The sequence below is a fragment of the Nonomuraea sp. NPDC023979 genome, assembly GCF_040639085.1.
Lineage (GTDB): Bacteria > Actinomycetota > Actinomycetes > Streptosporangiales > Streptosporangiaceae > Nonomuraea > Nonomuraea ceibae.
This window is the reverse complement of record NZ_JBEZZG010000036.1, coordinates 1-96,022: the sequence shown is the minus strand read 5'-3', so window position 1 is coordinate 96,022 and position 96,022 is coordinate 1. Positions and strand designations below refer to the sequence as shown.

Sequence of the window (96,022 nt, the reverse complement as noted above, 5' to 3'; positions counted from 1 at the left end):
CCAGCTCACCCTTGGACTTGAGCGTCTCGACGGCCTTGTCGACGCACGACTTGATCGCGCTGCCCTTCTCCATGACCAGGCCGAACTCCTCGGGCCCCCGGGGTGGGTGGAGGCCCCGGGGTGGGTGAAGGCCCGGGGGCGGGTGGAGGCCCCGGGTGGGTGCCCCCGTCCGGTCGGGTGGGCGGGGGCCTGGGGGGAGGGTTAGTGGGACACCGGGAGGAACTGGCCCGGTTGGCGGCCGGCGCCGGCGGGGCCGCGGTAGCACTGGGCGATGTCGAGCCAGCGGTCCGCCTCGGCGCCCGTGGCCGTGACGGCGACGTCGTCGCGGTGGCGGCGGCGGGTGACGAGGAGGCAGAAGTCCGTGGCCGGCCCCGCGATGCGGTTCTCGGCGTCCTCGGGCCCGTAGGCCCACAGTTCGCCCGACGGCCCGGTGATCTCGAAGCGGAACTGGACGCCGGGCGGGGTGAGGCCGCGGGAGAGGTAGCCGAAGTCCTGGGTGAGGACGGCGAAGACGACGAGGTGCCGGAGCCGGTCGGTGCGTTCGAGGGTGACGCCGAGGGCGTCGGCGATGTCCTGCCCGTGCGCGAACTGCTCCATGATGCCGGCGCAGGCCAGGACGATGGGCGGGAGCGGGTTGACGAGCCAGGGCACGGTGTTGCCTGGCGGTACGGCGGCCAGGCCCTTGACGACGGCGGCGCGTTCGGCCCGCCAGCGGGCGAGGAGGGTGTCGGGGGTGTCGTCGTCGTAGTCCTTGAGCGCGGCGTTGACGGCGCCGTCGAAGTTCTGCTGCGCCCCGGCGGTCATGGCCTCGAACCGGGCGGCGTCGGTGGCGGCGGCGGTGGCCAGGCGGAAGATGAAGGTCAGGTGGGCGACCTGGTTGTGGATGGTCCAGCCGGGCGCGGGGGTGGGCAGGTTCCACTGGTCCGGGTCGAGGCCGGACACCAGGCGGTCGAGTTGTTCGCCGTCCGCGGTCAGGTCGTCGAGCACGACCTCGAGCTCGGTCATGGGAGTGTCCTCTCGTCGGTTGCGGTGTTGATCGGGTCTCGCTGGAGGGGCTGCCAGGCGGCGACGCGGCGGGCGGCGGTGAGCGCGGCCCAGGCGGTGGTCTCGACGAGCGCCTGCGGGTCGGGGTCGCCGGCGCGGTAGGCGGCGACGACGCCGGCGTCCACCTGGTAGGAGGCGAGGGCGGTGAGGAGGGCGAGGCGGGCGGCGGGCCGCTGCGCCGGGGGGAGGGTGGCGGCGGCCTCGTCGGCCCAGCTCCGGCCGAGGCCGGGCGGGTGGCCTTCCCAGGTGGTGACGTGGGTGGTGACGAGGTCGCGTACGGGTTCGGGGAGCCGCCGGGCGCCGGCCGTCTCGACGGCGGCGGCGGCTCGGGCGAAGGCGCCTTCGATGTGCCGGGTGCCTCTGGTCCAGGCGAGGTCGGCGGGCACGGGGGCGGCGGGGAGCAGGGTGAGGGAGTCGCCCTTGCGGCGGGAGCGGCGGGCGGCGGGCCGCATGACGGCGCCGAACAGGCGCAGCGCGGCTCCTCGGGCGCCTCGGGGCAGCTCGGGGGGCAGGGGTGAGTCGCCGAGGAAGACGTTGACCATGCGGTTGAGGTAGTGGAAGGTGACGGCGACGGCGAGGAGTTCGCGGCTGTGGCCGACGAGGAGCGGCGGTTCGTGCCGTTCCGCGGTCTGTTTGAGGCCGCAGGCGCGGGCCCAGGAGGCGGTGCGCCGGGTGCCGGGGTCCTCGTGGCGTGAGATGGCGCGCAGGGTGGCGCGGTGCACGTCCACGCAGTACGGGCAGGTGTTGGCGGCCGACACCTCGGTGGCGACCACCTCCTTGAGCACGCGGCTGACCGTGCCGGAGGCGAGCAGCGATTCGCGCAGGAGCAGCCAGCAGGCCGCCATCGTCTCCGGCGCGGGCGAGTGCAGGATCACGGGCGGGGCGAGCATGCCGAAGTCGCGTTCGACCTGGGCGTACACCCCTGCGACGAGGCCGCGGGCGGCGCCGGGCCGTACCGGGGTGACGTGGCGGACCTGGGCGAGGGTGCCGGGCGCGGTCATCCTGCTGAGGAGTGCGCCCACGGCTATCTCCGCATCAGGTCGGGGACCAGGTGGGCGGCGCCGCGCCGGCCGCTGGTGGAGCCGTCGGGGGCGGGGGCGCCGTAGGTGACGTCGACGCCGCGTTCGCGGGCGGCGGCGACGATGCCGGGGATCGCCCGTTCGGCGAGGGCGGAGATGGTCATGGCGGGGTTGACGGTGAGGGCGCCGGGCACGGCGGAGCCGTCGGTGACGAAGATGCCGGGGTGGCCGCGTACCTCGTGGCGGTCGTCGAGCGCGGAGGTGTGCGGGTCGTCGCCGATGCGGCAGGAGGCGAGGGGGTGCACGGTGTAGGCGCCGACGAGGTCGTTGGTCCACGGGGTGACGGTGGCGAGGCCGTCGCGTTCGAGGATCTCCTTGCATTCGGCGTCGGCCATGGCCCAGGCGGCGACCGTGTTGGCGGTCGGCTTGTAGGTGAGGCGGCCGACGCCGAGCATCTGCTGGGAGAGCCGGTCGGAGTTGCCGCGCTGGGGCGGCGGCCCGAAGACGCCTTCGTTGTCGTCCTCGATCATCTGGAAGATGATCAGCCAGGACTGCCAGCGTTCGAGCATCTCCTTCTTGCGCGGGCCGAACCAGGAGCCGTCCTCGGCCAGGGCGAGGATGGTGCCGAGGCCGGGCGGGAAGTAGAGCTGCTCCAGCGAGTACCGGGAGTATTCGGGCAGCGAGGCGTCGAGCCGGTCCCAGTTGGCGACGGTGGGGCCCTTGCCGATCTGGTTGGCGGCGTAGCCGAGGCCGTCGCCGCGCTCCAGGCCGAGGACGTCGCGGACGCGGTCCTCGTTGAGCACGGCGGTGTTCAGGCGTTCGCCGTTGCCGGAGAAGTAGCGGCCGACGCCGTGCGGCATGGGGCCGAGCGCGGGTTCGCTGCGCTGGAGGATGACGGGGGTGGCGGCGGCTCCGGCGGCGAGGATGACGATCTTGGCGTCGATGGTCCCGGCGCCTTCGGTCAGGCGGTAGTCCTCGTCGTGGACGTGCGCGTAGTGGACGCGGTAGCCGCCGTCGTCGGTCCTGGAGATGCTCTGCACCTCGTGCAGCGGCCGGATCTCGGCGCCGTGGGCGAGGGCGGCAGGCAGGTAGTTGAGCAGCAGCGACTGTTTGGCGTCGAAGCGGCAGCCGGCCATCATCCAGTTGCAGTTGACGCAGGTGGAGGTGTCGACGGCGGCGGGCACCGGGTTGGCGGTACGGCCGGAGTGGCGGCAGGCGGCGGCCCACAGCCCGCCCGCGTACGAGACGTCGTCCCAGCCCTGCTGGGTGATCGGGATGGACTCCTCGACGCGGTCGTACCAGGGGTCGAGGCTGTCGCGGTCGATGGCGCGCGGCCACATGCGGCGGCGGATGCTGCCGCGGCGTTCGAAGACGAAGCGGGGGGCGCGGGGCATGGCGGCGAAGTAGACGACGCTGCCGCCGCCGACGCAGTTGCCGCCGAGCACGCTCATGCCGTCGCCGACGACGAAGTCGAAGATGCGCGTGTAGGAGGAGCCGAGCTTGTAGTCGTGCTCGAAGTCACCGCTGGTCAGCCAGGGGCCGCGTTCGAGCATGACGACCTTGGCGCCGCCCGCGGCGAGGTGGTAGGCGGCGATGGCGCCACCGAACCCGGTTCCGACGACGAGCACGTCGGTGCGTTCGACGCTGTTCATGCGGGGCTCCCGGAGGGCGTGGTTGCGGGGTGGACGTCGGCCAGCGGCCTGCCGTAGGACCAGGCGCGGAACCTCCACAGGCCGTCGGGGTCGGGCCGGGTGATGCCCATGGCGGTGAGCCCGGGGTGCCCGGCGGCCAGGGCTTCGGCGGTGCTCAGGTGCGCGGCCGAGTCGTAGGCCATGTTGCAGAAGAGGGCGAGGCTGACCCACAGGGCCTTCTCGGGGTGGCCGGGCGCGGTGAGCCATCGCACGACGGCGGCGCGGTCGTCGTACGTGAGCGACACGAACGGCGGGACGCCGTCCTCGGCGGCCAGGCCGTGCTCGGCGGCGTAGGCGGCGGCGTGGCGGTTGAGCGCGGCGGCGAAGTCGTCGAGCCCGCCGGTCAGGCCGGTGGCGTCCCATTCGAGCAGTTCGATGGCGCCGGCCTGGACGGCGCCGCCTCCCCGGCTGACGCCCGCGACGGCCAGGTCGCCGGCGTACCGCTTCTCGCCCGGGATGATCGTGTCGGCGAACGCCTCCAGCGTCGTCGTCCTGTCCTGGTGGTCGTCCGGTTTCCGTGAGGCCATGGGCGTTCCCTGTCTAGAGGCGGTTCGGGTCTTGATCAGAGGCGCCGTCGAGCGCCACTCGCAGGGCGTTCAGCGCGCGGGTGGTCTGGCTGCGCACGGTGGAGGACTCGTTGCCCAGGACGCGCGCGGTGTCCTCGACGCTGCGGTCCTCCCAGAAGCGCAGCAGGAGGGTGGCCCGCTGGCGCGGGCCGAGCCCGGCGAGGGCGTCCATCAGTGCCAGGCGCTCGCTCACCAGGAGGTACGGGTCGGAGGTGGTGGGGGTGTCGGGCACCGCGCCGATGAGGACCTCGCGTGTCCAGCGCATGGTCCTGCGGTCGCTGAGGAACAGCCGTCGCATGACGCGCCGCGCGTAGGCGCCGATCCTGTCGTGGCCGTCGAGCGTGTCCCAGTGCTTGTGCAGCGCGATCAGCGTGCGCTGGACCAGGTCGTCGGCCTCGTACCAGTCCTTGGAGAGCTGGTAGGCGGTGCGCCGGAGAGCCGGTCGGCTCCGCCGGACGAATCGCGCGAAATCCCCGTCCTCTCGCGCTGCGGCCATTGTTCACACTCATCCCACATCGGCGTTGTCGCATTCGAACTCTTTGCCCCGAATTTGTCCTGCCCATAGGAACGTCACAACCCCTACCGGCGGCCGGTATGCCCTTATCCGCAGGCCATCCCTATTTGCCGTGCGGCAACCCCTGATTTAGATTTGAGTCACACTGCCGGCCGGAAGCAGCCGGCGATAAATGGGCGGCACCCCTATTCGCGGCGCCGGCACCCCTATTTCCCCTGCGCACGGCCCCTACGCCGACCGGCCCGAACGTATGCTCGCGCAATGAGCAGACCGCTGACCACCGCCCCGGCGCCGCCGACACTCAGTGCGACCGGCCGGTCACCCAAAATTTCTTTCGAATGAATCGCCGTCCGATGCAGCTTTCCCCGCGCGTCGCCGCGTGTAGCAGTAGGCAGCCGAAATCCATTCGGTCTCTAATGCCGAGAATGCGCACCGACCAGGGTGATCGAGGAATCGCCGCAATCCGGGAGAAGAATTCGGCCGCCATTCGGGGGCGATTTCATCCGGGATTGCCCGAACCCCTCCTCAACCCGGGAGGACAAATGGACGACGTGATCGAACGAGCGGTCATGCGGGTGATCGAGAGCATGCAGGAGAACCTCGGGGAGCAGCTCACGATCGACGACATGGCCCGCACGGCGATGTTCAGCAAGTTCCACTTCTCCCGCGTCTTCCAGCGGGTCACGGGGCTCTCGCCCGGCAGGTTCCTGTCGGCGGTGCGGTTACGCGAGGCCAAGCGGCTTCTCGCGACGACCTCGCTGAGCATCACCAACATCAGCCACCAGGTGGGCTATTCGAGCGTGGGCACCTTCAGCTCGCGCTTCACGCACAGCGTGGGCCTGCCGCCCAGCAAGTACCGCCAGCACCTGGGCATCACCGCCCGGACGCTGGCCGGCGGCGGGGAGAGCCCGCCGCCCGGCGCGACGACGACGCTGACCGGCGTCGTCACCTCGCCGCTGGCCGGCCAGCCGGTCTTCGCCGGCCTGTTCCCCGACCAGATCCTCGAAGGCCGCCCGGTCAGCTTCACCGTGACCGACGGCCCCGGCCCCTACGTGCTGGAGAACGTGCCCGAGGGCCGCTGGCACCTGATCGCGCAGTCCGTGGCCGCGGGCCGCGAGGACGCCATCCACCTGCCGCCCGCCGGCGACGGCACGCTGTGCATCGCGCGCTCCGGGCCGATCACGGTGGCCGCCGGCAGCGGGCCGAGGCGCGCCGACGTCCGGCTCCAGCCGATGCGCCCGCTCGACCCGCCGGTCCTGCTCGCCCTGCGCGACCTGGTGACCTCGGCCGGCGGCGCCACCGGCTGATCTGCGTACGGACGGCCGACACAGACGATCCGCGAGCGGTGAGGAGCTCACCGGCCCGCGGATCGTTCCGGTCGGTCAGGCGAGGCTCACCGTCATCGGCAGCCCGCCGCGCACCCGCAGCGACAGCATCGCCTCCGGCACCGCGCGGAACCCCGGCACCCCGGTCAGCCTGAGCTCGCGGGCCACCATGGCCAGCACGAACGTGGCCTCCATCATGCCCAGGTGGTTGCCGACGCAGAACCTCGGCCCGGCGCCGAACGGGATGTAGGCGTAGCGGGGCCGCGACGACGGCGCCGCCGGGTCGAACCTGCCAGGGTCGAAGCGCGCGGGCTCGTCCCAGTAGGCCGGATGCCGGTGCAGCGTGTACGGGCTGATCAGCACGTCCGCCCCGGCGGGCACCCGGTAGCCGCCCACCACGTCGTCGCGCTGGGCGACCCGGGTCAGCGCCCACACCGGCGGGTACAGGCGCATGACCTCCTCCAGCACCATCGCGGTGTAGCGCAGCCGGTGCAGGTCCTCGTACGTCGGCGGCCGGTCGCCGAGCACGGAGACCGCCTCCTCGCGCAGCCGCTCGCGCACCTCGGGGTGCCGGTCGATCAGGTGGAAGGCCCACGACAGCGTGCTCGCGGTCGTCTCGTGCCCGGCCAGCAGCACGGTGACGATCTCCTCGCGCAGCCGGCGGCGGACCGCGCGCGGATCGCCCTCCTCCCGGGCGGAGGCGATCAGCCGCGACAGCAGGTCGCCGCCGTCGGTCGGCCGGTTGATCCGCTCGGCCACCAGCAGGTCGACGGCCCGGTACAGGTCGCGGCGGGAACGCCGGAAGCGCAGGTGCAACGGCAGCGGCAGCCACAGCGGCACCATCGACAGCGTCACCATCTCGAACATGGCCTGGTCCTGGACGCCCTCGAAGGAGTGGCCGATCGAGGCGTGCGCGCCGAGGTCGGCGTCGAGCAGCGTGCGGCCGAGCACGCCGAGCGCGAGCCCGGTCATCTCCCTGGCCACGTCGACCGGCCCGCCGCCCGCCCGGGCCCGCAGCCGGGCGACCAGCCGCCCGGCCTCCTCGCCGATGACCGCGTCCTGCTGGGCCAGGCGCTTGTTCTGGAACATCGGCTGGATGGTGCGGCGCTGCCGCTTCCACCGCTCGCCCTCGCTGGTCAGCAGCCCGTCGCCGATGACGCGGCGGGCCTCCGACAGGCCGATGCCCTTGTGGTAGTTGCCGCTGTTGTCGGCCAGCACGTGCTTGGCGTGGTCGGGGTGGTTGAACAGGTAGATGGACTTGGGCCCGATCGTCATCCGGACGGCGTCGCCGTACCGCTCCGCGGCCGTGGACAGCAGCCCGAGCCGGTCGGTGACGAGCCGCTTGAACAGGGCCGGGGCGGCCAGGCGGGGCGGTCCCGGCGGCGTCGCCGGGACCGCCTGGACCGCCGTGGCCGACCCGCGGGTGCGTACGGCGGTCACGCCGTCACCTCGCGCAGCTCGGAGGTGATCTCCCTGAACTGGCCCCGGTAGACCAGCAGGCCCTCGCTGCCGGAGTCCTGGCACATGGCCAGGACCTTGCCCACGAAGATGGTGTGGTCGCCGGCGTCGTGCCGGCTCCACAGCTCGCACTCGAAGCGGGCGATGGCGCCCTCGACGAGCGGCACCCCGGTGAACATGCCCTTGACGACCTCGACCTCCTCGAACTGGGCGGCGCCGAGGGCCCGGTAGCGGTTGGAGAAGTGCCGCGCCGCGTCCTCCTGGTGCGCGGCCAGCACCGACACGCCGAACGTCCCGGTCATGGTGAGGCACTGGTGCATCACCGCGTTCTTGTCGATGCAGACCAGGACGAGCGGCGGGTCGAGCGATACCGAGGTGAAGGAGTTGGCCGTCATGGCGTGCGGCACGTCTCCCCCGGTCGTCACCACGGTGACGCCTGTGGCGAAGGTGCCGAACGCGCGTCGCAGCGCCTTGGTGTCCGTCAGCGGTGTGGTTGATGGGTGGAGTTGCACGCCAGACCTCCTGGAATCCGTCCTAGGACGCGTACGGTTCGAGGGCTCTCACCAGTGCCTCGGGGACCCTGGCGGGTGCCGTCCTGGTGTTGGGCCCGCGCATGCAGGCCACCCGCTGCCTGCCGCGGGCGATGAGCGTCTCGCTCCCGTCCTGGTTCAGCCGCATGTAGTCGAAGCCGAACTCCACCTGGGTCTGGGTGAGCTCGGTGAGCCGCATGCGGATGGACAGCTCGTCGAAGGCGGTGATCTCCGCGAAGAACTCGCAGTCGACCTTGAGCGTGAAGAGCTTGAGATCGTCCTGGAGGTCGGCGAGCACGTCGGGCGCCCGCTCCTTCAGGAACATCTCCCGGCACCGGCCCTGCCAGCGCAGGTAGTTGACGTAGTAGACGTTGCCCACGAGGTTGGTCTCCTCGAAGCCGACCGTGTGGACGTACTCGAAGTACTTGCTCATGGCTGGGTCCGCCCTTCGGTGAGTACCGCGACGACGACGGGGTCGGGCAGGTCCCGCACGGCCGTCACGAGTGTGGCGACGCGCAGCTCCGCCGTGGCGAAGACCACCCATGCGTCACGTTCCGCCGGGGTGATGGTGAGTTCGGCGCCGCCGAGCCCGGCGGCCCGCAGGCAGCGTTCGGCGGCCGCGACCCGGGCCGCCGCCGTGTCCGGCCGCTCCCCGGTCTCCGCCGCCACGCGCTCGGCCAGCGCCGCCCCGCCGACCTGCCCACCGGCCTGCCCACTGGTCTGCCCGCCGGTCTGCCCGCCGGTCTGCTGTACGGGCGCGATCGCGCAGGCGACGGTCCCGGGGCCCGCCACGGACAGCGTGAGGCCGTCCATGTGGGCCGTGACGGGGTCGCCGGCGCCGCGGCCGGCGATGCGGGACCCGGCCAGCGCGCCGCGCTCGCCCGCGTCCTGCCCGCCCGGTTCGACGCAGGCGGCCAGCCGGACGCCGGTCAGGTCCTCCAGGGTCCGCTCCAGGTAGGGCCCGAGCAGCGGCGCCACCCACGGCCCCCGGCCGTCCTTCTTGCGCACGGCCTGCAGCCGCAGGCCCTCCCACCGCTCCACGACCTGCCCGTCCGGCGCGCGTACGGCGATGTCGTAGACGTAGGCGTCGCCGTCCCTGCCGCGCTCGGTCGCGCAGTAGCGCAGCCGGTCGTGCGCGGCCAGCGCCGGGCCGCCCGGGTGGATCCGGTCGACGCCGGTCGGCAGCAGGGTGGCGTCGGGGACGCACACCTGGTTGCCGTGCATGAGGGCGTCGCGCATGCCGGGGTCGCCCAGCAGCAGCTCGCCCGGCAGGTAGGCGGCGAACCAGTCGCCGTCGTCGACCACCGCCACGTCGGCCTCGACGGCGCGCGCCTCGGCCCGGTGGTAGCGGGCCAGCCGCTGGAACCGCTTGCCCTGGAACAGCACGTCGCCGTACATCTCGGCGGCGGGGTCCAGCGCGACCGCCGCGAGGCCGTCGCCGGCCTGCTCGGGCGGCCCGGCGGGGGCGGCGTCACCGGTCAGCGTGAGCACCGCCCGGAAGTGGTCGACCTCGTAGCCGGTGTCGCCGCTGCGGATGCTCACGGCCAGCGTGTCGTCGTCGCCGGTGACGGCGGCGGCGACGCGCAGCGTGGTGCTGCCGCCGGGCGGCACCACGATCGGGCGCAGGAACTCCGCCCGCTCGATGACCGGCGTGACCTCCCGCCCGGTGGTGGCCAGCGCGGCCTGGGCCATGGCCTCCATCCCGAACACCGCCGGGAACAGCAGGTTGCCGTCCAGGTGGTGGTCGGCCAGGTAGAGGTCAGTGCCGTCGGTGAGCTCCAGCTCGGTGACGAGCTCCACGCCGTGGTAGCGGATCAGCGGCTTGCCGACGAACCGCAGCAGGGGCAGCTCCGGCCGGTCGTAGCGGACGGTGTGGATGCCCTCGGTGCGCCCGCTGACGACCACGACGCGGGGGGCGTCCGGGTCGGCGACGAGCCGCCGCATGATCTCCACGCCGTCGGCGGCCGGGATCGGGGTGACGCCCTGCCGGGTCAGCCGGTCGACGACCGACAGCCGCTCGCCCATGCCGACGTCGGACCAGACCGACCACTCCATGCACAGGGTCCGGCAGCCCGGGTGCCGCTCGGCGAACTCGCGCGTCAGCTCGGCCAGCCACTCGTTGGCCGTCGCGTAGTGCGCCTCGCCGGGCAGCCCGGCCCGGCCGATGATGCTGCCGAAGGCGACCAGCAGCCGCAGCCGGTCGCCGTCGACCGCGTCGAGCACGTGGCGCAGGCCGTCGACCTTCGGGGCGAAGGTGCGGCGCACGGCGTCCATGCCGAGCGTGGCCAGCGACTCGGGCTCGTTGCGGCCGGCGCCGTGCAGCACCGCCGTCACCGGGCCGAGCGCCCGCTCGACCTCGGCGACCGCGTCGCGCACCTGGGCGGCGTCGGTGACGTCGGCCCTGGCGTAGTGGACGTTCAGCCCGGCGTCGGCCATCCGCCGCAGGTTGGCGGCCAGCTCCTCGTCGGCCGCCGGGTCGGAGCGGCCCAGCACGGCCAGCGCGGCCCCGGCGTCTCCTGCCACCGCCAGCGCGCACTCCGCCGTGATGCCCTTGCCGCCGCCGGTGACCAGCAGGACGTCGGAGGCGTCCAGCGGGTGCTCGGTGCGGGCGGGGCGTACGGGCAGCGCGCGCATGGTCGGCACCCGACGCGCGCCGTCGTCGTCGTAGTACGCCTCGGCGTAGACGTCGGTGGCGGCCACCTCGGCGGCTACCCAGGCTGCCGCTTCGGGGATCGCCGGTACGTGCACGATGGTGGTGCGGAGCCCGGTGGACTCCAGGTGGAGCGTCTTGGCCAGGCCCGCCGCGCCCCGTCCGTGCTGGACGAGCACGAACCGGGTGCCGGGTCCGCCCGCGAGGGCCGCCTGCGCGCCGAGCAACGCCTGTTCGACGTCGTCGGGCGAGCACTGCGGAGGTAGGCACACCAGTACACCGGATCCGACCTTCCCGCGTTCGAGCGCCTCGCGCAGCGGCTGGGCGACGGGCGAGGCGGCCGGGCCCGTGCCTCCGTACACCTGCCAGGAGCCGCCGGCCTCGGCGGCGGCCCTGGCGGGCAGCGGCAGCTCGTCGAGGTCGACGGCGAACGACCGGACCCACGGGGCGGCGCCCGTCACCCCGGTCACCGTCCGCCTGCCCGGCTCGGCCGCCAGCTTGTCCAGCTCCTCGCCCAGCTCGCGCAGGCTGGCGGTGGCGAGGTTGGCCGGGGTCTGCCCGGCGGGCAGGCCGAGCTGCTGGGTGGCCTGGTCGATGATGTGCATGACGGTGACGGAGCTGAGGTGCAGCTCGTCGAGCGGTTTGCTGTCCTCGGTGACCATCTCCAGGGGCAGCTCCGCGCGGGCGGCGGCCAGGCGGCGCAGCAGGTCCGTGGTGGACTCGCCGGGCTCGCCCTGGCCGGCGGACGCGGCCGACGCAGTGGACGCGGTGGACACGGCGGCCGCTTCGGCCGGCTGCCCGCTCGCCTGCGCGACGGTGATCTTCGGCGCCTGCTCGGTCGGGCTCATGAGGAACGACAGCTCGCGGCCGACCTCCATCGGCCGGGTGAGCCGCCCGTGGAACAGCTCCTCGTGCGCGACGGGCACGCCCGTCACGTACGCGGCGCCGAGCACCCGCAGCAGCCCGGTCAGCGACTCGTCGTCGGTGTCGAGCGCGATGGCCGGCACGTCGGTGACGGCGGCGGCCAGCCCGCTGAGCACGCGGCCGGGGCCGACCTCGATCAGCAGGTCGAGGCCGTCGGCGGCCTGTTCGAGCGCCTGGGTGAAGCGCACCGGGGCGGTGATCTGCTCCCGCAGCAGCGCGGGGATGTCGCCGTCCGGCGCGAGCGCGGTCCCGGTGACGGTGGAGACGACCCGGCGGCCGATCCTGCCGAACCGCTCCCGCTCCAGGTAGGGCGTCAGGGCCTCGGCGGCGGGCGCGACCAGCGGCGAGTGGAAGGCGTGCGAGACCTTCAGCCTGGTCCAGCTCACCCCGGCGGTCACGGCGGCCCGGCCGACCTCCTCGATCGCCTCGACGGGGCCCGCGACGACGGTCTGGTTCGGGCCGTTGTAGCCCGCGATGACCACCGGCAGGTCGCCGATCAGGGCGGTCACGGTCGCCGGGTCGGCGCGCACGCCGGCCATGGTGCCCGACTCGCTGTTCTCGGTCATGGCCCGGCCCCGGCCGGTGGCCAGCCGCAGCAGCGCCTGCTCGTCCATCGCGCCGGCCCAGTGCAGGGCCGACAGCTCGCCCAGGCTGTGGCCGACGGCGACCTCCGCCTCGACGCCGAGCAGGGACAGCGCCCGAAGCCCGGCCATCGAGCCGGTGACGATGCGCGGCTGGGCCACGGCCGTGGCGACCACGTCGCCGCCGGCCGGCAGCCCGGCCTCGGTGTACAGCTCGTCCACGTCGGCGAACCGCCTGCGCAGCGCGCCGCCGCCGGTGCCGCGCCCCGACCCCTGGCCGGGGAAGAGGTAGCCGACCCTGGCGGTCCCGGCGGCGTGGCCGTAGAAGGCCTTGCCGTCGGGGGTGAGCAGCCTGCGCTCGCCGGAGTCGATCGCCTCCAGCACCCGCGCGAGCTGCCGTTCGGCCTCGTCGGGGGTGGCGGCGACCACGGCGGCCCGGTAGGGCAGGCCGCGCAGCTCGCCTTCGAGCGTCGCGGCCAGGTCGGTGAGCTCGGCGTAGGACACGGCGGGCACGTAGTCGTGCATCCGCGCCACCCGCTCGCGCAGCTGCTCGGGCGTGCCGCCGTCGAACAGCAGCAGCTCGGCGTCCTGCAGCGAGGAGGCCAGCAGCTTGGTGCGGCGGCCCAGCCTCCGCCTGGGGGCCGGGTTCTCGATCACCACGTGCGAGTTGATGCCGCCGAAGCCCATGGCGCTGACGCCGGCCCGCAGCGGGGCGTCGGCGGGCCACGGCTCGGCCACGCGCAGCGCCCGCAGTTGCGCCTCCTCGCCGGTCAGCACCTCGTGCGGGTCGACGCAGCCGAGCGTGGGCGGCAGCACCTGCTCGTGCACCGCCATGACGGCCTTGATCAGCCCGGCCACCCCGGCCGCCGCCTTGGCGTGGCCGATCATGCCCTTGATCGAGCCGACGGCGGCGGGCCCGCCGCTCGCCCCGGCCTCGGCCCTGGCCCGCGACAGCGCGGTCAGCTCCGTCGCGTCGCCGACCGCCGTGCCGGTCCCGTGGCCCTCGAACAGCGGCACCGTGTCGATGCCGAACCCGGCCTTCTCGTACGCCCGCCGCAGCGCGAGCTGGTAGCCGCTCACCTCGGGCCGGGTCATGCTGCCCCGGCCGTCGGAGGAGATGCCCCAGCCGGCGATCGTGGCGTAGACGCGGTGCCCGGCGGCGACCGCGTCCTCCTCGCGCATCAGCACGACGATGCCGCAGCCCTCGCCCGGCCAGAAGCCGTTGGAGTGCCGGTCGTACAGCCGGAAGTCGCTCTTGGCCAGCGCCCCCGTCTTGGCGAAGCCGATCACCTCGAACGGGTCGATGGACAGGTCCACGCCGCCGGCGATCGCCACGTCGAGGTCGCGGTCGGCCAGCGCCTTGCTCGCGGTCACCACCGACAGCAGCGACGAGGAGCAGGCGCCGTCGACGATGTAGCCGCCGCCGTTGAGGTCGAAGTGGTTGCAGATCCGCCCCGCGATGGTGTTGGCCAGGGCGCCCGCGAGCGTGTCCTCGTCCACCGGCGGGAACGGGCTCTTGAAGGCCGCCTCGTAGGCGCCGAGGAAGCCGGCCAGCTTGTCGTCGTCCCAGCCCTGCTCGCGCAGCGCCGCCGCGAGCGTGCGCCGCACGTACGGCCAGCGCAGCCGCAGCGCGTTGGCGCGGCTGAACTCGCCGGTGAGCGTGTTGCCCACGACGACGCCGGTGCGCTCCTTCGGCAGGCCCTCGGCGCCGGGGAACCCGGCGTCGGCCAGGGCCCGGCCCGCCATGTCGAGGGCGAGCCAGTGGGTGAGGTCGGCCGAGCGGTAGGTGCTGCCGGCGATCCGGTGGGCGACCCGGTCGAAGGCGTAGCCCTCGATGACGGCGGCGGTCTTGGCGTAGAAGCGGTCGGGCGTGGCGGGATCGGGATCCCAGTAGTCGTCGTGCCGCATCCGCTCGTCAGGCAGCCGCCTGAAGGCTCTGCGGCCGGCGATGGCGTTCTCCCACAGGGCGCGGGGGGAGTCCGCGTCGGGGTATCGGCAGGCGAGACCGACGATCGCGATCCTGCTCATGCCCGCGCGACCTCTTTCTCGGCGGTGGCGATGGCCGCGGCCGCCGCCGCGGTGACCCGGGCGGCGTCGCGCTCGCGGGCCAGCTCGACCGCGCGCAGCGACCACAGGAAGCCGCCGCGGACGACGCACACGATCGCGGTGGCGAAGAAGATCCCGTACGGGATGTTCATGCCGGTGAGCAGGCCGTAGGTGAGGGCCACGCCGGCGCCGAAGGCGACCTGGGAGAGCGGCTTGGACGGGCTCGTCCCCGGGTCGGTGATCATGTAGTTGGTGAACAGCACGAACGCGACGCCGGTCATCATCGACAGGCCGCCGAGGATGGAGACGTCGTCCACGATGAGCCCGCGCACGATCGCCTGGAGGGCGAACACGCTCACCCAGGCGCCGATCAGCCACATGCGGTTGGTGAGCTTGGCGTTCAGCATCGTGCCCGCGGTGATGATGATCAGGGGCACGATCCAGTCGATCGGGTTGGTCACGTGCTCGGTGAAGTGGTACGGCGGCGCGATGCTCGCCCAGGGCAGGAGCACCAGGATCACGGCGATGCCGAAGTTGGACGGGTTCATGAAGTGGCGCAGCCGTCCGCGCACCGGCGCCCTGAGCACCCACTTGGCGCCGACCGCGACCGCGATGCCGAACATCATGACCAGCACCTGGTCGTTGACGTAGATCAGCATGTTGAGCGCGATGCTGGTGATGTGGGCCGGGTAGAGGAACTCCACCAGGCCGCGGAAGCCGTTGCCGCGGAAGCGGGCCGGGCGGCCCTCGGCGCGGGCGCCGATCCACTCCAGGGCGATCTCGATGGTGTAGCCGGTCGCCATGGCGATCAGCGGCCACGTCCACGGCTGCTCGAAGCCCAGGACGGTGTAGCCGAGGATGTTGAAGATCGTGATCGAGAGGGCGAACCTGCGCAGCGCGGTGATGACCTTCGGGTCGTGGCGCGGCGGGCCGCCGGCCTTCTTCTCGGGCTGCGCCGCCGGCGCGGTCTTGTCAGCGGCCATGACGTCACTTCTCCTTCGCTTGCGAGCCGAGCTGGATGGCGTGCCTGCCCGGGCTGAGCTGAAGATCCTGCTCGCGCACCTGTCCCGTGCGGTCGCGCCAGCGCAGGTGGACCTTCACCGGCCCGGTCACGTGCTCGCCGAGCCCCAGGTGCACCTCGTGGCTGCGCCGGCCGGAGTGGCCGCTGCCGCCGTCGACGCGCCCGATCACGGTGCGGTCGCCGACCGTCGCCGTGGCCTCGGCGCCGATGGCCGGGGAGCCCTGCGCGCCGGTGGCGTTCTCGTGGGTGAGCTGGAGCGTGATGGCCGATCCGGCCGGCGCGCTCTGGTTGTGGTAGAAGATCGGCGCGTCCCACTGGCGGGCGACCGCGAGGTCGAGCAGCCCGTCGCCGTCGGCGTCGCCGGTCGCGATGCCGCGCGTCGGCACCGGCACCGCCAGGCCGAGCTGGCGGGAGATGTCGGCGTACGTGCCGTCGCCCTTCTTGGCGAAGAAGGCGAGCGTCTGGCTGCCGGCGATGTCGGCGCCCTCCCTGACCACGGGCCAGGAGTGCGGGTTGCGCACGACGGCGTCGTTCGCGGTGGCCAGCTCCTGGAGCTGCGCCCACCGGTTCACCCAGCCCTTGACGAAGCCGGTCGCCTGGACGATGGCGGGGTCGCCGCCGTTGTTGAAGTCGTCGATCTTGACGTCCCAGCCCCAGCCGGTCCACGCGGTCCGGTCCTGGGCGCTGCGGTCCTCGAAGGGCGCCACGCCGTCGGCGAGCTGGGCGCGTACGCCGGCCCGGTCCTTCGCCGTGTTGTAGAAGGCGAAGTTGCTCTCCTGGATGCCGAACGAGGTGGTGATGTTGCTGACGAAGGTGTCGTAGAGGCCGTCGCCGTCGAGGTCGCCGAAGTCGGAGCCCATGCCCTTGAACGAGTCGTGGCCGAGCGACTTGGACTTGGGCACCCACGGCGTGCGGGAGCCCTCGGCCAGCGAGAAGGAGATCTTGCCGGGCGTGGACCGGTTGTACAGCAGCCGGTCAGGGCCGAAGTCGTTGTTGAGGAACAGCTCGGGAAGCAGGTCGCCGTCCAGGTCGGCGGTGCTGGCGCCGAGCTCCCAGCCCTTGGAGACGTCCTTGTCCAGCACGTTGTCGAGCCGGTCGAAGGACGGGGCGCCCGCGGTGACGCCGGTCCAGCGGAAGAAGTAGTTCTCGCCGCCGTTGACCGCGCCGGACATCGAGTCGTTCATCTCGACGCCGCCGTTGACCTTGTCGTCGAGGACGGGGCCGTGGGGGAAGTAGTTGCCGATGAAGATGTCGAGGTGGCCGTCGCCGTCGAAGTCGGCGGTGGTGGCGGTGTTGCTGTTCCACTGCGGCCCGGTGTAGGTGGCGCCGCCGGCGCCGGGCACCAGCTCGGCGGCCGTGAACGCGTCCGCGGACAGCGTCGTGGCCCCGGTCCTGGCCAGGTGGACGATCGGGGTGCGGCCCCAGTAGTACGTCAGGACGTCGGTGCGGCCGTCCTCGTTGAAGTCACCGGCGATGCAGCCCATGGGGGCGATCGCGTCGTTCATCGGCAGCGTGCCGGTGGACAGCGCGAACGGCTTGTAGCGGTCCGAGCGCGCGCCCGGCGTGGGGGTCACCACGACCCGGTCGATGCGGGGGTCGGTGACGCACAGGTCGTTCGACAGGCCGTCCATGTCGAGGTCGTTCATGGCGATCCCGGCCCCGACGGAGGAGATCCAGGCGTCGATGTGCGTGTAGCGCTGGTTCACCGCGCGGATGGTCTGCTGCGGCAGGTCCGACGGCAGGGCGATGCTCAGCGGCTTGAACGCGTACGCGCCGGCCAGCTCCGCCTTCTCCTCGTCGGAGGCGAAGGACGGGCTGCCGATGACGAACAGGGCGGCCATCACCACGAGGGCGACGACTCCGGCCTGTTGCCGGCGCAGCCAGGTGGCTACCGTGGTCACGGGGTGACACCTCCAAGGGAGACGAATTCGCCGGCTATCCGCTGCCGCCAGATCTCGAAGGCGGGCAGCTCCCCCGGCAGGGACGGTGCGGGCATGGACTGGATGCAGATCTCGGCGGCCTGCTCCGCCGTGGTGCCGCAGAGGATGGCGGTGGCCTGGCGGGTGTGCGGGCCGAGGAGCCCGGCCCGGATCCTGGCCTCGGCGGCGAAGGCGCTGCCCTGGGCGAGCTGGCCTCGGTAGGGGCCGGCCCGGTCGCGCAGCTCCCACAGCTCGTCGCCGGTGGCGCCGCCCGCGTAGGTGGCGGCCAGGCCGGTGCCCGCGTACAGGTCGGGGCGGCGCTCCTCGGGGAAGCTCTCGATGAGCGACGTCACCTGTTCGACGTCGGTGCCGCCGACGAACCACAGGGCGCGGCCGATGCCCTGGTCGACGGCGCGGGCCGCGTACGCCTCGTGCCCGGCGGGCCAGGGGAAGCGCGTCTCGCGCACCTGCCGGCGCACGTACTTGTCGGTGTGGAAGTACGCCTGGTGGAAGCCGTAGCCGTCGTGCACGAGCCACAGCAGCAGCGGGTCGAGCTGGGCGGGGTCCGGCCACAGGAAGCGGGGCAGCCGGGCCATGGCCCAGCCGATCCCGACGTAGATCATGTAGTTGTGGCGGTCGCCGCGCCCGGCGAGCGTGCCCTTCACCCTCCGCAGGTTGGCGAGGGAGGCGCAGTCCAGCACGGCGAGTCCCATCCCGGCGCCCTCGTAGGCGAAGCCGCGGAACCGGTCGGGGATCTGCTCCAGCCGGTCCTCCGCCTCAGCGGGAGTGCGCGACTCGGCGGCGTACGCGAAACCGGTGAGGAATATCTCGCCAACTTTCTCCAATAATTCGCGGGCCGCCTCGTTTTTTACATGGAAACCGCGGACGGCGAGTTTGGTCTCCGTGACACTGGGGGTAAGTATTCGCTTTCTCAGCGATCGAAGCAGGCCGGCCATAACAACCCTTCACCGCTCAACCAGCAGGTACTGTCTTCTCATTGACACATGACGTGGAATCTTCGGGCAACTCCGGTCGTGCTTACCGCGTTAATGCGGGATCATCGTGCGGCGTTTTCAACCGCGAAATGCGCGCGTACGTTGCGGCGCCACTGCTCGTAATCCGGGACGCCGCCGGGACGGCCGGGCCCGACCGCGGTGTCGTCGGCGAGCGCGACCGCGTCGTCGACGGACAGGCCGGTGAGCACGTTCCCGGCGGCCTCGCTGTGCGCGGGGACGTGGCCGGAGTAGTGGCGGGCCTTGAGCGCGAACACCGAGCCCTGGGCGAGCTCGTCGCGGTGCTCGCCGGCCTCCTCGCGCAGCGCGGCCAGCGCGCCGGCCGCACTGCCGCCCGCGAACGTGGCGGCCAGGCCGACGCCGCTCCACAGGTCGGCCTGCCGGGCGGTGGCGAAGCGCCGCACGGCGGTGGCGACGTCGGGCGCCCGCCCGCCGTGGATGAACCACAGGGCGCGGCCCACGCCCTGGTCGACCGCCCGGGGGAAGTAGCCGGGCTCGCCGCGCCACGGGTACGGGGCGGGCACCCGCTGCTCGTCGACGTATCGCCGGGTGTGGAAGTAGGCCAGGTCGAAGCCGTAGCCGTCGACCGCGAGCCAGCTCATCACCGGGTGGTAGGGCGAGCCGGAAAGGTCGGGCAGCACCTTCTTCCACAGCGGCCTGGGCAGCCGGGCCATGGCGAAGCCGATGCCGATGTAGGCGAGGAAGATGTGCGGCTGCCCCGGGCCGAGCAGCAGGTCCCGGGTGCGCTGCCGCCGCCCGCCGCCCATGGCGTCGAGCACGGTGAAGGCCATGGTCGCGCCCTCGTAGGCGAAGCCGCGGTGGTCGGCGGCGACCAGGTCGAGCCTGCGCTGCACCTCCCACTGGTCACGCGCGTCGATGCCCCATTCGAAGCCGCAGACGACGGCCTGCGGGATCGCCTCCAGCCGCTCGGTGTCGGCGGTGGGCGGGCCGGGGAAGCCGCGTCCGGCGAACGTCACCTCGGCCAGGGACGGGGCGAGCACGAGCCTGCGGAGCGAACCGAAAAATGTCGACATCGTGGAACCTCTCCTCGCCTACCGACTCGACCGGCCGTAGGGCCGGGCACCTCAACAGGATGCGTTCGGCGGCGGGAGGGGGCTTTTCGCAGATTGCGGTGGTAGCCCAAATCGCCACGAATAGCACGAATGCGGATGGGAGAGGTCAGCCGGCCCAGCCGCTGAGCCGCCAGCTCCCCGCGACCGGCCGGCGCACCAGCGCGGCCGGGTCCGACCAGGCCCGCTCCTCCTCGGACCTGGCCCTGGCCCGCGCCACCAGCCGGGTGACGGCCAGGACGACGGCCTCCAGCTCCTCCGGGGTCACGTTCCCCCGGACGGTGATCAGTTCGGCGATCGGCTCCATCACGCACCTCCGCCTCCGACCGTGTGGCCGGGCGGCGGGCACGCGCAACTCCGTCAGTGCTCCACCTGGCTGTCGAACTCGACGACCAGCGGAAGGTCCACCCTCCTCCTGATGTTCAGCTTGCGGTAGGTGCGGGTGAGGTGCTGCTCGACCGTGCTGAGCGTGATGTAGAGGCGCGCCGCGATCTCCCGGTTGGCGTAGCCGGCCGCGGCCAGCGCGGCCACCCGCCGCTCGGCGTCGCTCAGCACGCCGATCAGCTCGCTCGGCAGCGGCGCCGGCACCACGCTCGGGTCGTCGGCGCGGCTCAGCGCGTCGATCATCGGCTCGGCCCGGCACTCGCGCGCCGCCGCCTGCGCCCGGCCCGCGATCGTCCGGGCGCGCCGGTACTCGCCCAGCGAGTCGTACGCCTCCACCAGGTCGAACAGCGCCCGGGTCAGCTCGTAGCGGTCGCCGGCCATCTGCAGGTACTCGGTCGCCTGCCGCAGCAGGGCCGGACGGCGGGCCGGCTCGGAGACGGCCGCCTGCAACCGCAGCGCGATCCCCCGGCCCCGGCGCAGCTCGGCGCCGCACATGCTCAGCTGGGTCTCGATGAGCTCCCTGGCCTCCTCGACGTGCCCCATCCGCAGGCACGCCTCCCCCGCGTCGGCACGCCACGGGATCAGGCCCGGCGTGTCCAGGTTCCAGGTGACCATGAGCTCGCCGCAGCGCTGGAAGTCGCGCAGCGCCAGCGCGAAGTACTCGTTGGCCAGGCTGTAGCGCCCGCGCGCGTACAGGTAGTGCAGGCCGTAGCGGGTCTGGAACATCGTCTCGGGCACCGGCCGGTCCAGGTACTCGCGGACCGCGTCGTACCTGCCCATCGCCGTCAGCGCGATGATCAGGCTGCTCAGCGGCCCGCCGATGGCGACGCCCCAGCTGCTCATCGGGATGGTGTCGAGCGCGATGCGGGCGTGGTGCGCGGCGGCGGGCATGTCGCCCTGCCGGATCGCGATCTCGGCGCGGATCGCTGCGAGCCTGGCCTGGCGGCTGGGCGCCTGCCTGGACATCGCCTCGGCGCTGAACCGCTCGCACCACGGCACCGCGCGGTCGCAGCGGCCCGCGTAGGTGAGGGCGAGCAGCGCGTTCTCCACGGTGTCCATCGACATCTCGTCGAGGTGGGAGTCCTCCAGGATGCGCTCCACCGCGTTCATGCTCTCCTCGCGCGGGCCCCGCGTGAGCACCTCGGCGAGCGCCAGCGTGGCCTCCACCCGCCGGTTGACGGCCACCGACACCAGGCCCGCCAGCGCGCGGCGGCCCGCCGGGCGCGGCAGGCCGGTCAGCAGCGGCGGGTGGGTGACGCGCAGCCAGAGCTGGGCGACGACCATCTCGGCCATCGTCTCGTGGTCGGCGGCGTCGCCCTCCTCGCCGAGCTGCTCCAGCACGTCGCGGGCGTCGTCGAAGCGGCCGTGCCACAGCAGCGCGCGGGCCAGCACGACCACGTCGCCGCCGCGCAGGCTGCCCCGGTTGACCGCCTCGGCCAGCTCGGCCAGGTGACCGGCGGGCGCGGCCGGGTTGATCCGCCACTCGGCCCGCACCAGCATCGTCATGATCTTCAACCGGCGCTGCTCGTCGTCGCACTCGCGCCAGGCCAGCCGCAGGTAGGCGACGGCCGACTCGACCTGGCCGGCGCGCAGCGCGTTCCTGGCGGCCTCCTCCAGCGTGGGCAGCACCCAGGGCGCCTCCACCCGGGCCGCCTGCAGCAGGTGGTCGGCGACCACGCAGGGCGTCATGCCCGCGTCGTGCGCCACCTCGGCGGCCCGGCGGTGCAGGTCCATGCGCTCCTGCTGGTCGATGCCCGCCAGGACGGCGCGGCAGACCGACTGGTGGCGGAAGTCGCGGCCGGAGACCAGCCCGGCCGCGCCGAGCGAGAGCAGCTCCCTGCTGATGTCGATCGGCGCGATGCCGAGCAGCCGGTCGAGCCCGTCGGTCTCGCCCAGCACGGCGAGCCCGCGCGCCACCCGCATCGTCTGCGGGTGCCCGCGCTGCAGGCACGACAGCACCGCCTGGCCGAACTGATCGCCCACGACCGGCTCCGGAGGCGGCTCGCCCACCGAGCGCAGGTACTCGCGGTAGTCCTCGGCCAGCGCGCCGGCCAGCAGCGGGTTGCCGCCGCTGAGCGTGTACCACTCCTTGGCGAAGCGCTCGGTCGCCTCCGTGCCGAGCTCGGCCGCCATCAGCTCCTCGACGCCCTCGCGCGACAGCGGCGAGAGCTGGAGCCTGCGGCAGTGCGGCTGGCGCAGCAGGTCGGTCTCGAAGTACGCGTCGGCGCAGCGCATCCGGTCCGAGTGCGCGAACACGGCCACGATCCTGGCGCTCCTGGCCCGCCTGGCGAGGTAGGCCAGGCAGAGCAGCGAGGTGCGGTCGGCGTGGTGCACGTCGTCGACGGCGATCACCAGCGGGCACCGCTCCGACAGGTCCAGCAGGACCGTGCAGAGCGCGTGCACCACCTGGGCGTCGACGAGCTGGTCGGCCTCGGGCCCGGCCACGGTCGCGGCCCGGCTGCCCTCCTCGATGAGGGCCATCGCGCGGGCGTGGTCGGCCTCGGGGAGGGGCGCGTCCTGGATGAGCTGGCGCAGCACGCCGAGCGGCAGGTCGCGCTCCATGAGCGAGCCGGTCGCCGAGACGGCCAGCGCGCCGAGCTCGATGGCCTGCTCGGCCAGGGAGCGCAGCAGTGTGCTCTTGCCCGTCGCGACGGGGCCGCTGACCAGGGCGATCCGGCCCCGGCTCAGCACCGCGTTGGCGAGGAGCGACTCCAGAGCAGCCAGCTCCTCGTGTCGTTCGATCAGTCCCATGGCCGTCTCCCCTCGAATCGCCGCGGTCAGATCGGCAGGACCCGTCCTGACGGTGTCCGCAGGTCGAGCCAGTAGCGGTGGCCGTCGTCACGGGTGCGCGGCCTGCGCTTCCGCACCTGGGTGCGCCTCATGATCCTCACCTCGGATTCGCTGCCTGGTCCGAACGCTATGCCGGGGGCCCATCGCATCCTTATCGTCCGGCTATCAACCGCCGTGCCCGGGCCGGAACGGGCCGCTGACGTCGGCATTCGGGGTCCGCCGGGGGGCGCGGAGCGGGCGGCGCGGGCACGGCCGGCGCGGGCACGGCGGGCCAGGACCGCGCCACGGCCGACCCGACGGCGGCGAGCACGGCCGCCTCGACGTCGCCGCGGATGCCGGCGCCCCACACCGCCCGGTCGCCGTCGCCGAACCGCGCGTAGACGGCCACCTCCTCGCGCTCGCCCGCCGGGCCGCCCATGTGGTGGACGGCGCGCACGTCGAAGCCCTTGTCGGCCAGGGCCGCGCGCAGCGTGCGGAGCGTCCCGGCCCAGGCCGCCCCGCCGTACGCGGGGCCGTCGAGGTAGAGCTCGACCGTGGCGCCCTCCACCGCCGGAGGCGCCTGCGCGACCGCGTACGTGGCCTCGAAGACCTCCCGGACGCGCTCGGGCGGGATCTCGCCGCCCTCGGCCTCCGCCAGCGCCTGCACGACCTGCGCGAAGTCGATCTGCAGCGGCCTGGGCAGCGTGAGCCCGTGCCTGGCGCTCATCACGTAGGCCAGCCCGCCCTTGCCCGACTGGCTGTTGATGCGCACGACGGCCTCGTACGTCCGGCCCACGTCCCTGGGGTCGACCGGCAGGTACGGCATGCTCCACGGCAGCTCCGACGGCGCGAGCCCGGTCCGCGCCGACTCCCGTTCCAGCGCGTCGAACCCCTTCTTGATCGCGTCCTGGTGGGCGCCGGAGAACGCCGTGTAGACCAGGTCACCGCCGTACGGGTGCCGCGCGGGCACCGGGATGCCGGTGCAGCTCTCCACGACCCGGCGGACCCGGTCCAGGTCGGAGAAGTCGATGCCGGGGTCGATGCCCTGGGTGTAGAGGTTCATGCCGAGCGTCACCAGGCACACGTTGCCGGCCCGCTCGCCGTTGCCGAACAGGCAGCCCTCGATCCGCTCGGCCCCCGCCATCAGGGCCAGCTCGGCCGCCGCCACGCCGGTGCCGCGGTCGTTGTGGGTGTGCACCGACAGGCAGATGTGCTCGCGCCTGGACAGGTTGCGGTGCATCCACTCGATCTGGTCGGCGAAGACGTTCGGGGTCGAGCGCTCGACGGTCGTGGGGAAGTTGAGGATGATCGGCCGGTCCGGGCCGGGCTCCCACACGTCCATGACCGCCTCGCAGACCTCCAGGGAGAAGTCCGGCTCGGTGTCGTTGAAGTGCTCGGGCGAGTACTGGAAGGCCAGGTCGCAGCCGGGGATGAGCTTGTCGGCGTAGGCCATGACCAGGCGGGTGCCGTGCACGGCCAGCTCGCGGCACTGCTCGCGGTCCATGCCGAACACCAGGTTCCGGATGGCCGGCGAGGTGGCGTTGTAGAGGTGCAGGGTCGCCCTGGCGGCCCCGCGCAGGCTCTCCACGGTCCGCTCCACCAGGTCCTCGCGGGCGGGCACGAACGCGGTGATGCGCACGTCGTCGGGGATGCGGTCCTCCTCGACGAGGAGGCGGACGAAGTCGTGGTCGTCCTGGCTTGCCGACGGGAAGCCGACCTCGATCTCCCGGTAGCCCATGCTCACCAGGAGCTCGAACATGGCCAGCTTGCGCTCGGGGCCCATCGGCCTGGCGAGCGCCTGGTTGCCGTCGCGCAGGTCTGTCGACAGCCAGCGCGGCGCGGCGGTGATCGCGGCCGTGGGCCACGTCCGGTCGTGGAGCGGGATCAGCGGAAATGCGTCATACCGATTGGTGTTCATCGCGCGCCCTACTCAGTTGAACGAGCCGAAATAGGCGGAATAAGAGTGCGGCGAGAGCAGAACGTTAATTTGATAGGTGCACGCCTCGTCCGTCATGCGGAACACGACGACGATCTCCGGATAAGCGGCGGTGAGCCCGAGGCTCACGAAGTAGCGATCACTTCCGAAGACGATTCTGTACAGGCCGCGGTCGAGCCGGTGCTCCCGCCACTCCTTGACGCGCCCTTCGTGATCGGTCACCGACTGGGCGTCGATCACCCAGTGACCGTTGTCGGCACGGTCCAGACGCACGTCCACGCTGGCGGCCGGCCGCCCGTAGACGCTGTCCAGCGCCTGCACGTCAATCCCCATCAAACGCCACCTGTTCAGGAGTTCCGTCTGCCGCGGTTCGTCCGCGCCCAGGTGGTCGCCCCCCGGGCCTGTTGGCCACCCGAGTGACCCGCCGCGTGCTCGCGCCACCCGGGCTCGCGACAAGGGTTGCGGCGGCCGCTATCGCCGCGCCTTCGTCGCGCTATCGCCGGATCCCCGCCGCGCTATCGGGCACTTATCGGGGCCCGCGGCGGGCCGGCGAACGCCTTATCGCCGATTGCGGGGTTTTCCGCGGAAGCGCTCCGGGGAATGGCCGTCGACCTGCTCGAATGGCGCGCCGGAAGCGCGCCGATATGGGGTCGATGGTGGCCGGTGCGAGCGTTTGGGCCGAGCGGCGGGGAGAGCGCCGCGACATCCAGACGGAGGTACGCACCATGGGCCGGACCATCGCCACAAGCGCCGCCAGGATCCGCATGTCGATCATCGTTCTCGCGGCGGCCGCAGCCGCTTTCCTGGCCCTGGGTTCGACCGTGCCGGCATACGCGGCGGCCGCGTCCGCCACCGAGCAGGGCCCCGGCGACCCGTGGGGCATCGTGTCCAACGGTCCCGGCGACCCCTGGGGCATCGCGGCCGACGGCCCCGGCGACCCCTGGGGCTGAGCATCCCGGAGCGAGCGGCCGACGACCTCAGGGTCTCGGCCGTTTCGCGGTTTAATGGGGATTACCCTGTGGCCACAAGTGGCCCAGCACTGTAGTGTAACGCACAAATCGGCCGAACTTCACAGACGCGACCATCGCGATAAATGCCTGCCGATCTTGTAATATAGCCAGCACCCCACCAGGCAACCTTGGGGCCATAATCTCAAATATGGTGTCAGCCAAATTCCGCCCTGCACCTTGTCCGGCCGGGGGGCCTGGACGGTTGCCGAAGAGGGCGGCGGCTTCATCAAGGAGATGTGCGTGGAGTTTCGACTACTGGGGGCACTCGAAGCCACCGCCGACGGGAGAAATCTCGAACTGGGCGGCACGCGCCAGCAAATCATCCTGGCCGCGCTGCTTCTGAACGCAGATCGGCCCGTCGCCATGACCCGGCTGATGGAAGCCATCTACGACGACGAGCCGCCCGCGACCTCCCGCGCCCAGGTGCAGATCTGCATCTCGGCCCTGCGCCGCGTGTTCGCCGCGCACGGCCGGCCCGACATGATCGTGACCAAGCCGCAGGGATACGCGCTCCTGGCCGAGCCCGGCGAGATCGACGCCCGCGTCTTCGAGACCCTGGTGGCCAGGGCGCGCAAGCTCCGCGACGATCGCAACCCCGAAGAGGCCATCCGCCACTACCGCGAGGCGCTCGGGCTGTGGCGCGGCCCCGCGCTCGACGGCATCGAGAGCCGGCTGCTGCAAGCCATCGCCGGTCAGCTCACCGAGCAGCGCATCACCGCCAACGAGGACTGCATCCAGCTGGAGCTGGAGCTCGGCCGCCACCACGAGCTGGTCGGCGAGCTCACCGGCCTGGTCAGCGTCCACCCGTTGCGCGAGCGCTTCATCGCCCAGCTCATGACCGCCCTCTATCGGTCGGGACGGCAGGCCGAGTCGCTCCAGGTCTACCGCGACGCCCGCCGCATGATGATCGAGGAGCTGGGGATCGAGCCCAACGAGCGATTACAACAGCTCGAATCGGCCATCCTCACAGCCGACGAAAGCCTCGAAGCGCCCGCGCCGCCCACGCTCGTCACCGTCGAGCCGCGTCCCGGCCCCTCCTCCGTGCCGGGCATGCTGCCCGCCGGCATCGCGGACTTCATCGGGCGCCAGAGCCAGCTCGACGAGATCAAGAAGAGGCTGACGGAGCCGCCCGACGGCGCGGCCCGCTTTGCCGTGCCCATCGTCGCCATCGCCGGCCGGGCCGGGATCGGCAAGACCACGGTCGCCGTGCACACCGCGCACAGCGTGGCCGAGCACTTCCCCGACGGCCAGCTCTACGCCGACCTGCACGGCGGCGTCTCCCGCCCGGCCAGCCCCATGCAGGTGCTCGAACGCTTCCTGCGCGCGCTCGGCGTGTCGGGCACCGCGCTGCCGGAGACGCTGGAGGAGCGGGCCGAGATGTACCGCATGCTCCTGGCCGACCGGCGCATGCTCATCGTGCTCGACGACGCCGCCTCCGAGAGCCAGGTGCTGCCGCTGCTGCCGGGCAACCCCGCCTCGGCCGTCATCGTCACCAGCCGCAGCCGGCTCGGCGCGCTGGCCGGGGCGACCCAGGTGGACGTCAGCCTGTTCGACGCCGCCCAGTCGGTCGACATGCTGTCCAGGATCGCCGGGGCCGACCGGGTGTGGGCCGAGCCCGAGGCCGCCGCCGCGCTGGCCGAGCTGTGCGGCTACCTGCCGCTCGCGCTGCGCATCGCCGGCGCCCGCATGGCCGCGCGCCCGTACTGGGGTGTCGAGCAGCTGGTGGAACGGCTGCGGGACGAGGCCCGCAGGCTGGACGAGCTCATGCACGGCGACATGGGCATCCGGGCCAGCCTGTCGCTGACCTACGAGGGCATCAGCGAGCAGGCGCGCCGCCTGTTCCGGCGGCTGGCGATCCTCGACGCGCACGTCTTCTCCGCCTGGACCGGGGCCGCGCTGCTCGACCAGCCGCTCGCCGACGTGCAGGACCTGCTCGACGACCTGGCCGACGCCCAGCTCGTCGAGGTGCTGGGCACCGGGCGGCACGTCGGCGTGCAGTACCGCTTCCACGACCTCATCCGCGTCTACGCGCGCGAGCGGCTGGCCGCCGAGGAGACGCCGGACATGCGCTCGGAGGCGCTGGCCCGGGTGCTCAGCGCGCTGCTCCACCTGACGCAGGCGGCCCGCCGCCGCGAGTACGGCCCCTCGCCCGGCCCGCACCCGGCGCACGAGATCCCCTCGCCGCTGCCGGAGGAGCTGATCGAACGGCTGGTCGCCAAGCCGATCGCCTGGTTCGAGCGCGAACGTCACGTGCTGCTCGCCGGCATCAGGCAGGCGGCCCAGGCCGGGCTGGTGGAGCTGTGCTGGCGGCTGGCGATGAACGCCGAGACCTTCTTCGAGCTGCGCGTCTACCTGGACGACTGGCGCGAGACGCACGAGATCGCCCTGGAGGCGGCCCGTGCGGGAGGCGACCGGCGCGGCCAGGCCGAGATGCTGTACGCCAGGGGCTCGCTGTCGCTGACCGAGCAGCGCTTCGACGACGCCGCGCGCGACTTCGAGGCGGCGCTGACGCTGTTCGAGGAGGTCGGGGCGGAACTGCAGATCGCCAAGACGACCCGCAACATCGCCGTGCTGGAGCGGATGAACGGCCGCATGGAGGCGGCGATGGGCCACCTCCAGCACGCCCTGCGGATGTTCTCGGCCATCGGCGACCAGATCGGCGCCGCGCACACGCTGCACAACCTGGCGCAGATCAAGGCCGACTGCGACGACATCGACGGGGCCAAGATGCTGCTGGCCGAGGCCCTGGTCCGCAGCAAGGGCGGCGGCAACCGCCGGGTGACCGCCCAGGTGCTGCACCGGATGGGCCACGTGCACCTGCGGGCGCGCGAGGTGGCCATCGCGGCGGGGGCGTTCGAGGAGTCGCTGGCGGTCGTGCAGGAGATCGGCGACACCATCGGGGAGGCGTTCGCCCTGCACGGGCTGGGCGTGGCCCGGCTGCGGCAGGGCAAGCTGCAAGAGGCCGAGCCGCTGCTGCGCAAGGCGCTCACGGTGGCCAGCAGCTCCCGCCACCGCCTCGCGGAGGCGCACGCGCTGGGCGGCCTCGGCGAGCTGGCGCTGGCGGCGGGCGACCAGGCCGACGCGGCCGGCTGCCTGCAACGGGCGGCGGCGCTGTTCCGCCAGATGCGCACGCCGCTGCTGGAGGCGCGCACGCTGCTCATGCTGAGCAAGGTCGTCGACGCGGACGCGGCGGCGACCGCGCAGGCGCGGGTGCGCGAGCTGATGGATCAGGTCGGCGACCGGGCGGGCGAGTCGCTGCGCGACCCGCTGGCGTCGGCGGCCTTCGAACCCCGCTCGCCCTACACCGACCCGATGAGCGAGCCGCTGCCCTGACCGGCCCATTCCCGCCGGGCCTGTCCGGCGGGAATTTTCCGACCCGTCATATACCTTAGGGGGGTACGGTATCGAGATCGAGGAGGACGCATGCGACGCCTGACCCCCCTGGAGCCCGCCGAGGCCCCCGGCAAGTCCCGGGAACTGCTCGAGGACATCGTCAGCAGGAGAGGCGGCGTGGGCGACATGGTCGCCACCATGGCCCACTCCCCCGCCGCGCTCCAGGGCTACCTGGACTTCTCGCGGGCCATGAAGCGCGTGAAGCTGCCCCGCGCGCTCAGCGAGAAGGTCTCACTGGCCGTCCAGGAGTGGATCGGCTGCGCGTACTGCCTCCAGGCGCACGCGGAGGCGGCGCGGGCGGCCGGACTGAGCGAGAGCGACATCGCGCTGGCCCGTCAGGGCGCCTCCACCGACGCCCGCGAGACGGCGCTGATCGAGCTCGCGGTCCGCCTGCTGGCCGAGCCCTCGTCGATCACCGACGCCGACGTGGCCGGGCTGCGGGCGCACGGCTGGAGCGACCGGATCATCGCCGAGCTGCCGGCCCTGGTCGCACTCAACCAGCTCACGGGCACGTTCAACCTGCTCACGGGGCTGGAGCCGGCCACATAGGGGAGGCGCATTGCATGGTCATGCAGAAGTATGTATATACTTCACCTCGTGTCCAAGGTACTCACCTCCCTGCCTGTCGGTGAACGTGTCGGGATCGCCTTCTCCGGCGGCCTCGACACGTCCGTAGCGGTCGCGTGGATGCGCGAGAAGGGCGCCGTCCCCTGCACCTACACCGCCGACATCGGCCAGTACGACGAGCCCGACATCGCCTCGGTGCCCGGCCGCGCGACGGCCTACGGCGCGGAGGTCACCCGGCTCGTCGACGGCCGCGCCGCCCTCGTGGAAGAGGGGCTCGCCGCGCTGACCTGCGGCGCGTTCCACATCCGCTCCGGCGGGCGCGCCTACTTCAACACCACCCCGCTCGGGCGGGCCGTCACCGGCACCCTGCTGGTGCGCGCCATGCTGGAGGACGGCGTGCAGATCTGGGGAGACGGCTCCACCTTCAAGGGCAACGACATCGAGCGGTTCTACCGCTACGGCCTGCTCGCCAACCCGGCCCTGCGCATCTACAAGCCGTGGCTCGACGCCGACTTCGTCAGCGAGCTCGGCGGCCGCAAGGAGATGTCGGAGTGGCTGCTCGCGCACGGCCTGCCCTACCGTGACAGCTCCGAGAAGGCCTACTCCACCGACGCCAACATCTGGGGCGCCACCCACGAGGCCAAGGCGCTGGAGCACCTCGACGCCGGCATCGAGCTGGTCGACCCGATCATGGGCGTGCGCTTCTGGGACCCGGACGTCGAGATCGCCACCGAGGACGTCACGATCGGCTTCGACCGCGGCCGCCCGGTGACGATCAACGGCAAGGAGTTCCCCACCGCCGTCGACCTGGTGCTGGAGGCCAACGCCATCGGCGGCCGCCACGGCATCGGCATGTCCGACCAGATCGAGAACCGGATCATCGAGGCCAAGAGCCGCGGCGTCTACGAGGCGCCGGGCATGGCGCTGCTGCACATCTGCTACGAGCGCCTGGTCAACGCCATCCACAACGAGGACACCCTCGCCAGCTACCACAACGAGGGCCGCCGCCTGGGCAGGCTCCTGTACGAGGGCCGCTGGCTCGACCCGCAGGCGCTGATGCTGCGCGAGTCGCTGCAGCGGTGGGTCGGCACGGCCGTCACCGGCGAGGTGACGCTGCGGCTGCGGCGCGGCGAGGACTACTCGATCCTCGACACGTCCGGCCCGGCGTTCAGCTACCATCCCGACAAGCTGTCGATGGAGCGCACCGAGGACTCCGCGTTCGGCCCGTCCGACCGCATCGGCCAGCTCACCATGCGCAACCTCGACATCGCCGACTCCCGCGCCAAGCTGGAGCAGTACGCCGGGCTCGGCATGGTCGGCAGCCCGCAGCAGGCGCTGATCGGCGCCGCGCAGCCGGCCCCGACCGAGCTGATCGGCGAGATGCCCGAGGGCGGCGCCGAAGTGATCGCCTCCCGGGGCGAGGTGCCCGACGACGAGCTGCTCGACAACGCCGCGATGGAGTTCGGCACCGACTGACAACCCCGTCTGACCGGGTGTCGGGTCCGATTGATCGAAAGCCCGCGCATCTGTCCCGCTCGCCCCTAATATCGTGCCTGTCCGCAGGAGCCAGAGATCGGCTGGAGGCACGGATGGCAGGGGCGAGCGCGAGCGCAGGAGTCCGGGGCCGGCCGCGTCGGCCGTGGTGACGCCGCTCGCCGGCCGCTATCGGCTGCTTGCCCCGATCGGGCAGGGCGGCATGGGCACCGTCTGGCGAGCTGAGGACGAGCTCCTCCAGCAGGAGGTCGCCGTCAAGGAGATCCGGCTGCCGCCCGGCCTCGGCGAGGGCGAGCGGGCCGAGCTGACCGAGCGCACGCTGCGCGAGGCGCGGGCCGCCGCCCGGCTGCGCTCCCACCCGTCGATCGTCACCGTCCACGACGTCGTCCTCGACGGCGGGCTGCCGTGGATCGTCATGGAGTTCGTCCGGGGACGCTCCCTGGAACAGGTGGTCCGCGAGCGCGGGCCGCTGCCGCCCGGCCGCGTCGCCGCGATCGGCCTGAGGATGCTCGACGCGCTCGGCGCCGCGCACGCCTCGGGCGTGCTGCACCGCGACGTCAAGCCCGCCAACGTGCTGCTCACCGACGACGGCCGGGTGCTGCTGACCGACTTCGGCATCGCCACCGTCGCCGGGAACGAGGCGATCACCCAGGGCGGCATGCTGTCCGGCTCGCCCGGCTACATCGCGCCCGAGCGGCTGCGCGGCGAGCCCGACGGCCCGCACTCCGACCTGTGGTCGCTGGGCGCGACGCTGTTCACCGCCGTGGAGGGCGTCGCCCCGTTCGCCCGCGCCAGCCCGGCGGCCGCGATCGCGGCGGCGCTGACGCAGGAGCCCGCCCCGGTCCGCCGGGCCGGCCCGATGGCGCCCGTGCTCGCCGCCCTCCTGGACAAGGACCCGGCCCGCCGCTGCTCCCCCGCCCAGGCGGCGGCCGCGATGGAAGGGGTCGCCCGCGAGGCCGGCGTCCTGGACGACGACCGCACCGCGCCCGGCCGGCTGCGCCGCCGCCGCGCGCCGATCGTGCTGGGCGCGCTGCTGGCCGTCGGGCTGACGGCCGCGGCGGTGGCCGTCGTGCTGCCGAAGGTGTTCCCGTACACCGCTCCCGTGATCCGGCCGTTCTCGCCCGTGACGGCGCTGCCGTCCGCCTCCGGCACGGCGAAGCTGTTCACGAACGCCTTCGAGGCGTGCGACCTGCTGACCGCCGCCCAGGCACGCAAGGTGTTCGGCGGACCGGCCAAGGAGCAGTTCTTCAGCGAGTATCACTGCCGCTGGACCGGCCCGGACAACGCCACCATGGTCGTGATGGCGTACCTGACGCCGAGCGTCTGGGGCGCGGAGAACTTCCACGACCTGCAGGTCAAGAACATGAAGCAGGAGCCGAGGCGCACCCCCGGCACCAAGGTCCGCGCCGGCCCGGACATCGGCGACGAGGCGTTCAGCTTCACCCAGCGCAGCCCGTTCTCCTTCATGCGCAAGCAGTACACCTCGGAGGTCTCCTTCCGCATGACGAACGTCGCCGTCGGCATCAAGCTCACCGGCGCCCGCCCCGGGTTCGCCGACCTCGACCGGGCCGCCGCCTACGTCGTGGCGGCCGTCGAGAAGCGGCGCTGAACCGCCACCGCCATCCCGACGGACGCGGCGGTCGAGCTGCTCACCCAGGTGGCCCGAAACGCCTCCGTCTACACGCCGATCGTCTTCGACCAGTTCCTGCGGCGGCGCGGCAACCAGGTCCCGTTCGGCTTCTTCCTCGGGCTGTCGCTGTACGCGTTCCTGCTGCCGGCCGCGGCCCGGCCGGACAACCCGCTGGCGTTCGGGGCGGTGTTCCTGCCGGTGTTCACCATGGTCGCGCTCGTCATGCTGGTGACGCTGATCTACGGCACCATCGACCAGATGCGGCCCACCAGCGTGCTGCCCTACATCCGCGACGCCGCCCCGCACGCCCGCTACCAGCGCCGCGCCCTCGTCGCCAGGACCCGGTCCGCGCCGACGCTGCCCGCCGAGCCCGCCACCGAGGTGCGCGCCGACGCGTTCGGCTTCGTCGCCGACATCAGGATGGCCGAGCTGGAGCCGGTGCTGCGCGAGCTCGGCGGCGAGGTGGAGATCGTCCTCCAGGGCCCGGTCGGCACCTACGTGTCGGCGGGCGACGTGCTCGGCCCCGGGAGGCGGTGCGGCGCGGGCTAGCGGGAACCGCTACTGCGGAGTGAACTCGGCCTGCCACACGCCCTCGGCGTCGACGTCCAGGTAGTACTCCCCGGCGAAGCCGTAGATGTTCGTGTCGATCCGGCCCTTGCTCTTGATGACGTTGGCGATCGAGCCGTCCACCGGCTGCGCGCCGCCGACGGCCTCGACGGACATGATGAAGTTCGTCGGGCCGTACTGCGAGGAGTTGCCGGAGTAGGTGACCTTGACCTCGTAGTCGCCGTACAGCTCGAACTTCTTGGTGTTCTTGTTGCCCTTGCCCTTCACCGTGACGGGGCTGCCGGCGCGGGCCGGGGTCGCCGTGGCGATGGGCTCCTCGTCGGGCATCTCGTCGATCACGACCGGCGTGGCGCTGACCGCGGGGGGAGTGTTCTCGGGGGCGGCGGCCGGGGCCGGTCCGGCGGCGCCGCAGGCGCCGGCCCCGGAGATCAGCACGAGGCTGACCAGGGCAGGGACGATCTTGTGCAAGGTGTTCCTCAAGTGATGGGACGACCGCTATGCGGCATATGTCCATTGGTGCGACACATTGAACCATGTGCGATGTGTATCCCGCGACCGTGGATTCGGGCTCCGGCCAGGTGCGACGCGGGGCGTGAGAGAATAGGAGGACGACGCCCTCTCGGCCTCGGGTCCAGGACCCAGGTGGGAGGGTTTTTTCATGCCCGGAACCGGAGGAACCCCGCGATGAGACTCGGTCTGACCTGCCCTCGTTTCACCTGGCCCGGCGGTGACGCCGCGATCGCCGGCCGGTTCGCCGACGTGGCGCGCGGCGCGGACGAGGCGGGGCTGCACAGCCTGTGGGTGATGGACCACCTGTTCCAGATCCCCAACTTCGGCGGCGTCGGCGAGCCGATGCTGGAGGCGTACGGCGCGCTCTCCTACGCCGCCGCGCTGACCCGCCGCGTCACGCTGGGCGCGCTCGTCACCGGGGCCCCGTACCGGGCACCGGGATTCCTGGTGAAGCAGGTCAGCACGCTGGACGCGCTGTCCGGCGGGCGGGCGGTGCTCGGCATCGGGGCGGGCTGGTTCGAGGAGGAGGCGCGCGGGCTCGGGCTGCCGTTCCCGCCGGTGGCCGAGCGGTTCGAGCGGCTGGAGGAGACGCTGCGGATCGCGCGCCGGATGTTCGCCGGTGACCAGGAGCCGTTCGAGGGGCGCCACTACCGGCTGGAGCGGCCGGTCAACGCACCGGCGGCGCGGCCGCGCATCCTCATCGGGGGCAGCGGCGAGCGCAAGACGCTGCGGCTCGTCGCCGAGTACGCCGACGCCTGCAACTTCCTGTACGGCGCGGACGTGCCGCACAAGCTGGCCGTGCTGCGCGCCCACTGCGAACGCGCGGGCAGGCCGTACGAGGAGATCGAGAAGACCCTCCACCTGCGCGTGCCCGGCGACGCGAGCGTGGACCAGACCGTGCAGCGGTGCGGCGAACTGGCCGAGCAGGGCATCGAGCACGTCATCGCCGCCCTGCCGGACGCCGCCGACGAGGCCGGGCTGGCGCTGCTGGGCGAGGTGGCGCGGCAGGTCGCCGGCATCGGGCCGGCGACCGTCACCACGCCGGGCCGCCCCGCGAACGCCCCCGGGCAGGTCTAGGGCCGGTCCTCCGGCCTGGCCGGCCGCTGCGGCTCGGCCGTCCCGCCCCCGCCGTAGCGGCGCTGGACCTCGTCCACGCCCCTGCCGATCTGCTCGTCGTACTTGTGCCCGGTGCGCTTCTTGGCCATCTCCTCGGCCTTGTCGACCGCCTTGTCGACGTGCTTGGAGTGCTTCCTGGCCAGGTTCTCGGCCTTCCTGACCCAGTCTCCGATGCCGCTCATGAAAGCCTCCCCCTTCGTCTCGCCCGCTCCCCTACCCGGCGTGGGCGGCGGCGAACGCGACCCCGCTCCCCTACCCGGGGGGGCGGCGGCGAACGCGACGTCAAGATCGATTGGCTACCGTACGGAGTACAGCGGCAGGCGACCTGATCGGGGGGCGACGTGCTCGACGGAATGCTGACCAGGAGGCCCGACGGCGACCCCGGCTTCGAGGCCGTGGGCAGCGAGGTCGAGCTGGGCGCGCTGCGGGTGGAGAAGAAGGCGTTCACGCCCCTGCGGCTGACGCGGGTCGCCGACTCCTCCGCCCACGGCGCCTACCAGCTCCTGCTCCCGTTACGCGGCACGATGCACGCCGCCTGGGACGACCGGCGGCTCACCACCGGCGCCGGCGACCTGCTCGTGCACGACGTCACCCGCATCACCACGGCCCGCTTCGAGGCCGCTCCCGGGACCGGCACCTTCCAGACCGCCGCCGTCACCATCCCCAAAGCGCTCATCCCGCTGCCGGACGAGCACGTCGACCGCGTGCTCGGCCGCCGCATCCCCGCCCGCGACGGGCTCGGCGCCCTCCTGGCCGGCTTCGTCACGGACGTCGCCGACACCGCCGCCTCCTGCACGCCCGCCGACCGGCCGCGCATCGGGATGGCGCTGCTCGACCTCGTGTCGGCGCTGCTCGCCTCCACGCTCGAAGGCGACGGCGGGCCCGCCCCGCACGCACACCGCCAGGCGCTCACCCTGCGCATCCAGGCGTCCGTCCTGCGGCGCCTCGGCGAGCCCGACCTCTCCCCCGGCGCCCTGGCCGCCGCCCACCACATCTCCGTCAGCTACCTGCACCGCCTCTTCCAGGAGCAGGGCACCACGGTCGCCGCCTGGATCAGGTCCCAGCGCCTCGAACGCGCCCGCCGCGACCTGGCCGACCCGGCGCTGCGCCACGTCCCCATCCACGGCATCGCCGCCCGGTGGGGGTTCTCGCACGCCGCCGACTTCAGCCGGGCCTTCCGCCGCGCGTACGGCGCCTCCCCCCGCGACTTCCGCCACGGGGCGCCGCTCACGACCTGAGCCTCCACCCCGTCCTCGTACGGCTTCCGGTCCCCGGCGAGGCGTTCAACACCCCCACCACCTGGCGGCACTGACCCCTCCAGAGGAACCACCCCACCCCGACAGGCCCGCCCCTCAACGGCCCGCCGCTCTCAGAGCTGATGCCCTCAGGGGCTGGCCCCTTCAGTGGCCGCCAACGACCTCCCACCACGGGACCCCCGCAACGGGAGGCCCCTCCCTGTGGCCGGCCCCAGGCAGGGCTGTCCCATTGGGGGGCTGCCCCCCGCAGGGCTACCCCCTCCGGAGGGAGTTGTCCCCACCGGAGACGCCAGGGCCCAGAGGGCTGCCCCCTCCGGAGGGGGCACCGACTTCCCCGGCGGACGGTCCCTCGCCCAGGGTGACCCCTTCCGGAGGGGTCACCGCCTTCCCCGGCGGGGACGGTCCGTTGCCCGGAGGTGGCCCCTCCCGTACGAGCCGGCCGTCCGGGAGGGGTCAGCTCCCCGAGAGGGCGGGCTTCGGCGGGCTGGTGAAAGTTACAGGGTGTTCGGGGGCGGCGGTGCAGGTCGGGGGTGGGACCGGGGTGGGGTGGGTTCCGGACGGACGGGGGGTTTCTTACGATCTGCGCAGGCGACGGACGGGAGCGGTCGGATGGCGGGGACCCGGGCTTGGCTGGCGAGCATGGCGGCGATGCTGGTGCTGACCGCGGAGGCGGTGTTCGCGATGGCCACGCCGGCGAGCGCGGCGCCCGTGCGGGTCATGCCGCTGGGCGACTCGATCACGGGGTCGCCGGGCTGCTGGCGGGCGCTGCTGTGGAACAGGTTGCAGGAGGCCGGGCACACGAACGTGGACTTCGTCGGCACGCTGCCCGCCCAGGGGTGCGGGGTCCCGTACGACGGTGACAACGAGGGGCACGGCGGCGCGCTGGTGACCACGGTGGCGAACCAGAACCAGCTCGTGGGCTGGCTGGCCGCGAGCTCCCCGGACGTGGTGCTCATGCACTTCGGCACCAACGACGTGTGGAGCAACGTGCCCACGGCGACGATCCTGGCCGCCTACACCAAGCTGGTGGGGCAGATGCGGGCGAGCAATCCGGCCATGCGGATCCTCGTCGCGCAGATCATCCCGATGGCGCCGGCGACCTGCGCGGAGTGCGGCGCGCGGGCGGTGGCGCTCAACGACGCGATCCCGGCATGGGCGGCGGCGACCAGTACGGCGCAGTCGCCGGTGGTGGTCGTGGACCAGTGGACGGGCTTCGGCACCGGCGGTGACACCTACGACGGGGTGCACCCGAACGCGGCGGGCGACCGCAAGATCGCCGACCGGTGGTATCCGGCGCTGGTGGAGGCGCTGTCGGGCACGCCGACAGCGAGCCCCACCGCGACCCCAACCGTGAGCCCGACCGCGACCCCGACGGTGACGTCCACGTTCCCGCCCGCGGGCTGCTCGGCCGTGTTCCGGAACGCGGGCCAGTGGCAGGGCGGCTTCCAGGGCGAGGTCACCGTCTCGAACACGGGCGTCACGGCGCTGAACGGGTGGACGGTGCGCTGGACGTTCGCCGACGGGCAGCGGATCACCCAGCTCTGGAACGGCGAGCCGAGCGCCGACGGCGCGGCCGTGACGGTGCGGAACGCGTCCTGGAACGGCGCGATCCCGCGCGGCGGGTCGGCGACGTTCGGTTTCGTCGCCTCGTGGACGGGCGCGAACACGCCGCCGTCCGTGACGTGCGCGGCCGGTTGACGCGGACGGCGAATTTCTGCCGCCAATAAATAACGAAATAGCGGAAATACCGGTCGTTCAATTTTCAACGTTGCCCAATCGTGACTGGACGGCCTCGGCGGACTCCGGCACACGTTCGTCAGAACGAAGAACAACGAGCTCTGACGAGCGGCCCGACCAAGAGAAGCCGAGGCACCGTCCCATGCCGGACAACGGGAGAAGCACCCGCGTGAGGAAGATCGTCACCACGCTCCTGGCCGCCGGCGCGCTCGTCTACCTGACCGCCACGATCACCCTGCGCGGCCTGGCCGCCGCCGCCGAGGCGGCCGGGGTCATCGGCGGGTTCTCGCTCGTCCTCACCACGCTCGGCGTGCTGCGGCAGCGCGCCGAGCCGCCGGCGCCCCGGCCGTGCCCGGGTGACGCGGCGGGGCTCGGCTACTTCCCCGGCCTGGGCGGCCACGCCCTGGAGGCCGCCCAGGGCGCGTCCTGCGCCGGGGCCAGGCCCGCGTGGCCTGTCCTCCCGCTGGGCTGGCTCGTCCTCGACGCCGACGGCGGCCGTCCGATGCTGGGCGGGGCGATTCGCGAGCTCCGGGAGCTGTGCGACGGGCTCGGCGGGCGACTGCCGGAGGGGATGGTGCTCGTGCTGTTCGCGCTTCCCGGCGGGCACGCGCCGCCCGGCCGGCTCGTGCTGACGTTCGGCATCGGCCTGGCCCCCGCGCCGTGCGGCCCGTGAACAGCCGCAGCGCGGCGCCCGTGGCGGGCGCCGCGCTACGTGTCCGGTGCGGAAGATCCGGTCAGACGGAGATCCTGCCCGCCCCGGCGCCCGCGCTCACGATCGACTTGACGCTGGAGGCCGGGTCGAGCGTGTACACGTACGGGATGGAACGGACGCTGCCGCCGGTCTGGCCCGTGCCGGAGTTGACGAAGTGGTTGTTCCTGGCGACGAGGCTGCCCGGGTCGGAGCTGCCCTCACCGAGGTGGAACGGGTCCTCGGTGTTCTCGAAGTAGTTGCCCTCGACCAGCACTCCGGCGCCCTCGGTGGAGGCCACGCCGTAGCCGCCGACGTTCGAGTACAGGTTGTTGTAGACGTGCACCGGGTTGCCGAAGCGCACGCGCGGGTGCCGCTGGTTGCTGCCGTCGAACCAGTTGTGGTGGTACGTCACGCGCAGGCGCCCGCTGTCCTCGGAGCCGTTGCCGTCGCTGTGGCCGAGCAGCATCGACTTGTCGTGGTCGAAGACGCGGTTCCAGGAGATCGTGACGTAGTCGCTGGCCCGTTTGACGTCCACGGCGCCGTCGTAGCCGTCGCTGAAGGAGTTGTGGTCGATCCACACCCGGGTCGAGTACTGGACATTGATCGCGTCGTCGCCCCAGCCTCGGAAGTTCAGGTTGCGGATGACGACGTTGGACGCCTCGGAGACGTTGAGGCCGCAGCCGCTGATCGTCGCGCCGGAGTTGCCCAGCAGCGACTTGTTGGAGCCGACGCGGATCATGCCGGAGCAGGAGATGGTGCCGGACACCCGGACCACCGCCGCGTTCGTCCCCGAGAGGGCACTGGCCAGCGCGGAGGCGCTGGAGACGGTGACGGGCGAGGCGCCGCCGCCGCCCGTGGTGCCGCCGCCCTGGGTGGCCCAGCCGACCAGCCCGTCCGCGTTGCCCGGCGGATCGGTGGGCGGGTCTGTGGGCGGGTCCGTGGGCGGGTCGGTGGGCGGGTCCGTCGGGGTGGAGCCTGCGGGGACGAGCCGCCATTGCTTGGTCGCCACCGAGTCGCACGAGTTGGTCTGCACGAGCGCGCCGGAGGCGGTCGAGTTGTCCCTGATGTTGAGGCACTTGCCGCTGTTGGCGTTGACGATCCGGTAGGCGGCGCCGGCCTCGGTGACGTTCCACCGCTGGGAGGCCGCGCCCGTGCAGCTCTCCTGCTGGACGGCCTTGCCCGCGGAGGTACTGGCGTCCTCGACGCCGGCGCACCTGCCGCTGTGGGCGGATTTGAGCTGGAAGCCGCCGCCGTCGGCGACGAGGTTCCAGGTCTGCGCCGCGCCGCCGCAGCCGGTCTGCGTGAACTGGACGCCGTCGGACGAGCTGCCGCCCGGCACGGTCAGGCACAGGCCGCTGCCGTTGTTGACGACGGTGTACGCGCCGGGCGCGGGCGCCGCTGCCGCCGCCGAGGTGGCGGCGATGGCCACCACCGCCGTCCCGGCCACCGCCAGCGCCGCCGCCAGTGCCGCCGCCGTGGCGGCGCTCGTCCTGCCGTTGCTGATCTGTCGCATGCTGAGCTCCTTGCCGGCCTCGGGCGGGCCAGGTCCGGCCCGCCCTCCTGTCCCCCAGCGAGTACTCGTTCACATGTCTGAATGGCATACGTATGCGCGACAGCCTCAATGTAGGTAAGCGCTTTCCTAGCGTCAACCGGCCGTGAAAGTTTCACCCTCGAATAAGCGTGTGACGCAACTTAACCCCTTAAGGGGGATTTATCGCCATAAAGTGGGATTCGGGGTTTCGGTGCGCGGCTATTCGATAACAACCCATCCGGGAAAGGGCTGTCCGCCTATATGGTCCTCGCGCTCGTACATTCACAGGGAGAGCCCCATGGACCTGAGCCACGCCCCGGCGGAACCCCAGCTCACACCCCCCACGGCGATGAGCGCCCCCCGGATGAGCAACACCACCCGCTACCTGTGCGGCGGCGCGTACCTGGACAGCGATTTCCGGGACAAAGTGCTGAACGAATTGCTTGACGACCCTTTCAGGGCGGTTCCGCCGTCCTATGGGGGATGCGATCTGCTGCCGATCATCCATCACGCGCGCCGCTCCCGCTCCCTGCTCGTCGTCCGCGACGGGCTGATCACCGCCATCCTGCTCCTCGGGCTCGCGCTGACGCCGATGAGCGTCATCAGCTGGCTGTCGTTCCTGTTGCCGCTCGTGCTGCTCACGCTGGAACGGGTGCGGCGCGGGCCGATGCTGGTGCGCGGGCTGCTGTGGTTCTGGGCCTTCGGCGGCTACGTGATCCTGTTCGTCGTCTACGCGCTGCTGCTGGCCGCCACGAGCTTCGGCTCCTTCGTGACGGCGGGCGCGGTGCTCGTGTACGCGTTCCTCCAGAACGCCGGCCTGCTCCTGGTGCCGCTGGCCACGCTCGGCGTCGCGATCCTCTACCGGATCATCGTCTACACGACGCTCGCCGGCACGCTCAAGCCCGGCGCTCCCCCGCCCGAGCCCGGCCCCGACCAGCCCAGGACCGCCGACCGCCTCGCCTACGTCGCCCGCGCCCAGACGGGCAACGTCACCATGTACGCCAACGAGGACGCGTTCATGGGCGCCGGCGGCATCGAACGGAGCTGGTCCATCGCCGTCGAGCTGGACCGGGCGCGCACCGTCACCGAGACCGGCCGGGGCACCGAGCGCCGCGAGCGGCCCGTCGACATCGACCCGGCCGAGCTGCACGCCTTCGTCCGCACCCGGCTCACCGAGATGCGCGACCAGGTGCTGCGCCCCAACGAGGGCATCCGGCGGCTCGACATCGGCGACCACGTGGTGGCCCGCGGCATCTACAGGGTCACCGACTGGCCGGGCGCCCACCCGCTGATCGGCCAGGACGGGCGGCCCCGCCACCACGCCACGCCCGAGGAGATCGCCGCCATCAGCCGCCACCCGCAGGGCGGCGTCCGCTACTACCAGCGCGTCACGATCGCGCACGAGGGCCAGGAGATCCGCGACACGGCGGGCCGCCTGGTCGCCCCGGCGGAGGACCAGGAGGCCGTCACCTCGGCGTTCATCTACCTGGCGGTCGAGGGGCGCATGCTCTACACCCAGTTCGTGGTGACCGCGCTGCCGCCGGCCAAGGAGGCGTACCACGTGGTCGACCGGCTGCCGGACATGCCGGGCTGGCGGATCGCGTGGGAGTCGGTGCGGGCGCTGAAGCTGCTCCTGCTGCGCGACGTCCTGGCCGCGCCCGTGCGGCTGACGCGCACCGCCGTACGGGCCGTCCGCCAGCAGTTCGTCACGCTCGATCCGTCCCGCCACGTCGTCTACCCGTACGGGGCCCGGCTCAGCGTGCGCGAGCTCGGCGCGAGCCACGGGATGCAGACCTACCTCCAGCTGCTCGACACCGCCAAGTACGTCAAGCTGATCGAGCACCGGCTGACCGAGGCCGTGCTCGACTACCTGGAGGACAAGGAGATCGAGACCGGCACGTACCGGATGCAGGCGGCCAACGTCATGATGAACATGTCGGTGCGCGACAGCGTCGTCAACGGCCCCATCGCGATGGGCATGCAGGCGTCGGCGTCGTCCCACCACCACACCCGGGGCTGAGAGGCGGTCATGGCAGACCAGTACGGCATCCGCATCGACGGCGGCACGGTCAACGGCCCGATCGCGATGGGCCCGAACGCCCGCGCCACCGTCAACCACGGCGGCTCGGGCGAGGCGAGCCTGCTGCTGGACCGGCTCGACCGGCTGCTGGCCGAGCACGAGGCGGAGCTGGCCGAGCCCGCCAGGGCCCGCCGCGACGCCGCCGACGTCCGGCAGGAGCTGGCGGAGGCCGAGCCGGACCGGGGCCGCGTCCTCGACGCGCTGCGGCGGCTCTCGGTGCGGGCCGCCGAGGTGACGGCCATCGTCGAGGTCGTGGCGCAGATCCAGGCGCTGTTCGCCTGATCGGTCACCGGCTGTCGAGCGCGCCCTCGTACACCCACCGGCCGTCCACCCGGACGAACCTGCTGTGCTCCTCCATCGCGCCCGCCCGGCCCCGCTCCCGGTAGTGGGCCCGGAACCGCACGGTGCCCTCGGTGTGCACGACGCTCCCGCCGGTGGTCTCCAGGATCTCCAGCCCGGTCCACCGCACCCGCCGGTCGAGCCCCACGCCGGCCGGCCGGGTCGCCGGATGCCAGGTGCGCAGCAGGTAGCCCTCGTCGCCCACGGCGAACGCGCTGAACCGCGACCGCATCAGCGACTCCGCGGTGGGCGCCGCGCCCTCCCCCCGGTGGAGGCGTCCGCAGCAGTCGCGGTAGGGGGCGGCCAGCCCGCAGTGACATCCCATCCCCCTATTGTGCCGGGACGAGCCTGCCGGTCAGGTCGGTGAGCGTGGGGCCGAGCGGGGCGTCGAGGGTGAGCAGGGCGTCGGCGTCGCCGCCGGTCGGGCCCTGGTTGACGATGGCGATGGGGATGCCGAGCTCCGCGGCCTTGGTGACGAAGCGCAGGCCCGAGCGCACCTTCAGGGACGAGCCGAGCACGAGCAGGGCGCGGGCGGCGGCCACGAGGGCCGAGCACTCGTCCACGCGGACCCGGGGCACGTTCTCGCCGAAGAAGATCACGTCGGGCTTGAGGACGCCGCCGCAGGCCAGGCAGGGCACCAGGCGGAAGCTCTGCTCCTGCTCGGCGGTCAGCTCGGCGTCGCCGTCGGGGTTGATGCGGCCCTCGGCGTCCCAGCCGGGGTTGGCGGCGCGCAGGCGGGCGTCGAGGTCGAGGCGCGGGGTGCGTTCGCGGCACGAGAGGCAGACCACCCGGTCCAGGCCGCCGTGCAGCTCGATCACCCGGCGGGCGCCGGCGGCCTGGTGCAGGCCGTCGACGTTCTGGGTGACGACGCCCGCGACCAGGCCGCGCCGTTCGAGCTCGGCGACCGCCCGGTGGCCGTCGTTGGGGCGGGCGCCCTCGATCTGCCGCCAGCCGACGTGGCTGCGCGCCCAGTAGCGGCGGCGGGCCGCCTCGCTGCCGACGAACTGCTGGTAGGTCATCGGGTCGGCCTTGCGGGCGCGGCCCGTCGGGCCCCGGTAGTCGGGGATGCCCGACTCGGTGGACAGGCCCGCCCCGCTGAGCACCACCACCCCGCCGCCGCCGACCAGCTCCGCCAGCGACCTTCTCGCGCTCTCGCTCACCCTTCCATGGTGCCCGAAAGCGTCAAACCGGCCGCGTCACCGGGGATCGGCGAGCAGTTCGGCGACCGTGACGAACCGGTAGCCGTCGGCGCGCAGCCCTCTCACGACGCCGGCGATGGCCGCGCGGGTCTCGCGCCCGCTCCCGTACCAGGGGTGGAGCAGGATGATCGAGCCCGGCCTGACCTGCTCGCGGACCAGGGTGACGATCTCGGCGGCGGCAGGGGTGGCGCCGGAGTCGGGCTCCACGTCCCACATGACGGTGACGCGGTCGTGCCCGGCCAGGTAGAGCGGCAGCGTGAGCAGCTTCTTGCCGGTCGGCGGCCGGAACGGGATGTCGCCCCGCTCCCCCGCCTGCCGGATGAGCGCGTCGGTCGGCTCGATCTCCGCCTCGACCGTCGAGGGCGGCACGAACACCATCCGCCGGTGCGTGAACGTGTGGTTGCCGAGCTGGTGCCCGGCCGCGACGAGCGCCTTCCCGTGCTGCGGCCACGCGCGCAGCTGCGACCCGACGACGAAGAAGGTGGCGCGCGCCTTCTCGGCGGCGAGCACGTCGATGATCTCCTGGGTGTGCTCGTCGGGCCCGTCGTCGAACGTCAGCGCCACGACCTTCTCGCCCGTCTCGACCCGGTCCACGAGGCGTCCGGCCAGCTGGAACGTCCGCGCGTTCATGACCAGGTAGCCGCTCACGGCGACGAGCACCAGCAGCGCGACGGCGACCGCAAGCGCCCTGCGGGTCCGGGATGCGTTCATGAGTGCAGCAGTGTAATCAGGGGCTGACCGCTTTGATCGGTTATGTGGAAGAGTGGGCTTCCCGATGGACATGATCGGACACCACCCCGGTAAGCGCTTGCCCACGGACGCCGAAGGGACTCGAGTGACAGAAGGACGACGGCCACGGGCCCTGCTGGTCATGGACCCCGCGCACTTCCGCGTGCAGTTCCAGGAGCCGCAGCTACGCCGATTGCGCGCCCTCGCCGAGGTCGCCGAGCCGCTCCCGGTCACCGGTTTCGGCGACGAGCGGGTGCGCGGCCTGCTGCGCCGGACCGAGGTGCTGATCACCTCGTGGGGCTGCCCGCCGCTGACCGCCGAGGTGCTGGCCGACGCCCCCGAGCTGCGCGCGGTCTTCCACTGCGCGGGCACGGTGCGCCCGTTCGTCACCGACGAGGTGTGGCGGCGCGGCATCCTCGTCACCAGCGCCGCCGACGTGAACGCGATCGCGGTCGCCGAGTTCACGCTCGCGGCGGTCATCTTCGCGGGCAAGAAGGCCCCGTTCCTCGCCCAGGACGCGCGCAGGCACCGCGACGACTGGTCCTACCTGGAGCGGCGCGGCGAGCTGTCCAACCGCGAGCGCACGGTCGGCATCGTCGGCTTCTCGCGTACCGGCCGCCGGGTCGCCGAGCGGCTGCGCGCCCTGGAGGTCGACGTGCTGGTGGCCGACCCGTACGCGGACGCCGGCGAGGTGGCGGCCGCGGGCGGCCGGCTGGTCCCGCTGCCCGAGCTGCTGCGCGCCGGCGACGTGCTCACCCTGCACGTCCCCGCGCTGCCGGCCACCCGCCACCTGATCGGCGCGGCGGAGCTGGCCCTGCTCCGGGACGGCGCGACGGTCATCAACACCGCACGCGGCTCCGTCCTCGACACCGCCGCCCTGGAGCGCGAGTGCGGCTCCGGGCGGCTCCACGCGATCCTCGACGTCACGGAGCCGGAGCCGCTGCCGGCCGATTCGCCGCTGTACGACCTGCCCAACGTCATGATCACCCCGCACGTCGCCGGGTCCCTCGGGTCCGAGACCCGGCGGATGAGCGAGAGCGCGCTCGACGAGCTCGAACGCTACCTGTCCGGGCGGCCGCCGCGCGCGGCCGTCACCGCCGACGACATCGCGGTGAGCGCCTGACCCCCGGGACCGGCTCGCGCGGCGCCGTCGCCCCCTTGACGTTCGCCGGGCGTTGACCTCGCCTTCAGGCTGCCGTCGCCGCGACCGGCCAGGATCGCCGCGCAGCAGTTCGTCGAAGGAAGTAGTGGCACCATGCGTAGCGCGATCCTGTCCACCCTGGCGATCGGGGCCCTGCTGGGCTCCGGGGCCGTCGCCGCCCCCGCCGCAGCCGGCACGTCGTCGTCGTGCGCCGGCGCGCCGCGCACGCCGGTGACCTCCGGGGCGGTGTTCAGCGAGCCGGTGGGCGGCGACCCGGTCGCCATCGTGAGCAGGCTCTGCGACCTGGTCCGCCAGACCCCCGCCGGCGCCGGCATCAGGATCGCGCACTTCGTCATGTCGGGCACGGCCGGCAGCGAGTTCGCCGCCGAGCTGCTCAAGGCGCACGAGCGGGGCGTGCGGGTGCAGGTGGTGCTGGACGGCGACGCGCGCGGCAAGGCGGTGGCCGAGCGGCTCGCCGCCGTCCTGGGCACGGACACCTCGGCCGCCTCGTTCGCGCACGTGTGCTCCGGGCCGATGTCGGGCGGCACCGCCGCCTGCGTCGGGGACAAGGGGCAGCACAACAAGTTCTACCTGTTCTCCCGTACGGGAGGCGCGTCCGACGTGGTCGTGCAGTCGTCGGCCAACCTGACGAACCTGAACTCGACCACGTACTGGAACAACGCCGTCGTGCTGGCGGGCAACCGGCGGCTGCACGAGGCGTACGCCTCCTACTTCGCCGACCTGGCCGCCGAGCGGAAGAGCCTCGACTACGACCGGGTCGTGCGGACGGGGGCGGCGGGCGGCTCGGTGCGGGCGCACTTCTTCCCCAGCGCCGAGGGCGACCCGATCGTGGAGGCGCTGGACGGGGTCTCCTGCCGCGACGGCGCCCCGATCCGCGTCGGCATGTCGGAGTGGGACGGCTACCGGGTCGCGATCGCCGAACGGCTGGCCGAGCTGGCCCGCGAGGGGTGCACGGTGCAGGTCGTCGCGGGCGTGCTGGACGCGGAGGTGGAGGCGGCGCTGCGCGCCGAGCCGAGGATCGAGCTGCGCACGCTGAGCTCCGGCAGCGCGCTGCCCGGCCGCATCCACTCCAAGTACCTGCTGGTCGACGGCTGGGTCTACACGGGCAGCCACAACTACAACCAGACGTCGCTGCGCCGCAACGACGACACCCTGCTGCGGCTCAACAACAAGGCGATTCACGCCCAGTTCGTGGCGAACTTCGACAGGATGCGCGCCGCCGCCGCGTCCTAGCCACCTGGGAGTCACGTGGCTCTCAACAGTTGGTCATGACGGTCAGTCAGATTCGGCACATCGGCCGCTCCCGAGTACGAGGAGATCCATGTTCCGACTCGCCGGCTTGATCGTCATGACCGTACTGGCCCTGTTCCTCACCCCCGCGACGGCGGCCTCGGCGGCCCCGGTGGCCAACGTCGCCCATCGCGGCGCGTCCGCCTACGCGCCGGAGAACACGCTGGCGGCCTTCCGGCTGGCCGCCGAGCTGGGCGCCGACGCGTTCGAGCTGGACGTGCGGCTGACCCGCGACGGCCGGCCCGTCCTCGTGCACGACACCACGCTGGCCCGCACCACCGACGTCGAGCGGGTCTTCCCCGGCCGGGCGCCGTGGCGGGTGGGCGACTTCACCCTGGAGGAGATCCGCGAGCTGGACGCCGGGTCGTGGTCCGGGCGCCGCTTCGCCGGGGAGCCGGTGCCCACGCTGCGGGAGGCGCTGCGCGAGATGAGCGGCAGCGGGCTCGGCGTGCTGGTGGAGGTCAAGGAGCCGCGCCTGTACCGGGGGATCGAGGCGCGGGTGGCCGGGGAGCTGCGCCGCTCGTGGCGGGGCCCGCTGGTGGTGCAGTCGTTCGACCACGGCTCGATGCGCCGCTTCCACGACGTCATGCCGGAGGCCGCGATCGGGCTGCTCGGCACCCCGCCTGCCGCCGAGCTGGACGGGCTGTCGGAGTTCGCCGACCAGGTCAACCCGCCGTACGGCGGCCTGACCCGCGACTATGTCCGGCTGGTGCAGCGGCACGGGATGCGGGTGTTCGCCTGGACGGTGGACGACGCGGCCGCCATGCGCCGGCTGGTCGGCTACGGCGTGGATGGCATCATCACCAACCGGCCCGACGTTCTCGACGCCCTTTGACGGGTAGCCGGGACGGCATGGCGACAGAGCAGGATCCCGATCACCTCCGCCCGGAGGGCATGTCGGACGAGACGGTCGAGGCACTGGGCGCGCTGAGCGAGGCGCTGGAGACGACGCACCGGGCGCGGGGCCACCTGTACGCGTGGCACCAGCTCACCGGCAGCGCCGACGCCCGCCTCGACCGGGCCGTCGAGCTGCTGCGCCGGACCGGGCACCAGGAGCTCGCCGACCGCGTCGAGCGGGAGCTCATCGGGCTGAACGTGATCGACGGCCGGTGGACGTTCCAGGTGGTCGAGGAGTACGACGCGCTGTACTACGCGGCCTTCCAGGAGATGGAGGCGCACGTGCGCGATCGGCTGGCCGGGGGCCGCCGCCACGTCCACGAGGCGGAGATGAAGCAGCGCAGGCGCACGCCGGGTCTGCCCGGTCACGAGGCGGCACCGTAAAGGCTTCCCGCAGGTAACCGATAACCCCCGAAACCCAACCAAGTGTTGACCACTCGGTAACAAGTGGTGGATAACAGGTGTCGGCAGAGGCAGTAAAACCGCACTGGCTCGGAGACGCCGATGACGAGCGAGGCATCTCCCGCGCTGGTGGGCCGCGACGCGCACCTGCGAGCGCTCATCGGCGCGATCACCCGTCCGCCCGCCGTGGCCCTCGTCCAGGGCGAGGCGGGCATCGGGAAGACCCGGCTGGTCCGGACGGCCGTCGACCGGCTGGATCCGGACCGCCACACCGTGCTGCTCGGGCACTGTCACCAGATCCGCGAGCCGTTCCCGTACGGGCCGGTCTTCGACGCGCTGCGGCAGATCGGCGGCGCGCTGCCTGGCCGGGACCGGCTCAACCCCGTGACGGGGGCCGTGGGCGGCTACCTTCCCGAGCTGGCCGGGCACCTGCCGCCGGCTCCGACGCCGCCGCCGCTGGACGACCCGCGCGCCGAGCGGCACCGGCTGTTCCGCGGGGTGCACGCGCTGCTGGCCGTGGCCGCGCCCGTGGTGCTGGTCGTGGAGGACCTGCACTGGGCCGACGACGGCACCCGTGACCTGCTGCGCTTTCTCATCGGCCGGCCGCCCGAGGGGCTGGCGCTGGTGGTGACGTTCCGGCGGGAGGATCTGCCGGTGCCGGGGCTGCCGTTCGGGCACGCCTACCGGCACCCGCCCGACGTGACGAGCGAGGTGATCTCGCTGACGTCGCTCGACGTGGCGGGCGTACGGGCGCTCGCCGGCGAGCTGCTGGGCGGCGCCCCCGTGACGGCCGGGTTCGCGGCGCGGCTGCACGAGCGGACGGCCGGGGTGCCGTTCGTGATCGAAGAGGTCGTGCGGTCGCTCCAGGAGCCCGGCGACGAGGAGGCGCTGGACCGGATCGCGGTGCCGGTGCTGCTGCGGGAGGCGATGGCCGAGCGGCTGGCCGGCCTGTCCCCCGCCGCCCTGCACGCGGTGCAGGCCGCCGCCGTGCTGCGGCTGCCCGCCGACGAGTCGCTGATCGCCGCCGTGTCGGGCTCCGGCGCCGCCCACGGGCTGCGCGAGGCGCTGCGGGCCGGGGTGCTGCTGGAGCGGCCCGACGCGCTGTACGGGTTCCGCCACGCGCTGGCCCAGCAGGCGGTCTACGACGCGATCCCGGGCCCGGACCGGCGGCTGATCCACGGCCGGGCGATGGCCGAGCTGGCCGGGCTGGACCCGCCGCCGCTGGTGCAGCTCGCCTACCACGCGCGGCGGGCGGGCGAGCTGGCGGCCTGGCGGCGGCACGGCGGGGCCGCCTCGGAGCACGCGGCGGCGGTCGGCGACGTGCCGCTGGCCATCGAGGTGCTGGAGGGCATGCTGGCCGACCCGGCGCTGCCGCCCGACGCCCGGGGCCCGCTGGCGTTGCAGCTCAGCCGCGTGGCCGCGATCGGCCTGTCGTACCGCAGGTCGGTGCGGCTGCTGCGGCACCTGCTGTCGGACGACTTCCTGCCCCGGCACGTACGCGGCGAGGCCAGGCTGAACCTGGGCGTGCTGCTGTCGAACCAGGCGGGCGCGGTGGCGGAGGGCCGCAGGGAGGTGCTGGCGGCGCTCGCCGACCTGGAGGACCGGCCGGGCGTGGCGGCGCGCGGGCTGGCGCTGCTGGCGATGCCGTCGTGGGGCGGTGAGCCGCTGGCCTGCCACGAGAAGTGGATGGCGCAGGCCGAGAGCCTGCTGTGCTCGGCCGACGACCCGGAGCTGCGCACGGCGGTGCACGCCAACAAGGTGTCGATGGCGATGCTGGTCGGCGCGCCGGACGCGTTCGAGCTGGCGGAGACGCTGCCGGAGGGCGCCCGGTCGGCGGCGGCGCGGCGGCAGGTGGCGCGCGGCTACGCGAACCTGTGCGACGCCGCGGTGGCGCTCGGCCACTACGGCGAGGCGGCCAGGTTCGCCCGCGAGAGCAGGCGGGTCGCCGAGGAGAGCGGCGCCCTCTACCCGGTGTGGCTGGTGGACGTGTCGTCGATCCGGCTCGACTGGCTGACCGGCCGCTGGGAGGGGCTGCGCGAGCGGGCGGCGGCCGTGGTGGAGATGACGTCGGAGGTGCCGATGCTGGCGGCCGACGCCCGGCTGGCCCTCGGCATGCTGGCGATGGCGACCGGCGAGTGGGAGGAGGCCGCCTGCCACCTGGGCGCGGCCGGGCTGCAGGACGTGGACTCGGCGTTCCTGCCGGTGGCGGCGGCGGCCTCGGGCGGGCTGGTGGAGCTGCACCTGGCCCGCGACGCGCTGGAGGGGGCGGTGCGCGAGGCGGACCGGGCGGTGGCCCGGCTGCGCCGCAAGGGGGTGTGGGTGTGGGGCGACCAGCTCGTCCCGGCGGCGGTGGCCGCGCTGCTCAGGTCGGGCCGCCGGGCGGACGCCGAGGCGCTGGTGGCCGAGTTCGCCGACGGGGTGGCGGGCCGCGACGCGCCGTCGGCGCAGGCGGCGCTCGGCTCGGCGCGGGCCCGGCTGGCCGGTGAGCGCGGCCTGTTCGAGGAGGCGGCCAGGCTGCACGCCGGGGCGCGGGCCGCGTACGAGACGATGCCGCGCCCGTACGCGGCGGCGCGGGCGGCGGAGGCCGAGGCGGAGGCGCGGCTGGCGCTGGGGGCGCGGGAGGCGGCGGCGCAGATCATCGCCGACGCGGCCGAGCGCTACGCGGTGCTCGGCGCCTCCCACGACGCGGCGCGCTGCCGGCACGCGCTGCGGGAGATCGGCGCGAGCGCGCCGCGCCGGGGCCGCAGGGGGCGCGGCGGCGTGCTGTCGCCCCGGGAGGCGGAGGTGGCCAGGCTGGTCGCGTCGGGCCGCACCAACCGGGAGATCGCCGAAGTGCTGTTCCTGTCGCGCCGGACCGTCGACACGCACGTGGCCAGCGTGCTGCACAAACTCGGCGTGCGCACCCGCAACGAGGTGGACCCGCCCCCGTGAGGGCACAGGGGAAGGCCCCGGCCGGGGAGGGGGTGCCGGCCGGGGCCCGAAGGCGGAACCGCTAGACGGTGATGCTCCAGGAGTCGAGGAAGCCGGTGTCACCGGCGTAGACGTCCTCGACCCAGAGCACCCAGGTGCCCGCGGCCTGCTGACTCACCGGGACGGAGAACGTCCGGGTGCCGTACGGCGTGCAGGAGGTGCCGCCGTACCTGTCGACCGCGTACCAGGTGCCGTTGGGCCCGCGCAGGTAGATGTCCAGGTCCTCGGCACACGTGTGGTCGATCGTGATGGAGAGCCTGACCGGCGAGGCGGCGGTGCCGCTCGCTGTGGACGAGACGGGACTCTGCACGTAGCTGTAGTCGTAGATGCGGTAGTCGGTGCCGTTGGTGAAGGTCCGGCCGCCCGAGCCGCCCTCGACGGTCAGCGCGTAGCGGACCGTCCGGGTGGCCGTCTCGCCGGTGCCGGTGACGGTGATGCTGTAGTCGCCGGCCGGCGTGGTGGCCGAGGTGGTGATCGTCAGGGTGGAGGAGCCGCCGGAGGTCACCGAGGCCGGGTTGAAGCCGGCCGTGGCGCCCTGCGGCAGGCCGGAGGCGGACAGGTTCACGGTCTGCGGGGTGCCGGCCGTGGTCGTCGTGCCGATGGTGGTGGTGGCCGCCGAGCCCGCCTGGACGGTGCCGGAGGCGGGACTGGCCGAGACCGAGAAGTCCCGGTCAGGGGTCTCGCCGCCGACCGCCTGCTTCCAGACGGCGTACATGGCGGCGTCGGAGGCCCGGTCGAGGATCGTGTCGTTGATGTTGGCGCTGGTGTCGCAGGCGGCGTGGTAGCAGGAGTCGTACGCGCGTCCCGACTGGCCGCCCCACTTCGAGGCCTGCGTCGCCGTCTTGGTGGCGCTGGCGCCCGCCGCGACCCCGGAGCTGGCGATGCCGGCGTTGCGGAAGGAGGCGTCGTCGGAGCGGTTGGCGCCCTCGACGTTCTCCTCCGGCCGCAGGTTCAGGCCGTCGTAGAACTCCTTGAGCGGCGCCGCGCCGGCGGTGGTGATGTTGTTGATGAAGTAGCCGCCGTTGGGCGAGCCGACCATGTCGTAGTTGTAGTAGACCTGGATCTTGGCCCGGTCGGCCGCGCTGAGCCGCGAGACGTAGAACTCCGAGCCGTTCAGGCCCTGCTCCTCGTCGGTCCACCAGCCGAACCTGACGTGCTTGGCCAGCTGCGGGTTCTCCCTGGCCAGCGTCAGCGCGACCTCCAGCAGGGCGCTGGAGCCCGAGGCGTTGTCGTTGATGCCGGGTCCCGCGCTCACGCCGTCGAGGTGCGCGCCGGACATGATGACCTGGTTGTCGTCACCGCCCGGCCAGTCGGCGATCAGGTTGGGGCCGGAGCCGCTGGTGCAGCCGGAGGTGCACGCCTGCCGGACCACGGTGTAGCCGGCCTCGCGCAGCTTGCCCTCGACGTAGGACACCGACGCCGTGTAGCCGGGCCCGGTCGACCTGCGGTTCCCGCCGTTGGAGGTCGCGATCGACTGGAACTGCGTGATGTGCGCCTTGACGTTGGCCAGGCTCACGTCCGGCACCTCGACGGGCCCGCCCGGGCCGACCGTCAGCGTGAACGTCGCCGTGTGCGTCGCCGACCCGCTCCCGGTCACGGTGATCGGGTACGTGCCCTCCGCCGTCGAGGAGCCGACCGACAGGGTCAGGGTGGAGGAGTTGCCCGAGGTCACCGACGCCGGGTTGAAGCTGGCCGTGGTGCCGCTGGGCAGGCCGGTGGCCGACAGGTTGACCGTCTGGGAGCTGCCCGAGGTGGTCTGCGTGCTGACCACGGTCGTGGCCTGCTGACCGGGCTCGGCGCTGCCACTGGCGGGGTTGAGCGCGATCGAGAAGTCGTTGCCCGGGGTGCCGCAGGCGGGCTCGCCGGACTGCGCCGGCACGCTCACCGCGTTCCACGCCGCCTTGGTGGTGTTGCAGGCGGCGCTGTTGGCGCCGAACAGCTCGACGGCCGCCGCGACCGACGCCGAGCGGACGTTCACGTACCGCCAGGAGGAGGTCTTGCGGCCCAGCGCGCTCATGAAGATCTTGCCGGCGTCCTGGATGCCGATGCCGGTCACCGACGAGGGGCCGCCGGAGCAGATCGGGCTGGACGGCTTGCCGCCGCCCGGGTTGCTGCCCTCGGCCAGCAGGTAGAACCAGTGGTTCAGCGGGCCGGCCGCCGCGTGCACCTCGGTGTTCGGGATCTGGTTGCTGTAGCAGTTCGGGTCGTTGAGCAGGCCCGGGTTGTACATGTTGCGGATCGGGCCCTGGCCGACCAGGTCGACCTCCTCGCCGACCAGGTAGTCCGGCGGGTCGTTCGGGTTGTTGGCGTAGTGCTCGGTGAGCGCGCCGAAGATGTCGCCCGTCGCCTCGTTCAGGCCGCCGTTCTCGTTGCCGGACCCGGCGCCGCCGGGCGTGGTCTGGAAGATGGCGTGGCCGAACTCGTGCGCCACCACGTCGATCGGCGTGGCCTGCCGGGTGTTGGCCTGGTTGTGGCCGAAGTTGGTGTAGCTGCCGTTCCAGTAGGCGTTGACGTCGTTGAGCCCGACGCGGGCGGGGAAGCCGCCGCCGTTGCCGTTGATGCCGTTGCGGCCGAGCCAGTCGCGCAGCATGTCCCACTGGCGCTGCACCCCGTACAGGGCGTCGACGCAGGCGGTCTCCAGGTTGGTGCCGGAGCCGTTGCCCCAGCTGTCGTCGGTGCCGGTGTAGGCGGAGCCGTTCTGGCCGCCGCACCGGATGCCGGGCCTGCTCGTGTCGGTCATCGAGTACGAGCTGCCGGAGCCGCTGGTGGCGATCGTGACCTGGCCGTAGTAGTAGCCGTTGCCCGTGCCGGCGCGGACCACGTCGTAGGAGTCGGCGACCTCGCCGGTGACGGCGTCGACGAACACGTGCTGGATGCTCGGCTTGCCGCCGGCGATGCCGGAGACGACGGCTTCCCAGGTCAGCCTGGGCTTGTCGCCCCAGGCGAGGACGACCAGGCGCGGGGCCCGGGTGTCGTCGACGCGGGAGAGCTTGGTCCTGGCGGTCTTGAGTGCCTCGGCCGCGCTGACGGTCGCCTTGGTCGGCACGTCGGCGCCGGTGGGACCGGACGCCGCGACCGTGTCGCGGACGCGGCCCGCCCCGTCGGTGACGACGACGGCGTCGCCGCCGACCATCGGCAGGCCCTTGTACGTGCGCTCGTAGGCGACGTAGAACATCTCGTTGGCGCCCGCGGTGACGCCCACCCGGCGGTAGGCCTCGTCGGGGCCCTTGACCAGGTTGTCCAGCCCGCTCTGCACGGCCTGGTCCGCGACGGCCGCGGCCCGGGACTCGGGGTCGGCCACGGCCGCCGCCGCCAGGCCCTTCTGGGCGCCGGGCGGCTTGGCCTCGGCCGGCAATGCCGACAAAGTCAGCGAGGCGGCCGTGGTGATGCCCACGGCCGCCGCCACTAAAGCTTTGCGTCTCACGATGGGAGGCTCCTTTCGGATTCTTCCCATGGCAGAGCCGCGCCTTGTGGGCACATGCGGTCGCCCTGCCGGGAAGTGGGGGGTGAAAGCGAGCGTGTCGCCTTGTCGTGTGACGCTAGGCGTTACCCGGAGGCGGGGAAATACGTATGTGCCTCCGTACGTATACCGATGTTTCGATCAGCGCTGGTCAGGAGGCCGCGCCGAGGAAGCCGTTCTGCTCCAGCCAGTCGGCCGAGACCTTCTTCGGCTGCTCGCCGTCGACGTCCACGCGGGCGTTGAGCTTCTGCATCGTGGCGTCGTCCAGCTTGGCGATCACCGGCTGCAGCACCTTCTCCAGCGCCGGGTGCTTCTTGTAGAGGTCGTCCTTGATCGTGACGGCGGCGTTGTAGACGGGGAAGAACTTCTTGTCGTCCTCCAGCACCGTCAGGCCGAGCGCGGCGATGCGCCCGTCGGTGGTGAAGACCTCGCCGAAGTTGCAGGTCTCGCCCTTGTCCGTCTCGGTGTAGACGACGCCGGTGTCGAGCAGCGCGATCCGGTCCTTGGGGATCTTCATGTCGTACGCCTTGGACAGGCCGGGCAGGCCGTCGTCGCGGGTGGAGAACTCGGTCTCGATGCAGATCGTGACCTCCTCCGGCTTGGTCCTGGCCAGCTCGGCCACGTCCGAGACGGTCTTGACGCCGAGCTCCTGGGCCTTCTCGGTGCGGATGGCCAGGGCGTAGGTGTTGTTCAGCGGGGTGGGGCCGATCCAGCGGACGCCGTTCTTCTCCAGATCGGCGCCGGCGGTGGCCTTGAACTGCTCGGCCGGGTCCTGGATCGGGGTGGTGTTCTTCAGGTGCTCGATCCAGCCGGTGCCGGAGTACTCCCAGTACAGGTCGATCTCGCCGGCCATGAGGGCCTTGCGGTTGGTGACGGTGCCGCCCAGGTTGACCTTGTCGACGACCTCGGCGCCGTGCGCCTTCAGCAGTTGCACGGCGATGTTGCCGAGCATGATGTTCTCGGTGAAGTCCTTGGACCCGACGACGAACGTCGCGCCCTCCAGTTCGTCGCCCGCGCTGGACGCCTCGACGGCGTCAGTGGAGCCGCAGCCCGCGGCGGTCACGGTCAGGGCTGCGGCGGCGAGCAGGGCGAACGTCTGGCGAAGGGGACGGGAAAGCATGCAAAGACACCTCTTGCTTGGTGAATCAGGCGAAATCGGCGGACAGGTCAGATGCCGCGTGGCTTGAGCAGGTTCTCGGCGAGCCCGCCGAGCCAGTCGATGAAGAACGCGATGCACGCGGTGAGCACGGCGCCGACGATGGTCACGGGCATGCGGTTCAGCTTGAGCCCGTTGATGATCAGCTCGCCCAGGCCGCCGGCGGCCACGAACGCGCCCAGCGTGGCGACGCCGACGGTGAGCACCAGGGCGGTGCGCAGCCCGGCGAGGATGGCGGGGACGGCCAGCTTGAGCTCGACCCGGCGCAGGATCTGCCCCTTGGTCATGCCCATGCCGCGGGCCGCCTCGATGAGGGCCGGGTCGATCTGCTGCACCCCGACCATGGTGTTGCGCAGCACCGGCAGCACCGCGTAGACGACGAGCCCGACCAGCGCGGTCTGGAAGCCGACGCCCAGCACGAACGTGGCCAGCACCAGCAGCCCGATGCACGGCACCGCCTGGCCGAGGTTGCCCGCGGTGAGGATGAGCGGAGTGACGAACCGGTTCCTGGAGCGCGAGGCGACGATGCCGAGCGGGATCGCGATCACCACGACCAGGGCGGTGGCGGCGACCGTCATCTGCAGGTGCTCGACGGTCTTGTCGACGAGCACCGCCTGGTTGAGGCTGCGCCGCTCGATCGAGTCCAGCTCCAGTGTGCTCACCCACGCGTACAGGGTGACCAGGGCCGCCGCGATGGCGGCGGGCGCGATCAGGTGGCGCAGGCCGGAGGGGCGGGCGGGGGTGCGGGCCGTGCCGACGGCGAGGGTCTCAGCGGTCACCGGCGGTCACTTCCTCCGGGGCTTGTTCATGGGCCGTGCCCACCGCGCCGCACAGCGCGGCGTACGTGATCACGCCGGACGGCGTGGAGCACCGGTCCGCCGCGTGCGCGACCATCGTGTCCAGCGCCTCGCGCAGCGTCGCGCCGGCCGCCACCGCGGGCAGCGCCGGGTCCGGCAGCGGGCTCTCGTACGGCACGTCCTCGACCCTGAGCAGCGCCAGGCGCTTGAGCGTGGCGTCCTGGCCGATGAACCCCGCCACGTAGTCGTCGGCCGGGGCCGCCAGGATGTTGGCCGGCGTGTCGTACTGGGCGATGTGCGAGCGCTCGCGCAGCACCGCGATGCGGTCGCCCAGCCGGATCGCCTCCTCGAAGTCGTGCGTGACGAAGATGATCGTCTTGCGGAGCTGCTTCTGGAGCTTGGCGAACTCGTTCTGCAGGTGCTCGCGGGTGATCGGGTCGGTCGCGCCGAACGGCTCGTCCATGAGCATGACCGGCGGGTCCGCGGCCAGCGCGCGGGCGACGCCGACGCGCTGCTGCTGGCCGCCGGAGAGCTGGCGCGGGTAGCGGTCGCGGAACGTGCCGGGGTCCAGGCTCACCAGTTCCAGCAGCTCCTCCACGCGGGCGGCCACCTTGGCGGCCGGCCAGCCGAGCAGCTTGGGCACCATCGCCACGTTCTGCCCGACGGTCAGGTGCGGGAACAGGCCGACCTGCTGGATCGCGTAGCCGATGTGCCGGCGCAGCTCGTCGGGGTGCAGGCCGAGGACGTCCTGGCCGCCGATGCGGATCTGGCCGGACGTGGGCTCGACCAGCCGGTTGATCATCTTCATGGTGGTGGTCTTGCCGCAGCCCGACGGGCCGACGAAGACGACGAGCTCGCCCGCCGGGATGTCGAGGCTGACGTTGTCGACCGCTGGGGCGGGCTGCCCCGGGTAGTGCTTGGTCAGCTCCCGCAGCTCGATGCGGACGCCTGCGGGATCACGGTCGAACACGAAGCCCCCTCGGGGTGGTCAGAAGGCGGACGGCGGAGAAGCCGGCGTCGAACAGCACCGCGATCACCACGATGCCGAGCGTGCCCGCGAGCGTCGCGTTGAGCGAGTTGACCGATCCCAGCCGCGCCAGCCCTTCGAAGATCTGGTTGCCCAGTCCGGGGCCGTCGACGTAGGCCGCGATGGCGGCGATGCCGATGAGCATCTGCGTGGAGATGCGCACCCCCGCCAGGATCAGCGGCCAGGCGAGCGGCAGCCGCACCCGCAGCAGCACGCGCGCGCTGCTCAGGCCCATCCCCCGCCCGGCCTCGACGGTGGCGGCGTCCACGCCGCGCAGGCCGGTCACGGTGTTCCTGATGATCGGCAGGAACGCGTACCCGGTCAGCGCGATCAGCGTGGAGCCCCAGCCGAGGCCGGTGAACGGGATGAGCAGGGTCAGCAGAGCCAGGGAGGGAATGGTCAGAATGCCGGCGGACAGCGCCAGGGAGGCGCCACGCGCTTTCGGGGTCTCGTACGTCAGGAGCCCGATGCCGACGCCCACGGCCGTGGCGATGCCGATCGCGACGGCCACGACCAGGGCGTGTTCGGCGGCAGCCAGCGAGAGGGTGTCCCATCGGGAGACCACGTACTCGCTGAAAGTCATGAAGTAACCGCCTTCGCTTACAGTTGCATGGGAATGTAAACGTATGGCTAGTTGCGCTCATCGCAAAATCTGTTGCGATGAGCGCAACCCAGTTGTTATGAACGGATGGGCATGAGCGAGAAGCTCCCCGTGTCTTCCGCAGGCCTTCGCCGAGACCTCGAAATCCTCGACGTTCTCGCAGGTCACGGTGATGAGCGCGACACCGACGGGTTCGGCGTGAGCTGGATCGCGCAGCGGCTCGGCCGCGAGAAGAGCCAGGTGTCACGGGCGCTGCGGGCGCTGGAGGGCGAGGGCATGGTCGAGCGCGACCCGGTGACCCGCCGCTACCGGCTCGGCTGGCGGCTGTTCGCGCTGGCGGCGCGCAGCCAGCAGGCCCGGCTCGTCCAGGTGTCGGCGCCGTTCCTGCGCCGGCTGGCGACCGCGTTCGACGAGGACGCCCACCTGTGCGTGCTGCGCGGCGACCAGGTGCTCACGCTGGTGTCCATGCCGTCCTCGCGCGCCTACCACCGCATCTGGGAGGGCGTGTCGGTGCCCGTGATCATGGCCGCGGCGGGCCGCTCGCTGCTGGCCGACTGGGAGCCCGAGCGGGTGCGCGAGCTGCTGCGCGCCAAGCTGCCCGCCGGGCTCGACTCGGCGGTCAGCGGCGAGGAGCAGTGGATGGCCGACCTCGACCACGCCCGCACGTTCGGCTACGTGGCCAGCGACGTCGAGCTCGACGACAGCGCCGCCGCGGTCTCCGCCCCGGTGCGCGACCACCGCGGCCTCATCGCCGCCGCGATCAGCGTCTCCCTCGCCCGGGTGCCGGCCGCGCCCCGGCTGGAGGAGATCGGCCGGGCGATCGCCGACTCCGCCCGCGACCTGTCCACCGCGCTCGGACACTCGTCCCACTGACCTGTCCGCCCTGCTCCCGGCCAGCTGCCCCGCTGACCGGCGGCCTGTCCGTCCCGCTCCCGGCCATCCGTCCCGCTGACGGGCCGCCCTCCTCACCCGGACGGGTCCCGTACGGGTGAGCGGCCCGTACGGGTGAGCGCCCCGGGAGGGCTCCGGCGCGGCCCGGGAGCCCGGTCACCGGCGCACGCCCGATCCCCCGCGCCGGATCCGTCACGCAGCCGGTCACCGGCGCACGCCCGATCCCCAGCACGCGGCCGGTCCCGCGGCCGCTCCCCGGCGCGAGGGTGGCCGGGCGGGTGGCCGGGGGGCGGGGCTAAGGCTTCGGCCGGGTCGGCGGGGTCGCCGTGTTCGCCGTGCCAGCGGGCCAGCCGGCCGCGGCGGCCGACGGCGCGCAGGCGGCGTTCGGCGGCCTCACGGCAGGCGGCGGTGGTGACGATGAGCAGCTCGTCGCCCTCCCGCAGCCGCGTCTCCGGCGCGGGCACGAACGTGGCCCGGTCGCGGATGACGAGGCTGATGGCCGCGGGCGCGGGCAGCCGCAGCTCGCCCACCTCCACCCCGTGCAGCCGCGACCCGGCGGGCACGGTCAGCGTGAGCAGCTCGGCGTCGAGCACGTCGAGCGGCGCGGACTCGATGTCCACCTCCCTGGCCTGGTCCGGCTGGGTCACGCCGAGCAGCCTGGCGAGCGCGGGCAGCGCGGGCCCCTGGATCAGGGTGAAGACGACGACCAGCACGAACACGATGTTGAGCAGGTGCCCGCTGCCGGGCACCCCGGCGACGATCGGGAACGTGGCCAGCACGATCGGCACCGCCCCGCGCAGCCCCGCCCACGAGATGAACACCTGGTGCCGCCACGGCACCCGGAAGGGCAGCAGCCCGGCGAGCACCGAGACGGGCCGGGCGAGCAGCAGGAGCACCAGCCCGACGACGAGGGCGGGCAGCAGCGCGGCGGGCAGCTCGCTCGGGTCGACGAGCAGTCCGAGCATGACGAACAGCCCGATCTGCGCCAGCCAGCCGGCGCCTTCGGCGAAGGAGCGGGTGGCGGCCCGGTGCGGCAGCACGGCGTTGCCGAGCACGATCCCGGACAGGTAGGCGGCCATGAACCCGGAGGCGTTCAGCGCGCCCGCGGCGGCGAAGGCGATGACGCCCAGCCCGAGCGTGGCCAGCGGGTACAGCCCGGTGGCGGGCAGTGCGACGTAGCGCAGCGCGGCGACGCCGCCCCAGCCGGCGAGCAGCCCGACGGCGGCCCCGGCGGCGATCTGGTAGACGACCTGCCCGCCTATCACGGCGAAGTCGGGCACCCCGGCGGCGCTGCTGAAGACCAGCACCAGGATGACGGTCGGCGCGTCGTTGAACCCGGACTCGGCCTCGACCATCCCGGCCAGCCGCCGGGGCAGCGGCAGCGTCCGCAGCACGGCGAACACGGCGGCGGCGTCGGTGGAGGAGACGATGGCGCCGAGCAGCAGCGCGAGCTGCCAGTCGAGGCCGAGCAGCAGGTGGGCGCCGGTGGCGGTGACCAGCACGCTGACGGCGACGCCGAGGGTGGCCAGCATCGCCGACGGGGCCAGCAGCGTGCGCAGGTCCGTCCAGCGGGTGCTGAGCCCGCCCTCGACGAGGATGAGCGCCAGCGCGCAGGTGCCGAGCGTCTGGGCGAGCTGGGCGTCGTCGAACCGGACGCCGAGCACGTCCTCGCCGATGACCATGCCCAGCCCGAGGAACAGCAGCAGGCTGGGCAGGCCGAGCCGGCTGGCGGTGCGTACCGCCGCGATGCCGGCCAAAAGCACGAGCCCGCCGGCGAGCAGCACGACGTAGAGCTCCGGCAGCGTCATCAGAGGAAGTACCGCAGCCAGACGTAGACCCATGCCAGCACCGAGGTGATCGCGGTGACGAGCAGCCCGTACCGGGTGAACTCCCAGAAGGAGATCCGGTGCCCGGAGCGCGCGGCGATGCCGAGCGCGACGACGTTGGCGCTGGCGGCGACCGCGGTGCCGTTGCCGCCGAAGTCGGCGCCGAGCGCGAACGCCCACCAGATCGCCTGCCCGGTGGCCGGGTCGGGCGCCTGGGCGACGAGCCCTTCGACGATCGGCGCGACGGTGGCGACGTACGGGATGTTGTCGAAGAACGCGCCGAGCACGGCCGAGCCGAACAGCAGCGACGTGGCCGCGCCGAAGTAGTTGTCGCCGACGGCGCTGATCACCCACTCGCCCGCGGTGGCGATGACGCCGGTGTTGACGAGCCCGGCGACCATGACGAACAGGCCCATGAAGAACACCAGCGTGGGCCATTCGACCTCGCGCAGCGTCTCGCCGGTGTCGGCGCGGGCGACGAGCATCATCACGCCGGCGCCGACGAGCGCCACGATGGACGGCTCGACGTGCACGACGGCGTGCAGCCCGAACCCGACGACGACGAGCCCGAGCACGACCAGGCAGCGGACGAGCAGGCGCGGGTCGGTGATCGCGCGCCGCTCCTGCAGCGCCATGACCTCGGCCACGCGGTCGGGGTTGTAGACGAACGACTTGCGGAACAGCACCCGCGTGAGCAGCAGGAACACCAGGAAGACGATGACCACGACCGGGGCCATGTGCGCGAGGAAGTCGTTGAACGTCAGGCCGGCCCGGCTGCCGATGATGATGTTGGGCGGGTCCCCGATGAGCGTGGCGGCTCCGCCGATGTTGGAGGCGAGGACCTCGGCGATGAGGTACGGCTGGGCCGGGATGTGCAGGCGGTCGCACACCATGACGGTGACGGGCGCGACCAGCATGATCGTGGTGACGTTGTCCAGGAACGGCGAGGCGATCGCGGTGATGGCCATCAGCATGACCATGAGCCGGTACGGCCTGCCTTGCGACTTCTTCGCGGCCCAGATGGCCAGGAAGTCGAAGACGCCCGTCTGCTTGATGATCCCGACGATGATCATCATGCCGAAGAGCAGGAAGATGACGTTCCAGTCGATCCCCTCGTGCTCGGAGAAGAACACCTGAGCTCCGGGGATCAGCCCGAGTACCGCCATGAGGCCGGCGGCGACGAGCACCACCTTGACCTTGTTCACCTTCTCGGTGGCGATGAAGAAGAACGCCACCACGAAGACGGTCAGGGCGAGTGCACCGGTCATCGCACACGCCCCGGCGGGCCGGTACGCTCCCGGGACGTGCGGGGTGATGATGGTGACAGGCGAGACATGACGGTCCTCCAGATCAAGGCGGGAACATCAAGTCTCGACAATCAGGGACGATCCGGACATCGGGTCTGACACCCATCTCTGCCGGTGGGCATCATGTAGGCGCGCGCGGGCAAGGATGAGTGCTGGACCGGATGGACGGCCGGGCCGTCCGACGGTGAGGCTGGGGGGCATGAGCGACCAACGGCGGAGCCCCGTGCAGGCGCTGTTCCGGCGGGTGATCGCGATCAACGGGCTGGTGTTCACCGCCGGGACGCTGGTGCTGGCCCTCTCCCCCGCCACCGTGTCCCCGCTGGTGCGGGTGACCGAGATCCCGGTGCTGATCGTCGGCCTGGCACTGATCATGGCGGCCAACGCGCTGCTGCTGCGCCGCAGCCTGGCGCCGCTCGGCGCGCTCACCGCGCTGATGCGCCGGGTCGACCTGCTGCGCCCCACCGACCGGATGCCCGACGGGGGCAACGGCGACCTCACCGACGTGGTGCGCACGTTCAACGCGATGCTCGACCGGCTGGAGGCCGAGCGGACGGCGGCCAGCGCGCACGCCCTGGCCGCGCAGGAGGGCGAGCGGCAGCGCATCGCCCGCGAGCTGCACGACGAGATCGGCCAGAGCCTGACCGTGGTGCTCCTCGCGCTCAAGCGGACCGCCGACCGGGCGCCCGACGACCTGCGCGAGGAGCTGCGCACGATCCAGGAGACGGTACGCTCCAGCCTGGACGAGGTGCGGCAGGTGGCCAGGCGGCTGCGGCCCGGCGTGCTGGAGGACCTGGGCCTGATCAGCGCGCTCAACGCGCTGGCCGCCGACTTCCCCGGCGTGCCCGTGACCCGCCGTCTCGACGCGCGGCTGCCGCCGCTGGGCGGCGAGGCCGAGCTGGTCGTCTACCGCATCGCACAGGAGGGGCTGACCAACGTCGCCCGCCACGCCGGCGCGTCGCGGGTGGAGCTGTCGCTGGTCAGGCGGCCCGGCGGGGTGCTGCTGTCGATCGTGGACGACGGGCGCGGCGGCCCGATCCACGAGGGCGCGGGCATCATCGGCATGCGCGAGCGCGCGCTGCTGATCGGCGCGCGGCTGTCCATCGAGCATCCGCCCGAGGGCGGCACCGCCGTACGCCTGGCCGTACCGGTCGAGGAAGGGGACTGACCGATCGTGGCACCCACCCGCATCCTGCTCGCCGACGACCACGCCCTGGTGCGCCAGGGCCTGCGGCTCATCCTGGACGCCGAGCCCGACCTGACGGTGGTGGCCGAGGCGGGCAACGGCGCCGAGGCGGTCGAGCTGGCCACCGAGGGCGTCGACCTGGCGATCCTGGACATCGCGATGCCGCGCATGACCGGCATCCAGGCGGCCAGGGAGATCTCCCGGCGGGCGCCGGAGGTCCGGCTGCTCATGCTGTCGATGTACGACAACGAGCAGTACCTGTTCGAGTCGCTCCGGGCCGGGGCCAGCGGTTACGTGCTCAAGTCGGTGGCCGACCGCGACCTGCTGGAGGCGTGCCGGGCGGCGATGCGCGGCGAGCCGTTCCTCTACCCGGGCGCGGTCACGGCGCTGATCCGCGACTACCTGCGCCGTGACGACCAGCGCGAGAGCCTGCCCGCCAGCATCCTGACGCCGCGCGAGGAGGAGATCGTCAAGCTCATCGCCGAAGGGCACTCCTCCAAAGAGATCGCGGACCTGCTGGTGATCAGCGTCAAGACCGTCGACCGGCACCGCGCGAACGTGCTCGGCAAGCTCGGCATGCGCGACCGGCTGGAGCTCACCCGTTACGCGATCCGCGCGGGGCTCATCGAACCCTGAGCCTCTTCACCCGGCCGTTGACATCACCACAAACCGGCCAATACGTTCATGCGAAACGTTTCGACACGCTGATCCGGGCCGGGGTGTGATGAGTTCGCTACGTGAGGTGGCCGAGCGGGCGCGGGTGGCGGTCAGCACGGCCTCGGCCGCGCTGAACGGCACCCGCCCGGTGGCGGCGGAGACCAGGAGGCGGGTCGAGCAGGCGGCGGCCGACCTCGGCTACCGGCCGAACGCGCTGGCCCGGGGCCTGGTGAGCAAGCGCACGCGCATCCTGGCGCTGCTGTTCCCGGCCCCGCACCACGGCTTCGGCCTGACCGAGATGCAGTTCGCCACCGCGGCGGCCGAGGCGGCCAAGGAGCGCGGCTACCACCTGCTGCTCTCCCCCGAGCGCGACGACCCGGTCGAGGAGCTGCGCCACCTGACCGGGCTCGGCCTGGTCGACGGCGTGCTCGTGATGGAGGTCAGGCTCGACGACGAGCGGGTGGAGTGGCTGGCCGGGGCCGGGGTGCCGGTCGCCATGATCGGCCGCACCCGCGAGCCGGACGGCGTCGACCACGCCGACATCGACTTCGCCAGGACGGCCGCCGACGCCGTCGCCCACGTGGCCGGGCTCGGGCACCGCTCGCTGGCGTTCTTCGGCCACGCCCCCGGCGCCTACGCGGAGCAGTACGGCCCGGCGATCCGGGCCGCCGGGGAGTTCGCCGCCGCGGCGGCGCAGGCGGGGCTCGGCTACGTGGGCGGCCTGCGGGCCTCCACCGCCGACGAGGGCCGCGAGGCGTACGGGCGGCTCGTGGGCGCCCACCCGGAGGTGACCGCGCTGGCCGTGATGAGCGACCAGGCCGCCGTCGGGGTGATCTCCGCCGTGGCCGCGCGGGGCGGGCGCGTCCCCCACGACCTGACGCTGATGCTGGTGCTGTCGTCGTCGCGGGTGGCCGAGATGTTCCACCCCCGGCTGACCACGCTGGAGCCGCCGAGCGCCGAGCTGGGCCGGCTCGGCGCCGGCATGCTCATCGACCGGCTGGAGGACGGCAGCCGCGAGCCCCGGCAGCGGCTGGTGCCCTGCCGGCTGGTCGTCGGCGACAGCTCTGCGGCGCCCGCCGCCCGCGGATCGGCGGCCCGGTGACCCGCCCCGGCCTGCACTCCCTGACGGACGGGCGCGGCCTGCTCTTCGGCGGCGACTACAACCCCGAGCAGTGGCCGGAGGAGGTCTGGCGGGAGGACGCCGAGCTGATGCGGGCGGCCGGGGTCAACCTGGTCACCGTCGGCGTGTTCAGCTGGGCGCGGATCGAGCCGGAGCCGGACGCGCGTGACTTCGGCTGGCTGGACCGGGTGCTCGACCTGCTGGCCGGGGCCGGGATCGCGGTGGACCTGGCCACGCCGACCGCCTCGCCGCCGCCGTGGATGGGGCGCCGGTGGCCGGAGACCCTGCCGGTGGACGAGTCGGGGCACCGGCTCTGGTGGGGGGCGCGCAACCAGTTCTGCGTGTCGTCGCCGGTCTACCGGGAGCGGGCGCTGGCCCTGGTGAGCGACCTGGCCGACCGCTACGCCGGGCATCCGGCGCTGGCGATGTGGCACGTGGGCAACGAGTACGGGCAGTTCTGCCACTGCGACGACGCGGCGGCCGCCTTCCGCGCCTGGCTGCGCGAGCGCTACGGCGACCTGGACGCGCTCAACGAGGCGTGGGGCACCGCGTTCTGGAGCCAGCGCTACAGCGACTGGGACGAGATCCTCACCCCGCGCCGCACGCCGTACCTGGTCAACCCGTCGCAGCGGCTCGACCACCGGCGGTTCGGCTCCGACGCGCTGCTCACGCACTTCCGGGCCGAGCGCGACGTGCTGCGCGCCCGCACCCCGCACATCCCCGTCACCACGAACTTCATGGGCTTCTTCAAGCCCGTCGACTACTGGACCTGGGCGCCCGAGGAGGATGTGGTCTCCGACGACCACTACCCCGACCCGGCCGACCCGCTGGCCGCCGTGCGCGCGGCGCTGACCCACGACCTGATGCGCGGCCTGGCGGGCGGGCGGCCGTGGATGCTGATGGAGCAGGCCACCTCGGCGGTCAACTGGCGCCCGCACAACCTCCCCAAACCGCCCGGCCGGCTGCGGCTGGAGTCGCTGCAGGCGGTGGCGCGCGGCGCCGACGGCTCGTGCTACTTCCAGTGGCGGGCCTCGCGGTCCGGCGCGGAGCGCTTCCACGCCGCGATGGTGCCGCACGCCGGGCCGGACACGCGGCTGCACGCCGAGGTCCGCGCGCACGGCGCCGAACTGCGCCGGCTGGCCGGCGTGGCGGGCGCCCGGGTGGAGTCGCGGGTGGCGCTCGTGCACGACTGGCCGAGCTGGTGGGCGCTGGAGGAGGGCGACCTGCCCAGCGACCGGCTCGACCCGGTCGAGCGGCTGCTGGCGCACTACCGGCCGCTGTGGGAGCGCGGGGTGAGCGCCGACGTGGTCCCGCCGTCCGCCGACCTGTCCCGATACGCGCTGGTCGTGGTGCCGAACCTCTTCCTGATCAGCGACCGCGACGCCGCCTCGCTCACCGCGTACGCGCGCGGCGGCGGCGTGCTCCTGGTCGGGCCGTTCTCCGGGATCGTCGATCCACGGGCGCACGTCCGCACCGGCCGCTTCCCGGCGCCGCTGCGCGAGGTGCTGGGCGCGTCCGGCGAGGAGTGGCGGCCCGTCGACGGGCCGGTCGGCTGCCGCTGGAGCGACGGCGGCGCGTTCACCGCGCACACCTGGACGGAGCTCGTGCGCGCGGAGGGCGCCGAGACGGTCGCGGCCTTCGACGACGGCGGCCCGGCCGTGCTGCGGCACGCGACCGGCGACGGCGCCGCCTGGTACCTGGCGACGCTGCCCGATCAGGACGCGCTGGGCGAGCTGACCGGCCGGCTGCTCGCCGACGCGGGCGTCACCGGCGTGCTGCCCGGCCTGCCGCCCGGCGTCGAGGCGGTACGGCGCGGTCCCGTGCTGTTCCTGCTCAACCACGGCGGCGGCACCGTGCGCGTGCCCGTTCCCGAGCCGTCGGAGGACCTGCTGACCGGGTCCGCCGTGGCCGGCCACGTCACGCTCGCCCCGCAGGACGTCGTGGCGCTGCGGCCCTGCTGATCCCTCTCGGAGACGGACGACATGAAGTTCGAGGACGGCCACTGGCGGATGCGCCCGGGGACGCGGGGCGCGTACGCCCACGCGGCCCACGACGTGACCGCCGACGGCGGGACGCTCCGGGTGCGCGCCCGCCGCACCGAGGGCGCGCCCGTCCGCTGGAACCTGGCCATCGCCGGCGTCACGCACCCGGGTGTGCGCGTCACCGCCGACGGCGACACTGATCAGATCGAGATCGTCCTGACCACCGAGGAGTGACCCCCCATGCCCACCTTCCCCGACGACTTCCTGTGGGGCACGGCCACGGCCGCCTACCAGGTCGAGGGCGCCTGGAACGAGGACGGCCGCGGCCCCTCGATCTGGGACACCTTCTCCCACACGCCCGGCCTGGTGACCGGCGGCGACACCGGCGACCTCGCCTGCGACCACTACCACCGCCTCGACGAGGACCTCGACATCCTGGCCGGGCTCGGCGTGGGCGCCTACCGGTTCTCCATCTCCTGGCCGCGCGTGCTGCCCGGCGGCGGCGACCGGCTCAACCAGGCCGGGCTCGGCTTCTACTCCCGCCTGGTCGACGGCCTGCGCGAGCGCGGCATCGCCCCCGTGGCCACGCTCTACCACTGGGACCTGCCCCAGGAGCTGGAGGACGCCGGCGGCTGGCCGGCCCGTGACACCGCGCTCCGGTTCGGCGAGTACGCGCGCCGCATGGGCGAGGCCCTGGGCGACCGGGTGCACACCTGGATCACGCTGAACGAGCCGTGGTGCTCGGCCTACCTCGGCTACGCCTCCGGCGTGCACGCCCCCGGCCGCACCGACCCGGCCGCCGCCCTGGCCGCGCTGCACCACCTCAACCTCGGCCACGGCCTGGCCGCCCGCGCGCTGCGCGAGGTGATCCCGGCCACGGCGCAGGTGTCGGTGACGCTCAACCTGCACCACACGCGCGGCGTGTCCGAGCGTGACGCCGACGCCGTCCGGCGCGTCGACGCGGTGGCCAACCGGGCCTTCCTCGGGCCGATGCTCGACGGCGCCTACCCGCGCGACCTCATCGACGACACCGCCTCGGTGACCGACTGGTCGTTCGTGCGCGACGGCGACGAGGCCACCGCCGCCGCGCCGCTCGACGTGCTGGGGATCAACTACTACAACCCGATCCTGGTACGCCAGTGGGACCGGGGCGGCGCGCGCGACACGGCCGACGGGCACGCGGACGGCACGGCGTCACCGTGGATCGGCTGCGAGGACGTCGAGTTCGTCCGCCAGCCCGGCCCGTACACCGAGATGGGGTGGAACATCGACGAGACCGGCCTGACGGAGCTGCTGCTGCGGCTGCGCCGCGACTACCCGGCGCTGCCCGTCATGATCACCGAGAACGGCGCCGCGTTCCCCGACCCGGTCGGCGCCGACGGCCGGGTGCACGACGCCGACCGCGTCGACTACCTGCGGCGGCACCTGACGGCCGTGCTGGAGGCGATCAAGGGCGGGGCCGACGTGCGCGGCTACTTCCTGTGGTCGCTGATGGACAACTTCGAGTGGGCGCACGGCTACGCCAAGCGGTTCGGCGTCGTCCGCGTCGACCGCGACACGATGGAGCGCACCTGGAAGGACAGCGCCCACTGGTATCGGGACGTGGTCGCGGCCAACGGCCTGTGACCCGCCGGGTCCCCGGACGCCGGGGGCCCGGCCCGTCAGGTCTCCTCGGCCCGCCGGCGCAGGGCCTCGTTCAGCCTGGCGAAGTCGCCCTCCGCCCGCGCGACGACCTTGCCGAAGAGGGGCACGAGGAGGCCGCTGAACCGCTCGCTCTGCACCATCCGCGTGCCGTCACCGGTCGCGCTCAGCTCGAAGGCGTGCTCGCCGTCGAACAGGCCGGGCACGATGAGGTCGCCCAGCCAGCGCAGCTCCCGCCCCGGCTCGGCGCGCAGGACCTTGGGGCGGAAGCTCATCGGCCTGCCTCCTTCGGGGAACATCCGCAGCGCGAGCGTGGTGCCCTCCCGGGCCTCGCCGGTCGCCTCCCGGATGAACGGGTTCCACTCCCGGTAGGCGGCGAAGTCGGCGATGACCTCCCACACCCGCTCGGGGGACGCCTTGATGTCGACAGGAACGCTGATGGTCCGCATGGCGCAGTTATACACGTATGCGGGCTTTCAGCCACTCCTGTCAGCCCCCCAACAGGTCCACCGTGCCCCGCTCGCCGTCCACCCGGATCCGGTCGCCGTCGCGCAGCCGCATGGTGGCGTTGCCGGTGCCGACCACGGCCGGGATGCCGAGCTCGCGGGCCACGATCGAGGCGTGCGACAGAGGCGCGCCCATGTCGGTCACCACGGCGGCGGCGCGCGGGAACATGGGCGTCCAGCCGACGTTCGTCAGCGTGGTCACCAGGATCTCACCCGGCTTGAGCCGGTCGCCGTCCTCCGGCCCCGACAGCACCCGGGCCACGCCCTCGACGACGCCGGGAGCCCCGGGGAAGCCGGTCACCGTGTCGCTGACCGGCGTGCCGCCGCCGCGCGCGTCGTACAGGTCGGCGCGCCGGTCCGGGTCGGCCGCCCAGCGCACCGGGTCGAACCGGCCGACGATCAGCGCCGGGTACGGCGGCAGCGCCGCGTAACGCTCGTAGGTGGCACGCCGTACGGGGACGTTCGCCAGGGCGGCGGCGTCACCGCCGAGCACGTCGAGGATCTCCTCCACCGCCAGGAAGAACAGCGCGTCGCCGTGCCCGGTCAGCTCACCGGCACGCACCACGAAGGCGCGCAGCACCCAGAACGCCCGGATGACCTCCGACCGCGTGGCCTCCCGGTCGCGCACCACCGCGTTCCACCGGCGCACCCTGGCCCGCATCCCGGCGAGCCTGCGCGGATGGCGCTCGGCGAAGCGCGCCCAGGCGGCCTCGCGGGCCTTCTCCTGGCGGGCGAGCAGCGCCCGGGTGTCCTCGCGCAGGTCGCGCAGCCCGGCGAGCTGGGCGTCGATCCAGCCGGGGTCCTCGCCGGGGCGCGGCATCGACACCTCGAACTCGTGCGGCCCGCGGTGCCCGTAGGCGCGGGCGAACTCGTCCCTGGTGATCTCGCCCCTGGCCAGCCGGCCGAGCCCGGTGAGCAGGCCGAGGCTGGCCAGCTCGCCGTCGCTGTTGACGCCGGTCAGCATGGCCTCGGCGTCGGCCTCGCCCACCAGCCTGCGCAGGTTGTCGCGCGTGTAGACGAGCGTCGAGCCGCCCTGCCGCCCGGCGGCCTCCAGCATGCGGCAGGCGGTGACGAAGTACGGCTCGATCTCGCGTGACCAGAGCGCGGCCAGCTCGGCGGGCGTGGCGGTGGCGGCGACCCGTGCGCGCAGCTCCTCGCCGCGCCGGGCGGCCCCGGCCAGGAAGGCGGGCATGGCCCGCAGGTGCTCGCGCACCCGTTTGCGGATGGCCAGCGCCATCGGCACGACCGCCTTGACGATCCGCCACCGGGAGACGTCGAGCATGGGCGGCTCCAGCCCGGCCGGCAGCCTGCCGAACACCTGCTCCACGGCGCTCAGCCGGCCCGACATGCCGAGCGCGCGGGCGACGGAGAACGTCACGCTGAGGTTCATGTAGAAGCGTCCGCCGATGTTGCCGACCAGGTCGAAGCCGGGCAGCGTGGAGGCCGACATCGCCTCGTGGATGAACATCCGCACGAACGACCAGGTCGCGGGCGTCATCACGTCGGGGATGGCCTCGCCGAGGTTGCCGCCGGTCCACAGGTAGTCGCCCCTGAGGCTGTCGTTCCACTCCTCCGTGCGCGGCTTGACGCCGGTGACCGGGCGGGCCTGGACGATCGCGAACGCGCCGCCGCGCCGGACCCACTCCACGTCCATGGGCGTGCCGTACAGCTCCTGCACCCGCGCGCCGAGCGCGGCCAGCTCGACGGCCTGCGCCTCGTCGAGCACCGCCGCCCGCCGCAGCTCCTCGGGGACCGGCCGCTCCTCGGTGCCGCCCTCGGTCCGCACGGTCATCACGGCCTTGTCCCCGGTACGGGCCTCCGTCACGGCGCCCGAGGTCACCACGACCGTGTCGGGGGTCACCTGGCCGCCCACGACCGCCTCGCCGAGCCCCCAGGACGCGTTGATCACGGTCTCGCCGAGCGCCCCGGTGACGGGGTTGGCGGTGAACATGACGCCCGCGGCGTCGGCGTCCACCAGCTCCTGGACGACGACGGCCAGCGCCACGTCGTCGTGGGGGACGCCGTTCCGCTCGCGATAGGCGATCGCGCGGGCGTTCCACAGCGAGGCCCAGCACCGCCTGACGGCGTCGAGCAGGCCGTCGCCCCGGATGTTGAGGTAGGTGTCCTGCTGGCCGGCGAACGACATGCCCGGCAGGTCCTCGGCCGTCGCCGACGACCGCACCGCCACCGGCACGCCGTCGCCCAGCCCGTCGCCCAGCGCCTCGTAGGCGGCCCGGATGCTCGCGGCCAGGTCGCCGGGGATCTCGTGCCGGGCGAACAGCTCCGCGACGGCGGCGGGGTCGCCCGGGTCGATCTCGTCGCGGAAGGCCGACACGAACGCGCGGTAGGCGCCGGTGGTGATGTGGAAGCCGCCCGGGACGGGCAGCCCGGCCCTGGTCAGCTTCGCCAGCGACGCGCCCTTGCCGCCCGCCGTGGCGAGGTCGGCGGCTTCGTCGCCGAGGGGGAGCACGGTCCGCACGTCACACCTCCTCAAGGCCGAGGGAGCCGGCCAGCTTGCCGCGGGCGATCGCCTCGACGGAGTCGAGGTAGTCCAGGGTGGCGCGGGCGATCTCGGCGGCGTCGCCGGGCGGCCCGTCGGTGCACAGCGCCCGGTCGGCGGTGTCGGCGATCAGCTCCGCGAGCCGGTCGGCGGCCGGCGGCTCGGGCATCATCGGCTGCGAGATCACGAACCCGTAGAGCACCGACCCGAGGACCGTGAGCCGTTCCTGGCCGGTCAGGCCGGGACGGAGGGCGCCCTGCCGGTCGAGCCTGCCGAGATAGTCCTCGAAGGCGTCGCTGAGCAGCGGGGTCGCCGGGCTGTCCTGTTTCAGCGCGCGGAGCTTGCCCAGCACCTCGCGGTCGCCGACGAGCAGCGCCCTCATCAGCGGGCGCCGCAGCAGCGCGGCGGCGAGCGCGCCGACCAGCTCCCGGAGCGTGGCCGGGGCCGCCTCGCGCACCTCTTGGACCATCAGCACCCGCTCGCGGCGCAGCAGCGCGGAGAAGAGCGCGTCGCGCGTGCGCCAGTGCAGGTAGATGGTGCCCTTGGCGACCCCGGCCTGCCCGGCCACGTCGTCGATCGTGGTCTTGTCGTAGCCCCAGCGCAGGATCAGCTCGGCTGCCGCGTCGAGGATCCGGTGCGCCCGTTCGAGCTGGCGCGCCGGGTCCAGGGGCGGTCGTCCTGCCTTGCCCATCAGCCTCACCCCATAAATGTTTGACTGGATGAGACTATGACGTCATTTAATTAACCGCAAGTTTACCGAGCAGCGCCTCCGCCTCCCCGGCGAACGTCTCGTCCCCCGTCTCCACCGCCCGGGCCAGCAGCACCCCCGCGGCGGCCAGGTCACCGTGCCGGTAGCGGATCTCGCCCGCCCGGCAGGCCGCCTCCGCGACCAGCTCCGGCCGGTCCGTCAGGCCCAGTGTCAGCTCGTAGTAGCGCAGCGCGCCGTCGAGATCGCCCAGCCAGTAACACAGCTCGCCCAGGTGCGCCGCGGCCATGCCCGACTCCGGGTCGCCCGCGTCGATCACCCGCTGGTACCAGCCGAGCGCCTCGGGGAAGTCGCGCTCCCGCTTGGCCAGCGCGCCCAGGTACATCGCGCCCAGCGCGCTCGCGTGCCCAGCCCCCGACTCGACCGCCCGGACGTACCACTCCCTGGCCAGGCCCGGGTCGTCGTCGTGATAGGTGTGCCCGATCGCCACCATCGCCCGCACGGCCAGCTCCGCGTCCTCGCCGGCGACGACGCGCTCGTACACCCGCCTGGCCTCGGCCACCTGACCGTCGCCGGCCAGCGCCTGCGCGAGCGCCGTCAGCGCGGGCGGCGCGCCTGACTCCGCCGCCGCCCGCAACGTCCGCAGCGACGCCTCCGTGTCGCCCTGGCGCTCCTGCAGCATGCCGAGCAGGCTGCCGAACATCGCCCGCGCCGGGCTCTCGGCGTCACCCGCCTGCCGCTCGGCCAGGCTGTAGAAGGCGTCCTCGTCGCCCTGCTCCTCCAGCAGCTCCAGCAGCCTGCCGCCCGCCACGAACCGCACGTCCGGGTCCTCGTCACCGCCCAGCCGCTCGTACACCGCCCGAGCCTCCGCCGTCCGCCCCAGCTCCGCCAGCCGCCCGGCGATCTCCAGCTCCGTCACCGGGCCGTGCCCGGCCAGCTCGAAGTAGCCCCGCACGGCCGCCGGATCGTCGCACGCCGCCCCGAGCTCGCGCGCCGTCTCGCCCGCGTGCCGTCCCATCCGCGACAGCACCTGCGTGGCGAGCTGGTGCTCGCCACGCCCGGCGGCCTGTCGCGCGAGCACGGCGAGGTTCCCGAGCGCGGTCCCCGCCGCCCCCTGCGGCTCGCCCGGCTGCTCACTCGCCTGGAGCGCGGCGGCGAAGGCGTCGGCCGCGCCCAGCGGGTCGCCGTCCTCGTGCAGCCAGCAGCCCAGGTTGACGCCCGCCCGCGCCGCGGTCTCCGGGTCGCCGGTCTCGATGGCCAGCCACGCCTGCTCGGCCGCCGCGCCGCCGTCACCCCGTGCCCGCAGCGCCTGCGCCAGGTCGCCGCGCACGCCCGGCACCACGTCCGGGTCCCCCGCCTCCATCGCCAGCCGGTACAGCTTCACCGCGCCCGCCAGGTCACCCGTGGACCGGCAGGCGTCACCCCACACCCAGTGGCCCATCGCCACGGTCTGCGGATCACCCGTCGCCACGGCCCGCTCCGCCTGCGCCGGGATCGCGTCGTACTCGCCCCGCTCCAGCAGGTGCACCAGCAGGTGACGCAGGCTCTCCAGGTCACCCGCCGCGGCGCCCTCGCCCAGCGCCGCCCGCGCGCCGTCCGCGTCCCCGAGCTCCTCCAGCAGCTCCGCGAGCTGTACGGCCGCGTCCGGCATCGCCTCACGCACGGCCTCCACCGCGCCCGTCAGATCCCCGCGCCGCCGCCGGGCGATCCCGACCGCGCGCCACGCCGCCCCCGCCGTGGCCGCCTCCCGCGTCGCGGGCAGCAGGCACAGCTCGGCCCGGCAGTGCCGGCCGTCGTCCGACAGCAGCCGGCCCAGCCCCACCCTGGCCTCCGCCGCCACGGCCGGCTCCGCCAGCTCGACGACCAGCCGGTACAGCTCCTCGGCCGCCTCCCCCCTGTCGGCCGCCGCCCGCAGCGTCCCGGCGAACGCCTCCTGCGACGGGCGCGCGGTCAGCAGCCGCCGCACGGTGGCGACGTCCTCGCGGTGCAGCGCCAGCGTCAGCTCCGCCGCCTCCCGGCTGCCGGCCGTCCCGGCCAGGGCGGCCAGCGCGCCCTCCTCGTCCCCCAGCGCCAGCAGCCCCCACGGCAGCTCCTCCGCGCTCGCCGTGCCCAGCCGGGCCCGCCCCGCGCGCGCCGCCCACGGGTCGGCGTCCCGCGCCGCCCCCTCGAACGCCATCCGCGCCCCCTCGGCATCGCCCGCCCGCTCCAGGCTGACCCCGGCGCACACCAGCGTCGCCCCCGCCCCCTCCGGGTCCGCCGCGACCGCCCGCTCGAACGCCTCCCGCGCCCCCGCCGTCTCCCCCGCCTCGGCCAGCATCTCCCCCAGCAGCCTCGCCCCCTCGGCCACCGGCGCCTCCCCCGGCTCCCGGACCGCCAGCTCGCCGGCTACGGCGACCGCCTCGTCCCGGTGCCCGTACGCCCGCAGGAAGGCGGCCAGATGCAGCGGCGCCCCGCTCCCGAACGCCTCCGCCAGCACCTCCCCGGCCCGCTCCGTCCGCCCCGCCGCCACCAGCGCCTCCCCCAGCCCCAGCACGGCCCGCTGATCCCCCGGCTCCACCTCCAATGCCCTCCCAAACGCCCCGACCGCCTCCTCCCACCCCTGTCTTTCACCGAAGGGACCCGCCTCTCTGGAGGGGACGGCCGCCTCCTCCGCGGGCGTCCCCACGGCGGGAAGACCGGAGACCAGCGGCCCTTGGGCCGTCCCCCCGGTGGCCACCGGCCCTTCGAAGGGGGCCGCCTCCCCGGAGGGGGTGGCCGCCTCCTCCTCTGGTGTCCCCCCAGTGGGGGTGGGGGTGGGGGTGGGGTGGGTCAGCAGGGCGTGGCCGGCGGCGCGGAGGGCCGTGGCGGCGAGGGCGGGGTCGTCGCCGGTGGCGGCGAGCTCCCAGGCGGCGATCGCGCCGCGGGTGTCACCGGCGTCGTCGCGCAGGGCGGCGAGGTACAGGGCGGCCTCCTGGCGGCTCTCCTCCTGCCCGGCCGTCAGCACCAGCGAGAGGGCGGGCCCGGCGGCGGCGGGGTCGCCGGTCCGCTGCCAGGCATGGGCGGCCTGCATGGCCAGCAGGGTGGCCATCCAGAGGCCGCCCTCGGAGGGCAGCGCGGTCATCGCGCGTTCGGCGGCGGCGAAGTCCCGCTCCAGCAGGTTCCTGCCGAACCGCCCCAGCTCGCCGGCGTCGGCGTCGGCAGAGGGGGCCGGGAGCTGGGCGAAGGCGGCGCGGGCGCCGTCGAGGTCGTCGAGACGGAGCCGGGTGAGCCCGAGGAGGGCGGCGTTGCGGGCGCCGGGGACCCGCTCGTAGAGGCGGCAGGCGGCCAGGAGGTCGCCCTGGCGTTCGAGCACCTGGGCCAGCCGGGTGGCGGCTTCGCGGCGCAGCCCGGCGTGGCGGGTCTCCAGGGCCCCGGTGAACGCGGCCCGCGCCTCGGCCAGGTCGTCCCCGGCGAGCCCGCCGAGCGCGTACGCGACCCAGGGGGCGAGCGCGGGGTGGCCGTCGGCGCGGGCGCGGCGCAGCAGGTCGGCGGCCTCGTCGTGCCGGTCGTGGGCGAGGAGGATCTCCTTGAAGACGGCCGCCGTGTAGGAGAGCGCGAACGGGTCGCCGCCGCCCGCGGCCTCGCGGAAGAGCCCGGCCGCTTCCGACAGGTCGTACCCGATGGAGGCGAGCACCTGGGCGAGGACGGCGGTGCCGATGGCGGCGACGGCGGGGTCGGGGTGGCGGGCGGCGGCGCGGTAGCGCAGCAGGCATTCCTCGCGGCCGAGCCGCTGGTGGTCGACGATCGCCTCCAGGACGGGGTGCAGGCGGTCGCCGGAGGCGCGCAGCAGGTGCAGCAGGAAGGTGGCGCTGAAGCCCTGCATGACGTGTTCGCCTTCGGCCACGTACGACAGCAGTTCGTCGGCCTGCTCGCGGTCGCCTTCGCCGAGTTCCAGCTCGGCGAGCATGACCATGGCGCGTACCGGCTGTTCTGGCCCGCCGGCGTCGGCGGCGCGGCGGAGGAGCCGCCGGGCTTCGGGCAGGTCGCCGGCCTGCAGCCGGGCGAGGCCGGCGTCGGCGTCCTGGAGGGCCTGTTCCTCGGCGGGGTCGGGGAGGGGCTGACGGCGGGCGTCGAGGTCGAGCAGCAGCCCGGCCTTGTACGCGGTGTCGGGGTCGGGGTGCCCGGCGGCGGCGCGTACCAGCTCCATGAGGTCCTCGTACGCGCCGGGGTGGGCGTCCAGCAGCATCGACAGGAGGGTGACGCCGACGGACGACCAGCGGGACTCGCCGGCGTCGAGCACGGGGCGCAGGTGGGTCAGCGCCTCGGTGACCTCGCCGGCCTCGGTGTGCATCTGGGCCAGGCAGGCGTGGGCCTCGACGGCGTACTCGCGCTGGCCGCTGGCGATCACCCGGTGGAAGATCGCCTTGGTGGCGTCCTCGTCGCCGAGCTGGGCGATGACCTTGGCCTGTTCGAGGAGGGCGGGCAGGCGGATGCCGGGCCGGGGGTCCTCGGCGGCCCTGGCGTAGGCGGCGACGGACTCGGCGTACTCGCCGAGGTCCACGAGCACGGCGCCGAGCAGCTTGTACGCGGTGGCGAGGTGGGCGGCGGACCCGGCGGCGATGGCGTGCTCGCACACTTCGCGGGCGGCCTCGAAGTCCTCTTCGTCGGCGTAGTGCTGGTAGAGGCGGAACGCGGCCCGCGACACGGTCTCGGGGTCGCCGCAGGTGAGGAGGCGCCGGTAGTCGTCCTCGTCCTCGGCGGCCTCGTACAGTTCGGCGGGGGTGGCGGTGCCGGCCGGGGTGAAGTCGGGCAGTTCGAGGCGGCCGGCGAGTTCGACGACGGCGGGGCTGTCGCAGCGGCGGGCCCGTTCCAGGGCGGCTTCGGCGCCGGCGAGGTCGCCCAGTTCGGTGCAGACCAGGACGAGCGCCGTCTCGGCGAGCGCGGCGACCTCGAAGTCGGCGCCGTCGGCGGCGATGCCCAGCACCCGGTGCGCGGCCGGCCATTCGCGGGCGGCGACCAGCATGAGGCCCATGGCCATGGCCGAGCGCTGGCCGAACACCGGGTCGCCCGACTGGATCACCGACCGGTGCGCGGCTTCGGCGCCGTCGAGGTCACCGGCCTCCTCCAGCAGGGAGGCCAGCAGGTGTGACGCCTCGGGGTCGCCGGTCGCGGCGATCTCCCGGAACAGCACGGCCGCCTGGTCGAGGTCCCCCGCTTCCCAGCTCCTCATGGCGGGCACGAGCCGTTCTGACGTCATGTAGTCACTCCTTAGTCACCTATAAAGTGAAAAAACTACACACGTGTCACTCGCGTCACAGGGCATTCGGCACACTGAGCGGGTCGTACGGTGGAGGACATGGCCAAGGCGTTCTGGATCGACCAGGAGTTCGACAGGGAGCGCGACGGGCGCTACGCGGCGCATGTGCGCAAGAGCCTGGAGGCGTTCGACTGGGGCGACATCGCGCCGGTGCGGTTCGCCTGCGCGGCCTGGCGGCTGGCCACTCCGCCGTCGCTGTCCCCGGGCTACGTGCGCTGGGACCGCCGCGTGCTCGACGCGACCTGTGTGCGCAACACCTGGGACGGCACGCTGAACGCGCGGATCAGGGTCGTGTCGCCGCTGCCGGCCGAGCTGACGCGGACGCGGGCGTGGTGGCGCGACCGGGGCTGGCTGGGCTGGCAGGAGACGTTCGGCCAGTACGTCGAGCCGACCCAGCGCGACCTGGCCCGGCACCCGTTCCTGCGGGCGAGCCTGCTGATCGAGGTGCCGGTGCCGCTCGACGGGCTGCCGCCCGAGCCGGAGGGCCCGCACGACAGGGTCGAGGAGAGCGCCGTGCGGGCCGTGTCGGTGCTGGCCCGCACGCTCAACGACGTGGTGGGGCCGGTGCTGGACCAGCTCGGTTAGGCGCGCGGGTCACGGCGACCACGGCGGCGGCGAGCGGGAAGAGGGCGACGACCATCAGCGTGCGGTGCAGCGGCATCGCGTCCGACAGCGCCCCGGCGACGGCGGAGCCCACGCCGCCGCCGACGAAGAATGTCAGGTTGAGCAGCCCCATCCCGGCCCCGCGCAGCGGGAGCGGCAGCCGCGCCGACATCTCGCCGGTGATCACGACCTGGGTGACGGCGAACGCGGCGAGGCTCATCGAGGCCGCCGCCACGGCGGGCCACGGTCCTCCCCAGCCCGTCGCGGTGACGGCCAGGGCGACCGCCGCCGCCAGCGCGGTGCCGCCCAGCAGCAGGCGGGCCCCGTGCGCGCCGAGGCGTCCGGCGCGGCGTGACAGCACCGCGCCGACCACGGCGCCGGGCAGCAGCGCCAGGCCGACCATGAGGACGCTCCACCCGTACGTGGCGGCCAGGAACTGCGGGATCACGTACATGGCGGCGAACAGGGCGCCGAAGACGCCCGCGCCGATCGCGGCGGCGATCCGGTAGGCCCCGTCGCCGATCACCTGGCGCGGCACGAAGCCGTCCGGCCGCCGGGCGGTCCACCAGGCCAGCGCGGCGGCGGCGAGCACGAGCACCATGGCGAGCGCCAGGATCACGGGGAGGCCGAGCTTGAGCGTCCTGGCCTGGATGAGCACGATCAGCGTGCTCACGGTCACGGTCAGCGCGGCGGCCCCGGTGACGTCGAGCGGGCGGCGCGAGCCGGGGCGCACGGCCAGGCGCAGGCAGAACGGCACGGCCAGGACCGACAGCACCGGCAGCACGAGGGTGGCGCGCCAGCTCAGCCCGGTCGTCACCAGCCCGCCGAGCAGCGTCGCGCCGGAGGCGAAGAGCGCCAGGACGACGCCGTACCCGGCGAACACGCGCGGGCGCTCACCGGAGGCCACGCCCGCGAGCAGCGCGACGGCGACCGCCGACGCGCCGCCGGACCCGGCGGCCAGCAGCAGCCGCCCGGTGACCAGGACGCCGAGGGACGGCGCCAGGACGCACACGAGCGCGCCGGCGGCGAGCGTCAGCGAGGCGATCAGCAGCGTGAGGCGCGCTCCCCGGGAGTCGGCCAGCCGCCCGGACACGGCGGTGCCGACGCCGAGCGCCAGCGCGTGCGCGGTCAGCACCCAGGCGACCTGGGCGGGCCCGGCGCGCAGCTCGGCGGCGACCTCGGGCAGGGCCACGGCGGCGGCCGTGACGCCGAAGATCGCCGGGCCGAACAGGCCGCCGAGCCGCACGGCCGTCGAGACCGGCCCGATGGCCGCCGCCCCGGTCGCGGCGACGGGCGCGGCGGTCATCGGGAGCTCCGCGGCGACGTCCAGGCGGCGGCGTCCGCGAAGTGCACGTCGTAGCGCTCCTGCTCCGGCAGCAGAGTGTCGAAGGACGCCGAGCCGTGCTGGATCCTGGCGAGCTGACGGAAGTACTCGAACCGCTCGACGCCCGGCGTCAGGACGGACAGCAGCTCGGCGCCCGCCCCCGGGGCCGCGCCGAACGCGTGGACCAGCCCCGGCGGCACGACGACCAGCCCGCCTGCCGCGACGGTCACCGCCTCCTCGCCGAGCAGGAACTCCAGCGCCCCGTCCAGGACGTAGAACAACTCGGTGGAGAGCGCGTGGTGATGCGGCCTGGCGCCGTCGCGGCCCGGCCCCAGCGTGAGCCGGTTGGCGCCGAGCGCGCCCCCGGTGGCGCTCGCGTCGGTGAGCAACGTGAACGCCCCGCCCCCGGGGAGGCCGACGACCTCCGCCGCCCCGGCGTGCACGACATGAGCCTGCGATGTGGTCATATCCGTTTCCCTTCAGGTTCGGGGTTCATTCGATCCCGGGAACAAGCCGTGAACCAGAAGCGGTTATGACCTGCAGTCATCACCGATCGAGATGAATCGAGGGGCGCCGGTGGAGCTGCGGCAGCTCGCGTACTTCGCAGCGGTCGCCGAGGAGGGCGGGTTCGGCCGCGCGGCCGAGCGGCTGAGCATCGTGCAGTCGGCGGTGAGCCAGCAGATCCGCCGCCTCGAACGCGAGCTGGGCGTGCCGCTGTTCGACCGGTCGACCCGGCACGTGCGGCTGACCGGCGCGGGCGAGCGGCTGCTGCCCGAGGCGCGGGCCGTGCTGGCCGCCGCGGACCGCACCCGGCAGGTGGCCGCCGACATCCGCGCGGGCGCCGACGGCGTCCTGCGCCTGGGGATCGTGCAGGGGCCCGGCGACCGGATCTTCCGGACGCTGAACGAGCTGGCCGCCCGCGCCCCGCGTCTCCAGGTCCGCCCGCGCCGCCTGCCGCTGCCCGCCCGGCTGGCGGCCGTGCGGTCGGGCGAGCTCGACGCGGCCCTGGTCCGCGCGCTCGGCGACGCGCCGGGCTTGGAGCTGCTCCCGATCTGGACGGACCCGCTCTACGTGGCGCTGCCCGCCGGGCACCGGATGGCGGGCGCGGCGGAGCTCCGGCTGGAGGACCTCGCGGACCTCCCGCTCCGGCTCGCCCCCCGCGAGGACAACCCGCCCTTCCACGACCTGGTCACCGACGCCTGCCGGGAGGCGGGGGTCGCGCCGCCTCCCGGGCCGCCGTTCACGACGTTCCAGGAGACGCTCGCCGGCATCGGCGCGGGCGCCCCGTCGTGGACGGTCTTCTACGAGGTCACCACCCTGCCGGAGATCCCCCGGGTGGTCATCCGCCCGCTCGCCGGGCTCACGCTGACCACCTCGCTGGCCGTCGCCCCCGGCCCGCCGGCCCCCGCCGTCCGCCACCTGCTGGACGCGCTGGCCGCCGTCACCTGACGGCCCCGGGTCAGGCGCCCTTGGCGCCGTCGATCAGCTCGCGCAGGATGTCCAGGTGGCCGTTGTGGCGGGCGGTCTCCTCCGTCATGTGGCCAATGATCCAGCGCAGCGTGAGGTGGTCGCCCCGGCTGTCGGTACGCGCCGACGTGGCGTCCAGGCCGACGTCCGCGACGAGCTCGTCGACGAGCGCGCACTGCGCCTCGTACTCGGCCAGCACCCGCTCCAGCGGCAGCTCCAGCGCGGCGGTGAACTCGGCGTCGGGGTCCGCCTCGGTCCACGGGCCCCGGTCCTCGCGGCCCAGGAACATCACCTCGAACCACCAGTGCTCGTTCCAGCGCAGGTGGTTGACCACGCCGGCGACGGTCATGAGAGGCGAGGCCGGCAGAGGCGCCTTCCTGGCGTCGGCGTCGGAGAGCCCTTCGCACTTGTGGCGGGCGGTGTCGCGCGCGTAGCGGTGAAACGCGGTCAGCGTGGCTCGCTCGTCCCACGTCGCGGGAGTGTCGGTCCTCTGCATCGCCCAAGCATGCCCGATCATCGCCGGGGTAGCAGTGGCTCATGAGAATCGTTCCCGGGGTGCTGGCGCTGGCGCTGGTCACCGGCTGCGCCATCGACACCGCCGGGCCGGCCCGCGCGGCCGAGCGGTTCCGCGCCGCGCTCGCCGCCCAACAGGCGGAGGCGGCCTGCGCGATGCTGGCCAGGAAGACGGCCGAGAACCTGCCCGATCGCGGCCAGAGCTGCCCGGAGGCGCTGCGCGAGCTGAACCTGGGCGATCCCGGCGGGGTGACCGAGGTGACCGTCTGGGGTGACACCGCGCTGGTCAGGCTCGCGGGCGACACGCTCTTCCTCCAGCGCTACACCGACGGGTGGCGGGTCAAGGCGGCCGGCTGCGAGCCGGTGCCCGATCTCCCCTACGACTGCGAGGTGGAGAACTGATGCGGGTGATGTTCACGCTGACCCTGATCATCATCGTGTCGGGGCTGATCTTCTTCTTCGGGATGGGGCTTTCGCACCTATGAGACGCATCAGGGACAACGCACTGTCGATCGCGTTCATGACGCTGTTCCTGCTGTGCCTGGCCGGGCAGGGGCTCGCGGGCATGCTCGGCCACAACGAGCAGCAGCTCGTCGAGGGCGGCCAGCCGGTGGGCTACCTGGACTACGTCACGTCCTCGGCCTTCGCGGTCAACGTGGCGGAGAACTGGCAGTCGGAGTATCTGCAGTTCCTGCTGTTCATCCTGTTCACCATCTGGATGGTGCAGCGCGGATCGCCCGAGTCGAAGGAGCCCGGCAAGGAGGGCGCCGAGTCGGACGAGGAGCAGCAGATCGGCCCCTACGCGGACGCCGACTCGCCGGCCTGGGCGCGGGCCAGGGGGTTGCGGCTGTGGCTGTTCAGCAACTCGCTGGGGCTCACGATGGGGACGATCTTCGTGCTGTCGTGGCTGGCCCAGTCGGTGGCGGGGCTGGCCTCGTACAACGCCGAACGGCTCAGCGCCCTGCGCGATCCCGTCACCTGGGGCGGCTACGTGACCTCGCCCGACTTCTGGGACCGCAGCCTGCAGAACTGGCAGTCGGAGCTGCTGGCCGTGCTGTCGATGGTGGTGCTCTCCATCTACCTGCGCCAGCGCGGCTCGCCCGAGTCCAAGCCGGTCGGCGCGGCGCACACGGCGACGGGCGTGGAGGGCTGAGGCGGCCAAGGCTCGCCGGTGATGACGGCGACGATCCGGGTGCCCGCCGGGAAGTGGCCGCGCCATACGAGGTCGAGCACGCCGTAGAGCATCTTGGCGACGTACACGCTCTCGACCCGGTGCTCGGCGGCGAACCGGTCGAGCTCGGGGGTGGTGCGGGCGTAGCCGCCGAAGTGGTAGTCGAGGTTGACCGACCAGTTGGGCCGGACACGCCCGTACGCCTCGCGTTGCAGCCTGGCCACCTCGCCCGCCAGGAACCCGGCCCCCTTGAGCACCGCGAACCCGAGCGCCCGGCGGCCCTCCGGCAGCCCGGCCGCGATGCCCGCCAGCGTGCCGCCGGTGCCCACCGGGCAGCAGATCACGTCGTACGGGCCGGTGATCTCCGCGGGGAGCTCGGCGCAGCCGCGGACGGCGGCGGCGTTGCTGCCTCCCTCGGGCAGGATCGTCACCTCGCCCCACCGCTCCCGCAGCATCGCCTCGATCTCGGGCGTGTGCTTGCGCCGGTAGGCGGCGCGGTCGAGGTAGTCGAGCCGCATCCCGCAGGAGACGGCGTAGGCGAGCGACGGGTTGAGCGGCAGGTGCTCCTCGCCGCGGATCACGCCGATCGTCTCGAACCCGTGGCGCCGCCCGGCCGCCGCGACCGCCCGGATGTGGCCGGAGTAGGCGCCGCCGAAGGTGAGCACGCGGGCGTGGCCGAGGTTGTGGCGGAGCTTGCGCGCCTTGTTGTCGTCGCGCTTGAGGAAGACGCGCACGGGACCGGGTGCCGGAAGCTCCTGCATGCCTCTCCTTCGCCCCGTGGTGCCCGTGGCGCTAGTCTACGGTCGGGCCAATGTTGAGGAGTGTTGGATTATGCGGGTTGTTGAAGCTTTCCGTGCCGCGTACGGCTCGGACCCCGAGACGGTCTGGCACGCGCCCGGCCGCGTCAACCTGATCGGCGAGCACACCGACTACAACGACGGCTTCGTGCTGCCGTTCGCGGTGCCGTGGGGCGTCACCGCCGCCGTCACGCCGCGCGCGGACCGCACGATCCGCCTGCTCTCGCTGCAGTCCGGCTCCCCCGAGCCCGTCACGATCGCCGCCCATGAGGAGTCGCGCGGCTGGACCCGCTACGTCGTCGGCGTCCTGGCCATGCTGGGCGACCGGGTGCCCGGCGCCGACATCGCGGTCGACGGCGACGTGCCGCAGGGCGCCGGGCTGAGCTCCAGCGCCGCCCTGGAGGTGTCGGTCGCCTCCGCGCTCGACGACCTGCACGGCCTCGGCCTGACTCCCATGGAGATCGCGCTGCTCTCCCAGCGCGCCGAGAACGACTTCGTCGGCATGCCCTGCGGCATCATGGACCAGGCCGCCTCCGCGCTGTGCAAGGAGGGCCAGGCGCTGTTCCTCGACTGCCGCTCGCTCGGCTCCCGGGGCATCCCGCTCGACCTGGCGGCCGAGGGGCTGAGCACGCTGATCATCGACACCGGCGTGCACCACGAGCACGCGGGCGGCGAGTACGCCAAGCGGCGCGCCGAGTGCGAGTCGGCGGCCCGCAAGCTGGGCGTCGAGGCGCTGCGCGACGTGGACGACCTGGCCGGGGCGCTGGAGCTGCTGCAGGGCGACGAGCGCAAGCGCGTCATGCACGTGGTGACCGAGAACCACCGGGTGGAGGCGCTGGTCGGGATGCTGCGCGCGGGCAAGCCCGCCGAGATCGGCGCGCTGCTCAACGCCTCACACCTGTCGCTGCGCGACCAGTACGAGGTGTCCTCGCCGGAGCTGGACGTGGCCGTGGAGGCCGCGATCCGGGGCGGCGCCCGGGGCGCCCGCATGACCGGCGGCGGCTTCGGCGGCTCGGCGATCGCGCTGGTCGCCGAGGACCGCCTCGACAGCGTCAAGGCGTCGGTCTCGGCCGCCTACGCCGAGCGCTCCTGGGCCGCGCCCCGCTTCCTGCCGGCCACCCCGGCCCGGGGCGCCCACCGCGTCTCCTGACCGAGCGGCCCCCTGGCTCACAGCGGGGGGAAGTTCGGCGGGCGGCGCTCCAGGAAGCTCGCCACGCCCTCGGCGAAGTCGGGCCGCCCGAACGAGGCGGCCATCTCCCGGGCGGCCGCCCGCGCCGCCTCCTCCAGCGACGCCGTCCAGTCGCCCCACACCTGCCGCTTGATCACCGCCATCGAGGCGGGCGACACGTTCGCGGCCAGGTCGGCCGCGTACCGCTGGGCGTGCTCCAGCAGCTCGCCGCCCGGCAGCGCGCGGTTGGCCAGGCCCAGCTCGTACGCCTCCCGCCCGGTGAAGGTGCGGCCGGACAGGAGCACGTCCATCGCCCGCTGCTGGCCCATGACGCGGGGCAGCACCCACGACAGCCCGTACTCGGCGATGAGGCCGCGCCGCGAGAAGGCGGTGGTCCACTTGGCGTCCTCGGCGGTGAAGACCAGGTCGCAGACCAGGGCGTGCACCATGCCGAGCCCGGCGCAGGCGCCGTTGACGGCCGCGACGACCGGCTTGGCGACGGTCGTGGGGAAGGTGACGGGCCGGGGGTCGGGCTCCTCGTCGTAGCTGCCGGTCTGGATGGACGCCAGCGTCTGGAAGTCGGCGCCCGAGCAGAACCCCCGGCCCGCCCCGGTCACCACGATCGCCCGCACGTCCGGGTCCTTCTCCGCCTGCTCCAGCAGGTCGAAGTAGCGGCGGCCCAGGTCGCCGGTCCAGGCGTTGAGCCGGTCGGGACGGTTGAAGGCGAGGGTGAGCACGCCCCGGTCGAGGGCGGAGAGCACGAGTTCGGCCATGCTTAACAGAAGCATGTTCTAGGCCGGGGGTGCAAGGCGGCTCAGTGCCGGGGCACGAAGTTCGGCGTGAGCGTCGGGTTGTCGTAGTAGCGGTGGAAGACCGGGGTGACGCCGCCGGAGATGGGCGGCACGATCCACGACCAGTCGGCGGGGCAGGTGCGCCCGGCCTTCTCCTCGCGCGCCAGGTGGGTCAGGAAGCGGCTCGACTCCGTGTGGTGGTCGGTCATCGTCACCCCCGCCGCCGCGAACGAGTGAAGCACCGCCACGTTCAGCTCCACCAGCGCGTGGTCGCGCCAGAGCGAGCGCTCGGTGGAGGTGTCCAGGCCGAGCCGGGCGGCGACCGCCGGGAGCTGGTCGTAGCGGTCGGCGTCGGCCAGGTTGCGCGCTCCGATCTCCGCGCCCATGTACCAGCCGTTGAACGGCGCGCACGGGTAGCAGACGCCGCCGATCTCCAGGCACAGATTGGAGATCGCCGGGACCGCGTGCCAACGCAGCCCCAGCTCGGCGAACCAGGCGAACTCCGGATGCGTGATCGGCACCTCCAGCACCGCGTCCCCCGGCAGGTTCGCCAGCAGCGGCCTGCCACCTGTGCCGGGGTCGACGACCAGCGGCAGCACGTCGAACCTGCCTCCGCCGCCGCCCCGCCACCCCAGCTCACGGGCCAGCGCCGTGAACGCCACGTAGCGCGGGTCCCCGGCGACCGAGCCGTCCGGCCGCCGGTATCCCGCGTAGCGGACAAGCTGCTCGTTCAGCACCCTCGGCGCGGGACGGCCGGGCGCGTCGCGCGGGAACACCGTGATCGTCGGCCTGATCCGGCCGTCGCCGGTGGCCTCGCGCAGGTGCGCCACGCACTCCACGGCCACCCCCTCGGCCCCGGTGACGTGCCGCCGGTCACGCACCCTCAGCGACTTCCAGTAGAGGCGGCCGATGCAACGATTGCTGTTGCGCCAGGCCACCCGGGCGCCGAACCGCAGCTCCTCACCGGTGTGGGTGTAGGTGCCCCGGCGGGCGATCTCCCGGGCGACGTCACGTAACCGGGCGTTCAGGCCGCCGCCCGGGTTCTCGGCATGGAAGAGCCTGATGAACCGCTCGGCTTCCCGGGCGTCGGTACGGGGCTCGGTGGGGCGCAGGGACTTGATCCAGGTACGCACGCAGTAACCAGCACATTTCCGTTCACGGAGCGCCCCGCCGATTCCGGGTCGGCGGCGTCTCCTGCCGGCGGCGTCCTCTCCACGCCACCGTCCCGGGCTTGTCCGCGGCAGCCGCCCCGAGGCGGACCCCGGCGCGACGGTCCCATCCTTACCCGCCGATCCCTCCCGTGTCCGGCAAAACACGAAACCGCGTAACCTGCCGACTACACCGGGCAACCTGCGCCTCAACGTCCGGAAACGACTCAGGCCCCCTTCCGGTGTCGGAAGGGGGCCTGAGGTGGGCAAGCTCCCGCGATAGGACTCGAACCTATAACCTGCCGGTTAACAGCCGGCTGCTCTGCCGTTGAGCTACGCGGGATCGCGCTTGTGCGCCTGCCGGTGGGGCTTGGCCCCTCCGTCGTGCGCAGGAATAGATTAGCGCACTCCGGGAGTGCGTGTCGCATCGTCATCGGGGTAGGGCGGTGGGAGCGGAGGTGCGAAACATGCGATATCGAATGTCATTCGTCGCCGGTCTGGCGCTGGGCTACGTGCTGGGCAGCCGGGCGGGGCGCGAGCGTTACGAGCAGATCAAGCGCACGGCCCAGCGTGTGGCCGACAGCCCCCGGGTGCAGGAGGCCGCGGGGGTGTTCAACGCGCAGATGTCGAAGGTCGGCGGGATGGCCAAGGAGAAGATCAGCAACCGCCAGATGCCGTTCATGCACAAGCATGACCATGACGGCGATCGGGGCACCGGCTGGCCGGACGAGACGGTCGACCAGACGAAGACCGGAGCCGGACAGACCGGCATGCCCTACTAGCCGCCGCGTGGGCGTGTGGCGGCCGGATCGTCCGGGGTCACACGCCCATGCTGCGCCGCAGTCCTTCGAGGGCCTGCTCCGCCTGGGCGCGCAGCCCGGGGTCGTCGGGGTCCAGGCCGTCGTCGAACACGAGCGTCCAGCCCGTCACCTCCCCGCCCGGCCTGCGTCTGGCCACGAGCCGGACGCCGCCGCGGCCGGGCAGGTCGACGTGTTTGTTGACCACGATGGTGGCGTTGACGCGCTCGCGCACGGTCTCGGGCAGCAGCCCGGGCTCGGTGGTGCTCACCCGGTGGCGCTCGCCGCCGGTGGTGATCAGGTTGAGGCCGTTCTCGTCCCATGAGGCCCGGTCGACGTCCTCGTACGGGATCCGTCCCCCGCCGGGCAGGTGGAGCGCCAGCGTGGTGGCCACCAGGTAGCCGTCGCCGGACGGCGCGAACGTGAGCACCCGCTCCCCCGGCTCGGTCTCCAGGGACCGGCGGGCGTCGGCGGGCAGGCGGCGGAAGACTTTCATCCTTCCAAGGTATCGGCCAGGGCGTCGGCCAGCAGGTCGAGGGTGAGCGCCGCGCTCCAGGAGAAGTCGCGGCAGCCGCGCCCGCTGCCGTCGAACGGGTCGAAGCACTCGCGGAAGCCCGCCTGGCGGACCAGGCGCAGGGTGCCGTTGGTGAGCTGGCGGCCGAGCGCGTCGAGCGCGTGCACGCCGGCGGCGTGGCGCAGCAGCCAGTTGGTGTTCACCCAGGACGGCCCCCGCCAGTAGCGGGTGCGGTCGAACTGGGCGGCGCGGATCTCGCAGCTCGGCACCGGGTAGCCGGTGGCGCCCATGAAGCGGGCCGATTCGAGGATCTCGACGCAGGTGCGGAGCTGTTCGCCGGGCAGGCCGGGGTCGAGCAGCGGCCCGAACGCGCCGACGGTGCAGACCCGGATCAGCCTGTCGGCCCGCAGGTCGCGGGCGTAGAAGCAGCCGTCCCACAGGCGGTCGAGGAGCGCGTGCCTGATGCGGTCGGCGCGTTCGGCGTGCGGGGCGGGGTCGGCGCCGGCCACCCGCGCGAGCTCGGTCATGGCGTGGCAGGAGGCGAGCCAGATGCCGTTGAACATCGGGTCCTCGATGGCGAACGGGTGCTCGTCGCGCAGGTATTCGGGCCGGTAGCCGCTGTCGCGGTAGCGCAGCGCCAGCCACACGTAGCGGTCGTGGTCGCTGTCGGGGTGCCGCTCGTCCAGGTCGAGGTTGCGGTAGCCGTAGCGGATCTCGGGGAGCGCGGCCAGCGGCTCGTCCCAGGCCGGGCTGTCGTCCATGCCCGACTCCCACGGGTGGACGATCGCGGCCAGGCCGGCGCCGCCCAGGTCGCGCGCCTCGGCGAGGTAGGCGTGCTGGGCGGCGAGCGCCGGGAAGGCCAGCCGGACGAGCGCGGCGTCGCCGGTGTGCCGGTAGAGCCACTGCAGGGCGAGCCCGTGCAGCGGCGGCGCGGTGAGCCCGGAGGTGAGCACGCGGGGCGCGGCCTCGTGGTCGTGGGAGCGCCACACCGCCGGGCCGGGGAAGTACGCCTCGGGCGTGTGGAAGACGATGTGCGGCAGCATGCCCGTCGACCACTGGCCCTGTAACAGGCTGAGGAGCTCGGCGCGGGCCCGTCCGGGGTGGTGGCGGGCCAGGCCGATCACCACGAACGCGGAGTCCCAGCTCCATTGGTGCGGGTAGAGGCCGGGCGCGGGCACGGTGGCGCTGCCCGTCCAGTTCGCCTCGAGCACGGACAGTGCCTCGCGCCCGAGGGCGGCGTCGTCGACCGCCGGCCGCGCCTCCATCAACCCACTATGCGCCGGAAGGCCCGCCGAAGCTACGCCCGGCTGAACCACTTCGAGGCGAGCATCACGGCAACGGCCACACCGCCGATGATGAGAACCCACTTGAGCACCCCGAACGCGAAGCCGAGCAGGGGGCCGACGAGGAAGAGTGCGGCGATGACCGCCAGAATGACCAGAAGAATTCGTCCCATGTCCATGACGGTACGAGATCATTTAAGCGAATTGCAGGCGTCAGGGGGTTCAATCAGGGACAAGTCAGGGACCACCCTTACTTCTGGAACCAATACTTCTGGAACCAACCGGTCAGACCCCCCGTTGTGCCGGTAGACGGCGGGGACCTGCTGCCACGGGAGCGTGATGAGCCTGGGACCACCGATGAGCAGGGAAGGCGCCGAGCACGCGCTGCGAACCCGGGCCGCCGAACGCGACCGCATCTCGGGTGACCTGCTCGACCTGGAGTCGCACACCACCTACCAGCTCCTCAAGGGAGCCTCCTTACGCGGCGCCACGCAGGCGCGCTGGTCGGCGGCGCTGGACGCGCTGGGCACGCTGTGGTCGCTGAACGACGCCTACCGGGCCGTGCTGCGGACCGCCGAGCAGGTCCGGGGCGAGCGCTCCCGGCTGGGCGGCGACCAGCTCGAACGGCTGACGGAGCTGCTGTCGGGGCCGTCGGTGGTGCTGAAGGCTCCGGCCAGGCCCGTCGAGCAGCGCTCGCTGTTACCCCAGGCGGACGAGCGGCTGACGCTGGACGAGACCGTGCTGCGGATGGACGCCGCCTTCCGGACCGCCACGGACGCGCTGACCGAGATCGACGCGGCGTGGACCGCGCTGCTGCCCCGCCTGGACGAGGCCGACCGCACGCTGCGCGACGTGCGCGAGCTGCACGGCCGCCTGGGCGAACCCGCCGACCTGACCTCCGCCGAGTCCGGCCTGGCCCGGCTGCGCGCCGCCGTGCTGGCGGACCCGCTGGACGCCGGGCCGGTCAAGCGGGAGCTGGACCCCCTCCTCCGCCGCCTGGCCGAGACCCGCGCCGGCCTGGAGCGGGCGGTGGCCGTCAAGGACGAGTACGCGACGCGCCGGGAGAACCTCGTGGCCGCCCTGGACGACGTACGCGCCGCCGAGAGCGAGGCCCGGCTGGCGCACGGCCGGGTCGTGGTGAAGATCGCGCTGCCCCCGCAGGCGCAGCCGCGCACCCGGGTGCCGGAGCTGGTGGCCGAGCTGGACGCGCTGGACGTGGCGGCGGGCGCCTGGGTGGAGCGGGCCGAGCGGCTGACCGGGCTGGAGGAGCGCGTCCGGCAGGCCGCCGCGCAGGCCAGGGCCACGGCGGCGGCGCTGGCCGGGCTGATCGGCCGGCGGGACGAGCTGCGCGGGCTGCTCGGCGCCAGCCAGGCGAAGGCGGCGCGCCAGGGCACGGTGGAGGACCCCGAGGCCCTGCGGCTGTACGAACGGGCGCGGCTGCTGCTGTGGACGGCGCCCTGTGACCTGACCGAGGCGGCCCAGGCCGTCGAGCTGTACAAGCGTGCGATCCACGGAGGTGGCCGATGACGTCCTGCGCTCAGCCCGGGTGCACGGGCACGATCGACGACGGGTACTGCGACCTGTGCGGTCACCCGGCGGCGGTCGCCACGGCGGCGGGGCCTGTCGTGTTCCCGGCGTCGCCCGCCACGGGCTCCGCCGCGCCGGCCGCCCTGTCCCAGCCCCTGACCGGCCCGCCGGGAGCCGTCAGCAGCCCCATGAGCGGGCCGGTGAGCGGCCCGATGAGCGGCGCCGTGACCTCTCCGGCGAGCAGCGGAAGGTCGCGGGCGGGCGTGGTGGCCGGGATCGCCGACCTGCCCTCGGCGCCCTACCGCGACCCGGCCAGCGCCGTCATGGCCGACCCGATGGTGCCCGAGAAGAACCGCTTCTGCGCCAACCCCGACTGCGGCCAGCCCGTCGGCCGCTCGCGCGACGGCAGGCCGGGCGTGGCCGACGGCTTCTGCCCCAACTGCGGCACCCGGTTCTCCTTCACCCCCAAGCTGGCCAAGGGCGACCTGGTGGCGGGGCAGTACCGGGTGCTGGGCTGCCTGGCGCACGGCGGGCTCGGCTGGATCTACCTGGCCGCCGACGAGAACCTGGACGGCCTGTGGGTGGTGCTCAAGGGCCTGCTCAACACCGCCGACGCCGAGGCGCTGGAGTCGGCCGAGGCCGAGAAGAAGTTCCTCACGATGGTCGACCACCCGAACATCGTCAACGTCTTCAACTTCCAGCGCTCCGGCGGCCTCGGCTACATCATCATGGAGTACGTCGGCGGCCAGTCCCTGCTGGACCTGCGCCGGCAGGGGCCGCTGCCGCTGCGCGAGACGCTGATCTACGGCCGGGAGATCCTCCGCGCGTTCGCCTACCTGCACGAGCAGGGCCTGGTCTACTGCGACCTCAAGCCGGCCAACGTGATCCGGGTCGGCAAGCGGCTCAAGCTCATCGACCTCGGCGCCGTACAGCGGCTGGGGTCGCCGGCGGGCACCTCGTGGGTGACGGTCGGCTACCACGCGCCCGAGCTGGGGACGCAGCCGTCGTCGGTCTCCTCCGACCTCTACACGGTGGCCCGGACGCTGGCGGTGCTGGCCGTGCCCGGGTTCAGCCCGGCCAAGAACGGCGTGGCGATGCCGCTGCCCGACGACTGCGGGCACGAGTCGTTCACCAGGCTGCTGCGCCGGGCCACGGCGCCGGACCCGGCGGACCGGTTCCAGAGCGCCGAGGAGATGGAGGAGCAGCTCGTCGGCGTGCTGCGGGAGATCAGCGCCGCCGCCGAGGGCGTGCCGTACCCGGCTTCGTCCACGCTGTTCGGGCCGGAACGGCAGGCGGTGGGGGCGGGCCCGGCCGAGTCCGGCCGGCAGGTGTTCGACCCGCTGGACCCGGAGGAGGTCGCGGCGGCGCTGCCGGTGCCGCTGCTGGACCCGGCCGACCCGGCGGCGGGCGCGCTCGCGGGCCTGGCCGGGCGGCTGCCGGACGAGCTGCTGGCCCAGGTGTCGGCGATGGCGCCGACGCCCGAGACCCGGCTCACGCTGGCCAGGCTGCACGCCGAGAGCGGCTCGCCGCAGGCGTTCGCCGTGCTGGACGAGCTGGCCGGCGACCTGGCCCGCGACTGGCGCGTCACCTGGTACCGGGCGGTGGCGGGACTCAGCACCGGCGACCTGCCGAGGGCGGTGGCGATGTTCGACGCGTGCGTGTCGCTGATGCCCGGCGAGATCGCGCCCCGGCTGGGGCTGGCCTACGCGCTGGAGCTGTCCGGCCGCCCGGAGGCGACCCGCTGGTACGAGAGCGTGTGGCGGACCGACCACTCCTATGTCGGCGCCGCGTTCGGGCTGGCCAGGACGGCGCGGGTGGACGTGCTCGACGAGGTGCCCGCCACTTCCAGCCACCACGTGCCGGCCCAGCTCGCGCTGGTCGCCGCCGCCGCCAGGACCGCCTCGTCCGGCCCGGACGAGGCGCGTGCCCTGGCCGGCGCCGCCGCCCGCCTGGACCGGCTGCCCGGCCTGGATCCACGCCGCCGCGACCTCTTGGCGGCCGAGGTGCTGCGCGCCGCCCTGACGTGGCTGGGCACCGGCACGCCCGACCCCGCCCTGCGGCTGGCGGGCGCGCCCCTCACCGAACGGGACGTCCGGCGGCGGCTGGAGGCGATCTACCGCGGCCTGGCCGGCGGGGCCGCCTCCCGCCAGGAGCGGCACGCCCTCGTGGACCTGGCCAACGCCGTGCGCCCCCGGACGTGGGTATGAGCTGCCCGCTCTGCGAGGCGCCCGTGGTCGCCGGCGACGCGTTCTGCGAAACCTGCGGCCACCCGCTGACCTCCCCCGCCTGTACGTCCTGCGGCGCGGCGGCCGTGGACGCCGAGGGCTACTGCGAGCGCTGCGGCCTGCGCCAGCCCAGCGGGCGCGACCACGCCGAGCTCGAACTGCCCGGCGGCGCCGCCGGGATCACCGACCGCGGCCTGCGCCGCTCCCGCAACGAGGACGCCTTCGCCCTGGCCGTCATGGGCGGGCCGGTCCCCGTACCGGACTCGGCGCGGACCGTCCCGGTGCCGGCGGAGCCGCACGACGGCGGCCCGCCCGCGGTGGTCGCGGTCGTCTGCGACGGCGTCGGCAGCTCGCCGCGGGCCGACGAGGCGTCGGCCGCCGCCTGCGAGGCCGCCGCCGACGCCCTGACCAGGGGGCTGACCCACGAGGAGGCGTTCGCGCTGGCCGGCCGGGCGGTCGGCAAGCTCGCCACCTCCCCCGACGACGCCCCCGCCTGCACGTACGTGGCGGCGGTCGCCAGGCCCGACCGGGTGAGCATCTGCTGGGCGGGCGACTCGCGCGCCTACTGGCTGCCCGACGGCGTCATGCTGACCGAGGACGACGTCGCCCGCGGCGGCGAGATCACCGCCTGGCTCGGCGCCGACTACCCCGACGTGACGCCCAGGACCCGCGTCTTCACCCCGCCCGGCCCCGGCCTGCTGCTCGTGTGCAGCGACGGCCTGTGGCGCTACCTGAACGGCTACGACTTCCCCGCCGCCGGGACCCCGCTGGCCAGGGCCCGCCGGATGCTGCGCCACGCGCTCGACTCCGGCGGCCAGGACAACGTGACCATCTGCCTGATCCCCCTAGGAGGCTCGCATGGGTGACCAGCCCACTTTCACGCTCCATGTCGACCAGAACAAGTACCTGCCGACCGACGGCCGCGAGGTGCACGCGGTGCTCACCGTGACGTCGTCGGGCGGCGCCCCGGCGGACGTGTCGGCCACCGAGGCCGCCGAAGTGATCATCGTGGACACGTCGGGCTCGATGAGCGGCAGCAAGATCCGTGACGCCAGGCAGGCCGCCGCCACCGCCGTGGAGACGTTGCGCGAGGGCGCGTACTTCGCGGTGATCTCGGGCACCGGCACCGCCAAGGTCGTGTACCCGGGCGGCGGCCGGCTCGTCCAGGCCAATCAGGCCACCCGGGCGGAGGCGATCCGGGCGATCGGCAAGCTGAGCGCCAGCGGCGGCACCGCGATCGGCGAATGGCTCAAGCTGGCCGGGAACCTGCTGTCGGCCCACCCGAACGCGGTGCGGCACGCCATCCTGATGACCGACGGCCAGAACAACGAGCGCGACTCGGTGTTCGAGTCGGTGCTGCAGGCGTGGAGCGGCAGGTTCACCTGCGACTGCCTGGGCATCGGCACCGACTGGAAGACCGGCGAGCTGCGCAAGGTCGCCGAGGCGCTGCTCGGCACCGTGGAGTTCGTCAGGAACCAGCACGAGCTGGAGGACTTCTTCCGCCGCATCATCCAGACCTCGATGAGCAAGACGGTGCCCGACCTGGCGTTGCGCCTGTGGGCGCCGCAGGGGGCGCGGCTCGTCTTCGTCAAGCAGGTCGTCCCCGAGCTGTTCGACCTGACGGCCAAGCGGGTCGAGGTCAACCCGCTGACCGGCGACTACCCGATCGGGGCGTGGGGCGCCGAGGAGCGCGAGTACCACGTCTGCATCGAGGTGCCGCCGGGACAGCCGGGCCAGGAGATCCGGGCCGGTTGGGTGAAGCTGGTGCGCCCCGACACCCAGGAGGAGTACGCCCGGGGCAACGTGCTCGCCCAGTGGACCGACGACTTGGCGCTGTCGACGCGGATCAACAACCGGGTCGCCCACTACACCGGCCAGGCGGAGCTCAACGACCTCATCCAGGACGGGCTCAGCGCCCGCGCCGCGGGCGACGTCGACGGGGCCACGGCCCGGCTGGGCCGGGCGATGAAGCTCGCCACCGAGTCCGGCCGCGAGGACACCGCCCGCCTGCTCAACAGGCTGGTCGAGGTCGACCCCGGCAGCGGTACGGCCAGGCTGCGCCGGAACGTGGACAAGGCGGACGAGATCGAGCTCGACACCGTGTCGGTCCGCACCAGCAGGCTGCGCAAGAGCGAGGAGGGCAGCTGATGGTGACCTGCCCGCAGGGCCACCAGTCGGACAGCGACGACTACTGCGACACCTGCGGCCTGCAGATCCAGGCCGCGGGCACCACCCCCGCCGCCGGCCGGCGCCCGTCCGAGCCTGCCTCCCCGTCCGCTCCCCCGTCCGCTTCTCCGGCCGCTTCTTCCGGTGGCGCCGGCGGGGCCGTGCCCGCCGAGCCCTGCCCGGTCTGCCAGACGCCGCGCGCCGGGCAGTTCTGCGAGCTGTGCGGCCACTCCTTCGCCGGCGGCGCCGCGCCCGCGCGCGGGCCGGTGACCGGCGGCGGGACCCGCTGGGAGGCCGTCACGGCGGCCGACCGGGCCTACTACGAGCAGGTGATCGCCCAGGGCGGCCCGGACGCCGGCTCCATCGCGTTCCCGCCGTACTGCCCGGAACGGTCCTTCCGGATGGCCGGCGAGCAGGTGCGCATCGGCCGCGAGAGCAAGGCCCGCGGCATCCGGCCGGAGATCGACCTGACCGGCCCGCCGTCCGACCCGGGCGTGTCGCACCTGCACGCGGTGCTGCTCGCCCAGCCGGACGGCTCCTGGACGCTCGTCGATCCCGGCTCCGCCAACGGCACCTACGTCAACGGCAAGCCCGTCACCGTGAACGTGCCCGTACCCGTGGGCCTGGGCGACCGCATCCACCTCGGCGCGTGGACGGTCATCACGATCAGGGAGGGCACGCCTTGACGATGACGCCCACCGCGCCCCCCGCCCCGCCCGCGCCGCCGCCGGTCGCGCCCGCCGCGCCCGCCCCGCAGGCCGCGCCCGCGCCCGTGCCGGAGGAGACCCGCGAGCTCCAGCGCGCCGGGGCGGTCGTGGGGCGCGAGCTCGACGTCGAGACGCTCGTGGCCGTCACCTCCAGAT

The 96,022-nt window shown here is 73.4% G+C and carries 80 protein-coding genes and 1 tRNA gene; 37 read left to right on the top strand and 44 right to left on the bottom strand.

The features are described from left to right. Positions 1–201: 201 nt before the first annotated feature. Genes AB0G11_RS40575 through AB0G11_RS40555 form a run of 5 tightly spaced genes read right to left on the bottom strand, consistent with a single transcriptional unit; the run spans position 202 to position 4,816 of the window. Positions 202–1,005 (bottom strand): TIGR03084 family metal-binding protein, encoded by an 804-nt coding sequence (locus tag AB0G11_RS40575; RefSeq protein WP_357592009.1) that lies wholly within the window; start codon positions 1,003–1,005, stop codon positions 202–204. Beyond that, positions 1,002–2,066 carry a carboxymuconolactone decarboxylase family protein gene (locus AB0G11_RS40570; protein ID WP_357592007.1) on the bottom strand — a complete coding sequence of 355 codons (1,065 nt, stop codon included), beginning with the start codon at positions 2,064–2,066 and terminating at the stop codon, positions 1,002–1,004. The genes AB0G11_RS40575 and AB0G11_RS40570 overlap by 4 nt, the downstream gene beginning before the upstream one ends. Before the next feature lie 2 nt (positions 2,067–2,068). Further along, positions 2,069–3,715 carry a GMC family oxidoreductase gene (locus AB0G11_RS40565; RefSeq protein WP_219507956.1) on the bottom strand — a complete coding sequence of 549 codons (1,647 nt, stop codon included), beginning with the start codon at positions 3,713–3,715 and terminating at the stop codon, positions 2,069–2,071. After that, positions 3,712–4,281, bottom strand: a complete 570-nt coding sequence (locus AB0G11_RS40560) for a DUF5987 family protein (RefSeq protein ID WP_357592005.1) — start codon at positions 4,279–4,281, stop codon at positions 3,712–3,714. Before AB0G11_RS40560 ends, AB0G11_RS40565 begins: the two co-directional genes overlap by 4 nt. A 13-nt stretch (positions 4,282–4,294) precedes the next feature. After that, positions 4,295–4,816: a SigE family RNA polymerase sigma factor gene (locus AB0G11_RS40555; protein ID WP_219507959.1), complete on the bottom strand. Its 522-nt coding sequence runs from the start codon at positions 4,814–4,816 to the stop codon at positions 4,295–4,297. A gap of 560 nt (positions 4,817–5,376) precedes the next feature. Between AB0G11_RS40555 and AB0G11_RS40550 the strand changes: the two genes are divergently transcribed. Beyond that, positions 5,377–6,141, top strand: coding sequence for an AraC family transcriptional regulator (locus AB0G11_RS40550; protein ID WP_219507961.1), 765 nt, complete (start codon positions 5,377–5,379; stop codon positions 6,139–6,141). Between the two features lie 75 nt (positions 6,142–6,216). Here AB0G11_RS40550 and AB0G11_RS40545 read toward each other — a convergent pair whose 3' ends face one another. The 12 genes from AB0G11_RS40545 to AB0G11_RS40490 form a co-directional block, all read right to left on the bottom strand. After that, positions 6,217–7,599 carry a cytochrome P450 gene (locus AB0G11_RS40545; protein WP_219507963.1) on the bottom strand — a complete coding sequence of 461 codons (1,383 nt, stop codon included), beginning with the start codon at positions 7,597–7,599 and terminating at the stop codon, positions 6,217–6,219. Next, entirely contained in the window at positions 7,596–8,129 is a 534-nt protein-coding gene (locus AB0G11_RS40540) for a flavin reductase family protein (protein ID WP_219507965.1), read from the bottom strand. The genes AB0G11_RS40545 and AB0G11_RS40540 overlap by 4 nt, the downstream gene beginning before the upstream one ends. 22 nt (positions 8,130–8,151) lie before the next feature. Next, positions 8,152–8,580, bottom strand: coding sequence for an acyl-CoA thioesterase (locus tag AB0G11_RS40535; RefSeq protein ID WP_049565857.1), 429 nt, complete (start codon positions 8,578–8,580; stop codon positions 8,152–8,154). Beyond that, positions 8,577–14,330 carry a type I polyketide synthase gene (locus AB0G11_RS40530; RefSeq protein ID WP_357592003.1) on the bottom strand — a complete coding sequence of 1,918 codons (5,754 nt, stop codon included), beginning with the start codon at positions 14,328–14,330 and terminating at the stop codon, positions 8,577–8,579. The genes AB0G11_RS40535 and AB0G11_RS40530 overlap by 4 nt, the downstream gene beginning before the upstream one ends. Beyond that, complete coding sequence (locus AB0G11_RS40525) at positions 14,327–15,331, bottom strand: enediyne biosynthesis protein (protein WP_219507969.1); 1,005 nt, start codon at positions 15,329–15,331, stop codon at positions 14,327–14,329. The genes AB0G11_RS40530 and AB0G11_RS40525 overlap by 4 nt, the downstream gene beginning before the upstream one ends. 4 nt (positions 15,332–15,335) lie before the next feature. After that, complete coding sequence (locus AB0G11_RS40520) at positions 15,336–17,270, bottom strand: CRTAC1 family protein (protein ID WP_219507971.1); 1,935 nt, start codon at positions 17,268–17,270, stop codon at positions 15,336–15,338. Further along, positions 17,267–18,244 (bottom strand): DUF1702 family protein, encoded by a 978-nt coding sequence (locus tag AB0G11_RS40515; RefSeq protein ID WP_219507973.1) that lies wholly within the window; start codon positions 18,242–18,244, stop codon positions 17,267–17,269. Before AB0G11_RS40515 ends, AB0G11_RS40520 begins: the two co-directional genes overlap by 4 nt. Before the next feature lie 101 nt (positions 18,245–18,345). Next, positions 18,346–19,335: a DUF1702 family protein gene (locus tag AB0G11_RS40510; protein ID WP_357592002.1), complete on the bottom strand. Its 990-nt coding sequence runs from the start codon at positions 19,333–19,335 to the stop codon at positions 18,346–18,348. A gap of 145 nt (positions 19,336–19,480) precedes the next feature. Beyond that, on the bottom strand, positions 19,481–19,681 hold the full coding sequence (locus AB0G11_RS40505; protein WP_357592000.1) for an acyl-CoA carboxylase epsilon subunit: 201 nt from the start codon (positions 19,679–19,681) through the stop codon (positions 19,481–19,483). 50 nt (positions 19,682–19,731) lie between these two features. Next, positions 19,732–22,506 (bottom strand): LuxR family transcriptional regulator, encoded by a 2,775-nt coding sequence (locus tag AB0G11_RS40500; RefSeq protein WP_219507979.1) that lies wholly within the window; start codon positions 22,504–22,506, stop codon positions 19,732–19,734. 190 nt (positions 22,507–22,696) lie between these two features. Next, positions 22,697–24,442 (bottom strand): 2-isopropylmalate synthase, encoded by a 1,746-nt coding sequence (locus AB0G11_RS40495; RefSeq protein ID WP_219507981.1) that lies wholly within the window; start codon positions 24,440–24,442, stop codon positions 22,697–22,699. Positions 24,443–24,454: 12 nt separating this feature from the next. Further along, a complete protein-coding gene (locus tag AB0G11_RS40490; RefSeq protein WP_219507983.1) occupies positions 24,455–24,793 on the bottom strand; it encodes a hydroxyisourate hydrolase in 339 nt (112 codons plus the stop codon). Between the two features lie 431 nt (positions 24,794–25,224). Here AB0G11_RS40490 and AB0G11_RS40485 point away from each other — a divergent pair, with 431 nt between their 5' ends. From AB0G11_RS40485 to AB0G11_RS40460, 6 genes are all read left to right on the top strand, one after another. Then, a complete protein-coding gene (locus AB0G11_RS40485) occupies positions 25,225–25,410 on the top strand; it encodes a hypothetical protein (protein ID WP_219507985.1) in 186 nt (61 codons plus the stop codon). A 300-nt stretch (positions 25,411–25,710) separates the two neighbouring features. Next, entirely contained in the window at positions 25,711–28,803 is a 3,093-nt protein-coding gene (locus AB0G11_RS40480) for a BTAD domain-containing putative transcriptional regulator (RefSeq protein WP_219507988.1), read from the top strand. A 90-nt stretch (positions 28,804–28,893) separates the two neighbouring features. Continuing rightward, on the top strand, positions 28,894–29,412 hold the full coding sequence (locus AB0G11_RS40475) for a carboxymuconolactone decarboxylase family protein (RefSeq protein ID WP_219507990.1): 519 nt from the start codon (positions 28,894–28,896) through the stop codon (positions 29,410–29,412). Between the two features lie 48 nt (positions 29,413–29,460). Further along, on the top strand, positions 29,461–30,906 hold the full coding sequence (gene argG / locus AB0G11_RS40470; RefSeq protein ID WP_219507992.1) for an argininosuccinate synthase: 1,446 nt from the start codon (positions 29,461–29,463) through the stop codon (positions 30,904–30,906). Between the two features lie 166 nt (positions 30,907–31,072). Continuing rightward, positions 31,073–32,533: a serine/threonine-protein kinase gene (locus AB0G11_RS40465; protein ID WP_308125881.1), complete on the top strand. Its 1,461-nt coding sequence runs from the start codon at positions 31,073–31,075 to the stop codon at positions 32,531–32,533. A gap of 48 nt (positions 32,534–32,581) precedes the next feature. Then, positions 32,582–33,103: a DUF2254 family protein gene (locus AB0G11_RS40460; protein WP_357591998.1), complete on the top strand. Its 522-nt coding sequence runs from the start codon at positions 32,582–32,584 to the stop codon at positions 33,101–33,103. A gap of 9 nt (positions 33,104–33,112) precedes the next feature. Here the strand turns inward: AB0G11_RS40460 and AB0G11_RS40455 are convergent, their stop codons facing one another. Next, complete coding sequence (locus tag AB0G11_RS40455; protein ID WP_357591996.1) at positions 33,113–33,589, bottom strand: hypothetical protein; 477 nt, start codon at positions 33,587–33,589, stop codon at positions 33,113–33,115. A gap of 216 nt (positions 33,590–33,805) precedes the next feature. On the opposite strand from AB0G11_RS40455, the gene AB0G11_RS40450 reads away from it, so the two are divergent. Continuing rightward, complete coding sequence (locus AB0G11_RS40450; protein WP_357591995.1) at positions 33,806–34,708, top strand: LLM class F420-dependent oxidoreductase; 903 nt, start codon at positions 33,806–33,808, stop codon at positions 34,706–34,708. On the opposite strand, the gene AB0G11_RS40445 is transcribed toward AB0G11_RS40450, so the two are convergent. After that, positions 34,705–34,929, bottom strand: a complete 225-nt coding sequence (locus tag AB0G11_RS40445) for an antitoxin (protein ID WP_219507999.1) — start codon at positions 34,927–34,929, stop codon at positions 34,705–34,707. The genes AB0G11_RS40450 and AB0G11_RS40445 overlap by 4 nt on opposite strands. 159 nt (positions 34,930–35,088) lie before the next feature. Between AB0G11_RS40445 and AB0G11_RS40440 the strand changes: the two genes are divergently transcribed. From AB0G11_RS40440 to AB0G11_RS40430, 3 genes are all read left to right on the top strand, one after another. Further along, positions 35,089–35,985: a helix-turn-helix domain-containing protein gene (locus AB0G11_RS40440; protein WP_219508000.1), complete on the top strand. Its 897-nt coding sequence runs from the start codon at positions 35,089–35,091 to the stop codon at positions 35,983–35,985. Positions 35,986–36,612: 627 nt separating this feature from the next. Continuing rightward, entirely contained in the window at positions 36,613–37,701 is a 1,089-nt protein-coding gene (locus tag AB0G11_RS40435) for a cellulose binding domain-containing protein (protein ID WP_357591993.1), read from the top strand. Between the two features lie 208 nt (positions 37,702–37,909). Further along, positions 37,910–38,413 (top strand): hypothetical protein, encoded by a 504-nt coding sequence (locus AB0G11_RS40430; protein WP_357591991.1) that lies wholly within the window; start codon positions 37,910–37,912, stop codon positions 38,411–38,413. Positions 38,414–38,474: 61 nt separating this feature from the next. On the opposite strand, the gene AB0G11_RS40425 is transcribed toward AB0G11_RS40430, so the two are convergent. Further along, positions 38,475–39,944: an RICIN domain-containing protein gene (locus AB0G11_RS40425; RefSeq protein WP_357591989.1), complete on the bottom strand. Its 1,470-nt coding sequence runs from the start codon at positions 39,942–39,944 to the stop codon at positions 38,475–38,477. 316 nt (positions 39,945–40,260) lie between these two features. Between AB0G11_RS40425 and AB0G11_RS40420 the strand changes: the two genes are divergently transcribed. Then, positions 40,261–41,982: a hypothetical protein gene (locus AB0G11_RS40420; RefSeq protein WP_357591987.1), complete on the top strand. Its 1,722-nt coding sequence runs from the start codon at positions 40,261–40,263 to the stop codon at positions 41,980–41,982. 9 nt (positions 41,983–41,991) lie between these two features. Next, positions 41,992–42,324: a hypothetical protein gene (locus AB0G11_RS40415; RefSeq protein WP_219508007.1), complete on the top strand. Its 333-nt coding sequence runs from the start codon at positions 41,992–41,994 to the stop codon at positions 42,322–42,324. Between the two features lie 4 nt (positions 42,325–42,328). Here AB0G11_RS40415 and AB0G11_RS40410 read toward each other — a convergent pair whose 3' ends face one another. From AB0G11_RS40410 to AB0G11_RS40400, 3 genes are read right to left on the bottom strand one after another with little or no spacing between them, the layout of a single operon-like run. Beyond that, complete coding sequence (locus AB0G11_RS40410) at positions 42,329–42,706, bottom strand: YchJ family metal-binding protein (protein ID WP_357591985.1); 378 nt, start codon at positions 42,704–42,706, stop codon at positions 42,329–42,331. Positions 42,707–42,710: 4 nt separating this feature from the next. After that, on the bottom strand, positions 42,711–43,541 hold the full coding sequence (locus AB0G11_RS40405; RefSeq protein WP_219508011.1) for an NAD-dependent protein deacetylase: 831 nt from the start codon (positions 43,539–43,541) through the stop codon (positions 42,711–42,713). Positions 43,542–43,577: 36 nt separating this feature from the next. Further along, positions 43,578–44,291: a polysaccharide deacetylase family protein gene (locus AB0G11_RS40400; RefSeq protein ID WP_357591983.1), complete on the bottom strand. Its 714-nt coding sequence runs from the start codon at positions 44,289–44,291 to the stop codon at positions 43,578–43,580. Between the two features lie 124 nt (positions 44,292–44,415). Between AB0G11_RS40400 and AB0G11_RS40395 the strand changes: the two genes are divergently transcribed. The 5 genes from AB0G11_RS40395 to AB0G11_RS40375 all read left to right on the top strand — a co-directional run bounded on the left by AB0G11_RS40395 (position 44,416) and on the right by AB0G11_RS40375 (position 50,991). Beyond that, positions 44,416–45,432, top strand: a complete 1,017-nt coding sequence (locus AB0G11_RS40395) for a hydroxyacid dehydrogenase (protein ID WP_357591981.1) — start codon at positions 44,416–44,418, stop codon at positions 45,430–45,432. A 132-nt stretch (positions 45,433–45,564) separates the two neighbouring features. Then, entirely contained in the window at positions 45,565–46,704 is a 1,140-nt protein-coding gene (locus AB0G11_RS40390) for a phospholipase D-like domain-containing protein (protein WP_219508015.1), read from the top strand. Positions 46,705–46,792: 88 nt separating this feature from the next. After that, positions 46,793–47,596 carry a glycerophosphodiester phosphodiesterase family protein gene (locus AB0G11_RS40385; RefSeq protein WP_357591979.1) on the top strand — a complete coding sequence of 268 codons (804 nt, stop codon included), beginning with the start codon at positions 46,793–46,795 and terminating at the stop codon, positions 47,594–47,596. Between the two features lie 17 nt (positions 47,597–47,613). Continuing rightward, entirely contained in the window at positions 47,614–48,042 is a 429-nt protein-coding gene (locus AB0G11_RS40380; RefSeq protein WP_219508019.1) for a hypothetical protein, read from the top strand. Positions 48,043–48,162: 120 nt separating this feature from the next. Beyond that, complete coding sequence (locus tag AB0G11_RS40375; RefSeq protein ID WP_357591977.1) at positions 48,163–50,991, top strand: AAA family ATPase; 2,829 nt, start codon at positions 48,163–48,165, stop codon at positions 50,989–50,991. 61 nt (positions 50,992–51,052) lie between these two features. Here AB0G11_RS40375 and AB0G11_RS40370 read toward each other — a convergent pair whose 3' ends face one another. The 5 genes from AB0G11_RS40370 to AB0G11_RS40350 form a co-directional block, all read right to left on the bottom strand. Then, entirely contained in the window at positions 51,053–54,454 is a 3,402-nt protein-coding gene (locus AB0G11_RS40370; protein WP_357591976.1) for a M28 family peptidase, read from the bottom strand. A 187-nt stretch (positions 54,455–54,641) separates the two neighbouring features. Continuing rightward, positions 54,642–55,610 carry a glycine betaine ABC transporter substrate-binding protein gene (locus AB0G11_RS40365; RefSeq protein ID WP_357591974.1) on the bottom strand — a complete coding sequence of 323 codons (969 nt, stop codon included), beginning with the start codon at positions 55,608–55,610 and terminating at the stop codon, positions 54,642–54,644. Between the two features lie 47 nt (positions 55,611–55,657). Further along, positions 55,658–56,425, bottom strand: coding sequence for an ABC transporter permease (locus AB0G11_RS40360; protein WP_219508026.1), 768 nt, complete (start codon positions 56,423–56,425; stop codon positions 55,658–55,660). Further along, on the bottom strand, positions 56,415–57,413 hold the full coding sequence (locus tag AB0G11_RS40355; RefSeq protein WP_308125883.1) for an ATP-binding cassette domain-containing protein: 999 nt from the start codon (positions 57,411–57,413) through the stop codon (positions 56,415–56,417). Before AB0G11_RS40355 ends, AB0G11_RS40360 begins: the two co-directional genes overlap by 11 nt. Beyond that, the gene (locus tag AB0G11_RS40350) at positions 57,400–58,053 is read right to left on the bottom strand and encodes an ABC transporter permease (RefSeq protein WP_219508028.1); all 654 of its coding nucleotides are present in this window, start codon (positions 58,051–58,053) and stop codon (positions 57,400–57,402) included. The genes AB0G11_RS40355 and AB0G11_RS40350 overlap by 14 nt, the downstream gene beginning before the upstream one ends. A 129-nt stretch (positions 58,054–58,182) precedes the next feature. Here AB0G11_RS40350 and AB0G11_RS40345 point away from each other — a divergent pair, with 129 nt between their 5' ends. Continuing rightward, positions 58,183–58,944: an IclR family transcriptional regulator gene (locus AB0G11_RS40345; protein ID WP_219508030.1), complete on the top strand. Its 762-nt coding sequence runs from the start codon at positions 58,183–58,185 to the stop codon at positions 58,942–58,944. Positions 58,945–59,036: 92 nt separating this feature from the next. On the opposite strand, the gene AB0G11_RS40340 is transcribed toward AB0G11_RS40345, so the two are convergent. Further along, complete coding sequence (locus tag AB0G11_RS40340) at positions 59,037–60,770, bottom strand: potassium/proton antiporter (protein WP_357591972.1); 1,734 nt, start codon at positions 60,768–60,770, stop codon at positions 59,037–59,039. Then, entirely contained in the window at positions 60,770–62,056 is a 1,287-nt protein-coding gene (locus AB0G11_RS40335) for an ArsB/NhaD family transporter (protein WP_219508034.1), read from the bottom strand. The genes AB0G11_RS40340 and AB0G11_RS40335 overlap by 1 nt, the downstream gene beginning before the upstream one ends. Before the next feature lie 238 nt (positions 62,057–62,294). Between AB0G11_RS40335 and AB0G11_RS40330 the strand changes: the two genes are divergently transcribed. The 6 genes from AB0G11_RS40330 (at position 62,295) to AB0G11_RS40305 (ending at position 68,663) form a co-directional block, all read left to right on the top strand. Further along, the gene (locus AB0G11_RS40330) at positions 62,295–63,260 is read left to right on the top strand and encodes a histidine kinase (RefSeq protein ID WP_219508035.1); all 966 of its coding nucleotides are present in this window, start codon (positions 62,295–62,297) and stop codon (positions 63,258–63,260) included. A gap of 3 nt (positions 63,261–63,263) precedes the next feature. Continuing rightward, positions 63,264–63,914, top strand: a complete 651-nt coding sequence (locus AB0G11_RS40325; RefSeq protein WP_219508055.1) for a response regulator transcription factor — start codon at positions 63,264–63,266, stop codon at positions 63,912–63,914. A gap of 88 nt (positions 63,915–64,002) precedes the next feature. Then, positions 64,003–65,037 (top strand): LacI family DNA-binding transcriptional regulator, encoded by a 1,035-nt coding sequence (locus tag AB0G11_RS40320; RefSeq protein ID WP_357591970.1) that lies wholly within the window; start codon positions 64,003–64,005, stop codon positions 65,035–65,037. Continuing rightward, positions 65,034–67,016: a beta-galactosidase gene (locus AB0G11_RS40315; RefSeq protein ID WP_308125884.1), complete on the top strand. Its 1,983-nt coding sequence runs from the start codon at positions 65,034–65,036 to the stop codon at positions 67,014–67,016. The genes AB0G11_RS40320 and AB0G11_RS40315 overlap by 4 nt, the downstream gene beginning before the upstream one ends. Before the next feature lie 21 nt (positions 67,017–67,037). Next, entirely contained in the window at positions 67,038–67,271 is a 234-nt protein-coding gene (locus AB0G11_RS40310) for a hypothetical protein (protein ID WP_357591968.1), read from the top strand. 6 nt (positions 67,272–67,277) lie between these two features. Next, positions 67,278–68,663 carry a GH1 family beta-glucosidase gene (locus tag AB0G11_RS40305; RefSeq protein ID WP_219508040.1) on the top strand — a complete coding sequence of 462 codons (1,386 nt, stop codon included), beginning with the start codon at positions 67,278–67,280 and terminating at the stop codon, positions 68,661–68,663. A 35-nt stretch (positions 68,664–68,698) separates the two neighbouring features. Here the strand turns inward: AB0G11_RS40305 and AB0G11_RS40300 are convergent, their stop codons facing one another. The 4 genes from AB0G11_RS40300 to AB0G11_RS40285 are packed head-to-tail and all read right to left on the bottom strand — an operon-like array spanning position 68,699 to position 77,605. Then, positions 68,699–69,127 (bottom strand): SRPBCC domain-containing protein, encoded by a 429-nt coding sequence (locus tag AB0G11_RS40300; protein WP_357591966.1) that lies wholly within the window; start codon positions 69,125–69,127, stop codon positions 68,699–68,701. A 40-nt stretch (positions 69,128–69,167) separates the two neighbouring features. Continuing rightward, complete coding sequence (locus AB0G11_RS40295; protein WP_357591964.1) at positions 69,168–71,663, bottom strand: PEP/pyruvate-binding domain-containing protein; 2,496 nt, start codon at positions 71,661–71,663, stop codon at positions 69,168–69,170. 1 nt (position 71,664) lies between these two features. Further along, positions 71,665–72,375 carry a TetR/AcrR family transcriptional regulator gene (locus AB0G11_RS40290; protein WP_219508043.1) on the bottom strand — a complete coding sequence of 237 codons (711 nt, stop codon included), beginning with the start codon at positions 72,373–72,375 and terminating at the stop codon, positions 71,665–71,667. Positions 72,376–72,421: 46 nt separating this feature from the next. Continuing rightward, positions 72,422–77,605 carry a tetratricopeptide repeat protein gene (locus AB0G11_RS40285; RefSeq protein ID WP_357591962.1) on the bottom strand — a complete coding sequence of 1,728 codons (5,184 nt, stop codon included), beginning with the start codon at positions 77,603–77,605 and terminating at the stop codon, positions 72,422–72,424. Between the two features lie 99 nt (positions 77,606–77,704). Between AB0G11_RS40285 and AB0G11_RS40280 the strand changes: the two genes are divergently transcribed. After that, positions 77,705–78,250: a hypothetical protein gene (locus tag AB0G11_RS40280; RefSeq protein WP_246647159.1), complete on the top strand. Its 546-nt coding sequence runs from the start codon at positions 77,705–77,707 to the stop codon at positions 78,248–78,250. Here the strand turns inward: AB0G11_RS40280 and AB0G11_RS40275 are convergent. Both AB0G11_RS40275 and AB0G11_RS40270 read right to left on the bottom strand, forming a co-directional pair. After that, the gene (locus AB0G11_RS40275) at positions 78,210–79,574 is read right to left on the bottom strand and encodes an MFS transporter (protein WP_357591960.1); all 1,365 of its coding nucleotides are present in this window, start codon (positions 79,572–79,574) and stop codon (positions 78,210–78,212) included. The genes AB0G11_RS40280 and AB0G11_RS40275 overlap by 41 nt on opposite strands. Beyond that, positions 79,571–80,059, bottom strand: a complete 489-nt coding sequence (locus AB0G11_RS40270; RefSeq protein WP_357591958.1) for a cupin domain-containing protein — start codon at positions 80,057–80,059, stop codon at positions 79,571–79,573. The genes AB0G11_RS40275 and AB0G11_RS40270 overlap by 4 nt, the downstream gene beginning before the upstream one ends. A 91-nt stretch (positions 80,060–80,150) precedes the next feature. Between AB0G11_RS40270 and AB0G11_RS40265 the strand changes: the two genes are divergently transcribed. Further along, a complete protein-coding gene (locus AB0G11_RS40265) occupies positions 80,151–81,041 on the top strand; it encodes a LysR family transcriptional regulator (protein WP_219518281.1) in 891 nt (296 codons plus the stop codon). 10 nt (positions 81,042–81,051) lie between these two features. Here the strand turns inward: AB0G11_RS40265 and AB0G11_RS40260 are convergent, their stop codons facing one another. Beyond that, positions 81,052–81,555: a DinB family protein gene (locus tag AB0G11_RS40260; protein ID WP_219518283.1), complete on the bottom strand. Its 504-nt coding sequence runs from the start codon at positions 81,553–81,555 to the stop codon at positions 81,052–81,054. Positions 81,556–81,596: 41 nt separating this feature from the next. Here AB0G11_RS40260 and AB0G11_RS40255 point away from each other — a divergent pair, with 41 nt between their 5' ends. Both AB0G11_RS40255 and AB0G11_RS40250 read left to right on the top strand, forming a co-directional pair. Further along, positions 81,597–81,974 carry a hypothetical protein gene (locus AB0G11_RS40255; protein ID WP_219518285.1) on the top strand — a complete coding sequence of 126 codons (378 nt, stop codon included), beginning with the start codon at positions 81,597–81,599 and terminating at the stop codon, positions 81,972–81,974. A gap of 79 nt (positions 81,975–82,053) precedes the next feature. Continuing rightward, a complete protein-coding gene (locus tag AB0G11_RS40250) occupies positions 82,054–82,725 on the top strand; it encodes a DUF6766 family protein (RefSeq protein ID WP_357591956.1) in 672 nt (223 codons plus the stop codon). Here AB0G11_RS40250 and AB0G11_RS40245 read toward each other — a convergent pair. Next, positions 82,650–83,504: a 1-aminocyclopropane-1-carboxylate deaminase/D-cysteine desulfhydrase gene (locus tag AB0G11_RS40245; protein WP_357591954.1), complete on the bottom strand. Its 855-nt coding sequence runs from the start codon at positions 83,502–83,504 to the stop codon at positions 82,650–82,652. The genes AB0G11_RS40250 and AB0G11_RS40245 overlap by 76 nt on opposite strands. 70 nt (positions 83,505–83,574) lie before the next feature. Here AB0G11_RS40245 and galK point away from each other — a divergent pair, with 70 nt between their 5' ends. After that, positions 83,575–84,690: a galactokinase gene (gene galK, locus AB0G11_RS40240; protein ID WP_219518291.1), complete on the top strand. Its 1,116-nt coding sequence runs from the start codon at positions 83,575–83,577 to the stop codon at positions 84,688–84,690. A gap of 17 nt (positions 84,691–84,707) precedes the next feature. On the opposite strand, the gene AB0G11_RS40235 is transcribed toward galK, so the two are convergent. From AB0G11_RS40235 to AB0G11_RS40225, 3 genes are all read right to left on the bottom strand, one after another. Further along, complete coding sequence (locus AB0G11_RS40235; protein ID WP_357591952.1) at positions 84,708–85,481, bottom strand: enoyl-CoA hydratase-related protein; 774 nt, start codon at positions 85,479–85,481, stop codon at positions 84,708–84,710. Between the two features lie 41 nt (positions 85,482–85,522). After that, the gene (locus tag AB0G11_RS40230; protein ID WP_357591950.1) at positions 85,523–86,632 is read right to left on the bottom strand and encodes a nitric oxide synthase oxygenase; all 1,110 of its coding nucleotides are present in this window, start codon (positions 86,630–86,632) and stop codon (positions 85,523–85,525) included. 286 nt (positions 86,633–86,918) lie between these two features. Continuing rightward, a tRNA-Asn gene (locus AB0G11_RS40225) sits at positions 86,919–86,990 on the bottom strand. Between the two features lie 124 nt (positions 86,991–87,114). On the opposite strand from AB0G11_RS40225, the gene AB0G11_RS40220 reads away from it, so the two are divergent. Beyond that, positions 87,115–87,429, top strand: a complete 315-nt coding sequence (locus AB0G11_RS40220) for a YtxH domain-containing protein (protein WP_219518294.1) — start codon at positions 87,115–87,117, stop codon at positions 87,427–87,429. Positions 87,430–87,466: 37 nt separating this feature from the next. Here the strand turns inward: AB0G11_RS40220 and AB0G11_RS40215 are convergent, their stop codons facing one another. Genes AB0G11_RS40215 through AB0G11_RS40205 form a run of 3 tightly spaced genes read right to left on the bottom strand, consistent with a single transcriptional unit; the run spans position 87,467 to position 89,414 of the window. Continuing rightward, positions 87,467–87,940, bottom strand: coding sequence for a hypothetical protein (locus AB0G11_RS40215; RefSeq protein ID WP_219518295.1), 474 nt, complete (start codon positions 87,938–87,940; stop codon positions 87,467–87,469). Continuing rightward, complete coding sequence (locus tag AB0G11_RS40210; RefSeq protein WP_357591948.1) at positions 87,937–89,223, bottom strand: hypothetical protein; 1,287 nt, start codon at positions 89,221–89,223, stop codon at positions 87,937–87,939. The genes AB0G11_RS40215 and AB0G11_RS40210 overlap by 4 nt, the downstream gene beginning before the upstream one ends. 32 nt (positions 89,224–89,255) lie before the next feature. After that, positions 89,256–89,414 (bottom strand): hypothetical protein, encoded by a 159-nt coding sequence (locus AB0G11_RS40205; protein WP_219518299.1) that lies wholly within the window; start codon positions 89,412–89,414, stop codon positions 89,256–89,258. 184 nt (positions 89,415–89,598) lie between these two features. Here AB0G11_RS40205 and AB0G11_RS40200 point away from each other — a divergent pair, with 184 nt between their 5' ends. From AB0G11_RS40200 to AB0G11_RS40175, 6 genes are all read left to right on the top strand, one after another. Then, positions 89,599–90,768, top strand: coding sequence for an FUSC family protein (locus AB0G11_RS40200; protein WP_219518300.1), 1,170 nt, complete (start codon positions 89,599–89,601; stop codon positions 90,766–90,768). Next, positions 90,765–92,975, top strand: coding sequence for a tetratricopeptide repeat protein (locus tag AB0G11_RS40195; protein WP_357591946.1), 2,211 nt, complete (start codon positions 90,765–90,767; stop codon positions 92,973–92,975). The genes AB0G11_RS40200 and AB0G11_RS40195 overlap by 4 nt, the downstream gene beginning before the upstream one ends. Continuing rightward, positions 92,972–93,859, top strand: coding sequence for a protein phosphatase 2C domain-containing protein (locus AB0G11_RS40190; protein WP_357591945.1), 888 nt, complete (start codon positions 92,972–92,974; stop codon positions 93,857–93,859). Before AB0G11_RS40195 ends, AB0G11_RS40190 begins: the two co-directional genes overlap by 4 nt. Beyond that, entirely contained in the window at positions 93,852–95,141 is a 1,290-nt protein-coding gene (locus AB0G11_RS40185; protein ID WP_219518303.1) for a VWA domain-containing protein, read from the top strand. Before AB0G11_RS40190 ends, AB0G11_RS40185 begins: the two co-directional genes overlap by 8 nt. Continuing rightward, a complete protein-coding gene (locus tag AB0G11_RS40180) occupies positions 95,141–95,845 on the top strand; it encodes an FHA domain-containing protein (protein WP_357591943.1) in 705 nt (234 codons plus the stop codon). The genes AB0G11_RS40185 and AB0G11_RS40180 overlap by 1 nt, the downstream gene beginning before the upstream one ends. Continuing rightward, positions 95,842–96,022 (top strand): hypothetical protein (locus tag AB0G11_RS40175; RefSeq protein WP_357591941.1); only part of this gene is annotated, 181 nt, incomplete at its 3' end. The genes AB0G11_RS40180 and AB0G11_RS40175, both read left to right, overlap by 4 nt.

Coding starts and splice junctions, on each gene's coding strand:
- AB0G11_RS40575 (WP_357592009.1), bottom strand. CDS start 1,005: ATGACCGAGCTCGAGGTCGTGCTCGACGACCTGACCGCGGACGGCGAA.
- AB0G11_RS40565 (WP_219507956.1), bottom strand. CDS start 3,715: ATGAACAGCGTCGAACGCACCGACGTGCTCGTCGTCGGAACCGGGTTC.
- AB0G11_RS40560 (WP_357592005.1), bottom strand. CDS start 4,281: ATGGCCTCACGGAAACCGGACGACCACCAGGACAGGACGACGACGCTG.
- AB0G11_RS40555 (WP_219507959.1), bottom strand. CDS start 4,816: ATGGCCGCAGCGCGAGAGGACGGGGATTTCGCGCGATTCGTCCGGCGG.
- AB0G11_RS40550 (WP_219507961.1), top strand. CDS start 5,377: ATGGACGACGTGATCGAACGAGCGGTCATGCGGGTGATCGAGAGCATG.
- AB0G11_RS40535 (WP_049565857.1), bottom strand. CDS start 8,580: ATGAGCAAGTACTTCGAGTACGTCCACACGGTCGGCTTCGAGGAGACC.
- AB0G11_RS40530 (WP_357592003.1), bottom strand. CDS start 14,330: ATGAGCAGGATCGCGATCGTCGGTCTCGCCTGCCGATACCCCGACGCG.
- AB0G11_RS40525 (WP_219507969.1), bottom strand. CDS start 15,331: ATGGCCGCTGACAAGACCGCGCCGGCGGCGCAGCCCGAGAAGAAGGCC.
- AB0G11_RS40515 (WP_219507973.1), bottom strand. CDS start 18,244: ATGGCCGGCCTGCTTCGATCGCTGAGAAAGCGAATACTTACCCCCAGT.
- AB0G11_RS40510 (WP_357592002.1), bottom strand. CDS start 19,335: ATGTCGACATTTTTCGGTTCGCTCCGCAGGCTCGTGCTCGCCCCGTCC.
- AB0G11_RS40500 (WP_219507979.1), bottom strand. CDS start 22,506: ATGGGACTGATCGAACGACACGAGGAGCTGGCTGCTCTGGAGTCGCTC.
- AB0G11_RS40495 (WP_219507981.1), bottom strand. CDS start 24,442: ATGAACACCAATCGGTATGACGCATTTCCGCTGATCCCGCTCCACGAC.
- AB0G11_RS40490 (WP_219507983.1), bottom strand. CDS start 24,793: ATGGGGATTGACGTGCAGGCGCTGGACAGCGTCTACGGGCGGCCGGCC.
- AB0G11_RS40485 (WP_219507985.1), top strand. CDS start 25,225: ATGTCGATCATCGTTCTCGCGGCGGCCGCAGCCGCTTTCCTGGCCCTG.
- AB0G11_RS40475 (WP_219507990.1), top strand. CDS start 28,894: ATGCGACGCCTGACCCCCCTGGAGCCCGCCGAGGCCCCCGGCAAGTCC.
- AB0G11_RS40450 (WP_357591995.1), top strand. CDS start 33,806: ATGAGACTCGGTCTGACCTGCCCTCGTTTCACCTGGCCCGGCGGTGAC.
- AB0G11_RS40445 (WP_219507999.1), bottom strand. CDS start 34,929: ATGAGCGGCATCGGAGACTGGGTCAGGAAGGCCGAGAACCTGGCCAGG.
- AB0G11_RS40435 (WP_357591993.1), top strand. CDS start 36,613: ATGGCGGGGACCCGGGCTTGGCTGGCGAGCATGGCGGCGATGCTGGTG.
- AB0G11_RS40425 (WP_357591989.1), bottom strand. CDS start 39,944: ATGCGACAGATCAGCAACGGCAGGACGAGCGCCGCCACGGCGGCGGCA.
- AB0G11_RS40420 (WP_357591987.1), top strand. CDS start 40,261: ATGGACCTGAGCCACGCCCCGGCGGAACCCCAGCTCACACCCCCCACG.
- AB0G11_RS40415 (WP_219508007.1), top strand. CDS start 41,992: ATGGCAGACCAGTACGGCATCCGCATCGACGGCGGCACGGTCAACGGC.
- AB0G11_RS40410 (WP_357591985.1), bottom strand. CDS start 42,706: ATGGGATGTCACTGCGGGCTGGCCGCCCCCTACCGCGACTGCTGCGGA.
- AB0G11_RS40400 (WP_357591983.1), bottom strand. CDS start 44,291: ATGAACGCATCCCGGACCCGCAGGGCGCTTGCGGTCGCCGTCGCGCTG.
- AB0G11_RS40390 (WP_219508015.1), top strand. CDS start 45,565: ATGCGTAGCGCGATCCTGTCCACCCTGGCGATCGGGGCCCTGCTGGGC.
- AB0G11_RS40385 (WP_357591979.1), top strand. CDS start 46,793: ATGTTCCGACTCGCCGGCTTGATCGTCATGACCGTACTGGCCCTGTTC.
- AB0G11_RS40380 (WP_219508019.1), top strand. CDS start 47,614: ATGGCGACAGAGCAGGATCCCGATCACCTCCGCCCGGAGGGCATGTCG.
- AB0G11_RS40375 (WP_357591977.1), top strand. CDS start 48,163: ATGACGAGCGAGGCATCTCCCGCGCTGGTGGGCCGCGACGCGCACCTG.
- AB0G11_RS40365 (WP_357591974.1), bottom strand. CDS start 55,610: ATGCTTTCCCGTCCCCTTCGCCAGACGTTCGCCCTGCTCGCCGCCGCA.
- AB0G11_RS40350 (WP_219508028.1), bottom strand. CDS start 58,053: ATGACTTTCAGCGAGTACGTGGTCTCCCGATGGGACACCCTCTCGCTG.
- AB0G11_RS40340 (WP_357591972.1), bottom strand. CDS start 60,770: ATGACGCTGCCGGAGCTCTACGTCGTGCTGCTCGCCGGCGGGCTCGTG.
- AB0G11_RS40335 (WP_219508034.1), bottom strand. CDS start 62,056: ATGACCGGTGCACTCGCCCTGACCGTCTTCGTGGTGGCGTTCTTCTTC.
- AB0G11_RS40330 (WP_219508035.1), top strand. CDS start 62,295: ATGAGCGACCAACGGCGGAGCCCCGTGCAGGCGCTGTTCCGGCGGGTG.
- AB0G11_RS40320 (WP_357591970.1), top strand. CDS start 64,003: ATGAGTTCGCTACGTGAGGTGGCCGAGCGGGCGCGGGTGGCGGTCAGC.
- AB0G11_RS40310 (WP_357591968.1), top strand. CDS start 67,038: ATGAAGTTCGAGGACGGCCACTGGCGGATGCGCCCGGGGACGCGGGGC.
- AB0G11_RS40305 (WP_219508040.1), top strand. CDS start 67,278: ATGCCCACCTTCCCCGACGACTTCCTGTGGGGCACGGCCACGGCCGCC.
- AB0G11_RS40300 (WP_357591966.1), bottom strand. CDS start 69,127: ATGCGGACCATCAGCGTTCCTGTCGACATCAAGGCGTCCCCCGAGCGG.
- AB0G11_RS40290 (WP_219508043.1), bottom strand. CDS start 72,375: ATGGGCAAGGCAGGACGACCGCCCCTGGACCCGGCGCGCCAGCTCGAA.
- AB0G11_RS40285 (WP_357591962.1), bottom strand. CDS start 77,605: ATGACGTCAGAACGGCTCGTGCCCGCCATGAGGAGCTGGGAAGCGGGG.
- AB0G11_RS40280 (WP_246647159.1), top strand. CDS start 77,705: ATGGCCAAGGCGTTCTGGATCGACCAGGAGTTCGACAGGGAGCGCGAC.
- AB0G11_RS40275 (WP_357591960.1), bottom strand. CDS start 79,574: ATGACCGCCGCGCCCGTCGCCGCGACCGGGGCGGCGGCCATCGGGCCG.
- AB0G11_RS40270 (WP_357591958.1), bottom strand. CDS start 80,059: ATGACCACATCGCAGGCTCATGTCGTGCACGCCGGGGCGGCGGAGGTC.
- AB0G11_RS40265 (WP_219518281.1), top strand. CDS start 80,151: ATGAATCGAGGGGCGCCGGTGGAGCTGCGGCAGCTCGCGTACTTCGCA.
- AB0G11_RS40260 (WP_219518283.1), bottom strand. CDS start 81,555: ATGCAGAGGACCGACACTCCCGCGACGTGGGACGAGCGAGCCACGCTG.
- AB0G11_RS40255 (WP_219518285.1), top strand. CDS start 81,597: ATGAGAATCGTTCCCGGGGTGCTGGCGCTGGCGCTGGTCACCGGCTGC.
- AB0G11_RS40250 (WP_357591956.1), top strand. CDS start 82,054: ATGAGACGCATCAGGGACAACGCACTGTCGATCGCGTTCATGACGCTG.
- AB0G11_RS40245 (WP_357591954.1), bottom strand. CDS start 83,504: ATGCAGGAGCTTCCGGCACCCGGTCCCGTGCGCGTCTTCCTCAAGCGC.
- galK (WP_219518291.1), top strand. CDS start 83,575: ATGCGGGTTGTTGAAGCTTTCCGTGCCGCGTACGGCTCGGACCCCGAG.
- AB0G11_RS40235 (WP_357591952.1), bottom strand. CDS start 85,481: ATGGCCGAACTCGTGCTCTCCGCCCTCGACCGGGGCGTGCTCACCCTC.
- AB0G11_RS40220 (WP_219518294.1), top strand. CDS start 87,115: ATGCGATATCGAATGTCATTCGTCGCCGGTCTGGCGCTGGGCTACGTG.
- AB0G11_RS40215 (WP_219518295.1), bottom strand. CDS start 87,940: ATGAAAGTCTTCCGCCGCCTGCCCGCCGACGCCCGCCGGTCCCTGGAG.
- AB0G11_RS40210 (WP_357591948.1), bottom strand. CDS start 89,223: ATGGAGGCGCGGCCGGCGGTCGACGACGCCGCCCTCGGGCGCGAGGCA.
- AB0G11_RS40205 (WP_219518299.1), bottom strand. CDS start 89,414: ATGGGACGAATTCTTCTGGTCATTCTGGCGGTCATCGCCGCACTCTTC.
- AB0G11_RS40200 (WP_219518300.1), top strand. CDS start 89,599: ATGAGCAGGGAAGGCGCCGAGCACGCGCTGCGAACCCGGGCCGCCGAA.
- AB0G11_RS40195 (WP_357591946.1), top strand. CDS start 90,765: ATGACGTCCTGCGCTCAGCCCGGGTGCACGGGCACGATCGACGACGGG.
- AB0G11_RS40190 (WP_357591945.1), top strand. CDS start 92,972: ATGAGCTGCCCGCTCTGCGAGGCGCCCGTGGTCGCCGGCGACGCGTTC.
- AB0G11_RS40185 (WP_219518303.1), top strand. CDS start 93,852: ATGGGTGACCAGCCCACTTTCACGCTCCATGTCGACCAGAACAAGTAC.
- AB0G11_RS40180 (WP_357591943.1), top strand. CDS start 95,141: ATGGTGACCTGCCCGCAGGGCCACCAGTCGGACAGCGACGACTACTGC.